113 protein-coding genes, 3 tRNA genes and 3 pseudogenes (1 of these 119 running past the window's edge) are annotated in these 113,360 nt (G+C 54.2%); 70 read left to right on the forward strand and 49 right to left on the reverse strand.

Annotated elements, in window-relative coordinates; genetic code table 11:
* Positions 1-506: 506 nt before the first annotated feature.
* Both istA and M2406_RS17190 read left to right on the forward strand, forming a co-directional pair.
* Positions 507-2,006, forward strand: a complete 1,500-nt coding sequence (gene istA, locus M2406_RS17185) for an IS21 family transposase (RefSeq protein ID WP_259190771.1) — start codon at positions 507-509, stop codon at positions 2,004-2,006.
* Between the two features lie 10 nt (positions 2,007-2,016).
* On the forward strand, positions 2,017-2,364 hold the full coding sequence (locus M2406_RS17190) for an ATP-binding protein (protein ID WP_259190772.1): 348 nt from the start codon (positions 2,017-2,019) through the stop codon (positions 2,362-2,364).
* A gap of 181 nt (positions 2,365-2,545) precedes the next feature.
* On the opposite strand, the gene tpx is transcribed toward M2406_RS17190, so the two are convergent.
* Both tpx and M2406_RS17200 read right to left on the reverse strand, forming a co-directional pair.
* On the reverse strand, positions 2,546-3,049 hold the full coding sequence (gene tpx, locus M2406_RS17195) for a thiol peroxidase (RefSeq protein WP_259190773.1): 504 nt from the start codon (positions 3,047-3,049) through the stop codon (positions 2,546-2,548).
* Between the two features lie 360 nt (positions 3,050-3,409).
* Positions 3,410-4,309 carry a Kdo hydroxylase family protein gene (locus M2406_RS17200; protein ID WP_259190774.1) on the reverse strand — a complete coding sequence of 300 codons (900 nt, stop codon included), beginning with the start codon at positions 4,307-4,309 and terminating at the stop codon, positions 3,410-3,412.
* Between the two features lie 1,402 nt (positions 4,310-5,711).
* Between M2406_RS17200 and tnpA the strand changes: the two are divergent.
* Positions 5,712-5,870, forward strand: a pseudogene (gene tnpA, locus M2406_RS17205) (IS66 family insertion sequence element accessory protein TnpA); the annotation flags it as partial.
* On the opposite strand, the pseudogene M2406_RS17210 reads toward tnpA, so the two are convergent.
* The 8 genes and pseudogenes from M2406_RS17210 to M2406_RS17250 all read right to left on the reverse strand — a co-directional run.
* Positions 5,854-6,090, reverse strand: a pseudogene (locus M2406_RS17210) (hypothetical protein); the annotation flags it as partial. The pseudogenes tnpA and M2406_RS17210 overlap by 17 nt on opposite strands.
* Before the next feature lie 53 nt (positions 6,091-6,143).
* Positions 6,144-6,992: a hypothetical protein gene (locus M2406_RS17215; RefSeq protein WP_259190775.1), complete on the reverse strand. Its 849-nt coding sequence runs from the start codon at positions 6,990-6,992 to the stop codon at positions 6,144-6,146.
* A gap of 976 nt (positions 6,993-7,968) precedes the next feature.
* Entirely contained in the window at positions 7,969-8,106 is a 138-nt protein-coding gene (locus M2406_RS17225; RefSeq protein ID WP_259190776.1) for an AlpA family transcriptional regulator, read from the reverse strand.
* Complete coding sequence (locus tag M2406_RS17230) at positions 8,103-8,672, reverse strand: DUF3296 domain-containing protein (RefSeq protein ID WP_259190777.1); 570 nt, start codon at positions 8,670-8,672, stop codon at positions 8,103-8,105. The genes M2406_RS17225 and M2406_RS17230 overlap by 4 nt, the downstream gene beginning before the upstream one ends.
* Before the next feature lie 76 nt (positions 8,673-8,748).
* Positions 8,749-9,168 (reverse strand): annotated as a pseudogene (locus M2406_RS17235) (putative zinc ribbon protein).
* Positions 9,156-9,578: a zinc-ribbon domain-containing protein gene (locus M2406_RS17240; RefSeq protein ID WP_259190778.1), complete on the reverse strand. Its 423-nt coding sequence runs from the start codon at positions 9,576-9,578 to the stop codon at positions 9,156-9,158. Before M2406_RS17240 ends, M2406_RS17235 begins: the two are co-directional and overlap by 13 nt.
* A 290-nt stretch (positions 9,579-9,868) precedes the next feature.
* The gene (locus M2406_RS17245; RefSeq protein WP_259190779.1) at positions 9,869-10,111 is read right to left on the reverse strand and encodes an AlpA family transcriptional regulator; all 243 of its coding nucleotides are present in this window, start codon (positions 10,109-10,111) and stop codon (positions 9,869-9,871) included.
* 151 nt (positions 10,112-10,262) lie between these two features.
* A complete protein-coding gene (locus M2406_RS17250; protein ID WP_259190780.1) occupies positions 10,263-10,832 on the reverse strand; it encodes an inovirus Gp2 family protein in 570 nt (189 codons plus the stop codon).
* 246 nt (positions 10,833-11,078) lie between these two features.
* Between M2406_RS17250 and M2406_RS17255 the strand changes: the two genes are divergently transcribed.
* Complete coding sequence (locus tag M2406_RS17255) at positions 11,079-12,905, forward strand: ATP-binding protein (protein WP_259190781.1); 1,827 nt, start codon at positions 11,079-11,081, stop codon at positions 12,903-12,905.
* A 175-nt stretch (positions 12,906-13,080) separates the two neighbouring features.
* On the opposite strand, the gene M2406_RS17260 is transcribed toward M2406_RS17255, so the two are convergent.
* Positions 13,081-13,485 (reverse strand): hypothetical protein, encoded by a 405-nt coding sequence (locus M2406_RS17260; protein ID WP_259190782.1) that lies wholly within the window; start codon positions 13,483-13,485, stop codon positions 13,081-13,083.
* Between the two features lie 1,503 nt (positions 13,486-14,988).
* Here M2406_RS17260 and M2406_RS17265 point away from each other — a divergent pair.
* The 17 genes from M2406_RS17265 (at position 14,989) to M2406_RS17345 (ending at position 24,640) form a co-directional block, all read left to right on the forward strand.
* On the forward strand, positions 14,989-15,957 hold the full coding sequence (locus M2406_RS17265) for a hypothetical protein (RefSeq protein ID WP_259190783.1): 969 nt from the start codon (positions 14,989-14,991) through the stop codon (positions 15,955-15,957).
* A gap of 357 nt (positions 15,958-16,314) precedes the next feature.
* Positions 16,315-16,611, forward strand: coding sequence for a complement resistance protein TraT (locus M2406_RS17270; protein ID WP_259190784.1), 297 nt, complete (start codon positions 16,315-16,317; stop codon positions 16,609-16,611).
* A gap of 260 nt (positions 16,612-16,871) precedes the next feature.
* Positions 16,872-17,600, forward strand: coding sequence for a YafY family protein (locus M2406_RS17275; RefSeq protein ID WP_023336632.1), 729 nt, complete (start codon positions 16,872-16,874; stop codon positions 17,598-17,600).
* Complete coding sequence (locus M2406_RS17280; RefSeq protein WP_046897912.1) at positions 17,597-17,863, forward strand: hypothetical protein; 267 nt, start codon at positions 17,597-17,599, stop codon at positions 17,861-17,863. The genes M2406_RS17275 and M2406_RS17280 overlap by 4 nt, the downstream gene beginning before the upstream one ends.
* 12 nt (positions 17,864-17,875) lie before the next feature.
* On the forward strand, positions 17,876-18,187 hold the full coding sequence (locus M2406_RS17285) for a hypothetical protein (RefSeq protein ID WP_259190785.1): 312 nt from the start codon (positions 17,876-17,878) through the stop codon (positions 18,185-18,187).
* Positions 18,188-18,233: 46 nt separating this feature from the next.
* Complete coding sequence (locus tag M2406_RS17290; RefSeq protein ID WP_259190786.1) at positions 18,234-18,704, forward strand: hypothetical protein; 471 nt, start codon at positions 18,234-18,236, stop codon at positions 18,702-18,704.
* A 48-nt stretch (positions 18,705-18,752) separates the two neighbouring features.
* Positions 18,753-19,265 (forward strand): DUF4234 domain-containing protein, encoded by a 513-nt coding sequence (locus M2406_RS17295; RefSeq protein ID WP_259190787.1) that lies wholly within the window; start codon positions 18,753-18,755, stop codon positions 19,263-19,265.
* Positions 19,266-19,343: 78 nt separating this feature from the next.
* The gene (locus M2406_RS17300; protein WP_259190788.1) at positions 19,344-19,568 is read left to right on the forward strand and encodes a hypothetical protein; all 225 of its coding nucleotides are present in this window, start codon (positions 19,344-19,346) and stop codon (positions 19,566-19,568) included.
* Between the two features lie 55 nt (positions 19,569-19,623).
* On the forward strand, positions 19,624-19,857 hold the full coding sequence (locus tag M2406_RS17305) for a DUF905 domain-containing protein (RefSeq protein WP_259190789.1): 234 nt from the start codon (positions 19,624-19,626) through the stop codon (positions 19,855-19,857).
* A 110-nt stretch (positions 19,858-19,967) separates the two neighbouring features.
* Positions 19,968-20,786 (forward strand): DUF932 domain-containing protein, encoded by an 819-nt coding sequence (locus M2406_RS17310; RefSeq protein WP_259190790.1) that lies wholly within the window; start codon positions 19,968-19,970, stop codon positions 20,784-20,786.
* 270 nt (positions 20,787-21,056) lie between these two features.
* On the forward strand, positions 21,057-21,530 hold the full coding sequence (locus M2406_RS17315; protein WP_259190791.1) for an antirestriction protein: 474 nt from the start codon (positions 21,057-21,059) through the stop codon (positions 21,528-21,530).
* Positions 21,531-21,570: 40 nt separating this feature from the next.
* Positions 21,571-22,050, forward strand: a complete 480-nt coding sequence (radC, locus tag M2406_RS17320) for a DNA repair protein RadC (RefSeq protein ID WP_259191011.1) — start codon at positions 21,571-21,573, stop codon at positions 22,048-22,050.
* Between the two features lie 13 nt (positions 22,051-22,063).
* Positions 22,064-22,285 carry a DUF987 domain-containing protein gene (locus M2406_RS17325; protein WP_259190792.1) on the forward strand — a complete coding sequence of 74 codons (222 nt, stop codon included), beginning with the start codon at positions 22,064-22,066 and terminating at the stop codon, positions 22,283-22,285.
* Positions 22,286-22,305: 20 nt separating this feature from the next.
* On the forward strand, positions 22,306-22,665 hold the full coding sequence (locus M2406_RS17330) for a type IV toxin-antitoxin system YeeU family antitoxin (protein WP_259190793.1): 360 nt from the start codon (positions 22,306-22,308) through the stop codon (positions 22,663-22,665).
* Between the two features lie 39 nt (positions 22,666-22,704).
* Entirely contained in the window at positions 22,705-23,097 is a 393-nt protein-coding gene (locus M2406_RS17335; protein WP_259190794.1) for a toxin, read from the forward strand.
* Positions 23,094-23,585, forward strand: coding sequence for a DUF5983 family protein (locus M2406_RS17340; protein WP_259190795.1), 492 nt, complete (start codon positions 23,094-23,096; stop codon positions 23,583-23,585). The genes M2406_RS17335 and M2406_RS17340 overlap by 4 nt, the downstream gene beginning before the upstream one ends.
* 209 nt (positions 23,586-23,794) lie before the next feature.
* The gene (locus M2406_RS17345) at positions 23,795-24,640 is read left to right on the forward strand and encodes a DUF4942 domain-containing protein (RefSeq protein ID WP_259191012.1); all 846 of its coding nucleotides are present in this window, start codon (positions 23,795-23,797) and stop codon (positions 24,638-24,640) included.
* 380 nt (positions 24,641-25,020) lie between these two features.
* Here the strand turns inward: M2406_RS17345 and M2406_RS17350 are convergent, their stop codons facing one another.
* Both M2406_RS17350 and M2406_RS17355 read right to left on the reverse strand, forming a co-directional pair.
* Positions 25,021-25,644, reverse strand: coding sequence for a PhzF family phenazine biosynthesis protein (locus tag M2406_RS17350; protein ID WP_218217510.1), 624 nt, complete (start codon positions 25,642-25,644; stop codon positions 25,021-25,023).
* A 48-nt stretch (positions 25,645-25,692) separates the two neighbouring features.
* The gene (locus tag M2406_RS17355) at positions 25,693-26,385 is read right to left on the reverse strand and encodes a B3/4 domain-containing protein (protein WP_218217547.1); all 693 of its coding nucleotides are present in this window, start codon (positions 26,383-26,385) and stop codon (positions 25,693-25,695) included.
* A gap of 43 nt (positions 26,386-26,428) precedes the next feature.
* On the opposite strand from M2406_RS17355, the gene M2406_RS17360 reads away from it, so the two are divergent.
* Positions 26,429-27,025 carry a helix-turn-helix domain-containing protein gene (locus M2406_RS17360; RefSeq protein ID WP_218217511.1) on the forward strand — a complete coding sequence of 199 codons (597 nt, stop codon included), beginning with the start codon at positions 26,429-26,431 and terminating at the stop codon, positions 27,023-27,025.
* Positions 27,026-27,204: 179 nt separating this feature from the next.
* Here M2406_RS17360 and M2406_RS17365 read toward each other — a convergent pair whose 3' ends face one another.
* Positions 27,205-27,807 carry a site-specific integrase gene (locus tag M2406_RS17365; RefSeq protein ID WP_259190796.1) on the reverse strand — a complete coding sequence of 201 codons (603 nt, stop codon included), beginning with the start codon at positions 27,805-27,807 and terminating at the stop codon, positions 27,205-27,207.
* Between the two features lie 253 nt (positions 27,808-28,060).
* Between M2406_RS17365 and M2406_RS17370 the strand changes: the two genes are divergently transcribed.
* On the forward strand, positions 28,061-28,501 hold the full coding sequence (locus M2406_RS17370) for an SRPBCC family protein (protein WP_053230300.1): 441 nt from the start codon (positions 28,061-28,063) through the stop codon (positions 28,499-28,501).
* 65 nt (positions 28,502-28,566) lie between these two features.
* Here M2406_RS17370 and M2406_RS17375 read toward each other — a convergent pair whose 3' ends face one another.
* The 4 genes from M2406_RS17375 to M2406_RS17390 all read right to left on the reverse strand — a co-directional run bounded on the left by M2406_RS17375 (position 28,567) and on the right by M2406_RS17390 (position 31,814).
* Positions 28,567-29,310: an SDR family oxidoreductase gene (locus M2406_RS17375; RefSeq protein ID WP_037433135.1), complete on the reverse strand. Its 744-nt coding sequence runs from the start codon at positions 29,308-29,310 to the stop codon at positions 28,567-28,569.
* A gap of 57 nt (positions 29,311-29,367) precedes the next feature.
* Entirely contained in the window at positions 29,368-30,471 is a 1,104-nt protein-coding gene (locus tag M2406_RS17380; RefSeq protein WP_037433136.1) for an alkene reductase, read from the reverse strand.
* Between the two features lie 55 nt (positions 30,472-30,526).
* A complete protein-coding gene (locus tag M2406_RS17385; protein ID WP_183130102.1) occupies positions 30,527-31,108 on the reverse strand; it encodes a TetR/AcrR family transcriptional regulator in 582 nt (193 codons plus the stop codon).
* Positions 31,109-31,172: 64 nt separating this feature from the next.
* Positions 31,173-31,814: a TetR/AcrR family transcriptional regulator gene (locus M2406_RS17390; protein WP_122290165.1), complete on the reverse strand. Its 642-nt coding sequence runs from the start codon at positions 31,812-31,814 to the stop codon at positions 31,173-31,175.
* An 87-nt stretch (positions 31,815-31,901) separates the two neighbouring features.
* Here M2406_RS17390 and M2406_RS17395 point away from each other — a divergent pair, with 87 nt between their 5' ends.
* The 7 genes from M2406_RS17395 to M2406_RS17425 all read left to right on the forward strand — a co-directional run bounded on the left by M2406_RS17395 (position 31,902) and on the right by M2406_RS17425 (position 35,887).
* Complete coding sequence (locus M2406_RS17395; protein WP_064799171.1) at positions 31,902-32,552, forward strand: TVP38/TMEM64 family protein; 651 nt, start codon at positions 31,902-31,904, stop codon at positions 32,550-32,552.
* Position 32,553: 1 nt separating this feature from the next.
* Entirely contained in the window at positions 32,554-32,937 is a 384-nt protein-coding gene (locus M2406_RS17400) for a nuclear transport factor 2 family protein (RefSeq protein WP_062792312.1), read from the forward strand.
* A 72-nt stretch (positions 32,938-33,009) separates the two neighbouring features.
* Positions 33,010-33,396, forward strand: coding sequence for a nuclear transport factor 2 family protein (locus M2406_RS17405; protein ID WP_037433141.1), 387 nt, complete (start codon positions 33,010-33,012; stop codon positions 33,394-33,396).
* A gap of 47 nt (positions 33,397-33,443) precedes the next feature.
* Positions 33,444-34,103, forward strand: a complete 660-nt coding sequence (locus M2406_RS17410; protein WP_122290169.1) for an NAD(P)H-binding protein — start codon at positions 33,444-33,446, stop codon at positions 34,101-34,103.
* 1 nt (position 34,104) lies between these two features.
* Positions 34,105-34,785 carry an NAD-dependent dehydratase gene (locus M2406_RS17415; RefSeq protein WP_238986603.1) on the forward strand — a complete coding sequence of 227 codons (681 nt, stop codon included), beginning with the start codon at positions 34,105-34,107 and terminating at the stop codon, positions 34,783-34,785.
* 33 nt (positions 34,786-34,818) lie between these two features.
* On the forward strand, positions 34,819-35,259 hold the full coding sequence (locus tag M2406_RS17420) for an SRPBCC family protein (protein ID WP_122290171.1): 441 nt from the start codon (positions 34,819-34,821) through the stop codon (positions 35,257-35,259).
* A 19-nt stretch (positions 35,260-35,278) separates the two neighbouring features.
* Entirely contained in the window at positions 35,279-35,887 is a 609-nt protein-coding gene (locus M2406_RS17425) for a flavin reductase family protein (RefSeq protein ID WP_122290173.1), read from the forward strand.
* A 24-nt stretch (positions 35,888-35,911) separates the two neighbouring features.
* Here M2406_RS17425 and M2406_RS17430 read toward each other — a convergent pair whose 3' ends face one another.
* Positions 35,912-36,781 (reverse strand): LysR substrate-binding domain-containing protein, encoded by an 870-nt coding sequence (locus M2406_RS17430; RefSeq protein ID WP_064799173.1) that lies wholly within the window; start codon positions 36,779-36,781, stop codon positions 35,912-35,914.
* Between the two features lie 202 nt (positions 36,782-36,983).
* Here M2406_RS17430 and M2406_RS17435 point away from each other — a divergent pair, with 202 nt between their 5' ends.
* Together M2406_RS17435 and M2406_RS17440 are read left to right on the forward strand one after the other, a co-directional pair.
* Positions 36,984-37,409 (forward strand): VOC family protein, encoded by a 426-nt coding sequence (locus tag M2406_RS17435; RefSeq protein WP_064799174.1) that lies wholly within the window; start codon positions 36,984-36,986, stop codon positions 37,407-37,409.
* A 110-nt stretch (positions 37,410-37,519) separates the two neighbouring features.
* The gene (locus M2406_RS17440) at positions 37,520-38,779 is read left to right on the forward strand and encodes a cation:dicarboxylate symporter family transporter (RefSeq protein WP_218217513.1); all 1,260 of its coding nucleotides are present in this window, start codon (positions 37,520-37,522) and stop codon (positions 38,777-38,779) included.
* A 162-nt stretch (positions 38,780-38,941) separates the two neighbouring features.
* Here the strand turns inward: M2406_RS17440 and M2406_RS17445 are convergent, their stop codons facing one another.
* Positions 38,942-39,544 (reverse strand): site-specific integrase, encoded by a 603-nt coding sequence (locus tag M2406_RS17445; protein ID WP_259190811.1) that lies wholly within the window; start codon positions 39,542-39,544, stop codon positions 38,942-38,944.
* 176 nt (positions 39,545-39,720) lie between these two features.
* Between M2406_RS17445 and M2406_RS17450 the strand changes: the two genes are divergently transcribed.
* Complete coding sequence (locus M2406_RS17450) at positions 39,721-40,170, forward strand: GNAT family N-acetyltransferase (protein WP_123427679.1); 450 nt, start codon at positions 39,721-39,723, stop codon at positions 40,168-40,170.
* A gap of 89 nt (positions 40,171-40,259) precedes the next feature.
* Here the strand turns inward: M2406_RS17450 and M2406_RS17455 are convergent, their stop codons facing one another.
* Positions 40,260-41,213, reverse strand: a complete 954-nt coding sequence (locus tag M2406_RS17455) for a LysR family transcriptional regulator (RefSeq protein ID WP_218216798.1) — start codon at positions 41,211-41,213, stop codon at positions 40,260-40,262.
* Positions 41,214-41,352: 139 nt separating this feature from the next.
* Here M2406_RS17455 and M2406_RS17460 point away from each other — a divergent pair, with 139 nt between their 5' ends.
* Both M2406_RS17460 and M2406_RS17465 read left to right on the forward strand, forming a co-directional pair.
* Positions 41,353-42,522: a M20 aminoacylase family protein gene (locus M2406_RS17460; protein WP_259190818.1), complete on the forward strand. Its 1,170-nt coding sequence runs from the start codon at positions 41,353-41,355 to the stop codon at positions 42,520-42,522.
* A gap of 36 nt (positions 42,523-42,558) precedes the next feature.
* A complete protein-coding gene (locus tag M2406_RS17465) occupies positions 42,559-43,344 on the forward strand; it encodes an ABC transporter substrate-binding protein (protein ID WP_115184296.1) in 786 nt (261 codons plus the stop codon).
* Between the two features lie 54 nt (positions 43,345-43,398).
* Here M2406_RS17465 and tmaR read toward each other — a convergent pair whose 3' ends face one another.
* From tmaR to M2406_RS17480, 3 genes are all read right to left on the reverse strand, one after another.
* Complete coding sequence (gene tmaR, locus M2406_RS17470; RefSeq protein WP_012145924.1) at positions 43,399-43,716, reverse strand: PTS system regulator TmaR; 318 nt, start codon at positions 43,714-43,716, stop codon at positions 43,399-43,401.
* A gap of 161 nt (positions 43,717-43,877) precedes the next feature.
* Positions 43,878-44,945 carry an FUSC family protein gene (locus M2406_RS17475; protein ID WP_012145925.1) on the reverse strand — a complete coding sequence of 356 codons (1,068 nt, stop codon included), beginning with the start codon at positions 44,943-44,945 and terminating at the stop codon, positions 43,878-43,880.
* Positions 44,946-45,043: 98 nt separating this feature from the next.
* Entirely contained in the window at positions 45,044-45,811 is a 768-nt protein-coding gene (locus M2406_RS17480) for an N-acetylmuramoyl-L-alanine amidase (protein ID WP_259190820.1), read from the reverse strand.
* 203 nt (positions 45,812-46,014) lie between these two features.
* On the opposite strand from M2406_RS17480, the gene M2406_RS17485 reads away from it, so the two are divergent.
* Positions 46,015-46,761 carry a helix-turn-helix transcriptional regulator gene (locus M2406_RS17485; RefSeq protein ID WP_012145927.1) on the forward strand — a complete coding sequence of 249 codons (747 nt, stop codon included), beginning with the start codon at positions 46,015-46,017 and terminating at the stop codon, positions 46,759-46,761.
* Positions 46,762-46,803: 42 nt separating this feature from the next.
* On the opposite strand, the gene M2406_RS17490 is transcribed toward M2406_RS17485, so the two are convergent.
* Positions 46,804-47,913 (reverse strand): SDR family oxidoreductase, encoded by a 1,110-nt coding sequence (locus tag M2406_RS17490; protein ID WP_112364108.1) that lies wholly within the window; start codon positions 47,911-47,913, stop codon positions 46,804-46,806.
* Between the two features lie 257 nt (positions 47,914-48,170).
* On the opposite strand from M2406_RS17490, the gene M2406_RS17495 reads away from it, so the two are divergent.
* The 3 genes from M2406_RS17495 to sbcB all read left to right on the forward strand — a co-directional run bounded on the left by M2406_RS17495 (position 48,171) and on the right by sbcB (position 50,175).
* The gene (locus M2406_RS17495; RefSeq protein ID WP_017893428.1) at positions 48,171-48,380 is read left to right on the forward strand and encodes a hypothetical protein; all 210 of its coding nucleotides are present in this window, start codon (positions 48,171-48,173) and stop codon (positions 48,378-48,380) included.
* 76 nt (positions 48,381-48,456) lie between these two features.
* Complete coding sequence (locus M2406_RS17500) at positions 48,457-48,648, forward strand: DNA polymerase III subunit theta (protein WP_012145929.1); 192 nt, start codon at positions 48,457-48,459, stop codon at positions 48,646-48,648.
* Between the two features lie 99 nt (positions 48,649-48,747).
* A complete protein-coding gene (gene sbcB / locus M2406_RS17505) occupies positions 48,748-50,175 on the forward strand; it encodes an exodeoxyribonuclease I (protein ID WP_012145930.1) in 1,428 nt (475 codons plus the stop codon).
* Between the two features lie 55 nt (positions 50,176-50,230).
* Here the strand turns inward: sbcB and M2406_RS17510 are convergent, their stop codons facing one another.
* Both M2406_RS17510 and M2406_RS17515 read right to left on the reverse strand, forming a co-directional pair.
* Complete coding sequence (locus M2406_RS17510; RefSeq protein ID WP_012145931.1) at positions 50,231-51,598, reverse strand: APC family permease; 1,368 nt, start codon at positions 51,596-51,598, stop codon at positions 50,231-50,233.
* 533 nt (positions 51,599-52,131) lie between these two features.
* On the reverse strand, positions 52,132-53,550 hold the full coding sequence (locus M2406_RS17515) for a glutamine synthetase family protein (protein ID WP_259190832.1): 1,419 nt from the start codon (positions 53,548-53,550) through the stop codon (positions 52,132-52,134).
* 394 nt (positions 53,551-53,944) lie between these two features.
* Here M2406_RS17515 and puuR point away from each other — a divergent pair, with 394 nt between their 5' ends.
* From puuR to M2406_RS17535, 4 genes are all read left to right on the forward strand, one after another.
* Positions 53,945-54,502, forward strand: a complete 558-nt coding sequence (gene puuR / locus M2406_RS17520; RefSeq protein WP_012145933.1) for an HTH-type transcriptional regulator PuuR — start codon at positions 53,945-53,947, stop codon at positions 54,500-54,502.
* 207 nt (positions 54,503-54,709) lie between these two features.
* Positions 54,710-56,221 carry a sugar ABC transporter ATP-binding protein gene (locus tag M2406_RS17525; protein ID WP_259190837.1) on the forward strand — a complete coding sequence of 504 codons (1,512 nt, stop codon included), beginning with the start codon at positions 54,710-54,712 and terminating at the stop codon, positions 56,219-56,221.
* Entirely contained in the window at positions 56,218-57,213 is a 996-nt protein-coding gene (locus M2406_RS17530) for an ABC transporter permease (RefSeq protein ID WP_012145935.1), read from the forward strand. Before M2406_RS17525 ends, M2406_RS17530 begins: the two co-directional genes overlap by 4 nt.
* Positions 57,214-57,474: 261 nt before the next feature.
* Entirely contained in the window at positions 57,475-59,472 is a 1,998-nt protein-coding gene (locus tag M2406_RS17535) for a ligand-gated channel protein (RefSeq protein ID WP_012145936.1), read from the forward strand.
* A 181-nt stretch (positions 59,473-59,653) separates the two neighbouring features.
* On the opposite strand, the gene M2406_RS17540 is transcribed toward M2406_RS17535, so the two are convergent.
* Positions 59,654-60,442 carry an ABC transporter ATP-binding protein gene (locus tag M2406_RS17540; protein ID WP_012145937.1) on the reverse strand — a complete coding sequence of 263 codons (789 nt, stop codon included), beginning with the start codon at positions 60,440-60,442 and terminating at the stop codon, positions 59,654-59,656.
* Positions 60,439-61,521 carry an iron ABC transporter permease gene (locus M2406_RS17545; RefSeq protein ID WP_012145938.1) on the reverse strand — a complete coding sequence of 361 codons (1,083 nt, stop codon included), beginning with the start codon at positions 61,519-61,521 and terminating at the stop codon, positions 60,439-60,441. The genes M2406_RS17540 and M2406_RS17545 overlap by 4 nt, the downstream gene beginning before the upstream one ends.
* Positions 61,522-61,879: 358 nt before the next feature.
* Here M2406_RS17545 and M2406_RS17550 point away from each other — a divergent pair, with 358 nt between their 5' ends.
* Complete coding sequence (locus M2406_RS17550) at positions 61,880-62,977, forward strand: diguanylate cyclase domain-containing protein (RefSeq protein ID WP_259190841.1); 1,098 nt, start codon at positions 61,880-61,882, stop codon at positions 62,975-62,977.
* A 59-nt stretch (positions 62,978-63,036) separates the two neighbouring features.
* Here the strand turns inward: M2406_RS17550 and M2406_RS17555 are convergent, their stop codons facing one another.
* Both M2406_RS17555 and yieE read right to left on the reverse strand, forming a co-directional pair.
* Positions 63,037-64,518 carry an amino acid permease gene (locus M2406_RS17555; RefSeq protein WP_012145940.1) on the reverse strand — a complete coding sequence of 494 codons (1,482 nt, stop codon included), beginning with the start codon at positions 64,516-64,518 and terminating at the stop codon, positions 63,037-63,039.
* 197 nt (positions 64,519-64,715) lie between these two features.
* On the reverse strand, positions 64,716-65,591 hold the full coding sequence (gene yieE, locus M2406_RS17560; RefSeq protein WP_012145941.1) for a DNA-binding transcriptional regulator YeiE: 876 nt from the start codon (positions 65,589-65,591) through the stop codon (positions 64,716-64,718).
* A 249-nt stretch (positions 65,592-65,840) separates the two neighbouring features.
* Between yieE and M2406_RS17565 the strand changes: the two genes are divergently transcribed.
* On the forward strand, positions 65,841-66,929 hold the full coding sequence (locus M2406_RS17565) for a YeiH family putative sulfate export transporter (RefSeq protein ID WP_115184222.1): 1,089 nt from the start codon (positions 65,841-65,843) through the stop codon (positions 66,927-66,929).
* 117 nt (positions 66,930-67,046) lie between these two features.
* Entirely contained in the window at positions 67,047-67,886 is an 840-nt protein-coding gene (gene nfo, locus M2406_RS17570; RefSeq protein WP_112364104.1) for a deoxyribonuclease IV, read from the forward strand.
* A gap of 246 nt (positions 67,887-68,132) precedes the next feature.
* Here nfo and fruA read toward each other — a convergent pair whose 3' ends face one another.
* The 3 genes from fruA to fruB are packed head-to-tail and all read right to left on the reverse strand — an operon-like array spanning position 68,133 to position 71,901.
* The gene (gene fruA / locus M2406_RS17575; RefSeq protein WP_259190847.1) at positions 68,133-69,818 is read right to left on the reverse strand and encodes a PTS fructose transporter subunit IIBC; all 1,686 of its coding nucleotides are present in this window, start codon (positions 69,816-69,818) and stop codon (positions 68,133-68,135) included.
* A gap of 11 nt (positions 69,819-69,829) precedes the next feature.
* On the reverse strand, positions 69,830-70,771 hold the full coding sequence (gene fruK / locus M2406_RS17580; RefSeq protein WP_259190849.1) for a 1-phosphofructokinase: 942 nt from the start codon (positions 70,769-70,771) through the stop codon (positions 69,830-69,832).
* Positions 70,768-71,901 carry a fused PTS fructose transporter subunit IIA/HPr protein gene (gene fruB / locus M2406_RS17585; RefSeq protein WP_259190852.1) on the reverse strand — a complete coding sequence of 378 codons (1,134 nt, stop codon included), beginning with the start codon at positions 71,899-71,901 and terminating at the stop codon, positions 70,768-70,770. Before fruB ends, fruK begins: the two co-directional genes overlap by 4 nt.
* Before the next feature lie 247 nt (positions 71,902-72,148).
* Between fruB and M2406_RS17590 the strand changes: the two genes are divergently transcribed.
* From M2406_RS17590 to setB, 4 genes are all read left to right on the forward strand, one after another.
* A complete protein-coding gene (locus M2406_RS17590) occupies positions 72,149-72,571 on the forward strand; it encodes an NUDIX hydrolase (RefSeq protein WP_135345138.1) in 423 nt (140 codons plus the stop codon).
* A gap of 257 nt (positions 72,572-72,828) precedes the next feature.
* Positions 72,829-73,989 carry a NapC/NirT family cytochrome c gene (locus tag M2406_RS17595; RefSeq protein ID WP_218216805.1) on the forward strand — a complete coding sequence of 387 codons (1,161 nt, stop codon included), beginning with the start codon at positions 72,829-72,831 and terminating at the stop codon, positions 73,987-73,989.
* Between the two features lie 12 nt (positions 73,990-74,001).
* Positions 74,002-76,482 (forward strand): trimethylamine-N-oxide reductase TorA, encoded by a 2,481-nt coding sequence (torA, locus tag M2406_RS17600; RefSeq protein ID WP_012145949.1) that lies wholly within the window; start codon positions 74,002-74,004, stop codon positions 76,480-76,482.
* 176 nt (positions 76,483-76,658) lie between these two features.
* Complete coding sequence (setB, locus tag M2406_RS17605; RefSeq protein WP_259190858.1) at positions 76,659-77,837, forward strand: sugar efflux transporter SetB; 1,179 nt, start codon at positions 76,659-76,661, stop codon at positions 77,835-77,837.
* A gap of 7 nt (positions 77,838-77,844) precedes the next feature.
* On the opposite strand, the gene M2406_RS17610 is transcribed toward setB, so the two are convergent.
* Entirely contained in the window at positions 77,845-78,099 is a 255-nt protein-coding gene (locus tag M2406_RS17610) for a YkgJ family cysteine cluster protein (protein WP_259190860.1), read from the reverse strand.
* Positions 78,100-78,382: 283 nt separating this feature from the next.
* Between M2406_RS17610 and mtr the strand changes: the two genes are divergently transcribed.
* Both mtr and yeiP read left to right on the forward strand, forming a co-directional pair.
* Positions 78,383-79,627, forward strand: a complete 1,245-nt coding sequence (mtr, locus tag M2406_RS17615) for a tryptophan permease (RefSeq protein ID WP_017893441.1) — start codon at positions 78,383-78,385, stop codon at positions 79,625-79,627.
* 128 nt (positions 79,628-79,755) lie between these two features.
* Positions 79,756-80,328, forward strand: a complete 573-nt coding sequence (gene yeiP / locus M2406_RS17620; protein WP_012145953.1) for an elongation factor P-like protein YeiP — start codon at positions 79,756-79,758, stop codon at positions 80,326-80,328.
* A gap of 180 nt (positions 80,329-80,508) precedes the next feature.
* Here the strand turns inward: yeiP and uxuA are convergent, their stop codons facing one another.
* Positions 80,509-81,699: a mannonate dehydratase gene (gene uxuA / locus M2406_RS17625; RefSeq protein WP_112364100.1), complete on the reverse strand. Its 1,191-nt coding sequence runs from the start codon at positions 81,697-81,699 to the stop codon at positions 80,509-80,511.
* A gap of 337 nt (positions 81,700-82,036) precedes the next feature.
* Here uxuA and M2406_RS17630 point away from each other — a divergent pair, with 337 nt between their 5' ends.
* Positions 82,037-83,518: a mannitol dehydrogenase family protein gene (locus tag M2406_RS17630; RefSeq protein ID WP_259190864.1), complete on the forward strand. Its 1,482-nt coding sequence runs from the start codon at positions 82,037-82,039 to the stop codon at positions 83,516-83,518.
* Positions 83,519-83,596: 78 nt separating this feature from the next.
* On the opposite strand, the gene M2406_RS17635 is transcribed toward M2406_RS17630, so the two are convergent.
* Entirely contained in the window at positions 83,597-83,905 is a 309-nt protein-coding gene (locus M2406_RS17635) for a type 1 fimbrial protein (protein ID WP_017893444.1), read from the reverse strand.
* A 316-nt stretch (positions 83,906-84,221) separates the two neighbouring features.
* On the opposite strand from M2406_RS17635, the gene M2406_RS17640 reads away from it, so the two are divergent.
* From M2406_RS17640 to yejF, 8 genes are all read left to right on the forward strand, one after another.
* On the forward strand, positions 84,222-85,196 hold the full coding sequence (locus M2406_RS17640; RefSeq protein ID WP_112364098.1) for a GTP-binding protein: 975 nt from the start codon (positions 84,222-84,224) through the stop codon (positions 85,194-85,196).
* Between the two features lie 51 nt (positions 85,197-85,247).
* A complete protein-coding gene (locus M2406_RS17645; RefSeq protein WP_112364097.1) occupies positions 85,248-85,952 on the forward strand; it encodes a phosphatase PAP2 family protein in 705 nt (234 codons plus the stop codon).
* A gap of 414 nt (positions 85,953-86,366) precedes the next feature.
* Positions 86,367-86,942 carry a bifunctional murein DD-endopeptidase/murein LD-carboxypeptidase gene (mepS, locus tag M2406_RS17650; protein WP_012145960.1) on the forward strand — a complete coding sequence of 192 codons (576 nt, stop codon included), beginning with the start codon at positions 86,367-86,369 and terminating at the stop codon, positions 86,940-86,942.
* 348 nt (positions 86,943-87,290) lie between these two features.
* A complete protein-coding gene (locus tag M2406_RS17655) occupies positions 87,291-88,877 on the forward strand; it encodes a cyclic di-GMP phosphodiesterase (RefSeq protein ID WP_259190871.1) in 1,587 nt (528 codons plus the stop codon).
* An 89-nt stretch (positions 88,878-88,966) separates the two neighbouring features.
* Entirely contained in the window at positions 88,967-90,775 is a 1,809-nt protein-coding gene (locus M2406_RS17660; RefSeq protein WP_012145962.1) for an extracellular solute-binding protein, read from the forward strand.
* A 10-nt stretch (positions 90,776-90,785) separates the two neighbouring features.
* Entirely contained in the window at positions 90,786-91,880 is a 1,095-nt protein-coding gene (locus M2406_RS17665; protein ID WP_012145963.1) for a microcin C ABC transporter permease YejB, read from the forward strand.
* On the forward strand, positions 91,877-92,902 hold the full coding sequence (locus M2406_RS17670; protein WP_115184181.1) for an ABC transporter permease: 1,026 nt from the start codon (positions 91,877-91,879) through the stop codon (positions 92,900-92,902). The genes M2406_RS17665 and M2406_RS17670 overlap by 4 nt, the downstream gene beginning before the upstream one ends.
* A 1-nt stretch (position 92,903) precedes the next feature.
* Positions 92,904-94,496 carry a microcin C ABC transporter ATP-binding protein YejF gene (gene yejF, locus M2406_RS17675; RefSeq protein ID WP_259190878.1) on the forward strand — a complete coding sequence of 531 codons (1,593 nt, stop codon included), beginning with the start codon at positions 92,904-92,906 and terminating at the stop codon, positions 94,494-94,496.
* A 9-nt stretch (positions 94,497-94,505) separates the two neighbouring features.
* Here yejF and M2406_RS17680 read toward each other — a convergent pair whose 3' ends face one another.
* The 3 genes from M2406_RS17680 to rsuA all read right to left on the reverse strand — a co-directional run bounded on the left by M2406_RS17680 (position 94,506) and on the right by rsuA (position 97,419).
* Entirely contained in the window at positions 94,506-94,850 is a 345-nt protein-coding gene (locus M2406_RS17680; protein WP_012145966.1) for a YejG family protein, read from the reverse strand.
* Positions 94,851-95,457: 607 nt separating this feature from the next.
* Complete coding sequence (locus M2406_RS17685) at positions 95,458-96,666, reverse strand: Bcr/CflA family multidrug efflux MFS transporter (RefSeq protein WP_012145967.1); 1,209 nt, start codon at positions 96,664-96,666, stop codon at positions 95,458-95,460.
* Between the two features lie 39 nt (positions 96,667-96,705).
* A complete protein-coding gene (gene rsuA, locus M2406_RS17690; RefSeq protein WP_017893452.1) occupies positions 96,706-97,419 on the reverse strand; it encodes a 16S rRNA pseudouridine(516) synthase RsuA in 714 nt (237 codons plus the stop codon).
* 309 nt (positions 97,420-97,728) lie between these two features.
* On the opposite strand from rsuA, the gene M2406_RS17695 reads away from it, so the two are divergent.
* Together M2406_RS17695 and rplY are read left to right on the forward strand one after the other, a co-directional pair.
* Positions 97,729-99,486, forward strand: a complete 1,758-nt coding sequence (locus tag M2406_RS17695) for a DEAD/DEAH box helicase (protein WP_259190880.1) — start codon at positions 97,729-97,731, stop codon at positions 99,484-99,486.
* 206 nt (positions 99,487-99,692) lie between these two features.
* Positions 99,693-99,977 carry a 50S ribosomal protein L25 gene (gene rplY / locus M2406_RS17700; protein ID WP_012145970.1) on the forward strand — a complete coding sequence of 95 codons (285 nt, stop codon included), beginning with the start codon at positions 99,693-99,695 and terminating at the stop codon, positions 99,975-99,977.
* A gap of 84 nt (positions 99,978-100,061) precedes the next feature.
* Here the strand turns inward: rplY and yejK are convergent, their stop codons facing one another.
* Positions 100,062-101,072: a nucleoid-associated protein YejK gene (gene yejK, locus M2406_RS17705; RefSeq protein WP_012145971.1), complete on the reverse strand. Its 1,011-nt coding sequence runs from the start codon at positions 101,070-101,072 to the stop codon at positions 100,062-100,064.
* 293 nt (positions 101,073-101,365) lie between these two features.
* Between yejK and M2406_RS17710 the strand changes: the two genes are divergently transcribed.
* The 3 genes from M2406_RS17710 to M2406_RS17720 all read left to right on the forward strand — a co-directional run bounded on the left by M2406_RS17710 (position 101,366) and on the right by M2406_RS17720 (position 103,539).
* Positions 101,366-101,593 carry a YejL family protein gene (locus M2406_RS17710; protein WP_259191013.1) on the forward strand — a complete coding sequence of 76 codons (228 nt, stop codon included), beginning with the start codon at positions 101,366-101,368 and terminating at the stop codon, positions 101,591-101,593.
* A gap of 9 nt (positions 101,594-101,602) precedes the next feature.
* A complete protein-coding gene (gene yejM, locus M2406_RS17715) occupies positions 101,603-103,384 on the forward strand; it encodes an LPS biosynthesis-modulating metalloenzyme YejM (protein ID WP_259190884.1) in 1,782 nt (593 codons plus the stop codon).
* A gap of 78 nt (positions 103,385-103,462) precedes the next feature.
* Positions 103,463-103,539 (forward strand) — tRNA-Pro (locus tag M2406_RS17720).
* 299 nt (positions 103,540-103,838) lie between these two features.
* Here M2406_RS17720 and M2406_RS17725 read toward each other — a convergent pair.
* From M2406_RS17725 to blaSPR, 5 genes are all read right to left on the reverse strand, one after another.
* Positions 103,839-104,045 (reverse strand): DUF2767 family protein, encoded by a 207-nt coding sequence (locus M2406_RS17725; protein ID WP_017893457.1) that lies wholly within the window; start codon positions 104,043-104,045, stop codon positions 103,839-103,841.
* A gap of 152 nt (positions 104,046-104,197) precedes the next feature.
* Positions 104,198-104,273: transfer RNA gene (locus M2406_RS17730), tRNA-Thr, on the reverse strand.
* A 6-nt stretch (positions 104,274-104,279) separates the two neighbouring features.
* Positions 104,280-104,367, reverse strand: a tRNA-Ser gene (locus M2406_RS17735).
* Positions 104,368-104,523: 156 nt separating this feature from the next.
* On the reverse strand, positions 104,524-104,853 hold the full coding sequence (gene osmE, locus M2406_RS17740; protein WP_012145974.1) for an osmotically-inducible lipoprotein OsmE: 330 nt from the start codon (positions 104,851-104,853) through the stop codon (positions 104,524-104,526).
* Between the two features lie 134 nt (positions 104,854-104,987).
* The gene (gene blaSPR, locus M2406_RS17745) at positions 104,988-105,884 is read right to left on the reverse strand and encodes an SPR family subclass B3 metallo-beta-lactamase (RefSeq protein WP_259190885.1); all 897 of its coding nucleotides are present in this window, start codon (positions 105,882-105,884) and stop codon (positions 104,988-104,990) included.
* A 79-nt stretch (positions 105,885-105,963) separates the two neighbouring features.
* Here blaSPR and M2406_RS17750 point away from each other — a divergent pair, with 79 nt between their 5' ends.
* A complete protein-coding gene (locus M2406_RS17750) occupies positions 105,964-106,866 on the forward strand; it encodes a LysR family transcriptional regulator (RefSeq protein ID WP_259190886.1) in 903 nt (300 codons plus the stop codon).
* 6 nt (positions 106,867-106,872) lie between these two features.
* On the opposite strand, the gene M2406_RS17755 is transcribed toward M2406_RS17750, so the two are convergent.
* A complete protein-coding gene (locus M2406_RS17755; RefSeq protein WP_012145977.1) occupies positions 106,873-107,340 on the reverse strand; it encodes a nuclear transport factor 2 family protein in 468 nt (155 codons plus the stop codon).
* A 115-nt stretch (positions 107,341-107,455) separates the two neighbouring features.
* Between M2406_RS17755 and M2406_RS17760 the strand changes: the two genes are divergently transcribed.
* Positions 107,456-108,034 (forward strand): TetR/AcrR family transcriptional regulator, encoded by a 579-nt coding sequence (locus M2406_RS17760; protein ID WP_259190888.1) that lies wholly within the window; start codon positions 107,456-107,458, stop codon positions 108,032-108,034.
* Here the strand turns inward: M2406_RS17760 and M2406_RS17765 are convergent.
* Both M2406_RS17765 and M2406_RS17770 read right to left on the reverse strand, forming a co-directional pair.
* A complete protein-coding gene (locus M2406_RS17765; protein ID WP_259190889.1) occupies positions 108,028-108,444 on the reverse strand; it encodes a VOC family protein in 417 nt (138 codons plus the stop codon). The genes M2406_RS17760 and M2406_RS17765 overlap by 7 nt on opposite strands.
* A gap of 152 nt (positions 108,445-108,596) precedes the next feature.
* Positions 108,597-109,709, reverse strand: coding sequence for a porin OmpC (locus tag M2406_RS17770; protein ID WP_218216824.1), 1,113 nt, complete (start codon positions 109,707-109,709; stop codon positions 108,597-108,599).
* An 831-nt stretch (positions 109,710-110,540) separates the two neighbouring features.
* Here M2406_RS17770 and M2406_RS17775 point away from each other — a divergent pair.
* Both M2406_RS17775 and rcsD read left to right on the forward strand, forming a co-directional pair.
* The gene (locus M2406_RS17775; RefSeq protein WP_259190890.1) at positions 110,541-111,695 is read left to right on the forward strand and encodes an MFS transporter; all 1,155 of its coding nucleotides are present in this window, start codon (positions 110,541-110,543) and stop codon (positions 111,693-111,695) included.
* Positions 111,696-111,716: 21 nt separating this feature from the next.
* A protein-coding gene (gene rcsD, locus M2406_RS17780; protein ID WP_259190891.1) for a phosphotransferase RcsD crosses the window boundary here: on the forward strand, positions 111,717-113,360 show its 5' portion. The gene runs 1,059 nt beyond the window's last position; the window shows 1,644 of its 2,703 coding nt (coding positions 1-1,644); its start codon is at positions 111,717-111,719; the stop codon falls past the right edge of the window.

The raw sequence follows: 113,360 nt of genomic DNA on the forward strand, positions 1-113,360 counted from the left end.
GCGCAGCCGCGGCATTATTCACGTTAACCTTATCAGGCTCAAGCACAGATAAAGCCAACGCCTCCGCGCCATCCTGACACGGCCTTCCCCTGGTTCGGCAATCAGCCAACTCTCAAAAGAAAATACGCACTCACACGATTGTTGCACGGATCACGGGTAACGCTCGCGTTTATCCCGTCTTTCGAAGACGTCCAGGTGGTTACCGGACCGTTTTTTAAAGGACGACTCGTAGGGCTCCGCAAAGGGACCGGGCTCCAACACTCGACCATTTGTACACCCACTTCCGCTTCCGACCCAAACCGACCATTGATTCCGATTTGTTCCGGCCATATTTGGCCCTCCGTCGGAATCCGTGATCCTGGCTCCGGAATCCGTGATCCTGGCTCCGGAATCCGTGATCGGATTGTCGGAATCGGTGATCCTGTCGTCGGAATCCCGCGCTTTTCACTTTTAAAACAATGGACAACACTTTCTCCTGATAACGCATCTTCCGGAGGAGTGTCGCCATGGCAAGACTGAGAACGCGGATGAGTAAAATTAAAGAAGTGCTGCGCCTGAAATTTGACTGTTACCTGCCCAACAGGAGTATCTCGGCCTGTCTGAATATCGGGTGCAGCACTGTATCTGATGTGGTCACCCGCTTCAGGGGGAGTCAGCTGGCGTGGCCCCTGCCGGAAGAGATGACGGAATCACAACTCGAAGCGTTGCTCTATACCGGACGTGCCAACGACAGCCATAAACGGATGCCCGACTTCCCCCTGTGCCATCAGGAACTGAAGCGTAAAGGGATGACAAAAATCCTGCTCTGGCAGGAATATCAACAGGAAACTGGCGAAAACGCCTACGGGTACAGCCAGTTCTGTAACCTCTATGGTGAGTGGCTGAAGCAGAAAAAACGCAGTATGCGTCAGCATCATGTTGCCGGTGAGAAGCTGTTCCTCGACTTCTGCGGGCCGACGATCCCGGTTATCAACCCGGATACGGGCGAGTTACGGCAGGCGCACATCTTCGTCGCCACGCTTGGTGCCTCAAACTACACCTATGTTGAAGCCTGTGAAAACCAGCGGCAGGAAAGCTGGCTGATGGCCCACGTCAGGGCGTTCGAGTTCTTCGGCGGTGTTCCTCAACTTCTCATCCCGGATAACCTGAAAGCGGCAGTCAGCCGCGCAGACCGCTACGAGCCGGTACTGAGCGAGAACTACCGTAAGCTGGCCCGGCCCCGCAAGCCGAAAGACAAACCCAAAGTTGAAAATGCCGTTCAGGTCGTGGAGCGCTGGATCCTGATGCGGTTGCGGAATGAAGTGTTCCATACGCTGGCCGTGCTGAATCTGGCCATCAGTGAGCTACTGCAGGATCTTAATGAGCGGCCGTTCCGTCGGTTGCCGGATTGCAGGAAAAGCCTGTATGAACAACTGGATAAGCCCGCACTGAAGGCGCTCCCGCCATACCACTATGAATACGTTGATATCCGCCGAGCGAAGGTCGGCCCGGACTATCACGTGCTGTACAGCAAACATGCGCACTCAGTGCCTCATGCGCTGGTCGGCAGCCATATCGATATCGAAGCCGGAGCCAGGCTCATCCGCCTCTATCACCGGAGAACGCTGGTTACCCAGCATCCACGGGCACAACAACAGGGTGGCTTCACCACGCAGGCAGAGCATATGCCGGAATCCCATCGCCGGCAGCGATGGAGCCCGGAAAGGCTGCTGTCCTGGGGCGAGAGCATCGGCAGTGCCACCCGCACCGTGGTGGCCTGGCACCTGCACCATCGTGCGTATCCGGAACAGGCTTACCGGACCTGTCTGGGGCTGCTCAATATCAGCCGTGAATATGGCGATGCCAGGCTGGAGAACGCCTGCCAGCAGGCGCTGTTACTGGAGCGCCCATGGCGTCAGGTGATCCTGAACCTGCTGACAAACCACCGGGACCGGCTGAAAGACGAAGCGCCGGATGAGTCCCCTGTAGAGCACAGCAACGTACGCGGTGCCGGGTACTACCACTGAGGAGAAAATAATGCATAACAACCCGCTGGAACAGATACGGGCCCTGCGGCTGGGGCACATGAGTAACGCGCTGGAGCTGCAATGGTCGCAGCCGATGACCTACACCTCGCTGAGCTTCGAGGAACGGCTGAGTCTCCTGCTGGAGCACGAACTGCTGCAGCGTGAGGTCTCGAAGGTCAGATACCAGCGGGGGAGCACCATCATCATCAGTCAGCTACCAGTGAGTGAATGGTACAAACTGGTAGGCAACCCGACGGTGGCCGATGCCCTGATGGACCGGCTACTGCACAACGGACATCGAGTTGAACTCAGGGGCAAATCAATGCGTAAACTGGCGCAAACCGATCAGACGGGTTAAAAACTAAAGTAAGAAATAACCAGCGCGGGAAGCGCGATCGAAATCGCCGGAATCATCGGAATACGCACCGTTCTCCGGATTTAAGGCGAAAACGTGTCAACGCTATTCAGGACGGGTCATTAAAATAAATAAAGGCCGCGCTATAAGCGCGGCCTTATGTGTTTCACTGCAGAGTGACCGATTATTTCAGCACGGACAATGCCGCCGCGTGGTCAGGCGCGTCGGTGATTTCCGGAACACACTGGCTGTAGAGCACCGTATCATCACCGTCCAGCACCACCACCGCCCGGGCAGTTAAACCCGCCAACGGCCCGGCACTGATGGCCACTCCGTAGTCCTGCTTAAACCGCTCGCCGCGCAAGGTCGACAGCGTCATCACCCCCTCCAGTCCCTCCGCACCGCAAAAACGTCCCTGCGCGAACGGCAGGTCGGCTGAAATGCACAGCACCACCGTATTGTCCAGCGTCGCCGCCTGTCGGTTAAACTCACGCACGGAGGCGGCACACACGGCAGTATCAATGCTGGGGAAAATCGACAAAATCTTGCGCTTGCCCGCAAACTGGCTCAACGACACATCCTGCAATGTCGCGGACACCAGAGAAAACGGCTTGGCTTTTTGCCCCTTAACGGGGAACGCGCCGGTCACAGGCACCGGTTGCCCCTGAAAATTCACGGTTCGGGTCATCACTTCTCCTTAATTACACGCATAAAAATAGCTATCGAGTCATCACCCTAACGTCGGTAGACATGCATTTGCACAACGCATTCGTAACAAAATACAAACGCCCACACATCCCTTCCCACGATGAACCGCACCTGCGCGCACCGGCTGACAGAGTACACACCGGCAGACAGTCATTTTCCCATGAGGGATGGCGCGATTGCGCCAGGCAGCAAACCGGGATTATTCAACGCGGGAGGCATCACGGTTAATGTCTGACCTGGGACAACTGAAAGGGGGCCGATGAGAGAAAGTGCCTCTGCCCGGCAAAGACAGCCACCGCCGGCAGCAGGCTACGGGCGCGGCGCCCGTAGCACCGCGACGTTAGATCAGGGGCTTGTGAAGTAACCTTTCCAATACCCTCAGGGGGGCATACTGCGGTGACATCATCGCCTTCACCGGTAACAAGAAGGTGTGTTCCAGCATAAACTGCCCGGCCATGGCCGCGTGTGGGGTCTGATCGGAAAAACACATCCAGCTGCTGCCCGGCGGAAACGCAATCGTCTGTTGCGGGCCATTCTGCTGATATTCCCTGTCGGCCTTCATGGCGTCATGCATGTGTAGCATCAGATGGTCATAATGGCTGCGACGCGTTTTTGTCAGGCCCAGTGTATTCTGGAGCCAACTGGATAACGGTGAGTAACGTGCTAAGCGCGGCAGAAAGCGCTGTGCCAATGCAGGAAAAGGCTCGCCAACGCGCCATAGGCGGCTTTCGCCATGCGGGTTAATATTGGTGAATAGACGTAAAATACGCTCACCATGGTTAGGCCGTGAGGGAAAAGCATCCACATGCAGGCGACTGTCGTCTTTGCGCCATGAGGTTGTTGCCTTCCAGGCCTCTATCGGGTGCAGACGCAGGCTATTGGTTGGCGTATGCAGCGCATCCCGATACGCGGGAAAAGCCGTATTGAGCAACAGGCGACAGGCCTGGTGATGGCGGGCCAGCAATGTTTTCATCGCGTTGTGGTCGGTAGCCAGCGCAACCCCCGCCAGCGTCTGTTGCGCTGGCTGATAGCTAATATTCTTACGCTTTGGTTCAACCCGTTCAGGGTCGAGCAGGGCTTTTTCCGCCTCCGTCAGGTGAAAGGCCAGATGCGGGAAATACAGCACCTTGCCCCGCTCCAAAGCGTCCACGGCATCCTGTTGGCAAGGCGTAGTGATGTGCCAATCTTGATAGGGAAGCGTCATAATGACGACTTCCCGTTTTTGTTTATCCTCGAACATGGCACTCCCCTAATATGAAGTAGCACCCCTACCCCTCCCCGAATAACCGTACGCCATCCGAGCCTCTGGCATCGACGCGTATCGCGCAGGGTGTTCTGATGGGAGGAGCAGGCGTGCATGTAAGCAAACCTTATTGCGCGCTTCCCTGCTTTGCTGTCATGCAGCCTGTCCCCTTTGTCTTGGGTGGCGATCACCGTGAGGACAACGGGAGGCCTATTTCCCACTCACGGTGCCGCCATTATTGGCGGATGGCGCAGCCTGAGTCAGGGTATCCAGGCCGCGCCGTGCTTTATCTCTGGTGAGGAAGCAAAACGAAATCTATCGACGGCGGGTCGCCATAAGCAATAGCGATTGCATGTCTGGATGTAAAAAATAGTGAACATGGCTACGTATTGCGGCATTCACAGCAGCAAACATAACAAGGTAAAACAGCCCGTTAGCCTGGTTTTAGAAAACTAACCAGGGAGCAGGATTGCACAGGCCCTATCCTTCCATGCGGGCAAGCCCTGCCACCGTAGCCTGCGCATCGTTGCAGCCCTTTCCTGTCGGCACTGACAAGGTTTACCCTGTTGAGAACGTCATGGCCTCTTGCCCGTCACCCGCGTTATGCAGGCCTTTCCCTATCTCAGTGGCATCCGTGATGTGCTCCACCGTGACGCTACCTCCACGTCCACTACCCAATAGCTTTGCGGGTTTTAATCGGCGCAAACAAACCTCAGCGGGTTAATATTGCTTTGTCACCTGAAAAATAAGTTGACTTCGAACACCTGCCATCGATAGAGATAGTTCATTCCTTATCAACAAGGGTCTTTTTGACCGCCCGCCCCCAGCGGGCTTTTTTTGTCATTGACATGCCATACCTGCCGTTTGCACGTTCATACATGTAATGGGTAGAGAAGCCCTATTGCATCCCTAAAATAAAAATTCGACTTACCGCATTATTTGCCCGTCCATCTGACGGGCTTTTTTAGGGTTGTTCGCGCTTTACCGGGGAACGTTGCTTTAATTTTCAGGACGTAGTCAGCGTTATCCCGGCACCCCTAGGCCATCCGCTTCATCACTTTTAGCTTGTCGTTCATTCTCTCAGCGATGCAGGGGATTTTTGTTTGTGCCGACGTGCAGAGACTCATACGTAGCATTGAGCGCCCACCAACAAAGGTGACCAAGGCCAATAATACTGTCCGTCCCGCAGGCGTTCACTTTATGAGCTTTGGTCGCCACCCAATCCATGGTGACGTCCGGATACCTGTAGGTTTTTATCGTCGTGCCCCGACCCGGTCCTGCAGCCCGGACGTTGCCACCCCACCTTGACAACAGTAAGCATACGGTGAACTCATCTTCACAGGAATTTTCAGGCAGTTAGCATTACCGGCATTCGTACAATTCCTATGGAGATCGAACAATGCCGAAAATTCGATGGACCCTTGACCAGAAAAAGCATCACGTCGCCGCATGGCGAGCCAGTGGCCTCACCCGCGAACAATATTGCGAACTTTACGATATCCCCTTCAAATCACTGCAACAGTGGCAGCAGGATGTTGCAAAGGCAACACGTTACGCTGGCGGAAGGCGTACGGTTTTTTACGCCCTGCCGCACGGGGCCAGCAACGTGCCTCATACCACGGCGAGGAAAATTTATGGTGACGATATTTCAGGAAGTCATGGCGGTAACGCCAGTCGGCCAGATCACGAAAGAAAGGCCCCATTGGCCCCTGCAGGAGCAGATACTTTTTCCCGGAAAGTAATATTTTCAGCGCGTTACTGTTAACACTGTGAGTGATGAGTAAAAAGTCAATTCAGATCGTCTGGGCGGCAAGTCACCCACCGCGCGGAGTTAGTTGGGAAACAGGAACGTCACCCCCGCCCGAAAACCCAGACCACCCGGTCCGGATCCGGGCGCCGTCACCCAGTAGCGCGTACCAACCTGAAAACTCACCAGCTGCGACCCCAGCGTGACAACCTTTGAGACGGTCAGGTTGGCCGGGACGCTCCATTTCTCCGCATTCCAGTCATAAGTACTTTCCGTATCCAGCCCGAACGTCCAGGCGCTGCCCGTCGTATGGGAGATGAAAGGCTCTAAAAAGGTCGCGTTGACGTTGTGGCGGTCCTGATTGCCGGCAAATGACCAGATATGATTGACCAGGGCCCCGTAGGTTAAACTGCCCTGTTGCGTCAGTAAGACCGCGGTAGGACCCCCCCCCCATTTCTCCCCGCCCAGAAGCCTGTCTGAGGCGGAAGGAACCAACATCGCCGGTCCGGCACCCCAGATAAGTCCGCCGGCGGTGGGGGCCTTGGGCGAGAAAAAGAGGCTCTGGGTGATATCCCCCACGCCCGACTGGCGGCCAGATTTTCCGGCGACGTCACGCAGGGACACGACCGGCACAATCGTGCGCGAAATCACATTCCAGTCCTCACCGACGGAGAAGGGGATGACAGGCTGGATGTTCAACTGAGACTTCGTGCCGTTGTCCGGGCCGTACCCCCCGTCGTAGTTATACTGGAAAGGCACGCTTATCAGCGCAGCCACCGGGTTCGCCAGCTTCTTCGCATACTCCTCCTCCCCGGCGTGTGCCGCCGCGGCGCTCAACAGGCCGGCGGCCCCCGTCAGCAACATGCTTAACGTCCATTTCATACGCAATCCACCCTGTAAAATGTTAAAATCAGGTACCGGGGCTTCCAGCACGTCGGCATCCTGTGCAGCCCCCACTTCTGCGCAGACTTCAGCGGCGTGCTCCCCACCGCCTTCCCGCCTCACGCAACATCGCATGTTCTACCCTCCCAACGGTTTTACTTTTCAAAAGCTTTTTTTGCGCCTGAGCGCCCGCCATTTTATTACTTTGTAAAGCAACGCTTGTCAGCCACACACTTTGGTTTTAACGGGTTCCTCCGGTCGTCGGATGCTTTCCATACCGGCAAGCTAACCTCTGCCTCACCAGCCCTGGTTTACCTTGATTCTCGGATTACTCTGCGTGTTTCGATGATTTCGGCCAGCGAGCCCTGGAGCAGACAACAGTGCAGAGCCGGCACTTTATTTACAGCGCGGGAGGGTGACACAGGCACCTCACCGGCAGTCACAAAATGCCCGGCGGTGTCGTTAGCCAGATAATACTTCCGCATGCGCATGCGGTAACCTCCGGCAACTTATAGACCAGTGAGTAACATCGTGCTGTTGTCACCGGTACAGCATATGAGGCAATAACGTTCACCCTAATAGCGGTTGTCGCAGCCGGAACAGTGCCAGTCGGCCTTGCACACCACCGGGTGAGCATCGGTCGCTCAGCGCCGCAGCCTCTGGACAAGGCCCGGCTCTTCGCGGGCAGATGTCACATACGGACAGTGCGCCATGCCGTTCTTTGTCAGGGCATCAGCGGTGTGTTCAAACCAGGGTCTGTTCGTGCCCCATTCAGGATGAAAAACCAGCGCACTTTGGCACAGATGACAGGCATCGCGGTCGTACGGATAGGTTGTTGCCGTCGCCGCGAGGTCAGACGCCCCACGACGCACGGGCTATGAAAAATTTGGCGTACATGGTGTTGTTCCTTACCGCAAGACGACGTGCAGGCAAGGTCCGTCCCGTGATGGGCAGACGGGCAGAGTGCGAATAGCGGGTTAATTCAGGTCCGTGAAGAAAGGCGTGATATGCGCAAGGGTAACCGGATTTACTTGCGGGGATCTGCAATGCGTTGCTGTACCCATTGTTCTACTTCGCTTTTGAACCAGCGCGAACTGCGTCTGAGTTTGATGGGTTTAGGGAACGCCCCGTCCTGCATCAGTTTATAAAACCACTTGTCGGTCATCCCGATAAACGCGGTGTGATCACCCCCGTTCTCGCCGTCATGACGGGCACGGTCATGCCCTGAACCCTCGCCTGTAGCTGACTGAAGCGTAATGCGAAAGCCCCCTGCGCGGAACGGTTAATGACAAGCGGCGTGATATCCACCACGTCTTCATGCTCCCCGTCCGTTACCCTTCGCCAGGCGTCACGGATGATGTCACTGAACGCCAGCAGAGTGCTTTCAACAGGTTGTGTCATGGGTGTCAGCGTATCAAGATTCATCATCAGCACCATTTTGCATTCGCTTGCACAGGTTGAACCCCATATCCAGCGTAACAACGTCGGGGGGGAATGGTGGCGCGCCAGCTGGCGTTGCCACGAATACTCGCCAGTCCGTTGCCAGACTTCCGCTTGAAAGCGCAGTTTCAGTGTTCGATAATCGGTCATGGTTTCGCGGTACGGCAACACCAGGGTAAAACTGAACGCCGCCAGTCGGGGGTAGTGGTCAACGGCCTGTTGCAGTACCGCACGTGTATTTGCTGCATCCACAGCATTACCGGCTTCAGCGCCGGAGTGAGGATCATTCATGGGGGTTATCTCTTTGGGTTGATTCAGGGGGACACGAGTTGCACGGTATGTCTGATGCGAAAAACCCTCACCGGGCTTATCCGGGGAGCGTGTTACAGCCGTAATTCATCTGCCAGTTCGCTTCTTCAATGCTGTAGATGCCGGTCAGGCAACGTGGACAGGACTTCACGCCCTGATAATGCTCGCTGCACCAGACGCAGTACCAGGCCTGCGACATGACGGGGGCACCCAGCCCGCCGATAATACTGCGCAATTTGTTGTGCCGGGCTTCGGCTTTCACCTCAGGGTCAAGATGCGCGCAGGCCATCAGCACATGCCGGGCTACGGTCTGCTAGTCATGCTCAAACCACGGGTCTTCGTGCATACCGGCATGCAGTATCAGCCGACAGCCGCAGGACGCGCAGCTCCATATCTGTCCCGGTGCACTCATCGCCTCACCGGCAGTCACAAAATGCCCTTCACGGTCATTTGCCAGATAACACTTCAGCATGCGCATGTTGTCACCTCTGCTGGCGGGTTGCCCGCATCAGCGCTTTCACGGCTGTATTCACCGCTCCGGCAGGTCAGGCAGTAACGCTCGCCGTGGTACACACTGTCGCAACCGCTACAGTGCCAGTCAGATTTGTAAACCTGCGGGCGGGCATCAGGTACATAACACTGCAACTGCCGGTGATAGCGGATCTCTTTCGGTTTGAGCCTGACATACGGACAATGTCGTCGCCCGTTCTCCGTCAGCGCATCTCGACGGTGTTCAAACCACGGACGTTCCGTCTGGTATTCAGGATAGTATTGCAGTGCACTGCCGCACAGATGGCAGGTATAGCGGTCATACGGTGCGGCCTGCGCGGTTCTGGCCCCCGTAAGGCGACCGTTGCCGTCCAGGGCCATAAAGGATTTTGCATACATTGTGTTGTCCCTCACCACCAGACGACACGCAGGCGTCAGCCGTCCCGGTGCGGGCAGCGCAGGCAGGGTGCGAATGGCAGGTCAGTTAAGCGTTAGCGGGTCGGTACCGGCGATGGCCGGTCATGGAATACAGAAAGGTTACGGTTGCGCAGGGGCGCCGGAGGGACGAAAACACACGGGACAGGGTTTGATACCACAGTGCCGTCGCTGGCAACGGGGGCACGTCCAGCGTGGAGGAATTGTCCATGGCTGAGTACGCCGTCGTTTTTCCATTCAGATATCCCCTCTGCTCAGGCGCCACGGGAATCGGCAATGCGCTGCTGCATCCAGGTTTCCACTTCACTCTTACGCCAGCGACTGCTGCGACCCAGCTTGATGGGTTTAGGGAACTGCCCCTCCTGGATAAGTTTGTAGAACCACTTATCCGTCATGCCGGTGCAGGTGGTGATAAACGTCATGTCGATGAGCGGGTCGTTTGCGCAAAGCAGCGTGGTGGTTGTGGTGCCGGCGTTGTTCGTATTCAGTGTGGTCATGGTATTTATCTCCCTTTGAGGAATGGTTGTCGGGAGACGTCCGGTGTCGTTGAATCTCCAGCGAGCCGGTTCTCCTCAAAGGATAGGGATTGCCTGTAAAAAATTACCGGCCCATCGCATCAGGCCGGCAAAATGCGTGTCGTGTGGAGGCTCAGCCCCGGCTGCAGCCAAAGTTACGCTCACCGTCGCCGGTGACTTTGGTCTCCAACTTGGCTAAATAGGCCGCCTGCGACAGTGACTGTTGCAGCTGAGTATCATTGCCACGTGTCAGCCATGACACAGGACTTGCTGGGAAACGTGCCAGAACGGCATGCGCCTGTGCATTCACCTGCAGGGCACTACACCAGGCTTGCTTAATCATCCCGGCTAACGTTTCTGGGTCCTTGTAATCCCCCGGCCCGCACCAGGTATCGCGGTTCAGCAGCAACACCACGTGGTAATGCTTTTTCCCCTTAATCTCACCAAACTCACGCGCCCAGACAAAACGCAGCGTGGTCGGCCAGATACGTTTACCTTCACGCTGATGGCGCTTAAAGTACGCGTTAATGCGGGCTTTTAGAGCATCGATAAACCGGGAGATAACCGCGGCATCGGTAGCCGCAGGCGTATCAGGCAGCCTGAGGTCAACGCGCAGTGCCAGTACGCGGGTGTAAGCGTTAAGTGCGCAATTGAAGGTATCGGCGATGCGTTGTTGCCAGTAAGGGTCGTAGGTGTAACTCATTGAGATGGACTCCGGTGGGTTATGGTTCATAACCATTACCGGTGCCGTTAAAAAATAACTTTTCGGGAGACCTGCCATCATTATACCGGACCAGATTGCCGGGTATCGCACGAAGATATCGGAAGCCTTCGCGATGTTATCCATTTAAGTCCAGCGATAAATCAAACCACCATCAACAAAAATATTCAGCCGCCGGGTAAGATAATTAACAGGTCAAATGGCCTGTTAATCAAAAAGGGAAAAGACATGCGTCTGAAGAGTGTGGCAGTAAAGAATTTCCGCTGTTATGCAGATGAAGTAAGCGTTGAGCTCGATGACCTGACAACCTTTGTCGGACGCAACGATATTGGGAAATCGACGATCCTGGAAGCGCTGGAGATCTTCTTCAATAACAGCGTGGTATCTATTGAGAAAGGAGATGCCTGTATTCACAGTGGCCTGGACAATATTGAGATCACCTGTGAGTTTACCGATCTCCCCTCTTCCCTGACGCTGGACTCCGGGGCTGAAACGACATTGGCAGAAGAATTTTTACTAAGCAGCACCGGCTCACTTCTAATTCGCAAGATCTACAACTGCAGTAACAAAAAACCCACCGCTGAGATTTTCGTGATTGCAAACCATCCGGCTGCAGTGGGTTTTCAGAATCTCCTCGAGCTTAAGGAAAAAGAGCTCCAGGCCCGGGTGAAAGATCTCGGGCTCGATGTTCCCCTCAAAGGGAACCCCGGAATGCGAAAGGCCATATGGGCAGCATCAGCCGATTTACAGTTAACAGAAACGCTGCTGGCCGTCGGAAAAGCCAAAGAAGACACAAAGCGTATCTGGGAGCAAATCGAGAGTTGGTTGCCGATGTTTGCACTGTTCCAGAGCGACAGAAGCAGCCGGGATTCCGACGATGAAGTACAAAGTCCGATGAAGGCCGCCATCACGGCTGCTCTGGCCGAAGTACAGGACGACATCGCCAGGATCCAGTTAAGGGTCCAGCAAAAAGCAGAAGAGATTGCCCGAAACACCCATGAGGCGCTGAAAACCATTGAACCCGGTCTGGCGAGAGAACTCACCCCTGAATTTACGCCTCCCACGCCGGCAAAATGGCAAGGGCTGTTCTCCGTCGGGCTCAATACTGATGGGGGGATCCCGCTTAATAAACGCGGGAGCGGTGTCCGTCGTCTGGTGCTGGTCAGCTTTTTTAAAGCCGAAGCAGAACGACGACTTAAGTCCAGCAATCACCGCAGTATCATCTATGCTATTGAAGAACCCGAAACCTCCCAACATCCTAACTATCAGCGCATATTAATTGAATCGTTTAAATCTCTGTCACTGGAAGCCGGTTGCCAGGTCATACTGACGACGCATAGCCCCGGCTTTGCCTCAGAGCTACCCGTTGACAGCATTCGCTTTGTTTCCCGGGATACCGCTACCGGGCGACCCACCATCCAGGCCGGTGCTGACGTTTTCGGCATCGTCACGGATACGCTGGGGGTCACACCGGATAACCGGGTCAGACTGTTGTTCTGTGTAGAGGGTCCAACGGATGTTGTCGCCTTTAAAGCGCTCAGTAAAGCACTGCATGCTGAAGATAATACCCTCCCCGACCTTGATAACGACGAGCGAGTGGCATTTATCGTGCTGGGGGGAGGAACGCTCAAGCACTGGGTGAATGAAAATTATCTTCGTGCTCTGAACCGTAGGGAGATACACATCTACGATCGTGACGTTCCTGCCTATGCTGAAGCGGTGAATGCCGTCAACGCCCGGGGTAACGGCTGCTGGGCGGCACAGACGCTGAAACATGAAGTCGAAAGCTATCTTCATCCTGATGCCATTCACGACGCCTTTGGTGTGACAATCGCCGTTACCGACCATCCTGTCGGCGGTAAAGCTACGCCAAAAGTGTTTGCGGAAGCGTATTCACTGGCTCAGCACTTTGATGGCGTGATGAAAGATAACGCCGCCAAGGCCCGACTGGCCGAACGGGCTTTTCCGTTGATGACTGCGGCCCTGATCCATCAACGCGATCCGGAGGGTGAAGTCGTCGGCTGGATGCACAGAATACGGGACATGCTCCAGTGACGCAGAGGAACCCCATTAGCCTGACCCGGATACATCAGCTGGCATGTTAGCTGGCAACGTGAGCCAAAGGGGCACGCGAGTTATCCCGTATTAATCGGTATGATGCCGCGTGCCTCTGAAAGCGAAGAGTTATCACCAGTGACTGACAGAATGAAACCTTGCGCCATTGGTTATTTCACTCTGACGCATCTTCTGGCTCCCGGTACAAACTCCCCTGCCCGGAGGCTGCGCGCGCCCACAGCTCCTCGTCGCTGAGCGTGGTCTCGATCAGTTCAACCGGCACACCGCAGTCATCAATAACGGCCACCCTGTAATCATCGATAGGTTCATAAGGCCCCAGGATCACTTTCTCACCCGCTATCGCCTCAGCCAGACTACTGACCTTAAAGGCCACATGCGGAACGGTTTTCAACAATGGATGCAACGGTGAGTCATCAGTAAATCGATGCCACTGCACCCGAAACTTTCCTGGGTTATCGGTGGTATACATCCCGGCTGTGGCACTGAACTTGCCTGCGGTATCGCCATCCTGCAGCGGGATACCAAAATGATGAAACTCGTACTGTACGTCTGCTTTCATGGATAACACCTGCTTCCGTTTGGTTAAACTCCCGATACAGTACCCGACCTGACGATAACAATGCAGAAACGGATATTAACTTTCTTTTCAGCCAACGGGCAGTCTCTCTCCCCATATAAAACGCGCTGTAATGCACCAAGAGCAACGCAATCAATTCACTCGTAGCTTTCCATCAATATTAACTCAAACGTGGTTATACGGGCTTACAGAAAGGTTCAGAGATATGCAACACTACCATATTCACCCCCTGTTAAAATAACATCGTCTTAATCCGTTAATCATTCTTCGTATACTGACTCTGGGTAAACACGTTCAATTCCACGTACTGCATTCCTGCTGACGGTATATCCCTGGATTATTACCCCGGTCACCCGCTACGTCGCTTACCATTACCTCGCAGCCATTCTTCATACCCTTTAGCTCACGTTCTCATTGACGTGAGTAAAGCCCAGGTAAAGATACTCATGAATGGTTTTAGACCATTCAGTTGTTATTGGTTAACGAATTACCTGCAATGGTCAGTTATCGTTATAACAAACCTTAAGGGGCAGCGCCATGCTAATATGCTCACGACGCATTGCGATCGTGCTTACCCCTCCACTCAACGTTAGCTTACTCTCAGCCTGATACTTATTACGCTCTCAGCACTGTCGTCAGTCGTGTAACGTTTACTGATGGCTTTACGGCCATGACTTAATGCTCTGCAATCTTAACTCACCAATACCTCTACCCAATAGTTACCCTGTCTCTAATAACTATCCCCCACGGTAGCAATCAAGTCACCATAAGTTATTTGTCTTATTCATTTCTGTAGCCATAACTCTCTTACCGGCAACAATCACTACTGTGGTAAACAGTAGTCTTACTGATAACAACCTACTCTTTAGCAATCACCACTCATTATACTTTCAGTAATCACCCCTCTTTATTATATTAATACCAATCCAACACATTCAGCATAATGCAAACACCCCAATCAACAGTACCAGACAGTCGTTACATGCAATAAGAACCACAAACACTCACTCTGGAATTATCTTTTTTAATAACCAGAAGAAAAGACACCTCATCATCTCAAATAACCACAACCAGATTAACCTCTGAATCATCACTACCCACAGAAGCCCTCCCATCTGCTTCTTAGCAACGAAATGAAAATATTCACAGGTGACCATACCTGCGTCAGAAAATGCATCCTGAGGCGAACCAGGCACAATGATGAGGTGAAAAATGAGGGCGTACAGAAGAACGAAAAGAGGTCAAAGTGGTGCTTTACAAGCCAGGATGAAGTCACCAAGACCGTAAATAGAACGAACAACAAAGATAAAACAGTAAAAACAACTACTGGATAACCATGATAATACGACATAAAAAACCACATCAAACCATCACCTAACTTCACGATGACTACCAGATGTGTTTTTTAGTGACGATAAAACCACCATCATGCTACTGTATAACCACAAACACCACGACATCGTAGTTTATATTTAGGATGAATATATGGTTATTTACGATCGCAACCACAAACAAACACCGATAAAGACCCGCGACATCCGAATCTGCAGTTTTTATCTTGACTGGTTAGGCATAAATAAAAACATCAGAACAGAAGGCGTTAATCGCCAGGATGCAGGCAGCTGCCATCAGGCAGTTAATCATCTCCTCAATCAGTACTATCCTGATAAAGAACAGCAAGACAGACTCCTGGAAGACATGCATACCGCCTGCGACGAGAATATCTTACCGGCTAACCGTTTTGACTGGCTTGAATGCGACGAACGGGCCGCATTCTGGATGTGGGGTTATCTCTGTGAAGCGAGTGACTATCAGCTTGGCATTTCTCGATCAAGAGATGCTCGTTACGATCAGAACTGGTATCAGTTCCTTCAGCTAAATAAATCTCCGACAAGTCATCAGGAAAGAATGCAACTTATCTTCACTTTCTTTGACTGGATAATTATTCCTGCCCCGCCGGTTAATCGCCTGAAGAATCAGGTTATGGACAGGCTCAAAGACCAGTGGAAAAATATTTACAGCAAACCACTGCCGTTAAAATGGTTGCCTGATGAGGAAGAGGCGGTGCTGTGGGCATGGAACAGCCTTAAATCGCTACAGGAAGAAAAGAGCACACCCACTAGTGGGTTCTCCTTCAACCTGTCATCACCGGGATTGAGCACCTGGTTTACGCCACTGAGTCATTCTGAACGCTGCCTTGCCCTGCGTGGTGCAATTGATTTATGGGACGATGCACCGGATACCAAACGGTTATTTCTGCTGAACCTGAATAAAGCCTGGAACCAGCAAAAACTGCGTCAGTCACGTACCGATAAAAAAGCCCTTAACACCTATCTGAAAAATGAAACCAAAATGCGCCTGGATTTACTGGCAGCCCATCACGATATCCGAATCAGCGATATGTTGGAAAAACTGATTAACAGCCACTACCTGAAAACCTTTTCCGGGGAATAATACCGTTGTGATGAGGCCGGGGAATGAATCCGGCATCAAAAACGCAACCAGACCTGCATTCAAAAAAATCTCAGACCTATATTACCTCCATGAGAACAGCAGCCACTATCGCTGCCGTTTTGTTATTTTACTCATGGAGGTTAATGTGTCTGATAAGAACAAACGGGGTTCTGGTGCCCTGCCGCTACCCTTGTGCCCTCTCCCCGGTGAACTGCCCTGCAACATACCCGCGTGCATGCTTCCCCTGTTCCGGCGCTGCCATCGCCACATTCCCTGTTCCGGTATCAGGGCCGTTTTTATACACGGCCCGCCTGTTTATTCAGGCGGCTTTTATTGCCAGTAATAAGGGAAAAAGAAATGCATTGTCCGAATTGCGGTTCGCAAAACATACGACTGCGCCATGTGGGTAAAAAGACGGGTGGGGTCGTTGGCGCAACAGCCGGAGGCCTTGCCGGGCTTGAAGGAGCCTCCGCCGGTGCGCTGATAGGTTCAGTCATTCCGGTTGTCGGTACGATAGCCGGAGGCCTCATTGGTTTTCTGTCCGGCGCCTGTGCTGGTGCGGTGGCAGGCTCTCTGGCCGGAGAACAACTGGACGGTACCGTCTTTGATGAATACGGCTGCACGCAGTGTGAGCATATCTTCAGTGCACCGTAACGTTAATAAGGGTCAGCCCATCCTGCACAAAGCCTGAGCCGCTGACCGTACTCGCTACGGCACGACTGATGACAGGGCGTGTCAGCATGCTGTCGTAATTTCAGCACCTGGCACTAACCCTTTGTTAATTCTTCTGTTTACTGAAAGATGAATTTTACTTTTTCTTTTCCGCCATTACGGGGGACGGACATAACGTGTCCCTCCCCTCCCGCATAATAACCGCATGAAATATCAACCTATTTATCGCACACGGAGCGTCCATGCAACGACCCGATGAAGAGGCCCGCTACGACCGGCTGGCCGTCAGATTGTCGGTCATTATCAGCCGGTTAATGGCCGGAGAAACGCTGACCCTTCAGACACTGTCCGGTGAGTTTGGTGTATCGATACGCACCCTGCGTCGTGACTTACATCAACGGCTGGTCCACCTCGACATTATCGGGGAGAACGGCACGTATCGGCTCAGTGAGAGCGCCACGCGTGATCACTCTCCGGGGGCCGTTTCCTTTGCCCGCAGTACCGGTATCGCACGCATTATCCCGTCGCAGAACCGGCAACTGATGCACCTGCTGATGAATGAAACGGGCACCTCACCCTGCTTTATCTGGCACGACTTACCGTCAGCATGGACACAGGCTGACAGTTTTCATCGTCTGGCCGAAGCCATTTGCCACCACCGGGTGGTCAGCCTGCTGGTCGGCGGTGTCCGTCACGATGAGCAGGAGCCTTACCGCCTGATTTACCGGCATCAGCACTGGTATCTGGTCGTCTGCTGTCGGGGGAGCCTCCGGGTGTTCCGGCTGGAAGACATTATCTCTGCTTCACTCTCAGAGCAAACCTTCCGTCGCCGGAGCGAAATCAGTTCGCTCATTACTGAAGAGGGATTTATCAGCGCACTACCCCACTTTCGCTTTATCAGTGATGTCATTCACACCTTCAGGGAACAACACCCTGAACATCCATCCAGACCCAAAGGAGTCAAATCGTGAAACCTGTCGCAGGCCCTCTGCTGCTCTTCACCCTGCTGTTGTCTGCCGCAACCCTGAGCGGCTGTGGCGACAAAAATGAACGCGAGTTTATCCAGGGATGCAAATCCGGCGGTGGTACTACCGCCGTCTGCGGATGTATCTGGGATGACCTCAAAACGAAATACACGCACGGGGAGCTGGAGAAAATGAACCAGCAGTACGGTTATGTCCCCCCGCGCTTCATGGACAACATGCTGAGTGCCGCTCAGCAGTGCAGAAAATAAGGGAATCTGAACATGGCGCTTGTCATTAAATACTTCGCGATTGCCTTCGCCATCGCGCTTGTGGTCGTGCTGTTTAACGTGTTCGGGAGTACCGGCGAGATACGCAGTTTTGGTCAGGGAATGGGGTACCTGTTCTGGATGACCCTGGGGCCCGGTGCCGGTATGACTGCAGGCGCGGCGTTGCGTCTGTGGCTGACGCCGGACGCGGTATACACCCGCGAAGGGATGACCGGGCTGCTCAAGGCCCGCCTATTCTGGCTTGTGGGTCCCCAGTGCATCGGCTGGCTGGCAGGGCTTATCGCCGTGGGTAAACAACTCATGTAACACGGCTGACCCTCAACAACATTTTTGACTCAGAAGGAAAAACACCATGCGATTCATGCACGCCATCCTGTCAGCAGGATTACTGACCTTTGCCATCACGGCACAGGCAGTTCCCAATATGTGGAGCAGTGGCTTCGGTATGGGCGTCACCGAGTACATCATCACCAGCCCGGAAAACGTCATGCTGAATCTCAACTGCACCGGCAACCCTGACGACCAGAACATCCTGCAGCATCACGTCATGCTCACCCTGCCTGACGGCAGCGGTGCCGATTCGCAGGATGAGAAAACCGCCATCACCGTCGTCACCGATGACCAGCCGTTCCCGCTGCCGTCCTCTCTGGGCTGGCGTAACGGCGACAACGCCTGGCTGTCGTTCATTGATGCCATCAGAAAGGCAACGTCGTTTGAGATTTACGTCAACGACAAAAAGGTGGGGCATTTTTCCCCTTCTGCCGGAAACGTTCACAAGGTTCTGGCTGATATGCCCGAATGCACGACACTCACCGCCGGGTAACCCCGCTCATCCCCTGTTTACAGCAAAATCAATCAAGGACAATACGATATGACCGACATCTCGACACTCAGCCAGCGACTGGCAACCCCAACGCTCACTTTTGCGCTGCTCACCATCGCCACCTGCGGCATCTGGCCGTTACTGTGGCTGTATAAAAAGCAGGACATTATCAGCGACACCACCGGGTATCCGGTTTGCGGCAACCTGTTTATCATCTGGCTGGCCGTCTGTTTTGGTCTCAGTCGACAGTTTGGCGTGATGGCCTCACCGGACCTCGCCGGCTACGACACGGGCAGCGACACGCTGCTGGTACTGAGCGCCATTCTGTCGTTCGCCACCGGCGTGATGTATATCGTCTGGGCTTTTAAGGCCAGAGCCGCACTGCGCCACTATGCGCTGAACACCTTCCGCTTCGACCTCAGAATGAATGCGTTCTACACCGTACTGTTCAACGTCTTCTACATTACGTACTGCATCAATGACATGTCGCAGGCACTGGCAAAACACCGGATTATTCATGGTCAGGTCCCCGTGCCGCCGGAGTCTCCGTCACCGCAGTAACTCAGCTCTCCTCCATTTACCCGGCAGGGGCATCCGTGAATGCCCCATCCGTCCGGGTCCCCCCTGAGATTTAACTCAATGACATTACTCAACATACTGGTCTCTGCACTGGGCCAGATACTGACATGGTGCGCCAGCAGCCGGGCACAGCAGTTTGTGGAAGACCACTTTCGCGAAGAAGGTTACGACGAAGACAGCATTTATATTGCCAGACAGACGGCAGCCCTGCTGGCAGGTGCCTTAATCGCAGCGCTGATGGAGCAGATACTGCAGCTTATCACCACACCAGGAGCCTCCCGTTGATGCCCTGCTCACTGAGCGGGGCATTTTGTTTTATGTCATTCATCAGGAGATGACGATGAACAACACCGACGATACCCCACTACCGTCCGGCCCGTTTACCCGCAGGCAGGCTGATGCCGCAGTCGCGGCGTACCAGAACGTCGCTATTGAAGACGACCAGGGGACCCATTTTCGTCTGGCCATTCGCGACCACGAGGGACAATTACTCTGGCGGGCGTGGAATTTTGAAGCCGGTGCCGGAGAATGGCTTAACCGCTATCTGCTCAGCCACGGTATCCCCGGGGACTGACTCACCACGGGCCCCGCCCGAATACCCGCCACACCAACAGGCCATGTTCCCTCCGGGGCGCATGGCCTTTTTGTTTATGCCGTTAAATCAACCAATAAAGGAAATTAACCATGCGATTAGCCAGCCGTTTTGGTCGGGTGAACCAGATCCGCCGCGACAGACCGTTAACCCGTGAAGAACTGATGCAGGTCGTTCCCAGCGTCTTCAGTGAAGATCGCCACGAATCCAGAAGCGAAAAATACGCTTACATCCCCACCATTACCCTGCTCGACAATCTTCAGCGTGAAGGCTTTGAACCCTTTTTCGCCTGCCAGTCACGCGTTCGTGACCAGAGCCGGCGAGAGCACACCAAACATCTGTTACGTCTGCGTCGGGCCGGGCAGATCAATGGCCAGCAGGTACCGGAGATCATTTTGCTCAACTCGCATGATGGCTCCAGCTCATACCAGATGCTGCCCGGGCTGTTCAGAGCCATCTGCACCAACGGGCTCGTCTGCGGACAGTCGTTCGGTGAAATTCGCGTGCCGCATCGGGGCGATGTGGCCGGGAAAGTGATTGAGGGGGCGTATGAAGTGCTCGGCGTCTTTGATCGGGTGGAAGAGAAACGCGATGCCATGCAGTCGTTACACCTGCCGCCACCTGCACAACACGCCCTGGCTAACGCCGCACTGACGTACCGCTTTGGCGAAGAGCACCAGCCGGTGACCGCTGCCCAGATACTGACGCCGCGACGGTATGAGGACCGTCAGGACGACCTGTGGACCATTTATAACCGCATTCAGGAATCGTTGCTGAAAGGCGGCCTGCCGGGGCGCACCGCACAGGGTAAACGTACCCGCACCCGCGCGATTAACGGTATAGATGGCGACGTTAAGTTAAACAGGGCGCTCTGGGTGATGGCCGAAGAGCTGCAGCAGGCTCTGAGCTGATGCAGCATGTGCCGGATGATGCCCGTCAGGCTGACGTTTATCCGCTTTCCCTGAATGAGGTTCCGGGTTGCCGCTCCCTCTCTGATGATGACCTGTGCGCCTGGTGCACACATCTTCTCTACCGACCCGGAGAACTCAGCCTCTGTCAGTTAAGCCTGGCTGACAGTATATGGCCCGCCTGTTGTGATGAGAACGGCTATGCGCAGTCCTGCCCGTCACTCCAGTTGAGCCTACATCTCCGTCCCGATAAATAAACAAGGAAAAACCAACATGACCGACATTATTAGCCTTAACGATAATATCCCGTTACTGCCACAGTCTGCTGCTAACAATGGCACATCGGCACTGACCGCTACCCTTGTCCCTGACGCTGACCGTCAGTCATTCTGGCTACAGCATTTTGGCGACATCCCGCAATGGCTCCGAATCGAGTCACCGATATTCGCCTGGCTCGACCTCTTGTGTGAACACTACTGCGGAGATTATTGGGAATTTTACGCCCTCAGTAACGGGGGCGCTTTTATTATTCCGTCCACCGAAGGTGAGTACGTACTCTTTAACGCACTGAACGGGAATGGTGCCACCGTCGGTCATGAGGCCGCCGGCATCATCGCCTGCCTGATGACCTACAGCCATCATGCCTGCAGTACAAAATGTGACGCGATGACGGAACACTACTACCGACTGCGGGATTACGCCCTTATTCACCCTGAGTCTAACGCCATTATGCGCATGATCGACTAACCCTTCACACAACCTACCTACGGAAACACCCATCATCATGATGAATATAACCCTATCCCCGTCAGTGACGGAACTGCCATTACCCACACAACGTACCATTCAGCGCGCGCTGGCGTTGCTGGAGAACCATCTGCGTAAACCGGGCGAGTCATTCACCTCACTCGATGCGGTTCGCCACTGGTTACGCCTGCAGATGGCCGGACTGGAGCGCGAAGTGTTTATGGCGATTTACCTGGATAACCAGCACCGGTTACTGGCCCATGAAACCCTGTTCACCGGCACTATCAACCATACCGAAATTCATCCCCGGGAAGTGTTGAAGGCGGCGCTCAGACATAACAGCGCCGCCATCATCGTGGCGCACTGCCACCCTTCCGGTCATGCAGAACCCAGTCACGCCGACCGACAGATAACAGAGCGTCTTAAAAAGGTGCTGGGCATGGTCGATATCCGCCTGCTGGACCATCTGGTGGTGGGTGGAATGGATATCGTCTCGTTTGCTGATAGAGGCTGGTTATAGAGGGAAAACAAAGATGAAAATTATCAGTAAACGCCAGGCAATGGCGATTTACCGCCAGTATCCGCAGTCCCGCCTGTTTCGCTTCTGCACCGGAAAATATCAGTGGTCCGGCAGCGTCTGCCACTACTACGGTCGAAAAGTCCAGAATATCAAAGGTGTACTGGCCGTGTTCGCTGAACGCAGTCAGGACCGCAACGGCCCGTATGTGATCCTGCGCAGCGTTACCCTAAATTAACTTACGTTTAAGGACATTAAATGCAGAAAAAAACCCACACTACACACCACGATCTCTCTGAGCCATGGTGGGGCCTGCGGCGCGATATCACACCGTGTTTTGGCGCTCGCCTGGTGCAAGAAGGCAACCGGCTGCATTACCTGGCCGATCGCGCCAGCATCACCGGCATATTCAGTGACGCAGATTTACGCCATATCGATCAGGTGTTTCCTCTCTTGCTTAAGCAGCTTGAACTGAAACTGATCAGCGGTGAACTGACCCCACGCCGCCAGCATTGTGTCACGCTCCACGCGAAGGGGCTGACCTGTGAAGCGGACAGTCTCGGCTCCTGTGGTTATGTCTATATCGCGATTTACCCGACATCTGCACCTACCGCATAAACCCCACAACACTTAACCAACGCTCAAAGAGAACCAGTAATGAGAATTTTACCTGTATCCGCAAAACGGGCGGCTGAGATTTGCCCGTCACCTGGTGTGTCACCAGTGGCTGTGTGGCTGACCCTACTGACGTACCTGTTGGACCAGCACTACGGTCTAACGCTGAACGACACGCCGTTTGGCAATAACGGCGTGATCCAGGAACACATTGACGCCAGTATTTCACTGTGTGACGCGGTGAATTTTATCGTGGAGAAATATGACCTGGTGCGTACTGACCGTCGTGGCTTCAGCGCAGAAACACAATCGCCACTTATCAGCAGTATCGATATACTTCGCGCCCGTCATGCCACCGGGCTGATGAAACGTAGCGGTTACAGAGCCATCACCGATATCACCACCGGGCAATATTCACTGGAGTCCGGGCAATGAAAGTTAGCCTGAACATTGAAGCTGACGCCATCAACGTACTGGCCCTCAACATGGGCCGGATCGCCATAGATATCGACGGTATTGAACTGGCCGAACTGATTGATGTGGTGAACCAGAACGGTTATTCGCTTCATGTTGCTGACGAGCCTGGAAAACTGGCCGTTGAAGATCCGCTCCCGCCCGTCACCCGCCTTAACGGTATCCAGTGTAGTACCGCCCATATCTCCGAAGCTGACAACAACCTACTATTCGCTCTTTCGCATCAGCATAAAGACTTTGGTGACAGCGAGTGGATAAGCTATACCGGCTCAGGATATTTGATATATCTGGATGCGTGGCAGTACCCGGTGCTTCAGCTTAAGAAACGGGGCCTGTCGAAAACCTGCCGCCGCCTGCTCGTGGCGCTGATACGTCGTTACACTATCAGAGTCATCCATCTTGATGCCTGTGGTGAAGTACTGCCAGGCTTCGCCACCTTTGACTGGTAACTCATACCTCCAATCTTCACAAGTATTCGCATACCTGAATTCACCACGGAAACGGCCCTCAATATTCTGATTGACTGGCTGCTGGACGTTCGCGATCTGCAGCTTCTGCAACACCCCAGAACAAATTAGCCACCGAACCCCACTCATCACACACGCATAAGCGCCAGTCCTCACCGGCTGGCGCGTTGCTTTATATAAGGAAAGAAATGATGTCAGAACTTACCCTCACAGAACCCGAAGTTTTAACCGGCCACACCGATGTGATTTGCTCGACCAGTATTGAACGTATCGTCACAGGACGTAACGCCGCACTGACGCAGATTGAAGCGCTGATCCGCCAGCTTGACGATATTTCGACACTGACCCGCAGTATCGGCGGCAAAACCGCCCTGGACTGGGCCATGAAGCAGGACTTCCGCTGCGGCTGCTGGCTGATGGAGAAAACAGAAACGGCGATGAAAGCCATTACCCGCAATCTCGATCGCGGTATATGGCGAGACCTGATGAAAAAGTCCGGCATGTTGTCGCTCATGGACGCTCAGGCGCGTGACCAGTGGTACAACAGCCTGGAAAAGGATGACATTCCTGCCGTTAGCGAAGCCAATATTCTCAGTACGTTTGAGCAGTTACATCAGAGTAAAGGTGACGTATTTGAACGTGGGGTGATTAACGTTTTTAAGCGTTTAAGCTGGGATTACAAATCGAACTCCCCCTGTAAATTTGGCAAGAAGATCATTGTAGAGGGGCTGGTCAGCTACACCCGCTGGGGTTTCAGCTTCAACTGGGGTTGGCGGCGTGATCAACTTGTCGATCTCGAACGTATGCTAATGCTGCTGGACGGTAAGCCCATCCCCGACAATCGCGAGGATATTGCCCGACGCCTTAGCGATCACATCAGCCAACAGAAAACATCGGACAGTTACGAAGATACTTTGTTTAAAATTAAATACTTCCAAAAGGGATCGGCACACATTACGTTCAGGCGTCCGGAACTGGTTGATAAGCTTAATGACATTATTGCGAAACACTATCCGGGGGCGTTGGCTGCCAGATAGCCACCCTTTATGATAAATATGGGATGATGCTACAGATACCCACTAACCCGTTAATATATGAAGAAATTATAGTCATCTTATTGGACTCGCACCGATAAGGGGCCTCAATAGGGGCCATTATATTTTTGAAACTGATAAAAACCAATTATATCAATGATAAAAAGGCATAGTCAGAATCCAGTCAGAGGAGCCATATTAGAGAAGCCCGCTCAGGGAAACCTGAGCGGGCTTTTTGCTTTTGTTTTGGTGGATGGCGGCTATGAGCGAAGAGCGGACGTTGTGGCCTGTAATCATAAATGGTAAACAAAGTTAAGGCGTGAAAAAAGGAACGGAGCGCCTCAGCGCTCTCCTGTTACTCATTAACTAATTGAACTCCATTCCTAACTTGCCGAGTCAGACTTCATAAACCAGTCAGGTACGCAAATCTCCGCCTTCATGAACGTCACTGCCTTACCTTCAATGATGACTCTGTTTTCTTTTAACTCACACATTAGATGTCCACCTCGCAGGGACGCCTGCCATGCAGACAAGTTTTGTTTCCCCAGCCTTTCAGCCTCGCCGTTCAGAACCACAAAAATATTTTCGAAATTTCTGAACCAGTGCTGTGCCTTACCGCTGAAAACAGGCTGGATTATCTCCGGAAGCCGTGTCATTTCTTCCGGGGGAATGCAGGGTAGATCGAGTAGGTAGCCGTCCTCTTTTACCTCAACATTCAGTTGCCCGACGCGAGCTGAAAATGAGAGCGGACCCGTTATTTCATATTCCGTAACCAGTACGTGTGCGGTTGCAAGCGTGGCATGCCCGCAGAAATCGACTTCTACAGTTGGTGTAAACCACCGCAGATCCCATCCTTCACCGTTGCGTTTTACGAAAGCCGTCTCAGCCAGGTTATTTTCGGCAGCAATCGACTGCATCAGGTTGTCCGGTAACCATTTATCAAGCACCAAAACGGCGGCGGGATTTCCGCCAAAGACGCGGTCAGAAAAGGCGTCAACCTGGTACATCTTAAGATACTCTCTCGTTGTGTTTTATCCGAGTCAGTTTTGACGATTTCAAAGCTGCTCGCTGATGAGAACAGTATGACAGCGCGCACCCGGCATCATTTTTTCCAGACCGTCTGTCAGCATTTTCCCGGCAGAATGCAGTTCTTCCAGCGGCATTTGAGACAGGCTCTCAAGGATAAACCACATTCTGCTATCTGCCACGCTCAGCCGGGTCCGGATGCCCTGTCGCCAGTTCCAACGGCGGCAGGTTACGCCGGTATCATCGCGCCAGATAACTTCACCCACCTCCGGTGACTCGCTTCCAGGCTGGCCGTCCTTCATCGTGTCAAAGATTTCGGTACCGTCAGCCAGAATCAGTCGTGGCCTTCCTGTGTAAGCCGCAAAGTTTTCTCCGCCAACCGGAACGGCATATCGGATGCTAACGGCGTTATACAGATCGACCACCGGATCGAGAGAGGCCATTGTGCCATCTTTAAGAACCCGCTTGCGCAAAGCTTCCGCTGAACAGGGTGTTCGTTTAGGTTTTGCCCCAAAGGCGCGAAATAGCTCCGCCCATGCGTTCAGATGGGCCTCTGCCCAGGCAGGATGTCCTGCCAGAACTGCCTCGCAGGCTTCCCGCAGCGCGACTTCTCCAACCCGTTCATCAGCCACGGTTGTCGCTTCCACGCTGATACTAAGTGCACGAAATCCTGGTGCGATGCGGTAAATTTCGGGGCTGATTGACGGTGACACGGTTGGCATACGATAATCCTGTAATGACTGATTTATTACATGATAATGACCGATGACCAAAAAAGTCAACATAACGACCGATGCCAGTGCAGCCAGGGTAAACGAGGCCGTTTCCGCGCACGTAAAGCTTTACCGCAGCCAGAAAAAAATGTCGCTTGATGAGCTTTCCCGCCGTTCAGGCGTTAGTAAGGGAATGCTGGTAGAGATAGAAGGATGCAGGGCCAATCCCAGCATTGCACTACTCTGCCGACTTGCGTCTGCTATGAACGTATCGGTGGCCGATTTTGTTAATGTCGCCGGTAAGCCCGCCGTCCATCTCATCGACTCTGGTGAAATCCCGGTGCTCTGGAAAGGAGAAAAGGGCGGCAGCGCGCGTCTTCTGGCCGGCACCAGCGGGCCGGACATGGTCGAACTGTGGGAGTGGATGCTTTACCCAGGAGAAACCTTTGAATCTCCCGGTCACCCCGAGGGCACCAGCGAACTGCTCCATGTTGCAAAAGGGACTCTGACACTCGTCGTAAGCGACACGACTTACATAATTGACCAGGGAAGTGCAGCCGTTGCGAGAACTGACGCACCGCATGCCTATATGAACAACGACGCTGGCGTGACCGTGTTTATCATGACGGTGAATGAGAAAGGCCGCTGAGAATTCAGCAGGTTGTCTGAGTAACTGGTACCGGATTAGAAAATCATTATCGGAAATGGGACTTGTAAAGCGGTCATATCCAACCCGATGAGTAATAGTCCGCCAGATGTAGTTGCCGCCTGGGGCTTTCATTCAGCGTCCGCTTTTGGCACAGGGCTGCTGTTGCAGCCCTGACAACCTTAGACTTCAATCGATTCAGAGATCTCTAACGCATCATCGACTTCAATGCCCAGATAACGGACTGTGCTTTCCAGTTTCTTATGGCCCAACAGAAGTTGGATCTCCCGGAGATTCTTGGTTTTCTTGTATATCAGGTAAGGTTTTGTTCTTCCCATGGAATGAGTGCTGTAAAGCGAAGCTTCGAGACCAAGCTTTTCTACCCACCCATGAAAAATTCGGTTGTATTGCCGGGTTGATATATGTTGGCAAGAACCGACCCGGGATTTGAATAAGTAGTCTTTACTGTGCAGATTGCCAAGCTTTATCAATGCGGAAACAGCTTCTCTTGTCCCTTTAGTTAACTCAAATTGCACTGGGCTACCGGTCTTCTGTTGCAACACCGTCGCTCTGCTTGAAACAGAACTGCCATATGCAACATCTGATACTTTGAGTTTAACTAGATCACAGCCACGTAGCTTACTGTCCAAAGCCATGTTGAACAGGGCCAGATCGCGCGTTTTCCCTTCCAGTTCAAGTCTGATTCGGATCCCCCAGATATGAGATATCTGAAGCGGTCTTTTTTGGCCGATGATACGGTCTTTGTTCCACGGTGACGTGTTCATACTCAAATCTCCTGCAGTGTGGGAGATTTGAGTATGGTTGTCCCTCAAAAGCGAAAAGCGGACGTAGTGTCGCAGGAGGTAATCATGTCTATGTCATTAAATTATAAGTAAATTTGTTTTTGTGAGCACTCAAGTATCTGGCTGAGAGACAATCCAGTTGACTTATTATGTATCGGCCGCTAAAAATATAAATACCTTATTTAGTGGTCGATACAAAACGTATTGTGGTCGTAATCCATCTGAAGAGAGAACCATGGAAAGTACTGTCGCATCGCGGGTAATACAGCGTGATATAGAAGAAGTCTGGGACATTATTGAAAAATTTCACGCTCTGTCAGCGTGGCATCCTGCCGTAGTCAGCAGTGAGTTTGAAGAGGGCTATACGGAAGATATTGTAGGAGCTGTTCGCAACGTAACTCTTGGAAACGGAGCATCGGGAACGGAAAAATTAATCCGTAAAGACAGCAAATCATATGTTTTGACCTATTCCTTTGAAACAGCACCTCTGCCTGTTGAAAATTATCTCTCCACCATACAGCTGCTACCGACCCGTAATCCGGGGAACACGCATGTTGTCTGGTCCGCCTCTTTTAACTCACACTGCAAACCGGACTTATGCAGCGAGATGCGCAGGGTGCTGGAAAATGATGTTTATCTGGCTGGAATTAAAGCCTTGCAGACAGCGACCGTCTGACGACGATAGGCTGAAGTCGTTTATTTCTGAGATGAAGTGGCAGCCAGCCTGCTGCCACTGTTTATTTACCAGTTCTGCTTCGTAGGGGATACGATAAGATCGTTGACCGTCACGTTCTTAGGCTGGTTGAGAGCGTAGACCACCGCATTTGCCACATCCTGCGGGCTGATAGCAATTTTTGTCAGCTCCAGCGCCACCTTACGTCCTTCCGGATCACTCACCTTGTCAGCCCATCCCGTGTTAATGACGCCCGGGCTGATGGTATTGACCCTGATGCCCTTATTCACACCCAGATCCTTACGCATAGATTCCGTCATGGCGTGTACAAAGAATTTGGTCGCACTGTACACACCTGCGCCGGCGTCAACCTGGTGCCCAGCGACAGAGGCCATGTTCAAGATCTGTCCGTCACTTTTGCTAAGCATAACCGGGAGTACGGACGCAATGGCATTCAGATACCCCTTGATGTTGACGTCGACCATCTTGTTCCAGTCGTCCCACGCGATGTCACTCCAGGCTGAAAACAGCATCAGTCCGGCGTTGTTAATCAGGATATCAACAGTACCGAAGGTGTCAGTAGCATGCTTTACCAGCGCCTGTGTGTCTTCCAGACGAGTCACATCAGTCACAAGACCGGTAGCATGGCCGCCGGCTGACTCAATATCCTTTACCAACCTATCAAGGCCGCTCTGATCCAGTGCTGCGGCTACGATATTCACGCCATGACGTGCAAGTTCCAGCGCGGTTGCGGCGCCAATGCCCGACGATGCGCCAGTAATAACAGCGGTTTTATTCTGCAGGTGATTCATATTCTTATCCTTCTTTATGAGGTACAGGCGGCGGGAAGATCCCGCCGGTTTTATTTATCAGTAATTCCCTTCCGGCCAGTCGGTGTAACCTTTCGCACCGCCGCCGTAGTAGGCTTCTTTCGGCGCGATGGTCAGCTCGGCACCATAACGCAGACGTTTAACCAGATCCGGGTTGGAAATAAACAAGCGGCCGAAGGCGACGGCGTCGATTATCCCGGCATCACGGCGACTGATGGCCATCTCAAGGTCGTAGTTGTTGTTACCGATGAACGGGCCGTCGAACTGGGCGCTCAGCGCATCCATATCCACATCGGCAGGTACCTCACGTGAGGTCGCCGTCGCCCCCTCAACAAAGTGCAGATACGCGAGGTTAAAACGGTTAAGTTGCTGAATCAGATACCCGTACATTGCCATCACGTTGCTGTCCGGCGGCGTGTTACCCGCATCAGGCGTGACCGGTGAAAGGCGGATACCAACCCGCTCGTTACCCCAAATGTTGACGATCGCTTCAGTGACTTCCAGCGTCAGACGCGCGCGGTTTTCAATAGAGCCGCCGTAGGCGTCGGTCCGCTGATTGGTTGAATCGCGCAGGAACTGATCGAGCAGATAGCTGTTTGCAGAGTGCACTTCCACGCCGTCAAAACCTGCGCGCAGGGCATTTTCAGCGGCACGTTTATACTGCTCAATAATGCCCGGGATTTCGTCGGTTTCGAGCGCGCGCGGCGTCGATACCGGTACGAAGCCATTGACGGTATAGGTCTGGCCTTCGGCCTTGATAGCGGAGGGGGCGACAGGGCGCTCGCCGTTGGGCTGCAGTTCAACGCTTGAAAAACGGCCTACATGCCAGAGCTGACAGACGATTTTTCCGTCTTCAGCATGTACTGCATCGGTGACCTTTTTCCAGCCGGCGACCTGCTCGTCACTCCAGATACCCGGCGTTGCCGCATACCCGCGGCCCTGAGCTGAGATATTCGTCGCTTCTGAAATAATCAGGCCGGCGCTGGCGCGCTGAGCGTAGTAAGTTGCATGTAACTCATTTGGTACACCATCTTCACCATAGCGGCTACGGGTGACAGGCGCCATAACGATACGATTAGCCAGCTGAAGTTTCCCCATTGTCACAGGGGAAAAGAGATCGGTACGGTTACTGTTGTCAGTCATGATTACTCCTAAATAGTTGACCGGTCGTCTAGTAAATTGGCAGAAAAAAATGCGGCTACGCGAGCAGCCGCTTTGTTGCACTCATTGCTTTGTCGAACGCCTGTTCAGGCGTATGAATTTTTGCCATCAGGGATGCGCCCAGCCACAGCTGGTAAAGCTCTTCTGCAAGAGCCTCTGCATCCACACCCGATGGCAGGGAGCCATCCTCCTGCCCCTGTTGTATGCACGCCGTGATCCTAAGGATAATCTCACGGGTTCCGTTTGCCAGGACGCTTCGCATTCTGTCGTACTGGTCGCAGACTTCTGCCCCGAGTTTGACGACAAGGCACTTGCTTTCCGGCAGATCCGCTCCCTGTGTGGCCTTCCAGAACGAAAAGTAGCGCAGCAGCCGCTCTCTGGCGAGTTGGCTGCCGCACAACTGCTCTTCAACCTGAACGAGATAATGAGTGAAGTAATGTTCCAGCAAGGCTTCAGCAAACTCTTCCTTGGACTGGAAGTAGTAATAGAAGGATCCTTTAGGAATGCCAGCGGCTTTGACAATCTCAGCAAGGCCGACGGCGCTATAACCTTTATGGGTGATAAGCGTTCGGGCAACATCAATGATGTGCTGACGCACGTTAGCCGTTTGTTTTTTCATAGTCCGTATAGCTTAGCGATAAAACTGACCGGTCGTCTAGTGTTGCAGTTCGCATTTTGTGCGGTCACTGTTTTCTGCAAGGCAGCAGACGCGACGCATACTGGCCGGTTGCTCTGAGGCTTTCCAGTGTGGCGCCATCTTTCGCCTCGATCGACATCCCCTCCAGAAGCGTATTCAGCACGGTGGCCAGCGCGGCGGTGCCGGTATCTGCCGGTAACTGCTCTTCATGTACAGCCCTGCGCAGTCGCTTTTCAAACAGGTCTTTTCCTTCCTGCCTGAGTAAGCTTACCGCCTCCACAACATCAGCAGACTCCTGAGAGACGTTGATGGCCGCAAGGACCACCATGCAGCCACAAGGTGCGGAAGGCGAAAGCAGAATATCAGCCGCTTTGCTGAAGAACTTATCAATCGCCCGCGTGATATCGGGCTCTTCTTCAAGCTGCTCCCAGGTTGCCTTCCAGTAGACCCTTTCGTAATAGCTCACGGCCTCCAGGAAAAGTTTTGCCTTGTTACCGAAGGCGGAATAAAGGCTGGGCGGATTGATTTCCATCGCAGCGCAAAGCTCGGCTACCGATGCTGGCTCAAACCCTTTACGCCAGAAAATGTCCAGCGCCCTGAGCAGGGCCCAGTCACGATCAAAGCTACGCGGCCGGCCTTTTGGCTTCTCGCCAGTGGCACCTGCGTTTTTCGTCTTCATGTCGGGCATACAATCATTCTCTTGACATATTACATAGCGATCACTATACAATAATAACATTACTTAGTGACCACTACATAATTATATGAGCCCCCTATGTCAGAACTCGCGTTCTCCTTCAGCCATTATCTGCAGTCCTCCGGAGAGGCAGGGGTTGTGTTGTATTTCGTTATTTTTGTCACGGCGACGCTGATGTTTTTCCCGGCTTCTCTGCTGACCGCGCTGTCCGGGTGGTTGTTCGGCGCTATGGGAGGAACCGTGCTGGCTCTGCTGGCGGGCACCACCTCCGCTCTGGTCGCGTTTTGTCTCAGTAAAAGTCAGTTATTTCCGGTCGCATCGCGCGCTGCAGGCCGGAACCGCTATCTGAAAACCCTGCTTTCACTGTCGCATAACAATGCCCTCCTGCTGATCCTGTTGCTACGCCTGAGCTCGGTCCTGCCGTTCACGCCGCTAAATTACGTGCTTGGGGTCAGCGGTGTATCGCTACGAAAGTACGCCGCAGCAACGGTGTTTGGCCTGATCCCCGGCACGTATGTGTATGCCGCTGCCGGGAGTGTTATTTCTGACGTCCAGGTGCTTCTGCGCGGCGGGTTCAGCGCCGGGGATATTTTACAGCGAGCGGATGTGTTAACCGGCATGGCAGTTGCTGTGGCGGGTCTGATGCTACTGTTTGTCATAAAAAAGATTTTCAACCGCATAGCGGGCATCCGTGCGGATACCCGTAACAACACAATCGGAGACAGATGATATGACCGACTTAACTTATGTGCAGGAATATAACGCCATCGTGGAAGTCCTCAGCAAATATAACGAAGGCGGAAAGCAGGCAAAGAGTGAGGTAATGAAGCCCGCTTTCAGCGACCAGGCCACGATTTTTGGTGTTGACGCTGATGCAAATCTCACGGGCGGTCCGATCCAGGGCCTCTTCGACACCATCGATACCGCGTTCCGGCCTTCACCGGAGGCGAAGGCCGCCATCGTATACGTCGACATCGTGGGCACCGCGGCAAGCGCGCGTATCGATACCGACGATATTTCAGGCTTCCGTTTCACGGACTTTTTCAACCTGCTGAAGGTCAACGGACGCTGGACCGTGGTGAGCAAAATTTACCATACCCACGTAGCTTCCTGACATCCGCCATAGCCCCACATCCGCCGCGTCTGGCTGTCCGCCAGACGCGGCGGAACCAACCGAGGAAAAAACATGAGCAAAAATATCAAAACCGTCCCCACCTCTGCCTATGAGGCCGTACTCGACACCGCGCGTCGTTACGTTGATGGTCTGAGAAAAGGCTGTGCAGAAACGGTGGCCGAAGCGTTTCATAAGGATGCCGTCATGTACGGATTTACGGACGGTGAACTGCTGGGAGGATCTGTCGACAACCTCTATAAATTCGTTCGTGAAAACGGCAGTGCGCCAGAGATCGTAACGCATCTGGATGTGCTGGCTATCACCCCGACCACGGCGGTGGTGCGCGTGGACATGGAAAAGGATGCTATCGGTGCCGACTACAACGACTACCTGACCCTTATCCTAATCGACGGCCGCTGGCAGGTCATTGCGAAAGTCTATCACCAGTTTAAGAGCTGACTGCCGGCGATTTTCTGCAGAAAACAGGTAACGCAAAGGAGTTATCCATGAGTACAGTTTTCATTATCGGAGGTGCAGGCAAGGTGGGCCTACGCCTGTCTAAAATTCTTGCTGACAAAGGACACGCTGTTCATGCGCTTCACCGTCTGCCGGAACAGGCACAGTTGATCCACCTGCAAGGAGCGAAGCCCGTCAGTGGGAGCCTGACGGAGCTTGGTGCCGAAGCCCTTGCGACGGCCATGAAAGGCTGTGATGTGGTGGTCTTCTCGGCCGGTGCCGGAGGCAAAGGCGGTCCGGAAATGACAAATGCCGTCGACGGCGAAGGTCTGAAGACCGCAGCAGAGGCGGCAGCGCTGGCCGGAATTTCGCGCTTCCTGCTGGTTTCGGCATTTCCAGAGGCCTCGAGGAGTGAAACCACCTCCGCATCTTTTGAAAACTACATGCGGGTTAAAAAGCAGGCCGAGGTAGTGCTGGCCGAAAGCGCTCTGGACTGGGTCATTCTGCGGCCCGGCCTGTTGCGGGACGACAAAGGATCGGGATTTGTCCGTACGGGGCTGGCCATTCCTTACGGTGAGGTTACCCGGGATAACGTGGCGGCCACGCTGGCTGAAATTATCGGGCAGCCCCGCATCAGCCGCGTCATCATTGAGCTGACCGACGGTGAAGTACCGGTCCGGGAAGCGATACAGCAAATGGCAGGACGCTGAAATGGAAAAGTCGCCGGTTTCAGGTTCGGAAATGCGGCTGCTGCTGCTCGGTGCAACCGGCCTCGTGGGCAGTCATGCCCTGCATCAGGCTATGGCCAGCCCGCATATCGGTACCGTGATTGCGCCCACGCGAAAACCACTCGGGTGTGGCCTGGCCGGGCGAACACGGCTCATAAATCCCCTGATCGACTTCGATGCACCAGACGCTGACGCCCCGGAATGGCGCGTTGACGCGGTTATCTGCGCGCTCGGAACCACCATCGGCAAGGCCGGCAGCCGCGAGGCATTCCGGCGGGTTGATTACGACTATCCGCTGACGTTTGCCCGGCTGGCGCGTGATGGCGGTGCCTCAGCGTTCGCGCTGACGTCGGCGACCGGCGCGAATACGGCCTCCCGTTTTTTTTATAACCGGGTGAAGGGTGAGCTTGAAGAAGCGCTGATACGCGAGCAGTTCACCTCACTGACGATCGTCCGTCCCGGGGTTATTGCCGGTGCCCGGACTGAAGCCCGCCCGGGAGAAACGGCGCTGAAGCTCGCGCTCACGCTTTTCTCGCCGCTTCTGCCAGGTAGCTGGCAGCTCAGCCCGGCTGAAGACATAGCCAGCCACTTGCTCAGGGCAGTTATCACTCCCCGGCAGGGCATCAGCATTGTTTCTGCGGGTGAAATAAGCCTTAAAAAATGATTTTCATAAGATGAATGATAAGAAGGAACCGTTATGTCAGTAGTTAACTTTAATGCCGTGGTTAAAACCGATGCTGGCCGCGTCTGGCAAACACTCAGCCAGTTTGGCCGTATCAGCGACTGGCACCCGGCCATCCGCAGCAGCGAAATCGAAGACAATCAGCCCGACGGTCGTCCGGGCTGCAGGCGCCGACTGGTACTTGAAAACGGCGATGTCCTGCGCGAACAGCTGCTCACGCTGGATGAAGATAAGCGTGCCTACTCATATCGCTTTATTGAAGCCCCGCTGGCCGTAGATGGCTATGTGGCAACGGTCAGCCTCATTCCTCTGAGCGATAGCGACGAAACGGTCATTGCCTGGCAGGCAAGTTTTGAAGCCCGGTCCCGCAACGAGGTGCAGGCGATGGAGGCGAACGTTCTGGAGCTGATAGCGTCAGGCCACCGCAGCCTCGCTGCCTACCTTGAAAACCTGTAACGTCTTAACGGAGCCCGAAATGCTTGACTACATTGTGCCCGTAGAGCCAGCAAAGGCCTACAGGCTGATAAATCATGGACCGACAACGCTGGTCTCTGCGCGCTATAACGGAGCGGACAACGTCATGGCGGCGTCATGGGTCTGCGCCCTGGATTACGAACCGGCGCGGCTGACCGTCGTGCTGGACAAGACCGCATTCACCCGCGGGTTGATTGAAAAAAGCCGTTCCTTTGTTATTCAGGTCCCGGTGGCAGGCCAGGCCTCACTCGTGCACTACCTCGGTTCACATTCACTGTCCTGCGAAGCGGATAAACTCGCTCAGTCCGGGGTGTCGCTGTTTGAACTGCCCGGCGCGGATGTGCCACTGGTTTCAGGATGTGCCGCGTGGCTGTATTGCGAACTCATCCCTGAAGCACATAACCAGCAGGCCTATGATTTATTCATCGGAGAAATAAAAGCGGCCTGGGCTGACAGTCGCGCTTTTAAGGACGGACACTGGCAATTTGAACGGGGAGCGGCGGACTGGCGAAGTCTGCACTATATCGCGGGCGGCCACTTTTACACTACCGGTGATCCGCTGGACGTGCCGGACGCGCCGCTGCAAACGCCCGGAGAGCCGCAGGGCTGAGTCTCACGCTGTTGCCGGTCAGGTTTACCGCCCCGCCTGCAGGATAATCTGCTCGGAGATCCGCCTGACGTTATCGTCAAGGTTTTCAAGCGGGCGGTGAATAAGCCCGACGTCCCGGTAAAAAACCTTCTCATTCAGACCGATGGCCCTGACGGAGGCCGGCCAGCGCCGCCAGTTGGCTGTCCGGGGCAGCAGAGCAACCCCCATGCCATTACTGACGAGCTTGAGGATGGCTTCCAGCTCGTCCACCTCGCAGATTTCGTTGACCGAGAGGTTCATTTCGCGAAGAAAGCGATCAACCTGGCGTCCACCGAAGGACGAACGATCGTAGCGGATAAAAGGCTGGTCGCTCAGCAGCGAGGCAATATCGTTACCTGCCACATTTTTCGGCACGATGAGGTGGAAAGGTTCATGTGCCAGCGCACTCCACTGCAGCCCTGTCGGCAGCGCAAACGGGGGTTTCAGCACCGCGGCCATATCTATTTCACCGGCGTCCACAAGGTTAATCAGTTCCATCGACAGGCCCGGTATAACGCGGATACGGCAGCCGGCGCTGTGTCTGCAAAACGCCGTCAGCGCATCCGGCAGCAGCGTACGCTGTATCGAGGCAATTGCGCCTATCGTGATGGTCTTACCGGGGATAGCCAAATTCAGTCGCTCACCCAGCCCGTCATACAATGAGAGGAGTTCCTGCGCCTGAGAGATCAGTTGTAGCCCTTTCTGGTTCAGACGTGCGTTTCTCCCCGACCGGTCAAACAACGGGAAGTTTAAGTCGGCCTCCAGCCTCTGCATCTGAGCGCTGACGGCCGCCTGCGTCAGACCAATTTTATTGCCAGCCGCCGCAAAGGTCCCTTCCTTCGCCACCATCAGAAACGTTTTCAATTCACGGATCATCGCGCTCACGATACACAAATATTATTTGTTATATATAAAGATAAAAATTGATTTTAATCAAATTAAATTATCCATAAGCTCATTTGTGACGGTAATGTTAATGCGGGAAAGTACTGAAACCCGGCTGTGCATTGAACATTACTCCTCCCTAAATTATCGATCTTGCCGCAAGCAGGCGGATCTTCTTACTGAGGATGCATAAATGAGCCTTTCCCCCTTCCATCTGGCGATCCCTGTCTATGACCTGAAAGCAACACGTCGTTTTTACGGCGAGGTCTTCGGCCTGAGTGAAGGCCGTTCGAGCGAACAGTGGGTTGACTTTGACTTTTACGGCCATCAGTTGGTCATTCACGAACATCCTAAAACCGCATCGCAGGAGAGCGTGCATTCCAATTCTGTCGACGGTCATGACGTACCCGTCCCGCACTTTGGCATCATCCTGAAGTGGGAGGAATGGGAGGCACTTGCAGAACGCCTCAGATCATTTAACACCAAATTTGTCATCGAACCTTACATCCGCTTTAAGGGACAGGTCGGAGAGCAGGCCACCATGTTTTTATTCGATCCCTGTGGCAACGCGCTTGAGTTCAAGGCGTTCAAGGATATGAGTCAGCTTTTCGCAAAATGATTACCCGGCACGGCCTCAGGCCGCGCCATACATCTCCTTCACCCGAATTTTTTAAGCGTGGCTTCTGCCTCTTTCGGGCAGAAGTTGCCCCTGTTTAAACTGAGGGCGTAATGAAAAAAATAACACTGGTTTGGCAGATAGTTATTGGACTTGTACTTGGAATAATTGTGGGATGGTATTTTAATACGCACCCTGAGTATCAGCAGTGGGTCAGCCACGAAATCCTTAAACCGCTGGGCGATATTTTTATCAAAATGATGAAAATGGTCGTGGTGCCTATTGTCTTCTGTTGCATGATCCTGGGCATAACCGGAAGCGGTGACAACAAGTCGTTCGGACGAATGGGCGCGAAAGCGCTCGGTTACTTCTTTATCGTCACGGGACTGGCCACCATCTTTGGACTGGTGCTGGCTAACCTTATTTCCCCAGGCGAAGGCACCAGTATTCAGGGAATGGCGCACGGCGGCGGACACATGAAAATGGAGCCGGCGCGGGGCGCACTGATTATTCTTCAGAATATCGTTCCTGATAACCTGTTTGTTGCACTCTCCGAGGGCAAACTGCTGTCAGTTTTGTTCTTTGCCGTGCTGTTTGGCCTGGCGCTCAATGGCCTTCCCAGGGATAAAACAGCCCCGTTCCTCAGCGTTCTCCAAAGCGTATCAGATGGCATGTTCAGGGTGGTGTCCATTGTCATGGCCTACGCGCCGGTTGGCGTCTTCGGCATGATTGGTGCCACCGTGTCCACTTTTGGTTTCGCTTCCCTTCTGCCGCTGCTCAAGCTTGTAGGCACCGTTTATCTCGGTCTGGTTTTATTCGCCCTGATCGTGCTGGGCGGTATCTGCGCGCTGATCGGGGAAAACGTCTTTAAGCTGATAAAACATTTTCGTCAGGAACTGGTGCTGGCATTCTCAAGCGCCGCTTCTGCAGCGGTTATGCCACAGCTGATGTACAAACTTGAACGCTATGGCGTACCGGGTCGGATCGTCAGCTTTGTGGTGCCCGTGGGATATGCTTTTAATCTTGACGGCGCGTCGATATTTCTCGGTGTGGCGACCATATTTGTGGCCCAGCTTTACGGTATTGACCTGACGCTGATGCAACAGATCATTTTAGTTGTCACAATGGTGCTAACGTCGAAAGGAGCAGCCGGTGTGCCGGGGTTTGCCATTCTGATTCTCTCAGCCACTCTGGCGTCTGCGGGATTACCGCTTGACGCCGTTGCCTTGATAGCCGGGATATTCCGTATTATTGACAGCGGAACAACAACCCTCAACGTCCTGGGAAATGTTGTTGCTCCATTGGTCATTAACCGGTGGGAAAAAGAACCACGAGCCTTTGAAGGCTCTCAGCCGGACCTGAGTAAACGCTGAGACGAAAAATGAGGTGAAGGGTGCCTGTTCCCTGTAAAGCTAACGCAATTTGAGGGTAACTGGCACCCTTCATTATTTTGATCTGCTTCCTGTTGATCCACTCAAACTGTTATTAGCTACTTCCGCTTTTGGCACAGGGCTGCTGTTGCAGCCCTGACAACCTTAGACTTCAATTGATTCAGAGATCTCTAACGCATCATCGACTTCAATGCCCAGATAACGCACTGTGCTTTCTAGTTTCTTATGACCCAACAGAAGTTGGATCACCCGGAGATTCTTGGTCTTCTTGTATATCAGGTAAGGTTTTGTTCTTCTCATGGAATGTGTGCTGTACAGCGAATCTTCGAGACCAAGCTTTTCTACCCATCCATGAAAAATACGGTTGTATTGCCGGGTTGAAATGTGTTGGCAGGAACCGACCCGAGATTGGAACAAGTAGTCTTTACTGTGCAGATTGCCCCGCTTTATTAGCGCTGCAACTGCTTCTCTTGTCCCTTTGGTTATCTCAAATTGGACGGGGCTACCGGTTTTCTGTTGTAACACCGTTGCTCTGCTCGAAACAGAACTGCCATATGCAACATCTGATACTTTGAGTTTTACCAAATCACAGCCCCGAAGTTTACTGTCTAAAGCCATATTGAACAGGGCTAGATCGCGTGTTTTTCCTTCCAGTTCAAGTCTGATTCGAATCCCCCAGATATGAGATATCTGAAGCGGTCTTTTTTGTCCGATGATACGATTTTTGTTCCACGGTGACGTGTTCATGCCCAAACCTCCTGCAATGTAGGAGATTTAAGTATGATTGTCCCTCATGAGCGAGGAACGGACATCGCATCCTCGATAAAGCCAGGGAGCAGCGTTGTCCCATTACCCGTTTCGGAATGATGATTATTCAGGCAGGGTACTTTATGCTGGTTAAACTCCCTTTATAGGATATAACCATGATAACCGTAGAGAAATCAGATCCATTTTCTTCAGAATCTCATCGCTTAACCGAAATGCTGTCCGCTGAACTTGCCGCTATTACTGGCGATAATGGCAAAACCAACTTCACCGTTGAAGCAATGAATGATGACAAAGCATTATGGGTATTGGCAAAGAATGCACATGGGGATGCGATAGGATGCGGCGCAATCCGGCCATTAACTCAAAATACAGCCGAAATTAAAAGAATGTTTTCAGACCAAAGCTTGCCAGGCGTGGGTAGTGCTTTACTTACTTTTCTGGAAACCTCCGCAAAACAAATGGGATATCGCGAGTTGAAACTGGAAACCCGGCATATCAACCGTCGGGCCGTCAATTTTTACGAGAAAAATGGATATGTCCGTATTGAGAATTATGGCCCATATATAGGTAGAGAAGAAGCTGTCTGTTTCGCAAAGGCATTGTGATGATTGTATTTGTCGGCCCTGACTTCCGCTCCTGGCACAAAACCGACTGTCAGGATGCCCCAACAACTCGGAGCTCCCCCCCCTTCCACCTAAATCAACAACTTCACCCGATCATAAATAAGTCGATCCTCAAGCCGCGCGGAGCGAGCGTGCTGGCGCAGGGTGCGGATAAGGTTATCGATCAGGGCATGGGCGGCGGTGCTGAGTATGCTGTTACGCCGGGTGACGATATTCAACCGCGCCAGGTCACAGCCTTCCTGTAGCGCCAGCGGTTGCAGGCGTCCGGCAAACTGCGGTAGCCCGAGCAACGGTGCCGGGCACCAGGTGCACATGTCTGCCGACTCCACCATTGCTTGCAGCATGCCGAGGGAATGCGCATGAATAATGCGGTTCGGATCAAGCTGAGCGCCGTGTCGACTGAACAGTTGGTGGATTAAATCGTCATAATTTTCTGGGGTGTAATTCAGCACCCAGTCCTGCTCCAGCAATTGGTGGACTGAGGTGCTTTGGCCCAACGGATGGCCGTGGCGCACCATCACCGCCGTTTCATAATCCAGCAACGGCTCGCAATGAAACTCCTGCGGTGCCATCGAGGCCGGAAGCGGCGTGATGGCAAAATCCATCGTGCCCTCTCGCAGTTGGGATTGGGCGTTGGCCATCAGGCTTTCAAATAGCTCCAGTTTTACCCTCGGCATCTTTTTTCGAAAGGCCACCACCGCCGCCGGTAACACCGTCAACATCAGCCAGGGCGTGATCGCCACCTTCACCTGTTCTTGCGCCAACCCGCGCAGGCCCGCCATTTCATTGTTGGCCTGTTCCAGTTGGTTCAACACCAACCGGGCGTGCGCCAGCAGCGTTTTTCCGTAAGGTGTAAAACCCAGTCCGGCCGGCGTGCGGATCAGCAATGGCAGTTCCTGCTGCTGTTCCAGCTCACGCAGGGCACGCGTGACCGCCGCCTGTGAAAGCCCCAGTTGGCGTGCGGCGGCGCGGATGCTGCCACCGTCGGCACTGGCGACCAAGGCCTGTAACTGATGTAGTTTCATCACGCCCCCTGACAATCAAAGGTTGTCAGCATAACCGAACGGCGGCTCCCCGGGCAAAAGGTTGTTTGTTAGTCTCCGAAGTACCTTGTTCCCGGTTATCGATCGCGTCGGGAACCGAAAATTCACTTTGGATATCGCTATGAGCAATCCACTTGTTTTACCTGAAATAGCTGCCGTTCAACACGAAATGGTCGCCATTCGTCACCATATTCATGCGCATCCTGAACTGGGGTTCAATGAGTTTGCCACCAGCGATTTGGTGGCAAAACTGCTGACCGAATGGGGTTATCAGGTCACGCGCCATATAGGACAAACCGGGGTTGTCGCCACCCTGCAGCGCGGCGTGGGGAAATCTCTTGGCCTGCGGGCCGATATGGATGCATTGCCGATTGAAGAAACCAGCGGGTTGCCCTATGCCAGCACTCACAGCGGCGTGATGCATGCCTGCGGTCATGATGGCCACACCACCATGCTGCTGGCGGCGGCGCGTTATCTGGCGCACCACTCTGACTTTACCGGTACATTGCGGTTAATATTTCAGCCGGCGGAAGAAGGCGGCGGCGGCGCCCGGGTAATGATGGAAGACGGGCTGTTCGAGCGTTTTCCCTGCGACGCGGTGTTCGCCATGCACAACGTGCCCGGCCTCCCGGTCGGCCAACTGGGCTTCGCCAGCGGCCCTTTCATGTGCTCGGCCGATACCGTCAACATCACCCTGCATGGGCACGGCGGCCATGGCGCGGTGCCACAGCACACCGTCGATCCGGTGGTGGTCTGTGCCGCCATCGTGATGAGCCTGCAGACCATCGTCTCCAGAAATATCGATCCGCAGGAAACGGCAATTGTGACCGTAGGCGCGATCCAGGCCGGTCATGCCAGCAATGTCATCCCCTCGACCGCCACCATGACGCTGAGCGTGCGTGCGCTGAATGCCGATGTCCGTCAACGGTTGGAAGACCGCATTACGGCACTGGTGGAAGCGCAGGCCGTCAGTTTTGGTGCCAGGGCAGAGATTGATTACCAACAGGGTTATCCGGTGCTGGTAAACCACGCGGTGGCAACCGAGTTGGCACGTTCGGTCGCGCTGGAATGGGCCGGTGAAAGCCGGGTTATCGCCAACCTGCGCCCGATTACCGCCAGTGAGGACTTCGCTTTTATGCTGGAGAAATGCCCCGGCAGTTATATCTCAATTGGCAACGGGGAAAGCACGCCCGGGAATTCGCTGCATAACGCCGGTTACGATTTTAATGACGAGTGTTTGCCGATTGGCGCCACTTACTGGGTCAAGCTGGCGGAACGCTTCCTGGCTTAATCCCTTTTTGAACACCACTACGCTGAGGAAAACAAAATGAAAACAAAAAGTAGCCTGGTTTTATTGCTGCCACTGGCATTCAGTTTCGCCGCCCTTGGCGGGGAGTTCAGCGGCAAGGTGATTAAGCTGGGCATAGACCCCACCTTCCCGCCGCTGGAATACAAAACTGCGCAAGGAACCCTGACCGGGTTCGGTGTGGATATCGCTCAGGCGCTGTGCAATGAAATGCAGGCCAAGTGCGTGTGGGTCGAAAGCAGTTGGGACGGGATGATCCCGGGGTTGCAGGCAAAAAAGTTTGACGCCATCGCCTCGTCAATGACCATTACGCCGCAGCGCGAAAAGCAGATCTCCTTCTCGAACAAGGTGTCTAACGCCCCGGCACGCCTGGTGGCCCGCAAGGGTAGCGACCTGCAGCCCACGGCGGCTTCACTGAAAGGCAAATCAATTGGCGTGCAACAAGGCTCCAGCCAGGAAGCTTACGCAAACGCAATGTGGCGCCAGGCCGGCGTCAACGTGATTGCCTATCAGAGCCAACAGGAAGTGAATGAGGATCTGGCCAACGGCCGGTTGGACGCTTCGCTGCTGGCCAGCGTCAGCGCCAGCGAATTTTTCAAAACGCCCGGCGGCAAGGATTTTGCCTTTACCGGCGCGGAACTGAGCGACAGCAAATATTTTGGTATTGGCGATGGCATTGGCGTGCGTAAAGAGGACCGCGCATTACTTGATGCCTTCAACGCGGCGCTGAAAGCCATTATCGCCAACGGCACCTATAAGAAGGTGAACGATAAATACTTTGATTTTGATATGTACGGTAAAGGGTAGTAACTGAGGGGCAGATTAAAAGGGCCAGGCGAGCGCCTGGCCCGATAAAAACGGTTACTTCACTTCGCCCATAGCCTTCAGCTTTTTGGACAGTTCGCGACGTTCTTTAGACAGATCGGCATTTTTGATGATGTAGTCATCAACGCGATCTTCATAGTCGCTGCGCATGTTGGCAATGATGCCCTGAACATCTTCAATGCTCATGCCCGGTTTGATGTACTCACTCAGGTTATCGAGCAGCAGCACGCGCTTTTGGTTGTCGCGGACTTTCTTCTCGTTGTCGATAATTTCGCGTTGCAGCTTATTTTTACGTCGGAACATACGCACAAACTCCAGAACGTCCTGGAAACTCGGCTTATTTGCATTTTCCATCTTCATACCCTTGCTTTAGTAATACACAGATTCATTGGCTTACGGCCACAATGAGACCAAGATACAGGTTTGTGGCGCTCAGACACAACACTCATCGCCCTATCTTACCCACTTTACCGCCACGACAAAAACCCGAAGCGCCTGCTTCATGATCTGGCCCCCTATTCACGCTCGCCGGCGGTACACACCTTGAGCAAGTCACCCAGTTCTTCCAACTGCTGCGTCAGTTCCATGCTCAGCCATACGTAGCCGTAGATCGGCGCTTCACCATGCTGGCTGACGCTGGCCTCCTGCATCAGGGTTTTCAGCTCCGCAGCGATTTCGCTCAGTTCCCCTGCCGCCATCGCCTGCTGCGCCTGTGGGCCGTTACGCATGGTTTCCGCCAGCGCTTCCAATGAGCGTAGCGTCAACAGTTGCGCGCTGCGCAGGGTTTTGGCATTCAGCATAATAAAATGGGTTTCGCGCGAGGCCCAGTAAGCGTCGGCCAACAGCTCCAGCGTACAGACCAAATTGCGGCTCAGCGTCTGCACCGCTTCGAATACCGCTTTGGGGATATGGGTTTCTTTGCTGCTGGGCACAATCAGCCCGCGCAATTTGACCACCTGATTCAGCAAGTCTTTCAGCTGCGGCTCCAGCCGTGGTCTTTCGATCATATTCGGGGACAGGTAAGCGCCGTAGATCTTGCCCGCGCTTTGCAGGCAATCGGCCATCTGCATGCGCCACAGAATGTAGGCCCGCTGCGGATAAATGCTGGTGAACAACAGCGCCAGTAATGAGCCAAAAATCACGTCGCCACTGCGCCACAGCGCGGTATGCATATCACCGGCACCCGCGCCACAAACCACCGCCAGCGTAATGCCCACCAGCAATGCCATATAAGGCCGTTTGCCCAGCGTCAGGTAGCCGCAGAAAAACATCACGACGCCACACCACGCCAGCATTAGCGGTAGCGAATACAGTTCAAGATACAGGGCAATCAGACCGGAGGCGGCACCAAACACCGTGCCGGCAATACGCTGCAGCGCCCTTTGCAACACGTTGCCCCAAAAGGAAATCGGCCCCATCACCACCACCAGCGTAATCAACGGCCAGGTGCCTTCCGGCACTTCAAGCAGGCGGATTAGCAGGAAGGTCAGGATAAACGCCAGCCCAATGCGCACACCATGCACAATGCGGTAATGGCGGTAAGTCAGACGTTCAAACGACGATATTTTTCTGTCGAGGCGCACAATGCATCCCGTTATCGATGGCGAGAAAGGATATCAGTTTAGCGGAGGAAGGCAGGCTGAAAAAGGCGGATAAGGCGTCCCCTATCCGAAGTCAGACGTTAAGCGGCATATTTATCCACCAGCGCACGCAAAATGGCGGCGGTTTCCACATCCATCACTCCGTCATACTTTCGTTGACGGAAATGCAGCTGGAAGGCCCGCACCAGTTGGCGATAACCTTCGGCATTGGTCGCTGCCGAGGTGTCGTAACCGTATTTAGCGAACAGCGCCAGCAAATCAGGCTGTGCCGGCAGGCCCTGGCACTGATATTCATGCTGGTGACGATGCTTTACTGCTTCGTCATACCAGGCGCCTACACCTGCCAGATATAGCTGGTGCCACGGAAACTTTGGGCCTGGATCACTTTTGCGGCCCGGAGCAATATCGGAATGCGCCACCACGTTGACCGGCGTGATATCCGGATAGCGTTGCAGAATGTTCTGCGCCAGTTGGCTGACCGCGGCAATCTGCTGCGGGTTAAACGGCGGGAAGGTAATGTCTTCGCCATCGCCGCTGGCCAGATTGACGATCTCAATGCCAATGGACGTATCGTTAAGATTATTGCGATTGCCCCACTGACTGGCCCCGGCATGCCAGGCGCGTTCCACTTCATCGACCAGGTTGAAAATGCGCACGCCGTTGAAACCGGCGGCCTGATAACTTTGATCTTCAGGATCCGGCACCAGATAATGGGCGCTGACCGACTTACCGGTCAGTGACTGCACCGAATCGGCAAAGTTTTGCGCCGTGTAATGCAGCACCAGAAAACGCACCCGGTGGCCAAAGCTGGCTACCGAACGGTAGCTGTTGTAATCCATACTGAACATAATAGATTCCTTGTTGGTTAAACTCGCGTGCCACAGCATTGCAGGATCCGTTCCGCTCAAACGGCCGCAACGTACAGCGACCCTACAATGTCTTTGCGGACCATGTCCACCCGTTCATGTTTAGCTAATTGCTAAAGTTAAAGCAAGAAATATTTAGTGAAAGCAATATTTACCTTTTTGCTAAAGAGTGCGATCATCCGACGATGGAAACCAAAGAAATAAGACGCAATAATTTGCGCGAGCTGATGGCCAGCTACGCCCGACAGGGTGTCAACCAGAACGAGTTTGCGCTGCTGGTAGAGTCCTCTTCGCCGACGCTGAGCCAAATCAGCGGTGAAAAGTCTTCCCGCAATCTGGGTGATAACCTCGCCAGGCGGATCGAGGCCAAACTGAACCTGCCCAAGGGCTGGTTTGACGTTTTCCATGAAAAACAGCTGGTGCGGCCGTTTGATAACGTAGCGGCAGAGTCGGATTTTCAACCCGCCCGCCTCAAGCCGGTGGTCTGGGAAGACACCGAACAGGACAAGGAAGAGTTTGTGGAAATTCCCCTGCTGGATATTAATTTCTCGGCCGGCGATGGCTGTTATGAAATCGTCGATCGCGAAGAATTTTCGCTAATCTTCCGTCGCTACTATCTGCACAAGATGGGGGTGGCGGTGAATGCCGCACGCATCATCCGCATTTCCGGCTCCAGTATGGAACCGCGCCTGCAAGACGGTGATGTGGTAGGGATTAATACCGATGACACACGTATTCGCGAAGGCAAAACCTACGCTATTCGTCATGGCAATCTGCTGCGGGTAAAAGTGTTGATCGAACAGCCCGACGGCGGTGTCACTATTCGCTCCCTGAACCGGGAAGAGTACCAGGACGAACACCTGAGTTACCCGCAGCGCAAAGACCAACTGGTGGTGCTGGGCCGCGTTTTCTGGTCGTCTTCGTCCTGGTAATGAGGCGGATACAGTCAGGCGCCGCCAATCGGCGCCGTGCTGTTATTTGAAATCTACCACCATTTGCTGCTGGATAGACAAACCGCGGGTCGACTGTACGCAACAGTCAATGTAGTCGGTAAAACGCGGGGGTTTCGGCATGCCCAGCTTAAGAATTTTATCGTTACTGAAACGCACGTTAAGCATGGCGAAGGATCCGTACAGGCGCATCGCCTTCAGCATCAGTCGTTCGTTACAAGGCCCGAAAATATCCTTCAGTTGCTTACGCATCTTCAGCAGCGCTTCGTAGCTGACCTGCGCGTAATGATCGCCAAGCGGCGGTTTTTCCAGCGCGGCGGCAATGGCCCGGTCTATATCCGCAAAGCTGACGCTGCTCTCTTCACCGGCCGAGATATGATAAACATCATTATCCAGCGTTTCGCTGTTCAACAGCATCACCAGCGCATCGGCACAGTAATCGACCGGGATCACGTCGATGTTGTCCTGCAGTGAACACATAAACTTGCGCAGCATCAGCGCCATGCTGAACACCCAAAAAATACTGCTGGAAGGCTGACAACCCAGGCGAGTATGCCCCACCACGATCGAAGGACGGGCAATCACCAGCGGCAGCTGCGGACAGCGTTGGCGCATTAGCTGCTCGATGGTCGATTTGGAGCGGGTGTATTCCACCAAATGCTCGGCGGTTTCTTCAAATTCACCGCTCTCTGCCACCAGAGAACCCGGTTCCGGCGCACAGGACATGGCGGTACCCACGTGCAGGAAACGTTTTAATCCAGACACCTGCGCCATTCTCTCGGCAAAGGCCAGCGTACCTTCGACGTTCACCTTCCAAATAAGAGGGTTGTTGCCAAACGAGGCTACTGCGGCACAATTAATAACGTGCGTTACATTGTTAATTCGTGTGTCTGCCAAAAACTCAGCAGGCTCACCTAAATCGCCCAACAATATATTTTCTATCGTGATCTTTGAAAATAAATCAGCATCAATATTAAACTTTTCCATATTCAATCGAATACGTTCCAGTCCCTGCTGTGCATTTTCAGCCCGCACTAACAGAAGATAGTTAATAGACTGATTTTCTTTAATTAGTTTCTCGAGAACTGCACCACCGAGAAAGCCGGTAGCACCGGTTAACAGCAGAGTTTTCATAATACGTATCCACATTGGTATTGAATGATGCTGATTGTATGTGGAAACAATTAAACGAATACTAAATAAAACTCAGTGGCATCTACTTATCTTTTCTTAATATTATCTTAAGGAATGTTCTGAAACATCACGAAGGTATTTGGTAACACATTAACCAAAAAACAAACCATAATAATGTGGCCGTTGACATTCCATTGAGAGAAACTCTGATTTAATTTCCTGGCAAATTCTATTACCTTTTCTCATCCGGAGTATTTATGAGCTATAACCAAAAAGTCTGGTTGGGCATCCTGGTGCTGTGCAGCGTTTTCTGGCTGGCGGTGATCGGCAGCGTTTTCTCGGCCCACAGGGCCTTCGAGCACGCTAATCTGCAAAACCGGCAGGAATTTACGGTCAGATACTCGCAACATGTTCAGGGTGCAGCGGCTCCAGGCCACGGCCTCCAGGCACAGTCACCCACATCTTGAGTCTCCCCCCAGAATGGGGTAGGGACAAGCGCGGCTAACGATCCTATGATGCCCCAGGAATCACAGGGAGAATAATATGGGTCGAAAGCTGGATAGCTTACCGCAAGCAGAACGTGAAAAAATTGAAGTCGATTTACTGGCCCTCAGCGTCATTTACAACGAACGCTATGGCATTACCGTCAATGACGCCAGCAATGCCGAACAACAGGTGCCCGATTATTTACGCCCCTACTTTCATTTACGCCTGAACTACTATCGCGGTGCGTAATACAGCGCATTTCGGTGATTAACACTAACGACCGCTTGGCATCGTTCATCTCGCCGTTACAATAGGGGCATATTCCCTACGCACGCGAGAGATGCGATTTTGAGCAGCAAGGCACCGGCCACATTCTACATCCACGACTACGAGACCTTCGGCATAAGCCCATCGATGGACCGCCCGGCGCAGTTTGCCGGCGTGCGTACCGATATGGATTTCAATATTATCGAAGAGCCGCTGGTCATCTACTGCACCCCGGCCGATGACTACCTGCCCGATCCCGAAGCGGTGATGATCACCGGTATTACGCCGCAACTGGCACTGGCCAAGGGCGTTAACGAAGCCGAGTTTACGCGGCAAATTCATCAGGCATTTAGCGTGCCCGGCACCTGTATTCTGGGTTACAACAATATCCGCTTTGATGACGAAGTCAGTCGCAATATTTTCTACCGCAACTTCTACGATCCCTATGCTTACAGTTGGCAGAATGGCAACTCACGCTGGGATCTGCTCGACGTTATGCGTGCCTGTTATGCACTGCGCCCGGACGGCATCGTCTGGCCGGAGAACGAAGATGGCTTCCCCAGCTTCCGTCTGGAGCACCTGACCCGCGCCAACGGCGTCGAACATGAGCATGCCCATGACGCTATGTCGGACGTTTACGCCACCATTGCCATGGCCAAACTGGTCAAGCAGGCGCAGCCACGGTTATTTGATTTCCTGTTGCAGCACCGCAACAAACATAAGCTGAACGCGCTGATCGACATCGCAGAAATGACGCCGTTGGTACACGTTTCCGGCATGTTCGGCGCGGCACGTGGCAACACCAGTTGGGTATCGCCGCTGGCCTGGCACCCGGACAACAAGAATGCGGTGATCATGTGCGATTTGGCCGGTGATATGACGCCATTGCTGACGCTGAGCGCCGACGAGCTGCGTGAACGGCTGTATACCCGCCGTGAAGATCTGGCCCCCGGCCAATCGCCGGTGCCGATCAAACTGGTACATATCAACAAATGTCCGGTGCTGGCACCGGCGAAAACCCTGTTGCCGGAAAACGCCGAGCGGCTGGGTATCGATCGTCAGGCCTGCCTGCAAAACCTGCAACTGTTGCGCCAGCATCCGCAAGTGCGCGAAAAAGTGGTCGCACTGTTCGCCGATGCCGAGCCTTTCAAGGGTTCTGATGATGTCGATGCGCGGCTGTACGACGGTTTCTTCAGCGATGCCGATAAGGCAACGATGAAAATTATCCAGCAAACCAAGCCGCAGAACCTGCCGGCGCTGGATTTGACCTTCAACGATGGCCGTCTGAAAGAGCTGCTGTTCCGTTTCCGCGCCCGCAACTACCCCAATACGCTCGATGACACCGAGCAACGCCGCTGGTTACAGCATCGTCAGGAAGCCTTAAGCGCCGAGCGGGTGCAGAGCTATGTCCTGCAACTGGAGTCGCTGTATAACCTGCATGAAGGCGATCAAGAGAAGACCGCGCTGTTGAAAGCGCTGTTTGAATACGGCAAAGAGCTGGTCGGCTGACAAAAACAACAAAGGGCGCCCCAAGGCGCCCTTCTTAATACTTACTGAATAAAGCTTAGGCTACGTCTTCGCTAGCCTGTGGTACCGGCAGGCGGAAGCTGCGCGTGACAAAGGCCAGATAAATCAGGCCAATTGCCGCCCACACCAGGCCCAGCGTCATTGAGCTGGCTTCCAGATTCAGCCACAGCGCACCCACGGTCAGCGCACCCATAATTGGCAGGATCAGGTAGTTAAAAGTGTCTTTAACGGTACGGTTCAGCTTGTCGCGAATATAGAACTGCGAGATCACCGACAGGTTCACAAAGGTAAACGCCACCAGCGCACCGAAGTTAATCAGCGCCGTTGCGGTAACCAGATCAAACGAAACCGCAGACAACGCAATCACGCCGACCAGCAGCACGTTCAGTGCCGGGGTACGCCATTTCGGGTGCACATAACCGAAGAAACGCTCCGGGAATACGCCATCACGACCCATTACATACATCAGACGCGAAACACCGGCGTGAGATGCCATGCCAGAAGCCAGCACGGTCACGCAGGAGAACACCAGGATCACCGACTGGAAGAACTTGCCGGCCACGTAGAGCATGATTTCCGGCTGGGACGCATCGGGATCTTTAAAGCGTGAAATGTCCGGGAAGTACAACTGCACAAAGTAGGACACCACGATAAAGATGATACCGCCGATCAACGCCGTCAGGAAAATGGCTTTCGGGATCACGTTCTCTGCGTCTTTGGTTTCTTCCGACAGCGAACTGATACCGTCAAAACCGAGGAACGAGAAGCACAGAATGGTCGCACCGGTAATCATCGGCACCACGTGCGCACCCTCAGACCAGAACGGACGGCTGCTGATCAGCGTACCGGCACCTTCACCATGTGAAATGCCGTTCACTACCAGGAACAGGAACACGATCATGATCGCCACCTGCACCACCACGATAATGGAGTTCAGGTTCGCCACCAGCTTGATGCCGCGCAGGTTGAACAGCGTCATCAGCGCGACCAGTGCCGCCACGAAGATCCACGAAGGCACACCCGGGAAAATGGCTTCCAGGTAAATCTTGGCCAACAGAATGTTGATCATCGGCATGAACAGGTAGTCCAGCAGCGACGACCAGCCCACCATAAAGCCGACGTGCGGGCTGATGGCTTTCTGGGCATAGGTATAGGCAGAACCGGCGGACGGGAATTTCCGTACCAGTTTGCCGTAGCTCAGTGCGGTAAACAGGACCGCCAGCAGAGCAAAGGCGTACGCAGTGGCGACGTGACCATCGGTCAGGCCGGATACGATGCCAAAGGTATCGAAGATGGTCATTGGCTGCAGGTAAGCCAGCCCCATCATCACTACCGGAACTAAAGTCAGGGTTTTACGCAGCTGTGCGCGTTCAGCCGGAGCGGCATTGATGATGTTATCGGACATGACGCAGCCCCCCCTTACCTTCGGTCTTGCGGAGCGTAGACACGCCAAGACTTAAGGTTGCGGGGAAACTTCGCAACTTGCGACTGAATTCAAAAAGAAGGGGATTGGAAGCTGGATAACGAGTCAAGGCGGCCTTGGCTGCTCCATAATCGCTGCGACCGCAGCGGAAACCGGCGGGCACCGGTGCTAAAGTGAAAAATTGCCCCATCTTTCTTATCCTCATGAGTCACGACCATAAAGTTTTATTTGATCGCGCACGAAACTATTTATCTATCCGGATCGGTGTCCGGCCTCGCTTGGTGTATGAAACGCACAGTTTGTAAAACACAAATGCAAAAAAAATAACCGACGCGTTAAAACGTCGGCTATCTGCATTAAGGATATTTTGCACCAGAAACCCTCCTGATGACAAGATCAGGAAGGCCCGTTACACAAATTCTTTTCGCGATCGTTCGGAAAACAACCCTTACAGGTGAATTAATCCGCTATCGTTCTATCGCCTATCAAGTTAATGACGCACATTTTACGCCGCTTCAGGCATTTTTCAACATCCAGTCAATCTCGGTTTCCGTCACCAGTCGCTCAAACTGCATCAGTTCGTCCAGCTTGCAGGCGTGGTAAACGTGGGCAAAACGTTCGCCCAGATACTGCGTCAGTTCATGCTGGTGCTCAAACTCGTACAGGGCGTCGCTTTGACGGATCGGGAACGGCAGCCCTTCCTGCTCCAGCCCGTTGCCGGTCACCGGCTCAGGCAAGGGCAATTCGTTGTCCAGGCCGTAAAGAATGCCTGACAGTATCGCCGCCACCACCAGATAAGGGTTGGCATCGGCACCCGCAACGCGGTATTCCACCCGATGATTTTCCGGTTCGCCACACGGGATGCGCAGTGCAACGGTGCGATTGTTGTGCCCCCATGATGCCTGGGTAGGCACATACATGCCCGGCTGGAAACGGCGAAAAGCGTTCACATTGGGCGCCAGCAGCGCCATGGAGGCCGGCATTAGGGTGATCATCCCGGCCAGCGCGCGGTGCAGCAAGGGTGAGTCTTCTCCGTCTGCTTGCGCGAACAGGTTGTTGCCGTTGCCGTCCAGCATGCTGATATGCACGTGCATGCCACTACCGGCGTATTCTTCATAGGGTTTGGCCATAAAAGTGGCGTGCAAATGATGATTTTCCGCCACCATCCGCACCAGTCGCTTTAACCCCAGTGCATGGTCACAGGCCAGCAACACGTTATCGGTATGCTGCAGATTCACCTCGAACTGGCCGGGGGACGCCTCCGCCACCGCACCGTCTGCCGGTAAGCCCTGCATCTGCGCCAGCGTGTCGATGTCGTTGAGCACTTCGGCAAAATGATTCAGGTTATCCAGCGAGTAAACCTGGCTCTGCATGTTACGCTCCTGGGTACCGGGCGCACAGGGGGGCTGCAAATACCCCTCAGAGTCTCGCTGCCTGTCAATGAGATAGAACTCCAACTCTACCGCTACCACCGGGAACATGCCGCGCTGGCGCAACGCCTGCCACACTCGATTCAGGACATTACGGGGTTCAACGTCAAAGGGAGTGCCATCTTCATCCAGCATGGTCAGTAATACCTGACCGATATTATCCGGGTCCGCCGCTGAGGGAGTCAGTGAACCCGACACCGGCATGCATACACGGTCCGGTTCACCCAGTTCCTGGCCCAGGCCCGCCTCTTCCACCACATTGCCCAAAATATCCATAGCGAATACCGAGGCGGGGAAGTAACAGCCTTTTTCCAATTTTTTCAGTCCGGAGACAGGGATGCGTTTACCGCGGAAGGAACCATTCAGATCAGTGAGAAGGATATCGATATACTGCGTTGAGGGGTGGCGTTCCAAATAATGAGCAACCTCACGTTGGAACGCGCTACTTCGCCTCTCTTCATTATGCTGTGCAAAATTTTCAACTGCTGCGATATTGGTTTGCATACATCACCCGCCATTATGCTCTGAGAACGCGTTCGCGTTCACCTGCCGATAGGTTCAACACATGGTCTGATTTCTCTGTAGACTGCGCCAGAACTGGCGCTCAAAATAACATCCATAATATGAAACATAGCCTTAACACAAATGGTTTGCAAATGTTACAATCCTGTTTAATTATTCGCCACCGACTGCTAAATTGATAAAATATTGACCGAAAAGGCGTTAACTGCTTTTTTGTGTGCAGAATTTCTTCCGCCAGAACGGGGGTGGTGATGGGCAATATATTTTCCAAATTGGTCGCAACTACCGATATCATGTTGTGTCGAAGCCACTCGGACAGGTACCTGACACCGATATTCATTTCAGCCTGTCGTCCCTACCAGAAGGAAGTCCCTCTATGAGCGAAGTCAGCTTGGCGCCGGGTAAGCGCCTGTCACAGATCCGTCTGCAATTGGGTTTGTCGCAGCGCCGGGTCGCCGAACTGTCCGGGTTAACCCACAGCGCAATCAGCACCATCGAGCAGGACAAGGTCAGTCCGGCCATCAGTACGCTGCAAAAGTTGCTGAAGGTCTATGGACTGTCGCTGTCTGCATTCTTTGCCGAGCCAGAGGCCGCCAATGAACCCAAAGTGGTGATCGAGGCCGAAGACCTGATCGAAATCGGCAGTCAGGGTGTCTCGATGAAGCTGGTACACAACGGCAACCCAACCCGCAATCTGGCAATGATGCTGGAAACCTACCAGCCCGGCACCACCACCGGAGAGAAAATCAAGCACCAGGGCGAGGAGATCGGTACCCTGCTGGAAGGCGAGATTATGCTGACCATCAACGGTCAGACTCACTGCCTGACCGCCGGTCAGAGCTATGCCATCAACACCGGCATTCCCCACAGTTTCAGCAATACCTCGGCGCGCGTCTGTCGCATCGTCAGCGCCCATACCCCGACGACCTTCTGATAAACCGGACCAGGGGATGGCGCTATCAGCGATTCCCTTTCCGCGGCATCCCGTTCAGTTTTGCCATCGCCTCTGAACGGGCGCCCTCATCGGCGAAAGATTATTTTCATCCTGGTTATGCCATTTAGTTTGTTGAGAAAAACAAAATCTGTGTTACAAAATACTCACTTTAGCCATCTAAACACCTAAACGTCTTTTAATCACACTATGCCAACCCATACGCCCTCACGCCTCGAGATGCGCAATATCTCGATCGCCTTTGCCGGCTTCAACGCACTGCAAAACGTCGACTTCACCCTGCAGGGCGGCTCTACCCATGCGCTGGTCGGCGCTAACGGTGCGGGTAAGTCCACGCTGATGGCGATACTTTCCGGCGCGCACAATCATTACCGTGGCGAGATCTTTATCGACGGGCAAAAAGTGGATATCCATTCGCCGCTGCAGGCGCGCCAATATGGGATCCATGTGGTGCAGCAGGAAGTGGATGTGGCGCTGATCCCTACGCTGTCGGTGGCGGAAAATATCATGCTCGACTGGCTAAATGAGCCGGGGCATTTGCTGAACTGGGCGCAACTGTACCGCCAGGCGGCGCAGTTACTGGCCCAGTTGGATCTAACCATTAACCTGCGTCAGCGATTGACAGAGTGCACGCTGGCGGAAAAACAGCAGGTGCTGCTGGCGCGTGCGTTGTCCCACCGCTGCCGTTTCCTGGTGCTCGATGAACCTACCGCCCCGCTCGATCGCGCCGAAAGCGAACGGCTGTTCCGCGTGGTGCGCCGCCTTAAGTCCGAAGGTATTGGCGTGGTGTTTATTTCACACCGTATTCATGAACTGAGCGAAATTTGCGACCGCCTGACGGTGCTGCGGGATGGTCGCCACGTCAGCGAAGACGCCATGCAGGGCCTGAGCGGTGAGCAGATAGTCGAGAAAATGCTCGGTCATCAGTTGAATGATATCTTCCCGCCGCCGCGCCCACCGCACGGTTCCCGCCCGCTGCTGCAGGTGGAGGGTCTGAACGATCGTCACAAGCTGCGCGACGTCAGCCTGCGGCTGCATCAGGGGGAAATCCTCGGCATTGCCGGACTGGCCGGGGCAGGCAAAACCGAACTGTGCAAGGCGCTGTTTGGCGCCACGCCGGCACGGGTTGAACAAGGCGAACTGCTGGGTAAACCCTGGGCCCCGCGTGCGCCGCACCTTAGCGTCGAACAAGGGCTGGCGCTGGTGCCGGAAGAGCGGCGTAAAGAAGGCATTTTTATTGATGAAGCCATCCCGATGAACCTGAGCGTCAGCGCCGACGACAGTTTTTCACGCTGGAGCCTGTTCAGCCGTCGTCAGGAACTGCGCTGGGCGCGGGATATCATGCAGCGCCTGAATATTCGCGCCTCCGGTCCACAGCAGCGGCTGGCCAGGCTTTCCGGCGGCAACCAGCAAAAAGTGGCCATTGGCAAATGGTTACGCGGCGACGCCAAAGTGCTGATTTTCGATGAACCCACCAAGGGAGTGGATATCAAGGCCAAACAGGAATTATTCACCCTGATCGACGGCCTGGCGCGCGACGGCAAAGGCATTATCTATGCTTCCGGCGAATTTTCGGAGCTGGTCGGTTTATGCGATCGCATCTGCGTGCTGTGGGATGGCCGGGTAGTGGCGGAAATTGACGCCGCCGAGATTGATGAAGAAACCCTATTACTGTATTCCACCGGAGGAACCCCAGCGTGAGTAAAGAATTATCCCTGCAGAATGCGCAACCCTGGCGCCATCAGCTGTTTGAGTTTCTCTACAAGTGGGGGATGTTACTCACTGTTGTCGCGCTGATAGCCCTGTTCGGGCTGGCGTCGGACAACTTTCTCGATCCCAACAACATCATCAATATCTTACGCTCGATCGCCATCGTCACGGTGATCGCCATCGGAGTCTCCATCTCACTGTCGGTCGGCGGATTTGACCTTTCCGTCGGTTCTACCGCGTCACTGGCCAACGCCCTGGTGGTTTCGCTGTTTGTCTGGTACGGCTTCGGCACTACCGGCGCGATTGTGCTGACGTTGCTGATTTGCACGCTGGTCGGGCTGTTCAACGCTTTCCTGATCGTGGTGCTGAAAATTCCCGATATGCTGGCAACCCTGGCCAGCCTGTTTGTGATCCAGGGCGTGGCGATGACCTACAGCTATGGCGGATCCATCACCCAAAATATGCTGCTGCCGAACGGTGACATGGCAGAAGGCCTGATCCCGGAGATTTTCTCGTCTTTGGGCCAGGTGCCGGTGATCGTGCTGATTATGCTGGCGGTCACCGTTGTGGTGCAGCTGTTTCTGTCGCTGACCAAGCATGGTCGCCGCATGTACGCCATCGGCGGTAATCCGGAAGCGGCACGCCTGTCGGGCATTCGCACCGTACGTTACAGGGTTGCTGCCTATGTCATTTCTGCCCTGCTGGCCTCGCTTGGCGGCATACTGCTGGCGTCACGTATTGGTTCGTCGCAGGTCAATGCCGGTGGCGGTTATCTGATGGATGCGGTCGCCGCCGCCTACATTGGTTTTTCGCTGGCCGGCTCCGGCAAGCCCAACGCGCTCGGCACGCTGGTCGGTGCGGTGATCCTCGGCGTACTGCAAAACGGCCTGGTGATGCTCTCCGTCCCCTACTACGCGATGGACATTATCAAAGGCCTGGTGCTGGCCCTGGCGTTGGCAATTACCTACATCCAGAAACGCTGATTCTGCCCGGCGCACGCCCTGCTGCGCCGGTTTTCCCCTCAATTCATCAATTCATACGTTAGTTCCCCTTTCCTTTTATAAGTATACAAATGATACGAATTATCATTTGCGTTTACATTTTGTTTGAAATCCTTACAATGGCCTGACGAAATACTGCCGGAACGACGAATCTCGCAACGACGAGACTGCGTTTCTACTTATTATTCAAAACGTTAAAGCGACACTTTGTCGATTTACATCAGACCAGGAAAGGTTTGCCTCATGGAAAAGCCACGTTATAACCAGCTCACCGCACTGATTATTGCCTCACTCGGCAGCGCCGGCGCGTTCGCCGCACCACAGAATGACGCTCAGGACACCATGGTGGTGACCGCCTCCGGTTTCCAGCAAAAAATCCAGGACTCGCCCGCCTCTATCTCGGTGATCCCGCGCCAACAGATTGAAGACAAAGCCTACCGGGACATTACCGACGCGTTGAAAGACGTACCGGGCGTGGTGGTAACCGGCGGGGCCAGCAACAGCGATATCAGCATCCGCGGCATGTCCTCTAAATACACCCTGATTCTGGTCGATGGCAAACGCGTGGACACCCGTGGCACCCGCCCGAACAGCGATAACTCGGGTATTGAGCAGGGCTGGCTGCCGCCGCTGGAAGCCATTGAGCGCATTGAAGTGGTGCGCGGCCCGATGTCTTCGCTGTACGGTTCTGACGCCATGGGCGGCGTGATCAACGTGATCACCCGCAAAACCTCCAATACCCAGGGCTGGAAAGGTTCATTGCACGGCGATGCCACCTTCCAGGAGAACAGCAACTCCGGCGATCTGTTCCAGACTAACGCCTACGCTTCCGGTCCGCTGATTGAAGGCCTGCTGGGTCTGCGGGTCAATGGCCTGCTGTCCCGCCGCGCCGAGGACCAAATCCTCAATGGCTACAGCGAGCAGCGCATGCGCAGTGGCACCGCGGTATTCAACCTGACGCCAAACGAACAGAACGATTTTGATTTCGAAATTGGCCGCTCTTTGCAGGATCGTGACAGTACGCCGGGCAAATCCATGGCGACTGAAAACTGCCGTAACAATAAATGCACGGCTAACAGCGCCAGCGACAGCCTCTACACCCGGACCAACTACGCCGTAACCCATAACGGTTATTACGACTTCGGCAATACCACCAGCTACATTCAGCGCGAAGAAACCAATAACCCAGGCCGCGACATGAAGATGTACAACACTATCTTCAATACGCAAACCCAGTTTGACCTCGGCGACCATATGCTGAATCTCGGCGGCCAGTACCGTTACGAAAAATTGAGCGACGGTGGCAATCAGTTGGCAGCAGCGGATGGGTTGAACAAACTGACGCGCTGGAGCTGGGCGCTGTTTGCCGAAGACGAATGGGCGATGACCAACGATTTCAGCCTGACCAGCGGCATCCGTATGGATCAGGACCAGAACTACGGCAACCACTGGACACCGCGCATGTACGGCGTCTGGCACCTGGCCGAGCAATGGACGCTGAAAGGCGGCGTTTCTGCCGGTTACCGTTCACCGGATCTGCGTCAATCCTCAGCCAATTGGGGGCAAATCACCGGCGGTGGCCGCACTTCAATCATCATCGGCAATCCGGACCTGCAGCCAGAAAAAAGCCTGAGCGAAGAGATCGGGGTGATGTGGGATAACCAGCAAAACCTGAACGCCGGCGTTACCCTGTTTAACACCGACTTCAAAGATAAAATTACCGAAGTGCGCCGCTGCGACAGCGGCGACGGCGACGCGCAATGCATGATCGGCGACACGCCTTATTACTTTATCAGCGACCGTACTAACGTCGATAAAGCCAATATGCGTGGCGTAGAGGCCACCTTTGGCTGGCAAATCAGCAAAGACTGGAAGTGGAACACCAACTACACCTATACCTCATCAGAGCAAAAAAGTGGGGATTTCCAGGGCAAACCACTGAACCAGATGCCGAAGCATATGGTTAACAGCGTGCTGGACTGGCAGGCAACTCACGATGTCAGCCTGTGGTCCCGCGTTAACTTCCGCAGTAAGACATCGGACTACATGAGCCGAGCATCGATGGCCAAGAGCACGCCGTCTTACACCTTTGTTGACGCTGGCCTTAGCTACCAGGCGAATAAAAACCTGCAGGTTACCGGTGGGGTTTACAACATCCTCGATAAAACCGTCGATTACGATAACTACAATACCGTGTTGGATGGCCGCCGTTACACCGTCGGCATGACCTACAACTTCTGATGCGATAAAAAAGGCCCCGAGATCGGGTAATGCCGGTCAGTTAAGTACAGTTCTGAATATGAATGTACGACGTTGTTTAAGTGGGCGTCCCCCTCTCCCGAGGGAGAGGGCCGGGGTGAGGGGCTTTCGCGTAAGTATGTATCCCCTCACCCTAACCCTCTCCCAAAGGAGAGGGAACAATTCAAACCACCGGCTGGTTCACCAATCCGTCGATCAACACCTGCGGGGTGCCCTGCGAACAACGCTCAATACGTCCGCGAACGCCATACACCCGCGCCAAACTCTGCGGCGTGATCACCTCTTCCGGCGCACCGTCGGCAATCAATTCACCGTCCTGCAGCATCAACACATGATCGCCATGGCGCAGAGCTATATTGATGTCATGCACCACCACCACTGTGATGATATTGCGTTTACGCGTCTCTTTGCGCACCAAATCCATCACGTGGAACTGGTAGTTAAGATCGAGCGCGCTCAGCGGTTCATCCAGCAACAGCAGCGAAGGCTGACGGATCAGTGATTGCGCCAGGCCAACCAGCTGTTTCTGGCCGCCGGAAAGCTGGTCGAGGTAGCTCAGCGCCAAATGTGCGATGCCAAGCTGCTGCAGCAATGCCATAACCTCCGACTCGCTGCCGGCGTTGCTGCGGCCGCCCGAGGCACGTTGCGCCACGATGATCGACTCCAGCACGTGCAAATGCACTCCGGCAGGCAACGATTGCGGCAAATACACCACTTTCTCGGCCCGACGGGCAAAGGGCATCTGCATCAGATCGATATCATCGAGCCACAGTTGCCCCTGCGCCGGGTTCAGCCCGGCCAGCGAGCGCAGCAGCGTCGACTTGCCGCTGCCGTTCGGCCCCAGCAGCACGGTGATTTGGCCACGTGGCAACATTGGCACCGCCAAATTGCCGATCACCTGACGCTTCGGATAACCGGCGGAGAAATGCTCGATACGCAATCCCTGGCTCATACATTCCCCCGATGACGCAGAATAATACTCAGGAAGAACGGCACACCCACCAGCGAAGTGACGATGCCGACCGGAATGATGATCCCCGGGATCAGGTTTTTCGAGGCCACTGAGGCCATCGACAGCACCAGTGCGCCAATCAACGCACTGGCCGGCAGATAGAAACGATGATCTTCACCGAAAATCATGCGGGCGATATGTGGCGCTACCAGGCCGATAAAACCAATCGGGCCAACAAATGCCACCGCCAATGCGGAAAGAATACTGATACGCAGCAAGGTGGTCAGGCGCAGGCGGCGCACGTCGATGCCGAAGCTCACCGCCCGATCCTCACCCAGACGCAGCGCGGTCAACTTCCACGAGCTCATCATCGACAACGGCAGCAGCACGGCAAATACGCCGAGCAGGATGCCCAGTTTGTCCCAGGAAGCGCGGGCCAGACTACCCATCGTCCAGAACACCAGCCCCTGCAGCGTATCTTCGCTGGCAATAAACTGCATCATGGAGACCAGCGCGTTAAAGGTGAACACCAGCGCAATCCCGAACAGCACCACCCCGGAGGTGGCAACCCTTGTCCAGCGAGTAATGCCGTCCAGCATCAATGCGGCAAACAAGGCGAAAATAAACGCATTGGCGGAAATAAACCACTGGTCAGGAATACCCGGCACGCCAATCCCCAACACAATGGCCAGTGCCGCGCCGAAAGCGGCGGCAGAAGAAACCCCGAGGGTAAAGGGGCTGGCAAGCGGGTTATTCAGGATGGTTTGCATTTCTGCCCCGGCCAGGCCAAGCGCAAACCCCACCACCACGGCCATCAAGGCATAAGGCAAACGGATATCCCAGACAATCACCCGCGTACCGGCATCTGCAGCCGCAGGATCAATCAGCGTTTGCCACAGGGAGGACAGCGAAAGTCCGGATGGCCCCAGGGTAAAATCCAGCAGCAGCGAACCCAAAATTGCCAATGCCAACACCCCCATCATCAATAAACGGTGGCGGAGAATATGGTGATAACGCCCCATAACGTTGACGTCGGGTTGCCCCTTGGCGTCAGACAGAGGATCGGTGGATACGCTCATTATTTCGGATACCTGTTACGACAATGACCATGGCGGCGCGCCAGACGGCCGCTTGAACGGGATAAGCAGCCGATAACAATAAAGCAAACGATAATACTTATCAATCATACCAATAGCTATTACCTGCCATGTTAATGTGTAACGCTTTATTTTATAAGGCTATTAGCCAGTCAGGTCCGACAAGCTTCCGATGGCGTACAGGGTTAATAATTCCGAAAGTTTGGCCGCCCCGCGCCCAACTATGACAAATTGCAACAAAACCACATAGAATCCAAAGCCAGACCGGCAAAGGGTGTACCAGGCACCTTATGCCGGATATTTAGGGCCCGTTAGCGGGCCCTTTACTAAAGAGGCCGCCATGAGAAGTCGCTCCCCAACGTTAACGCCTAAAAAACCTGCGCTACTGAATTGGCTGCTACAAAGTTCGCATCAGGCTGATAACGCCCAATTTCAACGCCAAATGCGGCTTACGCTGGTGCCATCCCCCACCACTCCCTGGCTGAATGCCGCCGGTGTGGCACTGCTGCTGCTGGCGTATGGCTGGCTGAGCAACCTGGCGATCGCGGCTGCACTGCTGGCGTTGCTGGCATTACTGACCGCCGGGCGCTGGTGGCTGGCGCGCGTCACTCCCCCTATCAGGCCAACAGCCATGCTGGTGACGGTACTGCTGTGGTGTGCACTGGTGGGCGCAATTGCACTGCTGGCGATGCTTTCAGGCCGCATGCTACTGATCCTGTCCGCCGGCCTGTTGATCACCGCGCTGGCATTCTGGCTGATGCAGCGTCATGCCGCCGCACCGCGTTTTGCCCTGCTGGAAATTATGCTGCTGACCCTGCCCTATCTGTTGGCCGCACCGCTGTCACGCGTACAAAATCTGTTTTTACTGGCGGATATCATCCCGCTGTGGCTGCTGCTGGCCCATGGGTTGATCGCGTTTTACCATCGTCAGGTCGCACAATACGTCACCCTCGCCGCAGAAAAACAAAAAGCGGCCCATCGCGATCATTTGACCGGTTTCCTTAACCGCGCAGGCGGTGAAGCGGTGATGCAAGAAATTTGCCATCCCGCCACGACGATCCACCCGCTATCTCACCTGTTTATTATCGAATTCACCCCACTGGCGGCGCTCTACCAGAGCCACGGGGTGCTGATCGGCGATGACGTGTTACGCACCATCGGCGAGCGCCTGAAAATGCTGGTGCGCCCGAGCGATTTTGTCTGCCGCTATAGCGGTGGTCAGTTTCTGATCCTGGTGCACGGCCTGCCTTACGGTTCCGAAGGCGAATTTTTGGCGCGTATCGTTCCACCGTTGGAGGTGCCTTACGATTTTGGCGCATTCGGTGAGGTGACGTTGCGGTTGAATACCGGAGTACTGGCGTTAACCCAGGATTATAAAACGGTAGCAAGCCTGATGACGGCGGCGCAGCAAGCGCTGGGGATAAAAGGAAAGGATTAGTTTCAGGCTGCGGCCGAACGGTCAGCTGCAGCCTGAAATTTAACGGGTATAGACAGGGATTACTTCACGTCCATTTTCGGGAATTCCATTTCGCTGTACTTCACGACACGGGTGCCGCGCGTCAGCTTGTAGCCGAACCAGATAATCAGGAACAGCGGCAGACCGATATAAGTTGCGGTCACGCCGTACCAATCGATGCGGTCTTGCAGGAACGCCTGATAGTTCTGCCCCAGCGTGATAATCAGGCACAGGACAAACGCAAAGATTGGGCCCAGCGGGAAGAAACCGGAACGGTAAGGCAAATCGTTCAGATCACGCCCCTGGATCATATAGCCGCGACGGAAACGGTAATGACTGATGGCAATCCCCAACCAGGCGATAAAGCCGGTCATCCCCGAGGTGTTCAGCAGCCACAGATAAACCGACTGGTTGCCGAACATTGAGCTGAGGAAGCACAGGCCCGCCACCACGGTAGTGGCATAGAGCGCGTTGCGTGGCACCCCGCCCTTCGACAGTTTGGCGAAAATACGCGGCGCTTTGCCTTCCGATGCCAGGGTAAACAGCATGCGGGTGGAAGCGTACATCCCGGAGTTACCGGCGGACAGCACCGCCGTCAGGATCACCGCATTCATCACCGCCGCCGCCGACAGCAGACCGGCGTGCTGGAAGACCAGCGTGAACGGGCTGACGCTGATGTCTTTCACATCGTTACGCAGCAGGCTCGGATCGGTATAAGGGATGATCAGGCTGATAATCAAAATGGCGAAGATATAGAACAGCAGGATACGCCAGAACACCTGACGCACTGCGCGCGGGATATTTTTGCCCGGGTTTTCCGACTCGCCGGCCGCGATGCCGATAAGCTCGGTACCCTGGAACGAGAAGCCGACTATCATCGCCACGCCTATCATCGCCGAGAAGCCCCCGGCAAACGGCGCATCGCCAATAGTCCAGTTCTGCCAGCCCGCGTGCTCGCCCCCCTTGAGGATGCCGAAGATCATCAGCACGCCGATACCGATAAAGATAATGACGGTGGTCACTTTGATCAGCGAGAACCAGTATTCCGCTTCACCGAAGCCTTTGACCGAGATGTAGTTCAACAGGAACATCAGGCCAAGGAACAGTGCGCTCCAGATCCAGCCCGGCGTATCCGGGAACCAATAGGTCATCACCAGCTGCGAGGCCACCAGGTCAACGGCGATGGTCACCGCCCAGTTGTACCAGTAGTTCCAGCCCAGCGCGAAACCAAAGCCTTCTTCTACGTATTTGGCACCGTAGGTGGAGAAAGAGCCGGACACCGGCATAAAGGCTGCCAATTCGCCCAGGCTGGTCATCAGGAAGTAAACCATCAGTCCGATCAGCGCGTAAGACAGCAGTGCCCCGCCCGGACCGGCCTGAGAAACCGTAGCGCCAGAGGCGACAAACAGACCGGTGCCGATAGAGCCACCAATAGCAATCATGGTTAAGTGCCGAGCTTTCAGCTCGCGGCGTAATCCGGGCACTGCTTGCTCCGATGTTGTTTTTATATCCTGCTGAGCCATTCTTACCCTATCTGCTGGTCAAAAAAAATGAGGGCGGATTGTAACAAATACCCGCCGGTGAACTAATAACATTCCACTGATATAAGATAGCTTCATAATTCAGGGCTAATTATTAGCGACAGGCCAGAATACCTTACTTACTGTCATTAATGTGACAGGGAGCAGCTTTTTATGCTTTTTTACTGCTTTCGGAGACGCTATTGAGGCTGAAACCCACAGTATCCGAGAAAACGCTGCAGCGCGTTGGAGATATGCTTTTGCCGGTGATGGATCAGATAAAGGGTGCGCATCAACGGCGGTAACGGGATATTCAGCTCCACCAGCACGCCACTGGCCAACTGTTCGCCAATCACACGCCGCGACAGGCAACTGATCCCCATGCCGTGGCGAACCGCATGTTTGATCGCTTCCGAATTACCCAGTTCCATCACCAGTTGGAAGTGCGGCAAGTGCGCCAGCAGCAGATGATGCAGCACCTCGCGCGTCCCCGAGCCACCCTCACGCAGGATCCAGGGGGCTGTGGCCAGCATTTCCAGGGTCAGCGGTTGCCCGGCCAATGGGTTGTCCGGCGCGGCAAATACCACCAATTCATCTTCCAGCCACGGCAGAGTGATCAGTTCCGGCATATGACAAGGGCCTTCAATCAGTCCCAGGTCGACGCGGAAATCCGCCACAGCGCCGATCACGTCCTGGCTGTTGCCGACGTTCAGTTCCAACGGTGAAGCGGGGAAATCATGCCGATAATGGGCGATCATCTCCGGCAGCATATAGTTGCCGATGGTGCTGCTGGCACTGATGCGCAATGCGCCGCCGTCATGGCGGAACAGTTGTTCAATCTCCCCCGCCTGCTCCAGCAGTGCCAGCGCCTTCGGGTACAGCAACCTGCCATGCTCATTAATGACCAAACGCTTGCCCACGCGGTCAAACAACTGCACGCCCAATTGCCCTTCCAGATCGGCCAGCGCGGCGCTGACCGCCGATTGTGATAACGCCAGAACTACCGAAGCCTGCGTGGTCGAACCGCTCTTAAGCACTTCGGTAAACACTTCCAATTGACGTAAGGTGATATGCATAGCGTCTCGGTTTTAAGCAAAGGTGACATCGAAAAAAGTCACTGAAATTAATGCAAAATCTGCGCTGCTGACCGGCAACAACGCACAGGGTGAATACTATTAATGGTACCACGTTTGCAGAAATCAGCATGAAAGCCGCCCATGTCGATTAACCACTTATTCAGATAGGTTATAACCATATAATCAATTTCTCTTTTATGCAGCCAGAACGTAGTCTGTGCTCAAGATTTTGATTAAAAGGGCTGACTTATGGCGACCAATACCACACAGAATTTCCCCACTCGGCAATTTGCCCTGTTCGGTTTACCTCACCTGATCCCAGGGCTGCTGTTGACCGGGGCTATCACCGCGTTAGCCGTCTGGATTGGTGATATTCCATGGGTGGCCGGACTGGGGCTGGGAGCGCTGACGCTGGCGATTTTACTCGGCATTGTGGTAGGTAATACGCTGTATCCCTGGTTACAGCCCAGCTCTCACAGCGGCGTTCAGTTCGCCAAACAGCGCCTGCTGCGGTTGGGCATTATCCTTTACGGCTTCCGCCTGACGTTTCAGCAAATTGCCGACGTGGGCACTACCGGTATCATCATTGATGCGTTAACGCTCACCACCACTTTCCTGCTCGCCTGCTGGTTGGGCAAGAAAGTGTTTGGCCTCGACACTCATACCACCATGCTGATCGGTGCCGGCAGCAGCATCTGCGGTGCGGCTGCGGTCATGGCTACCGAACCGGTACTGAAAGCCGATGCCAATAAGGTGGCGGTCGCCGTGAGCACCGTGGTGGTGTTCGGTACGCTGGCGATCTTTGCCTACCCTTGGCTGTACCATCTGAACGAGCAATTCCAATGGCTGCCGTTTAATCAGGAAAGCTTCGGTATCTTCACCGGTTCGACCATCCACGAAGTGGCACAGGTCGTCGCCGCCGGACATGCCATCGGGCCGGATGCTGAAAACGCTGCGGTAATCTCTAAAATGATCCGCGTAATGATGCTGGCCCCCTTCCTGGTCGTACTTTCAGGATTTATCAGCCGCAGCCGTAGCACTGACAACAGCGGTGAGAAAGCAGAAAAATCTGCCATTACCATTCCCTGGTTTGCCGTGCTGTTTATCGCCGTCGCCGGGCTGAACTCGTTCAACCTGATCCCGGCTACGCTGGTAAAACATCTGATTACTGCGGATACCTGGATGCTGGCGATGGCCATGGCGGCGCTGGGATTGACCACCCACATCAGCGCAGTGCGCCAGGCGGGGGTAAAACCGATTCTGCTGGCCACCCTGTTGTTCATCTGGCTGATTGTCGGCGGCGGTGCGATTAACCTGCTGGTGCAACACTTCCTCTGATTCACCCCGCGATTATTCCACTACCTCAGGCCCGTCATCGCGGGCCTGAACTTTTTCAGCCATTCAATCCTTCCGCTATCAATGCCATAATGACGCCGATTACACAGGAGAATGAAAATGAAGTTTGTCGGTGCACATGTCAGCGCGTCAGGCGGCGTGGATCAAGCGGTTATCCGCGCGCACGAATTAGAGGCGACCGCATTCGCCCTGTTCACTAAAAATCAGCGTCAATGGAAGGCCGCCCCGCTGCCTGCCGATGTGATTGATAAATTCAAGAGCGCCTGCGCGCAGTACGGTTACGGCCCAGGACAGATCCTGCCGCACGACAGCTACCTGATTAATCTCGGCCACCCGGTGACCGAGGCATTGGAAAAATCCCGCGAAGCCTTTCTTGATGAGATGCAGCGTTGTGAGCAACTGGGGCTGACGCTGCTGAATTTCCACCCTGGCAGCCATCTGATGCAAATTGACGAAGACAAATGCCTGGCACGCATCGCTGAATCCATCAACCTGGTGCTGGATAAAACCAGCGGTGTGACAGCGGTGATCGAAAATACCGCCGGTCAGGGCAGTAATCTGGGCTTTAAGTTTGAACATTTGGCGGCGATCATCGACGGCGTGGAAGACAAAAGCCGCGTCGGCGTCTGCATCGACACCTGTCACGCTTTTGCCGCCGGTTACGATCTGCGTACCGAGGAAACCTGCGAACAGACCTTTAAGGAACTCGGTGAGGTGGTGGGCTTCAACTATTTGCGCGGTATGCACCTGAACGACGCCAAAAGCGAATTCGGCAGTCGCGTTGACCGTCACCACAGTCTGGGTGAGGGCAACATCGGTAAAACGGTGTTCAGCTACATCATGCGCGACCCGCGCTTCGACAATATCCCGCTGATCCTGGAAACGGTGAACCCGGATATCTGGGCGGAAGAGATCGCCTGGCTGAAGGCGCAGCAGTAGTTGTCGCAATAAAAAACCGGAGCCTGGACTCTAATGCCGGTCAGTTAAGCAAAGTTCTGAATAAGAAGGTACGACGTTGTTTAAGTGGGCGTCCCCCTCTCCCGAGGGAGAGGGCCGGGGTGAGGGGCTTTCGCGTTAGTATGTATCCCCTCACCCTAACCCTCTCCCAAAGGAGAGGGAACAATATCACCTTAACTTACAAGCATTAGAGTCTGGACTCCGGTTTTTTTATTACCAACGCTAATCTTAAGCCACGCTGGCCGCCGGGACGTCAGCACGTTTCAGCAGCGCGTAAGACACGCCAGCCAAGAGCGTACCGGCGATAATCGCCACCAGATACAGCAGTACCGGAGTGATTGCGCCCGGGATCAGCAGCACGAACAACCCGCCGTGCGGCGCCATCAGTTTGGCACCAAACGCCATGGACAGCGCACCGGTCAGCGCGCCACCAGCGATGCAGCATGGCAGCACGCGCATCGGGTCACGGGCAGCGAACGGGATCGCGCCTTCGGAGATAAAGCACAGGCCCAACACCAGCGCCGCTTTCCCGCCTTCCTGTTGTGACTTGTCGAACTTGCGACGCGCCAGCAGCGTTGCCAACCCCATCGCCAGCGGTGGCACCATACCGGCAGCCATAATCGCCGCCATCGGCGCATACACCGAAGAACTCAGCAACGCCACGCCAAAAGCATAGGCCGCCTTGTTGACCGGGCCACCCATATCGGTACACATCATGGCACCGAGGATTGCGCCCAGCAGCACCGCGTTAGCGGTACCCAGTGACTGCAACCAATGGGTCAGACCTTCCATGATTTTCGCCACCGGCGTACCGACGATGAAGATCATGATCAGACCCACGATCAGGCTGGCAACCAGCGGAATGATCAGGATCGGCTTCAGCGCTTCCATACTCTGCGGCAAACGCAGTTTAGTGCTGATAAATTTGGCGACATAACCCGCCAGGAAACCGGCAATGATACCGCCGAGGAAACCGGCTCCAGTGCTTACTGCCAACATGCCACCAATCAACCCCGGCGTCAGGCCCGGACGGTCAGCAATTGAGAAAGCAATAAAACCAGCCAGCACCGGCACCATCAGTGCAAAGGCCGAACCCCCACCGATCTGCATCAGTGCCGCCGCCAGCGTGCCTTTGACTTCGAACGCCTTGATACCGAATACGAACGACAGTGCGATACACAGACCGCCCGCCACCACCATTGGCAGCATATAAGACACGCCGGTCAACAGATGCCGATAAGGCCCGGCACTCTCTTTCTTCTTGCCGGCCGCAGCCGGAGCACCACTTTTCTGCGGCTGGAAAATCTCGGCTTCGGCCTGCGCCTTGTCCAGTTCCTGCGCGGTTTTCTTTAACGCCAGCCCGGTAGAGGTGCGATACATTGGCTTGCCGGCAAATTTCTCCAGATCCACTTCGATATCGGCCGCCACGATCACCAGATCCGCCGCCGCCACTTCTTCTGGCGTAATCGCATTACCGGCACCCACGGAACCGCGGGTTTCAACCTTTACCCACCAGCCGCGTTTTTTGGCTTCGCTCTCAATCGCCTCGGCCGCCATAAAGGTATGCGCCACACCGGTTGGACAAGCGGTGATCGCCACAATGCGTTTTTGACCCGCCGCTTTGACCGGTTCAGCCGTTGCCGGTGCCTGCCAGGTTTTTGCCTCGGCGATAGCCTGCGTCAGGAAGGCTTCCGGCTCACGCACCGCGTGCTCCACATCCCCCACATAAACCCGCTTGCCGTTCAGCACGGCGTCAGCAGGCGCAGATTGCCCCGCCACCACCACCAGTTCAGCCTCATCCGGGGACTCCACCAGCGTCAGGCCGGCCTTCGCTGCAGCAGCGCCGAGCATGCGTTTCGCCAGGTGACCACGCGCCTGCCCCAGCGAACTGTCTATCATCAGCAGTGTTTTCATTCTGCCTCCCGCTATTGATTAAAAGGTTTCAGGTCGACACGCACCATCATCGCGGCCAACTGTGGACGGTCGGTCACGCCAACGTTGCTCTGGCTGACGGCCAGCGCAGCTACGGCGGTAGCCAAACGCAAAGTATGTTCACTGGATTCGCGCATCAGCAGGCCATAAATCAGGCCGCCGACCATCGAGTCGCCGGCACCGACGGTACTAACCACTTCGCAGGCCGGTGGCTTGGCGATCCAGGCGCCGGAAGCATTGACCCACAGCGCCCCTTCGGCACCGAGAGAAATCACCACGTGAGCAATGCCCTGATCGCGCAGCGCATGTGCGGCCTCAACCACGTCAGCCAACTGTGGCAATGGACGACCGGCCCAGATTTCCAGCTCGCGACGATTGGGTTTCACCAACCATGGCGCGGCTTTCAAGCCGGCAACCAGGGCTTCACGGCTGCTGTCGAAAATGATGCACGGGCACTGAGCGCGCAGGCGGATCATCCAGTCGGTAAAGGCATCGGGATCAACCCCCGCCGGCAGACTACCGCTCACTGCCACCATATCGAACTGGCCGAGCCAGCTCAGGGAGTCGGTCACGAAACGTTCCCAATCCTGACCGCTCACCTCAAAGCCGGAGAAGTTGAAATCTGTCACTTCACCGTCTTTTTCCGTCAGCTTGACGTTAATGCGGGTGCGGCCCGGTACCACCTGGAAGCGGTTGGCAATGCCCAGATCGCTGAACAGCAGCTGGAAGCCATCCTGGTTATCTTTGCCCAGGAAACCGCCCACAGTGACATCAATGCCCAAATCTTTCAGCACCTTGGCGACGTTAATGCCTTTTCCGGCGGCGTGCAGACCGGCGGTTTTGACCAGATTAACTTCACCGCGCTCGATCTCCGGGCAAAAACCCACCAGATCGTAAGCCGGATTCAGGGTAATTGTTGCTACTCTTCTGCTCATGCTGCGCCCTCGCCCAGTCCTTCGTTAATGGCCTCACCGATCGCCTTCAGCGCCGTTTCAGCATCTTCACCCTTGGCGGTAAAGCGCAGGTGATGTCCTTTTTTCACGCCCAACGCCACGACCTTCATCAGGCTGCGTCCGTTGGCCGGTTTGCCACTGCCATCCAGATTGGTGACGGTAATTTCGCTCTCGAACTTCTTGATTACGTTGACCAGCGCCGTCCCCGGACGGGCATGCAGGCCGTGTTCGTTACGAATGACGTACTCGGCACTCAGGGTGGTATTTTCTTCTTCTACTTCACTGGTCAGCAATGCCAGCAGGGTGACGGCATCGGCGTTCAGCAAGCGTTCAGCTTTATTCGCCAACAGCAGGTCACTCAGGTAATTCAGCACCGCCAGCGGTTGCTGGTCAGCCACTGACAATGTCAGCAGCAGCGCAACTTTCTCGCCGTCTTCGTCAAACGCCTGCACCGGACGGCTCAAGGTGGCCGCGCTGGTCAGATTGCCTTCGGTGCTGTCGCTCAGCCAAATACCCTGCCCCAAATTCAGTGGCTTGCGGGTAATGACGTCGCTGACGAACTGGGCGTTGACCGCACCGATCTTCTGCAAACGGCCGGCATTCAGTGCCTGCAGCGTCATCAGGCTGTCGGCGGCCACATCGAGCGCGATCAGAGAAGCGTCGAATTTGAATTCTGCCGTCAGCTTTTCGCCCATCAGCAGGCTGCGCAGCTCTTCTGTCGAGGTGGTTTTCGCCAACTGTTCGGCTACGCTGTCGTCGCTCAGCACGTGTGTCAGCTGGCGTAACAGCGCCAGGTGTTCGTCGGAGCGGGCGGCAATGCCGATCACCACAAAGGCGGTTTGGCCTTCGCCCCACTCAATGCCCTGCGGGAACTGGAATACCTGTACGCCGGTATTCAGCACCAGTTCACGGGTATCGGTAGTGCCGTGCGGGATGGCGATGCCGTTACCCAAATAGGTGGAGGTTTGCAGCTCGCGCTGCAGCATGCCGTCCACATAGGCGGCGCTGACGCAGCCGGCTTCGGTCAGTGCGGCGGCAACCTGCTGGATGGCTGCCTGCTTGCTGCCGGCAGTTGCGCCCAGGTGAATATCTTGCGGTGACAACTGGAACATGATTTTCCTCTCCTGCTGAATTGAATCGTTTCAGCTTTATTGGGAAAAAGGAGCGTTATCGGTACGGAATCATCGCGCCCATAACGCTGAAACGTTTCAAGGAGTGTGTGAGCAGCACCGGCTGAAAGCAAGTTTTCTCAAAATTGATGTGATAGATTTTTGACCTCACGCACACTTTTCCCGAAGGGTTATCCGTCGCGGCGCTAAAATGACATACTAAGCTGAAATTTTGCTGACGGAGACAAGCATGACTGTAGTGGCGGGCGTAGGGGTGATCATCGTAAATGCACAAGGGGAAATATTACTGGGGAAACGCTGCGGTCAGCACGCGCCTTTCTGGTCGATTCCCGGCGGGCATCTGGATGCCGGTGAAACCTTTGAACAGTGCGCTCAGCGTGAGATTGCCGAAGAAACCGGGCTGACCATCGCCCCACCCACTTTTATCGGTATCAGCAATAATCTGCAAACCTGGCGCGCCGAGGGAAAGCATACGATATCCGTCTGTTTACTGACGCAGCATCCCGGTGGCACCCCAGAACTCAAAGAACCGGAAAAATGTGCAGAATGGCGTTGGTGCTCTCCGAATAAGTTACCGGAACCCCACTTCGAAGCCAGCCGTAACGCCATTAACCTCTGGCAAACAGGCCAGGCCTACCAGCCGCCGAAATAGCCTTTTCGTTCAGTATTTTTTATATCTGTCCGTGATCTGAATCATGGGCTGATAAAGACACATAAAAAATGCGTTATATAAACCAGAATATAACGCTGTAAAATCCCTCAAATGGCCATTTTTCTGCTAAAAATAACCCTATAGTATTAGATGTCATTGCTAATGTTACCTATACTTCCTCAAGTATGTCGGCGCTCGGCCGGCACTTTTTTTGGCAAGGTTTTCCTTGGTATTTCATAATTATAAGTGGGTTCAATATGACCAATAAATTCACTGGCTTGATAAGAAAGCACCGCTGGGGATGGCTGTGGCTTTTGCTGTTGGGGATTATCCTCGGAGCAGCATTATTGGCGGGTACCGCCACGGTATTCCACAAAACCAGCGACACCGCCTTCTGTGTGTCCTGTCATACCATGCAACAACCGCTGGCCGAATATCAGGGCAGCATTCACTTCCAGAATACCAAGGGCATCCGCGCTGAATGCGCCGACTGCCACGTCCCACACGAACCGCTCGATTACCTGTGGACCAAGATCCGCGCGGTAAAAGATATTTATGGCGAGATGGTGGGCACTATCGATACGCCAGAAAAATATGAGGCGCATAAGCTGGCCATGGCCCAGTCGGTCTGGAAAACGCTGAAAGAAAGCGATTCCGCCACCTGCCGTTCATGCCACAGCTTTGATGCCATGGACATCACCGCCCAACGGCCTGAAGCACGCATTCAGCATCCGGTGGCTATCAAGCAGGGCGAAACCTGTATCGATTGCCATAAAGGAGTCGCGCACATTCTGCCGGACATGAGCGGTGCCGCCCAGGCCGGTGCAGCCGAACTGGCGAAGGCCGCGGCTGAAACCTCACCTACCGCCACCACGCTGTACACCATTGCCACTGAACCTTTCTTCCTGAAACCGGACGACAGCCACAACGCCGGCAACCTGATGCCATCCACCGAAGTTCAGGTGGTGAAACAGGAAGGCGACAAGGTGCTGGCCAACGTCACCGGCTGGCAGCAGGACGGCGTCAGTGAGGTGTTCTATGCCGCACAGGGCAAACGTATCCTTAGCGTGCTGCTGGGTGAAGACGCTCGCAAACTGCTGAAAACCGGCACCACCATGACCGATGCCGAAACCGGCCTGGTATGGCACCAGGTTTCCCTGCAGGTCTGGCTGCCACGCAAACAACTGATCGACGATCAGCAAAAAATCTGGCGTTACACCGCAGATATGATGTCGGCCAACTGCACCGGCTGTCACGGCCTGACCGCCCTAGATCGCTTCAACGCCAACCAGTGGATCGGCGTAATTAAAGGCATGGCTCCACGCACCTCGCTGACGCAGGAACAACTGCGCGTTCTGACACAATACGTGCAGAAACACGCCAGTGACATGCAGCCAACCAAACCTGCCAAGCTTTAAGGGAGAAGCGAAATGAGCAAATATCAGCAACAAGCGTTAAAAATGAGCCGCCGCCGCTTCCTGACCGGTGCTACCGCATTGGCCGCCGCCCCGTTGCTGGCAGGCCTGTGGCCCAAGTCAGCGCTGGCGCAGGCCATCAGCCAGGCGCTGCCACAATTTGTGGTGCTGCGTCAGGCGCAAAAAGGCATTCTGACCGGCGCACACTGGGGCGCTTTTGAAGCCATAGTGCAGGACGGCAAAATGGTCGGAGTGCAGCCGGTCAAGGACGATCCTTACCCGAACGAACTGATCACCATGGCGCCCTACCAGGTACATGCCGAAAACCGCATCAAATATCCGATGGTGCGTAAAAGCTGGCTGGAAGGCGGGCCTGGCAGCCATACCGAGCTGCGCGGCCGCGACGAATGGGTACGCGTCAGCTGGGACAAGGCGATTGAACTGGTTTGTGGCGAGATCACCCGTCTGCAAAAAGATCACGGCCCGCAGTCAATCTATGCCGGTTCCTATGGCTGGAAGAGCGTCGGCATGCTGCATAACAGCCGCACGCTGCTGCAACGCCTGATGAATCTGACCGGTGGCTTCCTCGGTTATGCCGGTGACTATTCCACCGGTGCCGCACAGGTGATCATGTCACACGTGGTCGGCTCCATGGAGGTTTACGAACAGCAAACCGCCTGGCCGAACGTGATTGAAAACAGCCAACTGGTGGTATTGTGGGGCTGTAACCCGATGATCACGCTGAAAAACAGCTGGAACGTGCCGGACCACTACGGCCAGACCGGCTTTGAGGCGCTGAAGAAGAAAGGCACCCGCGTGATCAGCATCGACCCGGTGCATAACGACAGCGCCAAATTTATCGATGCGCAGTGGATCGCTCCACGCCCTTATACCGATGGCGCCATGTTGATCGGCATCGCTCACACGCTGCTGACAGAGAAACTGCATAACCCGGACTTCCTGAAAACCTACACCGCCGGCTTCGACAAGTTCCAGGCTTATCTGCTGGGCGAAACAGATGGCACGCCGAAAACTGCCGAATGGGCCGCCGATGTTTGCGGCGTCGATGCCGACGTATTGCGCCAACTGGCACGCGACATGGCGAAAAATCGCACCATGATCATGGGCGGTTGGGGTATTCAACGTCAGCATCATGGCGAGCAGCAGCACTGGCTGTTGGTCACCGTGGCGGCGATGCTCGGCCAAATTGGCCTGCCGGGCGGCGGCTTCGGCTTCAGCTATCACTACTCTTCCGGCGGTAGCCCGACGGCGAAAGGCGGCATCATTTCCGGTATTTCTGCCGGTAATGCGCCGAAGAACTCACCGGCCCCGATCCCGGTGGCACGCATCGCCGAATGTCTGAGCAATCCGGGCAAGACCATTAATTTCAACGGCACACAGGTCACCTACCCCGAAGTGAAAATGGTGTATGTGGCCGGTGGCAACACCTTCCACCAGCACCAGGACACCAACAATCTGGTCAAGGCCTGGCAACGGCCGGACACCATCGTGGTGAACGAACCTTACTGGACCGCCACCGCCAAACACGCCGATATCGTGCTGCCGGCCACCACCAGCTATGAACGTAACGATCTGGAAATGGGCGGCGACTACTCGCAACTGTATGTGTTCCCAATGCATCAGTGCGTGGAGCCGCAGCATGAGTCGCGCAGCGATTTCGATATCTTCGCGGCCATGGCGGCCAAGCTGGGTGTGCAGGATGCCTTTACCGAAGGCAAAGATGAGACTCAGTGGCTCAAAGGCATGTACGACGACATGAAAACCCAAGCGCGCGCCGCCCGGGTGGCCCTGCCGCCGTTCGACATGTTCTGGGCATCCAACAACTATGTGCGTTTCCCGGTGCCCGAGGCCAATACCCAATGGGTACGTTTCGCCGACTATCGCGAAAACCCGCTACTCAATCCGTTGGGTACGCCATCCGGTAAGATCGAGATCTACTCCGACGCCATTGCCAAAATGAAGTATCAGGATTGCCCGGGCATTCCGACCTGGATGCCGCCGCATGAATGGTATCGCGGGCCAGAGGCGGTTAAATATCCGCTGTCGCTGAACACCGCGCACCCGATCAACCGTCTGCACTCGCAGCTCGACAATACGCCGCTGCGTAAAAAGTATGCGGTAGCAGACCGGGAAGCGATTGTGATCCATCCGCAGGACGCCAAGTCACGCGGTATCGCCAGCGGCGATCTGGTGCGCGCCTTTAACGATCGCGGCCAGATCCTGGTCGGTGCAGTCGTCAGTGAAGACGTGCGCCCTGGCGTGGTACGGATCAGCGAAGGGGCCTGGTTCGATCCGGCCGATCCTTCTCAGCCTGGCTCGCTGTGCAAGAACGGCAACGTCAACTGCCTGACCTTCGACGTCGGCTCCTCCAGCCTGGCGCAGGGGAACTGTGGGCAGATGGCCCAGTTGCAGATCGAGAAGTATCAGGGTGAGGTGCTGAAAAACACCGCGCACGACGTGCCTGCCGGCGCGTAACGGGTTATAGCGTAATACCGGGGCGATGGTGACATCGCCCTTTTTTATGCCCTTATACCGGAAAAAAACTTTGCCAGTAAAAGGAATGAAACCGGTTTCGGTTCATTTCTTTTTTTTACAAATAAATGGGCGTATTATGCGCCGGATCCCTCATTGACGGCTATTTTCTGACCTCTATGTCTACATCATCTGCGGCAACGCGACGCTCGCCCGACCTCACTTCACTGGCTTTTTTAGTGGTGGCGTTTCTCACCGGTATTGCCGGGGCGCTACAGACCCCTACGTTGAGCCTGTTCCTGGCGACGGAAGTGAAGGTGCGCCCCTCGATGGTTGGGCTGTTTTTCACCGGTAGCGCGGTGATTGGCATTCTGGTCAGCCAGTTTCTCGCTCGCCGTTCGGATCAAAAAGGCGATCGCAAAACGCTGATTTTCCTCTGCTGCATGCTGGGCGCGCTAGGCTGCGTGCTGTTCGCCTGGAACCGCAATTATTACCTGTTACTGGCGGTCGGCGTGATGTTGACCAGCTTCGGTTCCACCGCTAACCCGCAGATGTTCGCCCTGGCGCGCGAACACGCCGATCGCACCGGTCGCGAAGCCGTCATGTTCAGTTCAATCCTGCGGGCGCAGGTTTCCCTCGCCTGGGTAATCGGGCCGCCCATCGCCTTTGCACTGGCCCTGGGGTTCGGTTTTAAAGTGATGTATCTGGCCGCCGCGGCGGCGTTCATCCTGTGTGGCGTGCTGGTGTGGAAAATGCTGCCCTCGATGCGCAAAACACCGATGGCGGCCAGCACCACACTGGAGGCCCCACGACAAAACCGTCGCGATACGCTGCTGCTGTTTATGGCCTGCACCTTTATGTGGACCGCCAACAGCATGTATCTGATCAATATGCCGCTGTATATGGTGCATGAGCTGCATCTGCCGGAAAGGCTGGCCGGGATATTAATGGGTACGGCGGCCGGGCTGGAGATACCGACCATGCTGATTGCCGGCATGGTGGCGAAACGCTTCGGCAAGCGCTTTTTAATGCGTTGGGCGGTGGTGGCGGGCCTGCTGTTTTACTTCGGTCTGCTGTTTATCACCGGCACCTGGCCACTGATCGCCCTGCAACTGCTTAACGCGGCGTTTATCGGCGTACTGGCGGGGATCGGTATGCTCTATTTTCAGGATTTGATGCCTGGGCAGGCCGGTGCTGCCACCACCCTGTTTACCAACACCACTCGCGTGGGTTGGATTTTAGCCGGTTCCATCGCTGGCGTAGTGGCGGAAGTCTGGAGTTATCACGCGGTGTTTTATTCCGCACTGGCGATGGTTGTTGGCGCAGTGCTGTGCTTGTGGAAGCTTAAAGACGTGTAAAACAGGCTTAGGGGGCCGTATCCACTTCCAGCTTGGCCAAATAGATTAGCGCGTCGTCACGGTGGTCGTGGCACATTTCGCGGCTGGCCTGCAGGCTGCCACAGACTTTGGGCCGCAATGGCGAGTGAAACAGACCACAGCGTAGCTGCTCGCTCAGATGAATGCAGCGGGTGTTGGCAGGCTTGCCATTGGGCATGCCGGGGATCGGGCTGGATATTGAAGGCGCAATACAACAGGCGCCACAGTCGGCACGGCAGTCCATCAGCGAGTCTCTCGGTGGGCTGGCAGAAGTGAAGCGCGACAATATCAGTAGCGCTCATCCGCCGCCAGCAGAATCCGGCTTTGCCCAACAATCTTTACATCGCGCCCTTATAACCGCTAAACGTTTGCATTCATGCCGGGCTAAAACACGCCTAAAATCGCCCTATTCACACCGATTAATGCATGAAACAAGCACCTTCACGGCTTTACATGCGTCGACCGCACCTGTACCATTGAGCTAGTACAAAAGAACTTACGGCCGCCATGGCCACTCAGGAGCAAAAATGTCCGCGGACACCATCCAGAAGCTTTCCCGCCCTTCGGTCCTTGGCGGCGCGATGATCATTGCAGGCACCGCCGTCGGCGCCGGTATGTTCTCCATTCCTATTGTGACTTCTGGCGTGTGGTTCAGCGGCTCGGTCGCGCTGCTGATTTATACCTGGGCCTGTATGCTGATCTCTGGCCTGATGATCCTCGAAGCTGCTCTGCATTACCCAAGCGGTGCCAGCTTCAATACCATCGTCAAGGATCTGCTGGGTAAAAGCTGGAACGCCATTAACGGCATTTCCATCGCCTTTGTGCTGTACATTCTGACTTATGCCTATATTTCCGCCGGCGGCTCAATTATCGCCCACACGCTGGAAGGCATCGTCGGCGTCGGGCAGACCACCGCCGGGCTGGTGTTTGCCATTGTGGTGGCGTTTATCGTTTGGTTGTCCACCCGCGCGGTCGATCGTCTGAGCACCATTTTGATCGGCGGTATGGTGATCACCTTTGTGATGTCGGTGGGCGATATGTTCACTCATGTGCAACCGGCAGTGCTGTTCAACCGGGGCGACAGCCAGGCCAGCTATCTGCCTTACGCCCTGGCGGCGCTGCCTTATCTGCTGACCTCGTTCGGCTATCACGGCAATGTGCCGGGACTGGTGAAGTATTATCACAAGGACAGCGGTGCCGTGGTGCGCAGCCTGGTGTACGGCACGCTGCTGGCGCTGGCGATCTATATCCTGTGGCAGTATGTGATTCAGGGCAATATCGCCCGCGATGCCTTCCGCCAGGTGATTGCCGAAGGCGGCAATATCGGCAGCCTGCTGAAACAAATGGGCAACGTTTCCAGCAGCCAGACCGTTGGCCAACTGCTGAACGCCTTCTCTTATATGGCACTGGCCAGTTCGTTCCTTGGGGTTTCGCTGGGCCTGTTTGATTATTTGGCTGACTTCTTCAAATTCAGTGATGACACCACCGGGCGCAGTAAAACCGCGTTGGTGACCTTTGCACCACCGACCATAGCCGCCCTGCTGTTCCCGAACGGCTTCCTGTACGCCATCGGCTTCGCCGGGCTGGCGGCCACCGTTTGGGCGGTGATCGTACCGGCCATGATGGCACGCGCCAGTCGCCGTCGCTTTGCCCAGGCGCAATATCGCGCTCCCGGTGGCCGGGGGATGATCCTGTTTATCATTCTGTTCGGGGTGATCAACGCCGTCGCACACGTGCTGGCATTGCTGGGTCTGTTGCCGGTCTTCAAGTAATACCGCAGGGGATGGCGCTCGCCATCCCTTTTTCCGCCACTGTTTTTGCTTGATCTGCTTGCCTGAAATCATCGGCGCGAGTAACTTGTCGCAACTTCCCAAAAACTCTTTATTGCAGGTTATTTTATATGGCAAAGGCTAACGAAATTAAGCGTGGCATGGCGATCAGCTACAACGGCAAACTGCTGCTGGTGAGAGACATTGATGTACAAAGCCCAAGCGCACGCGGTGCCAGCACCTTATACAAAATGCGTTTCTCTGACGTCCGCACCGGGCTGAAGGTAGAAGAGCGTTTCAAGGGCGACGATATTCTGGACACCATTAGCCTGTCCCGCCGTAAGGTGAATTTCTCTTACATCGACGGCGAAGAATACGTGTTTATGGATGACGAGGATTACACCCCTTACATCTTCAAGAAAGACCAGATCGAAGACGAACTGCTGTTCATTCCTGAAGCCGGTCTGCCAGGCATGCAGGTGCTGACGCTGGAAGGCCAGGTGCTGGCGCTGGAACTGCCACAAACCGTGGATATGGAAATTGTCGACACCGCGCCGGGCATCAAAGGTGCCTCCGCCAGTGCCCGTAACAAGCCGGCTACCATGGCGACCGGCCTGACCATTCAGGTGCCGGAATACCTCAGCGCCGGTGACAAAATCCGCATTCATATTGCCGAACGCCGCTATATGAGCCGCGCCGACTAGTTGAAATTATGGCCCTTCAGACTGCTGACAAAGCCCGTTATTAGGGAGAGCGTGCCGAAGGGGTCGTAGCGGCTTGCCCGCCGGAGCGCCCCTCGGTGCGCTAGGCCCGGGTATCTCGGATTCAAAGACAACTTTGTCATCAAATTCAGGGGCCGATTATGGCCCCTGTTGATTTTAACGCTACGGCAATTCAGGGAAGAAACGGCGTTTGAGCGCCAGCTCGACACCGCGCAGTTCCGCCAGCCCTTTCAAACGACCAATTGCCGAATAACCCGGATTGGTTTTTTTCTTCAAGTCATCCAGCATCTGATGCCCATGATCGGGACGCATCGGTATCGGCCGGGTATCACCCGCCTGATGACGCCGCTGCTCCTCGCTGAGGATCGCCTCAATCACCGCCACCATGTCGACGTCGCCTTGCAGGTGCGCGCCCTCATGGAAACTTTTTGGGTTATCTTCACGGCAGGTTGCGCGCAGATGGGTGAAATGGATGCGATCGCCGAAGGTTTCAATCATCCGCACCAGATCGTTATCCTCACGTACTCCATAGGAGCCGGTACACATGGTGAAACCGTTATGCAGGCTGTCGACCGTCTGCTTGAACCACTGCATATCTTCAATGGTCGAGACAATGCGTGGCAGACCCAGGAGCGGCCGTGGTGGATCGTCCGGGTGTACCGCCAGCCGCACGCCGACCTCTTCCGCTACCGGCACAATGGCGCGCAGAAACACCGCCATATTCTCACGCAGCTGCGCCTTGTCGATGGCGTCGTACTCCGCCAGACGGGCGCGGAACTGATCAAGCGTATACCCCTCTTCAGCCCCCGGTAGCCCGGCGATGATATTACCGGTCAATTTGGCGATATCCGCCTCGCTCATGGCAGCAAAGCGCGCGGCGGCCTGCTGTTGCTCTTCCTGCGTGTAATCCTGCTCTGCCCCTGCACGTTGCAAAATATGCAAATCAAAGGCCGCAAAGGCGATTTGATCAAAACGTAACGCCTTTGACCCGTCGGGCAGCAAATACTCCAGGTCGGTACGCGTCCAGTCGAGGATCGGCATAAAGTTGTAGCACACGGTGTCGATACCGCAGGCCGCCAGGTTACGCAACGATTGCTGGTAATGGGCGATGTGCTGTTGGTAATTACCGCTGTGGGTTTTGATTTCTTCATGTACCGGGATGCTTTCCACCACCGACCACACCAACCCTTTCTCCGCCAACAACGCCTGACGAGCCTTGATCTCTTCGATCGGCCACACCTCGCCATTCGGGATATGGTGCAAGGCGGTGACTACGCCAGTGGCGCCGGCCTGGCGCACATCGTCAAGAGAGACAGGATCGTTCGGCCCATACCAACGCCATGTTTGTTCCATTATTTATCCTTGTAAAAATCGCCCAGTATTGTGGTGGTGATCAAGATTGTACCGTTCTGACAATCTTGTTATACCAAATTTAAATAGATATCGGTTATCTTTCACCTTACTCTTTCGCACCTGTCTGTCAAAAGCGAAACCCTGATTGGTTGATCCACTTCACGGTTCTGGCTTATTTTGGGTTTGGCAATGTTATTAGCCCCCTTCCAGCCTTACACTGGCGGCAGAGAACTCATGCGAAAAAGGTAAGCGCCACGCCGTTTTCTATTCGCAAAACTGGTCTGCTAACTTTTTAAAAGTTCCCGGCCAGCACCTTTTACCCAGCTTGGAGCCATGCATGAAGACTATCGCCAACTCACCGCTTCCCGACGCTGTCCAGCAACCGCGCTATGACCGCAGCACATTACAAAGCCGCATGGTGCACATTGGATTCGGGGCCTTTCACCGCGCCCATCAGGCACTGCTGACCGACCGGGTATTGAACCGCCAGGGGGGAGACTGGGGGATTTGTGAGATCAGCCTGTTCGGTGGCGACATTCTGTTCCAGACGCTGCGTCAGCAAGACCATCTTTATAGCGTGCTGGAAAAAGGCGCTGAGGGGGATCAGGCGATAGTGATCGGTGCCGTGCATGAAAGCGTACACCGCAAACTGGAAGGGAGCGGTGCCGTGCTGGAAAAACTGGCGGAACCGCAGGTAGCCATCGTCTCAATGACCATCACCGAAAAAGGCTACTGCATCGAACCCGGTAGCGGGAAACTGGATCTGCAACACCAGGGGATCCGCGCCGATCTTGCCAACCCCGCGCAACCCATTACGGTACCCGGCATTCTGGTCGAAGCCCTGCGCCTGCGCCTGGAACGCGGTCTGCCCGCCTTTACCCTGCTCTCTTGCGATAATATTCCCGAAAACGGCCATGTACTGCGCAACGCCATCATCGGTCTGGCGCAGGCGCGTGACGGCGCCCTGGCAGATTGGATTGCCCAGCAGGTCAGTTTCCCCAGTACTATGGTCGACCGCATTGTTCCAGCCGCCACCGCGGAAACGCTCGACGAAGTGGCTGCCGCACTGGGCGGCGTACGTGATGAATGCGCCATCGCCTGCGAGCCCTTTATCCAATGGGTGGTGGAAGATAATTTTGTCGCAGGCCGTCCGGCCTGGGAACTGGCCGGTGCGCAGTTGGTAAATGACGTACTGCCTTTTGAACAAATGAAGCTGCGTATGCTGAACGGCAGTCATTCCTTCCTGGCCTACCTGGGTTATCTGGGGGGGTATCAGTATATAAACGACTGTATGGCCGACGAGTCTTATCGCCAAGCGGCACACCACCTGATGCTGGCCGAGCAGGCACCGACGCTCAGCGTCAGCGGTATCGATCTGGCCGCCTATGCCGCGCAGTTGATTGAACGCTACAGCAATCCGGCGCTGCAACATCGCACCTGGCAAATCGCCATGGATGGCACACAAAAATTGCCACAGCGGATGCTGGATTCGGTTCGTTGGCATCTGCAGCATGGCGGCAGCTATGCCGGTTTGGCGCTGGGCGTGGCAGCCTGGATGCGCTATGTCGGCGGCGTAGATGATGCCGGTCAACCGATTGATATTCGCGATCCGCTGCTGACAACGCTGCAACAGACGGTGGCCGCAACGCCGGACGATGAACAACGCGTAAAAGCCCTGTTGGCGTTAAAAGCCGTTTTTGGTGAACAACTGCCGGCAAATGAGGCGTTTGTGGCGGCGGTTACCCGCGCCTATATTTCCCTGCGCGATCGCGGGGCGCGGCAAACGGTGCAGAATTGGGTTTCGACTCAGTTGGCTTGATACCCGGTTAAACCAGACCCTGACTTGAAAGGCCAGGGGGAAAATGGCCATGCCGGATGTCCGGCATGGCCGAACGACTTAACGATAAACTACCGTCATTACTGCAAGTTTTTTCTGCTGATCTACCCACTTCATCTCGGTCGAACCTAAATTCAGTGGCAATTCTTTGCGTGTAGCATCAAATTTTGACAGCGTCTGTTGGTCTTGATAGTGCCGCCCATTACGGTAACATTGGGTATTGGCCGTTGAATCAGCGATGTTCACCGTACAGGGGCTTTCCACAATAGAGCCAACAAAACGAATTACCCCGCCAGTGGTTCCTGCATAGCTTGCTGCCGTCCATGAAAACAACATTCCTGCGATCAAAAATAACCGGAAGACATTCATGGCAACCTCATTTTTTGTTAAGCCAATTTAACCATAGAGGATTTTCTTAAGAATAATCGCAAGGTCAGGGGAATTATTTGGCGGTTAATCTGGCAATTAACAAAGGAAAACAAGCTACTAAAGATCACCACCCTGGTTAATCCATGGTTTTATATAAGAATTTTCTGACCATTTGGCGTGGATTTGTCCGATTAAATGCCGCATCTTAACCTGCAAAATTTGTGACCTGACGCAGGTTGAGCAACCTCAAGTGCTAAGGCAAAGCAGAGTTGCTTATTTATTGACCAGTAGACATTATTAACATCAGGAATAATTTATGACCAAAACTAACCTGATCACCGGTTTTCTCGGCAGCGGTAAAACCACCACCATTCGTCACTTGCTGGCTAACAAACCGGAACATGAGCGTTGGGCAGTGCTGGTAAACGAGTTTGGTGAAATTGGTATTGATGGCGCATTGCTGGCAGACAGCGGTGCGGTGTTAAAGGAGATCCCTGGCGGTTGTATGTGTTGTGTGAACGGCTTGCCGATGCAGGTCGGGCTGAATATGCTGCTGCAACAGAGTAAACCCGACCGACTATTGATCGAACCTACCGGCCTGGGCCACCCGAAACAGATCCTGTCATTGCTGACGCAGGACAGCTACGCCGGCTGGATCGATCTACAGGCCACCCTGTGCCTGTTGGACGCACGCCAGCTCAGCGAACCGCGCTATGTAGAAAACGAAAACTTCCGCGATCAACTGGCGGCGGCCGACGTTATTCTGGCCAGTAAAAGCGACACCTATCAGCCGCAGGATCTGCTGGCCCTGCAGCAATGGGCGCAGCAGGACTCCCTGCAGCGGCCGCTTTATCATATTCAACAGGGCCAGGCGGATGTCACCTTGCTGGACCTGCCTCGCACGAATCGCACAGAATTACCGAATGCCCAGCATCATCATAGCCACAGCAAAACACAGGGCTTGGCCGCATTGCGGCTGCCGGAAACTTCGCGCTGGCGGCGGGCGCTCAATCAGGGCCAGGGATTTACCAGCTGTGGCTGGATCTTTGACGCCGACACGGTATTCGATACCGTTGGCATCATGGAGTGGATACGGCTGGCACCGGTCGAACGCGCCAAAGGCGTAGTGCGCATTGCTGAAGGCACTCTGTTGATCAACCGTCAGGGGCAGGATCTCAATATCGAAACGCGTCCTGTCGCGCCGCTGGACAGCCGAATTGAACTGATTCACAGCGGGAACGCGGATTGGAACGCGCTGCAATCCAAGCTGTTTAACATTCGTTTAAGTTGAGAACTTTACCGTTAGCCTCTTTTTATTTTTAGACTTAAAACAGGTTATGCCATGACTCGCCGCAATTTACCCTTCATCATTTTCTTCAATTTATTGGGCATTGTGCTGTTTCTGTCCTGGTACCTGCCGGTTAACCACGGCTATTGGTTTACTCTGGACTCATCGATTTTCTTCTTTTTTAATCGTCATCTGGCGACTGACCCCGGTTTTTTGCATCTGGTGGCCATCACCAATAACCGGGCATTTGACGTGATTTCACTGATTGCCATGGGGCTGCTGTACCTGTGCTTTTATCTGCAACAGGACGCCGCCGGCCGCCGTCGTTTGCTGGTAACCGGCGTTGTCATGCTGCTGACCGGCGTGGTGCTGAACCAGCTTGGGCACCTGCTTCCGGTCAAGCACCCCAGCCCGTCGCTGAGCTTTGAGAATGTTAACCGTGTCAGTGAACTGACCGGCATTCCGACCAAAGACGCCTCCAGCGACAGTTTCCCTGGCGACCATGGCATGATGCTGATGATTTTCTCCTGTTTTATGCTGCGCTACTTTAACCGCCGCGCGTTTGCCGTCGCGCTGCTGATTACGGTGGTGTTTTCATTGCCGCGGGTGATGATTGGCGCTCACTGGTTTACAGATATCGCCGTAGGTTCGCTGTCGGTGGTGCTGGTCGGTGCCAGTTGGTGCCTGATGACCCCACTCAGCGATAGGCTGATCCTGCGCCTGAACCGTATGCTGCCCGGCAAGCACCGCCCAACGTAGCTATAACCCACAGTTATGACCTGCAGGAGGCCGCTGGCCTCCTGATAATTTCCTCGCCGCTTGCTGTTTATTCCCACATCACCGCGTTAACGCTTCTGTCACCTAATTTCACGCAAAACCAACACAACGGGCCATCAGCGTTTTTTATATGAAGATTTACATTATGTTACATCACAAATTCATATATAAAAGGCTGGAAAAAGGCTCGCAATCCCCAATCCGTTACGGTAATCTCGGATGCGTTTGTGCCTGGTTTAACTCGACTCAGCATCAAATCAGCTAAAAATGTGCGTTCCAGCACGTTTTCGGCGGTAACTGATTGTCGATGAAACAGCTGCAGATTAGTCTCGTTCCGTTTGGCATTTTTCAGATAGCGACTGACGTCGTTAAGGACTTCAAGGGAAAACAATAACAATGGTCAAATCTCAACCGTTTCTGAGATATTTTTTGCGGGTAGTACCTGCAATTGCCGCAGCGGTAATGCTCTCCGCATGTAGCACGACTCACACTTCGAACTTGAATAACGCACAAACTGAGATGCGTGCAGTTAATGACAAAGATGGTCTTTTACTGCAAGCCTCTCAGGATGAATTCGAAGCAATGGTCCGTAACGTTGACGTTAAGTCAAAAATTATGGATCAGTATGCAGACTGGAAAGGCGTTCGCTACCGTTTAGGCGGTGAAACCAAGCGCGGCATCGATTGCTCAGCGTTTGTACAGCGTACTTTCCGCGAACAGTTTGGCATGGACTTACCTCGTTCAACCTATGAACAGGAAGACATGGGCAAGAAAATCTTGCGTACCAAACTGCGTCCTGGCGATCTGGTGCTGTTCCGCGCCGGTTCTACCGGACGCCACGTCGGCATCTATTTAGGTAACGATCAATTCGTTCATGCCTCTACCAGCAGCGGCGTGATGATTTCGAAACTGAGCGATAACTACTGGAATAAACGTTATCGCGAAGCCCGCCGGGTGCTAACCAGCAGCTGACGGCGCAACCTTGATTGTCCTGAAGACCAAACGAGCGATAGAACGCTGCCTCCGGGCAGCGTTTTTTTTTGCGCTGCGCAACACCTTGCAACCTTCCCTCATTATCGGTTCGCGGTATTCTCAACATGGCCCTCTTAATTTCACGTCATTATTGGCGGGAAACTACGCCGACGTGGAAAAACTCACCTATTATCGTCAAATGGGGATAACAGTGATAATGCCGGATTTAAATGATTATCAGCCGTTGGATAAACGATGAATAATGACTGAGACACCGTCATTGCGATATATTAGGCAGTCACTCTATAACAAAAACAAATTGATACGCCGTGTTCAGGGGGCAGGTTTATGGGCTTGAAAAGGGCTTTTGCACGCCACGTTTCACACAGACGACGCAGTTTGGTTAAAAGCAGTGTCGTGGCCCTGGTATTTTTTATCCTGTTTATGGGGATTACGCTTTCGCTGATTAACCACCAGCGCACGCAATATCAACGCGCGGTAGAACAACGTACGCAGAAATTTACCCTCGATACCTTTAATAACCTGACTCAAATCATGCAGCGGTTGATGCCGCTAACCGAACAACCCTGTAGCAGCAGCCAACCGGAAATTACCTATCAGGCGGCTTTTCATGCCGGCGTGCGTACCTTTATGTTGGTGAAAAACGGCTTTGCCTATTGCTCTTCCGCCACCGGCGACATGATGTTGGCGCTGAAAAATATTTATCCGGAGATTGATCAACGCCAGCGGTTGGATCTCAAATTGCAGCAGGGTACGCCACTGGTGCCGGGAAAACCGGCGTTCGCGGTTTGGCTGCGTCAGGCAGGCAAGGAAGATACCGGCATACTGGCGACGCTGGATATCGGCCTGATGCCCCAACAGATGTTTGGCACCAGCCCCGAACGTGCGCCGGGCATTGCCATTATTCTGGGCGATCGCGCCCTGACCAGCTTTAGCCCGAACCTGATGCCGGTCAACCAGTTGCCGGACGAAAAGGCCGACCGCATTTCCATCGCCGGCACCCCGATGGTTATTATGTTTTATAACCAAAAACTGACGCCCAACGATATCCGCCTGACTCTGCTGGGTAGTCTGGTGCTGTCCTTAATGATCGGCGTGCTTTGCTACTACATGCTGTTACTGCGCCAAAGCCCGGAGCGCGCCCTGATGCGCGGCATCAAACGCAACGAGTTCTTTATCGAGTATCAACCGGTATTTCATACCAAAACCGGCACCATCGCTGGGTTGGAAGCGCTCATCCGCTGGCAGCACCCGATCGAAGGACGTATTCCGCCGGATCTGTTTATTCCCTACGCCGAAAGCGAAGGGCTGATAGTGCCGCTGACGCGTCACCTGTTCCGCCTGATTGCCGAAGACGCCCCCAGGCTGGCGACGGCGCTGCCGCAGGGCGCCAAGCTCGGTCTGAACATCTCCCCTTCTCATCTCAGTGCGCCCTCTTTCCATCAGGACGTGTACGAACTGCTGGCGCAATTGCCGGGCAACTACTTCACGTTGGTATTTGAAATTACCGAGCGCGGCATGGTGGAGGAAGGCAACGCGCTGGCGGAGTTCGACTGGTTGCATAAACAAGGCATTGAAATTGCCATCGATGACTTCGGTACCGGCCACAGCGCACTGATCTATCTGCAACGCTTTAGCATGGACTATCTGAAAATCGACCGCGGTTTCGTCAACTCCATCGGCCGGGATACGGTCACCGCCCCGGTACTGGACGCGGTCATTTCACTGGCCAAAAAACTCAAAATGCAAACCGTGGCGGAGGGCGTGGAAACCGCAGAACAGGTGAGCTTCCTGCAGGAACAGGACGTTAATTTTATGCAGGGGTACTATTACAGCAAACCGTTGAGCATCGACAATTTTGTCGCCTTCTGCAACGCCCATACGGTCATGGACCATCAGGCGCTAACGGACTGAATCTTTTAACTTCTTTACTCTGCGGCGCGGCAGTAAATGTTATGCTGACCCAGATTTAATCGACTTAACAGCAGGAGCTTACCGTCAAGATGTCCGTGCGCGTTTTTGCTGCCCTGGTGCTCTCGGCACTGAGTTTTGGCCTGCAGGCCGAAACCCTCAATGAAAGTTACGCTTTCGCCCAGCTCGGTGAGCCGAAATACGCCACCGATTTCAGCCATTATGACTACGTCAACCCGGCGGCCCCAAAGGGCGGCGATGTGCGCCTGGCCGCCATTGGCACCTACGATAACTTTAACCGCTATGCACAACGTGGCGTTCCCGGCGAGCGTACCGATGCGCTGTACGATACCCTGTTCACCACCTCAGACGATGAAATCGGCAGCTACTATCCACTGATTGCCGAGTCTGCCCGCTTCCCGGCCGACATGCGCTGGGTAGAAGTGGATATTAACGCGCGCGCCCGCTTCCACGATGGTACGCCCATTACCGCCGCCGACGTGGCCTTTACCTTTACCAAGTTTATGACCGAAGGCGTACCGCAGTTTCGCGTGGCGTATAAGGGCATATCGGTCAAGGCCATTTCACGCCTGACGGTGCGCATTGAATTTCCACAGCCGGATAAAGACAAGTTGCTCGGGTTGTTCAGCCTGCCCATTTTGCCGCAGAGCTTCTGGAAAGATCACAAGCTGAACGAGCCACTGAGCACCCCACCGCTGAGCAGTGGCCCCTATAAGATCGCCAGTTATCGACTGGGCCAATACATTACCTATCAACGGGTACGCGATTATTGGGCCGCCAACCTGCCGGTCAACCGCGGCCGCTTTAACTTCGACAGCATCCGCTACGACTACTATCTGGATGACAAAGTCGCACTGGAGGCCTTCAAGGCCGGTGCCTACGACTTCCGCATCGAAGGTTCGCCAAAAAGTTGGGCGACTCAGTACCAGGGCGGTAATTTCGCTCGCAATTACATTATCAAACAGGATGAAACCAATCAGTCGGCGCAAAACACCCGCTGGATGGCCTTCAATATGCGGCGCCCTCTGTTCGCCGATCCTCGGGTGCGCGAAGCGCTCACGCTGGCTTTCGATTTCGACTGGATGAATAAGGCGCTGTATTACAACGCCTACCAACGAACCAATAGCTATTTCCAGAACACCCCCTACGCAGCCAGCGGCTACCCGGATGCGGCCGAACTGGCGCTGCTGGGCCCACTAAAGGGCAAGGTACCGGCGGAGGTATTCACCAGTATCTACCAGCCACCGTCCTCTGATGGCAGCGGTAACGATCGGCAAAATCTGCTGAAAGCGACTCAGTTGCTGAAACAGGCCGGCTGGGAGGTCAAAAACCAAAAGTTGGTGAACAGTAAAACCGGCCAGCCATTCAGCTTCGAACTGATGTTGCTGAGCGGCAGCAACTTCCAGTACGTCTTGCCGTTTCAGCACAACCTGAAACGACTGGGCATTGATATGCAGATCCGTGAAATCGACATATCCCAATTCACCAAGCGCATGCGCGACGGCGATTTCGATATGATGCCGACGGTTTATATGGCAATGCCTTTCCCTGGTTCAAGTCTTGAGACGCTCTGGGACTCCAAATACATTAACTCCAGCTGGAATACTCCCGGCGTCACCGATCCGGCCGTCGATAGCCTGGTCAGGCAGATCGCCGCGCATCAGGGCGACGAAAAAGCCCTGCTGCCGCTGGGCCGCGCACTGGATCGGGTACTTACCTGGAACAGGTATATGTTGCCGATGTGGTATTCCAACCACGACCGCTATGCCTACTGGGACAAATTCTCTACGCCGTCGATCCGTCCGGCCTACGTGATTGGTTTCGATAACTGGTGGTTTGACGTCAACAAGGCGGCGCGTTTGCCGGCTCAACAACAATAAGGGGTTTGCGATGGCGGCTTATTTGATTCGCAGACTGTTGCTGATTATCCCCACCCTGTGGGCGATCATCACCATTAACTTTTTTATTGTGCAGATCGCTCCCGGTGGCCCGGTCGACCAGGCGATTGCCACTATCGAAATGGGCCAGAGCAGCGGCTTCGGCGGTGGCGGTGCCGGTGAAGGCCTGGGGCACGCACGTATTGGTGTTGGCAGTGCGACAGATAGCCAATACCGTGGCTCACGCGGGCTGGATCCGGAGGTGATCGCCGAGATCACCAAACGCTATGGCTTCGACAAACCGCTACATGAGCGCTATTTCACCATGTTGTGGAACTACATGCGCCTCGACTTCGGTGACAGTCTGTTCCGTGGCGCATCGGTGATGCAACTGGTGGGTCATAGTCTGCCGGTATCAGTCACGCTGGGGCTGTGGAGCACGCTGATTATCTACCTGGTGTCGATCCCGTTGGGGATCCGCAAAGCGGTGCATAACGGCAGCGCCTTCGATACCTGGAGCAGCACTCTGATTATCATTGGCTATGCCATTCCGGCCTTCCTGTTCGCGATTTTGATGATTGTGCTGTTCGCCGGTGGCAGCTACCTCGACTGGTTCCCGTTGCGCGGTCTGGTTTCCAGCAATTTCGATACCCTGCCGTGGTATGGCAAAATCACCGATTACCTGTGGCATATCACGCTGCCGGTGCTGGCGACGGTGATTGGTGGCTTCGCCACCCTGACCATGCTGACCAAAAACTCATTCCTCGATGAGATCCGCAAACAATATGTGGTCACCGCACGCGCCAAAGGGCTGGACGAGAACAAGATCCTTTACCGCCACGTGTTCCGCAACGCCATGCTGCTGGTGATCGCCGGCTTTCCGGCGACCTTTGTCAGCATGTTTTTCACCGGCTCATTACTGATCGAGGTGATGTTCTCGCTCAACGGGCTGGGCTTGCTGGGTTATGACGCCACCCTGCAGCGCGATTACCCGGTGATGTTCGGCACGTTGTATATCTTCACCCTGATTGGCCTGCTGTTGAATATCCTTAGCGATATCACCTATACCCTGGTCGATCCGCGCATTGATTTCGAGGCCCGCCAATGAATCGCTTAAGCCCGATTAATCAGGCTCGTTGGGCACGTTTTTGCAGCAACCGCCGTGGCTATTGGTCGCTGTGGATTTTTCTGGTGCTGTTTATCCTCAGCCTGGGGGCCAACCTGATCGCTAACGACAAGCCGCTACTGGTGCGCTACGAGGGCCGCCTGTACCTGCCGTTTATTATCGACTACAGCGAGACCACCTTCGGCGGTGAGCTCAATACCGCCACCGACTATCAGGATCCGTTTGTTAAAAAGCAGATCGACAGCCACGGCTGGGCAGTTTGGCCACCGATTCCCTTCAGTTACGACACCATCAACTTCGCCACCGAGGTGCCCTTCCCTTCGGCCCCTTCACAGCAAAATTTATTAGGTACCGACAGTAACGGCAGCGACGTGCTGGCCCGCGTGCTGTACGGCTTTCGTATTTCGATGCTGTTCGGGCTGGCGCTGACGCTGTTTTCCAGCGTGATTGGCGTCTGCGCCGGCGCCATGCAGGGCTACTACGGCGGGCGCGTGGATCTATGGGGCCAGCGCTTTATTGAAGTGTGGTCAGGGATGCCGACGCTGTTTTTGATTATTCTGCTGTCGAGCATCGTACAACCCAATTTTTGGTGGCTGCTCGGCATCACCATTTTATTTGGCTGGATGAGCCTGGTGGGCGTGGTACGCGCCGAGTTCCTGCGCACCCGTAACTACGATTACATCCGCGCCGCACGGGCCATGGGGGTGCAGGACCGGGTCATTATGTATCGGCATATGCTGCCCAATGCCATGGTGGCGATGCTGACCTTCTTGCCGTTTATCCTGTGCGGATCCATCACCACCCTGACCTCCCTCGATTTCCTGGGCTTTGGCCTGCCGATCGGTTCTCCGTCGCTCGGCGAGCTGCTGCTGCAGGGCAAAAACAACCTGCAGGCGCCGTGGCTTGGTATTACCGCGTTCCTGGTGTTGGCGGTGTTGCTGTCTTTACTTATTTTTATTGGCGAAGCGGTACGCGACGCCTTTGACCCCAGCAAGGCGCATTGATATGGCTAGCACTCCTTTGCTTTCAATTCAGGATCTCGGCGTTGCTTTCCGCCAGGGTGACCAACTGAATCAGGTCGTCAGTGGGCTTTCGCTGCAGATAGAAAAGGCAGAAACGCTGGCACTGGTGGGCGAGTCCGGTTCGGGAAAAAGCGTCACTGCACTGTCGGTGTTGCGCCTGCTGCCTTCACCACCGGTGGTCTATACCGGCGGTGATATCCAGTTCAACGGCAATTCGTTGCTGCATGCGCCTGAGGCTGAGCTGCGCAAGGTGCGCGGCAACCAGATTTCGATGATCTTCCAGGAGCCGATGGTGTCACTCAATCCCTTGCATACCATTGAGAAACAGCTGGCGGAAGTCCTGGCGCTGCATCGCGGTATGCGGCGCGACGCAGCACGCAGTGAGATTATTCAGTGTCTGGATCGCGTAGGTATTCGCAACGCCAAGGGCCGGTTGAAAGACTACCCACATCAGCTCTCCGGCGGCGAGCGCCAGCGGGTAATGATCGCCATGGCGGTGTTAACCCAGCCCAAGCTACTGATTGCCGATGAACCCACGACGGCGCTCGATGTCACCATTCAGGCGCAAATTCTGCTGTTGCTGAAAGAACTGAAGCAAGAAATGGGCATGGGGCTGCTGTTTATCACCCATAACCTGAATATTGTACGCCGCCTGGCGGATAACGTAGCGGTCATGCGCCAGGGGCAATGCGTTGAGCAAAGCAGCCGGAGCAACCTGTTTAGCCGGCCGCAACACCCCTATACCCAACAATTACTGGCGGCAGAGAACGTAGGCGATCCGCTGCCGCTACCTGCTGACGCAGCCCCGTTGCTGAAGGTGGAAAACCTGCAGGTCAGTTTCCCGATCAGGCGCGGTTTACTGCGCCGCACCGTGGGTCAGCATTATGCGCTGAAAGATTTGAGCTTTGAGTTGAAGGCCGGGGAAAGCGTTGGATTGGTGGGCGAGTCCGGCTCCGGTAAGAGCACCACCGGGCTGGCATTGCTGCGTTTGCTTAACGCCAGGGGGGCGATGTGGTTTAAAGGCCAGCCGTTGCACCAGTTCAGTATGAAGCAGATGCTGCCGTACCGCAGCCAGATGCAGATTGTGTTTCAGGACCCTTACTCCGCGCTTAATCCCCGGCTCAATGTGCTGCAAATCATTGCCGAGGGGCTGGAAGTTCACCAGAAACTGAGCGCTGAGCAGCGAGAACAGCGGGTGATCGAAGTACTACAGGAGGTGGGGCTGGATCCCGCCCTGCGCCACCGTTACCCTACCGAGTTTTCCGGCGGTCAGCGCCAACGCATCGCCATCGCACGTGCGCTGATTTTACAACCTCAGTTGCTGATCCTCGATGAACCGACCTCGTCACTGGATAAATCGGTACAGGCGCAAATCCTGACGCTGCTTAAATCACTGCAACAGCGCCACCGGCTGGCCTATCTGTTTATCAGCCATGATTTGCAGGTGGTGCGTTCACTGTGTCATCAGGTGATTGTGCTGCGACAGGGGGAAGTGGTTGAACAAGGTGACTGCCAGACAGTCTTTAACTCACCGGCCGCCGCTTATACCCAGCAGTTGTTACAGCTGGCGGATTAGCGACGGGATTCAGAAAGGATATTGAGCGCTCATCGGCTCGGCAATAGCGGCACCCACGTTTTTTAGCCGACACATGGTGGCGCTTTCATCGCAGCGATGCACAAACAGGCAAGGTTCCCCTTCCCACTCTACGATGGCGCAGTCGACCTGGATCTCCTGCAACGACAATTTAAGCTGTTGCATCACCTGCCAGGCGTCAGCACCCTCATGACTGAGCAGTTTCAGACCAATCAGGTTGTTATCTTCGTCTATTCCGCTGAGCGGAATCGGTTCAACCTTGACGCCGGTAAAACCTGATAGCCAACGATAACTTTGCGGCAAGCGATGCACTACCGAAAGTTGGATACTTTCCACATGAAATCCCTAGTTTGAAAAAATGAAACGCTTTTTACCTGACAGGGTAACTAAGTTATAGCCGTTGACGCTCGACTCTGCCCCTTATGAATGTTATTTAAATGTAAAAAACATCACAAGTGGTTAACTCGCTCCCTGCGCTCGCTGATGTCCTGCGGTTTTAGTGACGCCCTGCGGGGTCATTTCACGGCATTTTGCGACTCAGCTCGCATTTTTGCGTTATATGTAACCCTTTCCCGCCGCGATCTCAACTCTTTTTTCTTGCAATACGGCTACTTATTGCTCGGCATAATTTTACATTGAGGAAACATTTAGCCTCGCACCACAGCGGTGAGTTACAAGCTAACTCATTGACTATAAATGGCCTTAAAACAAATTACTCACCGGTATTAGTCCAGGAAAATAACGGATAGCCGGGTTATCTGTCTGAGCGGGCAGAGCATTTTTTTAACAAAAAGAATACAGATAGTGCGCAGGGGATTTAATTAGCGCACTTATGTTTAGCAACGAAGTTTTCATTGCCATTGGGTTTCAGAGCGGGCTTGGGCCGGAGGGGATACTTCACCCAGGCCCAACATCACGCTGAGCCTGGATCAGGAAGAAAAGACTAGGGGGTATCAGACGAGGATTTTTGTCGTGGCCGACTGGCATACAGATAGAACAACACCGCAACAATGCTACACAGCGCCATTGAGGAAACCATCGGCCAGGCACTTTTGCCGGGCGCCATTGCCAGTATCGCCCCCACCAACGCACCGATGCTGAAACGCAAGGTACCTGCCAGAGAGGATGCCGTACCTGCCATATGCGGGAAGTCGTCCAGGATCACTGCCATGGCGTTTGAGGAAATCATGGCGATACACCCCAGATAAACGGCCACGCCCAACACCAACGCCCAGAAACCCAGGCCAATAGCGCTCACCGCCAGTAACCACAGCCCCATCGCCAACTGCACAAACAGCCCCAGACGGAACATTTTGATCGCGCCCAACCGCCGTACATTACGGCTGTTAACCAGCGTGGTCAGGAACAGGAAAACAATATTCAGCGCAAAATAGTAACCAAAGTGCTGCGGTGAAACATGATTCAGTTCGATATACACGAAGGGCCCGGCGCTGAGGAACGAGAACATACCGGCGAAGGAGAAGGCGCTGGCCAGCATATAGCTCAGCACGCGCTTATGGCGGAACAAGGAAGCGAAGTTACCCAGCGTGGTACGCAGATGGAATTTTTGCCGCCGCTCTTTCGGCAGCGTCTCTTTAATAAAGAACGCCACCAGCAATGAACCGATCAGCGCCGCGCCGCCCATGGTCCAGAAAATCGCATGCCAACTGAACCACAGCAGCAACGCGCCACCAATCATCGGTGCCAGCAAGGGCGCAATGGTCATCACCAGGATGACAAACGACATCATGCGCGAGAACTCGTCCTTGGTGAACATATCGCGCATCAGGGCATTAATCACTACGCTGGCCGCCGCCGCCGACAGCCCATGCAGGAAACGCAGATTGATCAATTGGTCAATCGACTGCGCCATCGCACAGGCACCACCGGCAATGGCGAAGATCAGCGTTCCCCACAGGATCACCGGCTTGCGGCCAATGCTGTCCGACATCGGCCCGTAGAACAACTGCCCCAGGGCAAAGCCGAGCATATAGGCGCTGAGCGTCATCTGCACGCTGCCCGACTCGACGCCGAACTGTTTGGCAATCACCGGCATGCTGGGCAGGTACATGTCGATAGCCAGCGGCATCAGCATGGAAAGCAGACCCAGAATAAAAATCAAACCGAGGTGAGATGACCGGTTCTGTAACACGTTCGACGACTCCTTCATCAGCCGTAGTCTTGTAATGAATTAATCTTGCAGGTGCGGAGCACCAACGCTGGCGATTTCTTCTTCTGTCAACGGACGGTATTCGCCCTCTGCCAGATCCTCATCCATCACGATGGCACCAATACGTTCACGATGCAGTTCGAGAACCCGGTTGCCGACCGCCGCGAACATGCGTTTCACCTGGTGATAACGCCCTTCGCTGATGGTCAGGCGTACCAGCTTGTCTTCAATTTGTTCCAGTTGCGCAGGTCGGGTCAGATCTTTTTCGTTATGCAGCTGCACGCCTTCGGCAAATTGCTGCGCGGTATCTTCCGCCAGCGGATGCTCCAGCGTCACCAGATAGGTTTTCTCACAGTGATGCTTGGGTGAAGTAATGCGGTGCGACCATTGGCCGTCGTCGGTCATCAGCACCAGGCCGGTGGTATCGATATCCAGGCGACCGGCGGCGTGCAGCTTGTAGGCCACCGGCTCATCGAGGAAATACAGCACCGTCGGATGATCGGGATCGTCCGTGGAGCAAACGTAACCCTGCGGTTTATTGAGCATAAAATAGCGCGGGCCGTTTTGGCGTTGCAGTGGGTTGCCGTCAAACGTCACCTCCTGCTCCGGAGTCAGTTTCAGTGCCCCGCTCTTCACCACTTCACCGTCTACGGTGACGCGTTTTGCCCGAAGTTCACGCGCTACCAGCGCACGGCTAACACCTAACTGCTGAGATAAAAACTTGTCCAGTCGCATTGAATCTGCTTTGCCTGTCGTTGTTATGATCGCATTGATCGTATTGCTAAAATATGACACCCACCGTTGCACCAGGTGCAACAGGGCAGGTTCGAAGAGGGGGAAACAGCGATTACTGTCACGCAAGTATAGCGGTGGAAACGGCCCCCTGACAGAGGTAATTTCCACGCTTCTCGCACCATCGGCGCTCAGAAGGCATAATAATAGAAATTTTTTAGCCGTCAGGGGAGTAAAATGTCACTGTTTTTGTGGGATCAGATGTTACAAAACCTGTTCCTGACGGCCCTTCTCAACCCACGGCGTTAATTTATGGCCTTTACTCTACGCCCCTACCAACTGGAAGCGGTCGAAGCCACCATCAAACATTTCCGTCAGCACCCACAACCGGCGCTGATCGTGCTGCCGACCGGAGCCGGTAAAAGCCTGGTGATCGCCGAGTTGGCGAAGCGCGCGCGTGGCCGGGTATTGGTGCTGGCTCATGTGAAAGAACTGGTGGCGCAAAACCACGCCAAATACCGCGCCTACGGGTTGGAAGCCGATATCTTTGCCGCCGGGCTGCAGCAAAAAGACAGCGCCAGCAAGGTGGTATTCGGCAGCGTACAATCCGTGGCGCGTAACCTGCCATTGTTTGACGGTGCGTTTTCGCTGTTGATTATCGACGAATGCCACCGCATCAGCGACGATGACGACAGTCAGTACCAGCAGATTATTCAGCATCTGCAAAAAACCAATCCGCAATTGCGGCTATTGGGCCTGACCGCCACGCCCTACCGGCTGGGCAAAGGCTGGATTTATCAGTATCACTATCACGGTTTTACCCGTGGCGATGCCAACAGTCTGTTTCGTGACTGCATCTATGAACTGCCGCTGCGCTACATGATCAAAAACGGCTTCCTGGTGCCGCCGGAAAGGCTGGATATGCCGATTGTGCAGTATGATTTCAGCCGTCTGGAGGCCAGAAGCAACGGCCTGTTCAGTGAGATCGACCTGAACCGTGAGCTGAAGCAGCAAAATCGCATTACGCCGCACATCATCAGCCAGATCGTTGAATATGCCGAAACGCGTAAAGGGGTAATGATTTTCGCCTCCACCGTTGAGCACGCCCGTGAAATTCACGGCCTGCTGCCCCAGGGTGAAGCCGCGCTGGTCAGCGCCGAAACACCGGCCAGCGAGCGTGATGCGCTGATAGAGGCTTTCAAACAACAGCAATTGCGCTACCTGGTCAACGTGGCGGTACTGACCACCGGCTTTGATGCACCGCATGTCGATCTGATCGCTATTCTGCGCCCAACCGAATCCGTCAGCCTGTATCAGCAAATCGTCGGGCGTGGGCTGCGGCTGGCCCCCGGCAAGGAAGATTGCCTGATCCTCGACTACGCCGGTAACCCGCACGACCTGTTTACCCCAGAGGTCGGGGTCAGTAAGCCACACGGCGACAGTCAGCCGGTACAGGTGTTCTGCCCCGGCTGCGGCTTCGCCAACCTGTTTTGGGGCAAATGCACCGAGAACGGCGATATCATCGAACACTATGGTCGCCGTTGTCAGGGCTGGCTGGAGGATGATGAAGGCCATCGCGAGCAGTGCGATTACCGCTTCCGCTTCAAGATTTGCCCGCATTGCGGCGCTGAGAATGACATTGCCGCCCGCCGCTGCCACCAGTGTCAGGAAGTCTTGGTCGATCCTGACGATATGCTGAAGGCTGCGCTGAAGTTGAAAGACGCTTTGGTATTGCGCTGTGGCGGCATGGAGCTGCAAAGCGGCCGTGATGAAAAAGGCGAATGGTTGAAAGCCACTTATTACGACGAAGACGGCACCAGCACCAGTGAACGTTTCCGGCTACAGACCCCAGCGCAGCGCAAAGCCTTCGAAATGCTGTTCCTGCGCCCGCATCAGCGTGCGCCAGGAGTCCCTTTTGCCTGGCAAACCGCTGCCGACGTGCTGGCCCAGCAAGCGGCCTTGCGCCATCCGGATTTTGTAGTGGCACGCAAACGCGGGCAGTTCTGGCAGATACGGGAAAAAGTGTTCGATTATCAAGGCCGCTTCCGCCGTGCCAACGAGCTGTCTTGATCCTGACAGCCGGCAAATCGGGCAGGTTTCCATTGCCCTGCGGACGGCTTTCCGTTAAACTGCCGCCCGCTTTGCCTGGGTTCGCCCGGTGCTAAAGCAGGTTATACCCTACGCATGACAGGCTGCGGTCTGGAAGGCGACGGGTAAATCGAACTTGCTACTGGGTCGCCTGTAGCAGGGTAAATTTTCTTTTTAGAGAAAAAACAATGTTCACTATCAATGTAGAAGTACGTAAAGACCAGGGTAAGGGTGCGAGCCGCCGCCTGCGTATTGCCAACAAATTCCCAGCTATCGTTTACGGTGGCGAAGAAGCTCCAGTTTCCATCGAACTGGACCATGATTCTGTTAAGAACATGGAATCCAAACCAGAATTCTACAGCGAAGCAGTAACTCTGGTTATCGACGGTAAAGAAACCAAAGTGAAAGTTCAGGCTGTACAGCGTCACCCGTTCAAGCCGAAACTGGCTCACATCGACTTCCGTCGCGTTTAATCGCAACGAAATCGAACCTTTCGGGACGCCGAAGTAGAAAACGCCGCAATTGCGGCGTTTTTTATTGTCTGCGATCCGGTGAAATTACTTGTTGCCGCTGTTCTGGCGACGTTGTAACTGGTCACGCAGGTTCGGTGGCGTCCCTCTGATGGTTAGCGTATCGGTAGCCGCATCCCAGAAAATTCGCTCCCCCAACAGCATGGCATCAAAGTTCATGCTGATACCACCGCCGCTGCCGGCAAACTTGGTCAACTGACGCAGCGTGCCACGATCGGCCGGGAAACTGTCTTCCAGTTGATAACCTTGTTCGCTGGAAAACTGCAGAAAATCTTTCTCGCCTACGGGCGCAATCTCTTTCGACAGTTCCTGCAGTTCAATTTCTTCACCGGCCTGCAGCTGTTCGTTGCAATAGCTGTAAACCTGCTGACGTACCGACTGGCGCTCATTCTTGTCCAGTTGGGCATCGGCGCAGTAATCGTCAACCGCCTGCAGCAAGCCCCGGTTTTGCGCCTTGGTATCCAGACCTTCGGCCGCCGCCAGGAAATCCATAAAGAAATCGGACACCTTGCGGCCCACCCGCCCTTTCAGGAAAGTCAGGTAACGGGTCGACTCCGGATTGGTTTCCCACTCGGTCAGATCGATGCGTGCCACGATATCGGCGTGGTTGATATCCAGATAATGAGTGGTATTGATATCCAGCTCTTCGTTAACGCGCGAACTGTTGCGGCTGTTCAGCACCGCAATCAGCAAATACTCCACCGCCAGGTAGCGGTACTGACCAAACAGCACCACGCCGCCTTCGGCAAAGGGATACTTGGCCAGCTCATCGCGCAGGCGACCAGTCGCCGCACGGCTGAAGGCCAGAAAGTCCTTATCTTCCTTGCGGCAGGTACGCAACGCGTCCGCCAGCTCACTGCCTTCATTGAACAGGCCGTAAGCCTTACTCTTGGCACTATAGACACGATGCAGCTCTTCCATCATCTCTTCCACCGCCGCATTGGTGGGCAGCAGAGAATCGCGCAGCACCACATCCAGCGTTTGTTCGTCGCGTTTGACCAACTGGTGCAGAGCGATCTGGTCGATATCCAGACTCATGGTAAATCCTCCTGTTCTTTAGGCGCGTATTCAAACACTGAAGGCTACCGTGCTGCAACTTTAAAGCAGTGATCTCATCACCAGACATCAATAAATTTCCAGCGCCCATTCAGGTCGTAAATGGCTGGCAGAACCGATGGATTTCAGGTGACACAACGAGAGTTGCCCAGCCCCCGTAAAGGGAGCCCCGCTACGCTGCGGTTTGAAAGACAAAGGGAATCGATAAAAGAGCGGAAAATCACTGTCCTATACGGTAAGATATGGGACTTTGTCAGGCTTTGAGCGCAATTTTTATGCCACAATCATCCCGTTACAGTGACGAACACGTTGAACAGCTGCTCTCCGAGCTGGTTAATGTTCTGGAAAAACACCATACTCCCACCGATCTTTCTCTGATGGTGCTGGGCAACATGGTAACTAATCTGATCAATACCAGTGTGGCTCCCGCGCAGCGGAAAACATTGGCAAAATCGTTTGCAGAAGCTCTGCAAGCTTCTATTAGTGAAGATAAAGCGCATTAATAATTAATTATGGTGACAAACCGTCAGCGTTATCGTGAAAAAGTCTCCCAGATGATTAGCTGGGGGCACTGGTTCGCCTTATTCAATATCCTGCTTGCCCTCGGGCTGGGTAGCCGCTACCTGTTTGTCACCGACTGGCCCTCTTCCCTGTTGGGTCGGGTTTATGCGCTGGTCAGCCTGCTGGGGCATTTCAGCTTTATCGTTTTCGCCGGCTACCTGCTGGTAATTTTCCCGCTCACCTTTGTGGTGATGTCGCAGCGGCTGTTGCGATTTATTTCCGCCGCCCTGGCTACCGCCGGGTTAACGCTATTGCTGGTAGACAGTGAAGTGTTCACGCATTTCCATCTTCACCTTAACCCGGTGGTGTGGGAACTGGTGATCAACCCGGATCAAAGTGAACTGGCGCGCGACTGGCAGCTGATGTTCATTTGCGTGCCGGTTATCTTCCTGGTGGAGATGCTGTTTGGTACCTGGAGCTGGCAAAAGCTGCGCAGTCTGAACCGTCAACGGTTCGGCAAGCCGCTGGCCGCACTGTTCATCAGTGCCTTTTTCGCCTCGCACCTGATTTATATCTGGGCCGACGCCAACTTCTACCGTCCGATCACCATGCAGCGGGCCAACCTGCCGTTGTCGTACCCGATGACCGCACGTAAATTCCTTGAAAAACACGGCCTGCTCGATTCGCAGGAATATGAACGCCGCCTGGTGCAGCAAGGGAATCCGGAAGCCGTTGCGGTGGAATATCCGCTGAACGATCTTAGCTACAGCGACAAAGGCAGCGGCTATAACCTGCTGATGATCGTGGTGGATGGCGTTCGTGAGCAGGATATGAAACAGGATATGCCTGCCCTGACCCGTTTCGCGCAGGAAAATGTTCGCTTCAGCGATCACTACAGTTCCGGTAATCATGCGGATACCGGCCTGTTTGGCCTGTTCTACGGTATTTCGCCTACCTATCTGGACAGCGTTCTCGCCGCGCGCAAACCTTCCGCTCTGGTCAGTGCTCTCAGCGCCCAGGGTTATCAGTTTGGTTTGTTCTCGTCTGACGGTTTTAACGCCAGCCTGTATCGCCAGGCCCTGTTGACCGACTTCACGCTGCCGGCAGCAAAACAGCAAAATGATGCGGCGACCACGCAACAATGGCAACGCTGGCTGGCTGACCAAAACAGTAACGGTCCGTGGTTCTCCTATATCAATTACCGTGGTACTGAACCTGCGGCCAATGAGAAAACACCAGCCCCGGCCGATTTTATTCAGCGTTACCGCGCAGGTGCGCAGGATGTGGATGCGCAAATTGCTCAGGTGCTCAGCACGCTGAAAGAACGTGGTGTTCTGGACAAAACCGTAGTGGTGATAACCGCAGAGCACGGCGTTGAATTTAATGACACCGGCAAAGGCTACTGGGGTGCGGGTACCAGTTTCAACCAGCAACAGTTGCAGGTCCCCTTGGTTATCCACTGGCCGGGCACCCCGGCACAGACCATCAGTAAACTGACCGGTCATAACGACGTGATGCGTACGCTGATGCAGCGTTTGCTACACGTGAAAACCAACCCTAATGATTATTCGCAGGGTGAAGATCTGTTTACCGCCCAGCGCAGGAATAACTGGGTCGCGACCGGCGACAACAGCCTGTTAGTGATCACCACTCCTACGCAAACTTTGGTATTGGATAGCAGCGGTAACTACCGTGCATACGATAAGAACGACAAAGAGATCAAAGACGAGAAGCCACAGCTGGCCCTGCTGTTGCAGGTGTTGACCGATGTGAAACGCTTTATCGCCAACTAACTGCTTAAAATACAATCAGTCAGTTGGGGGAGCTCTTGATTTGAGATTGGGAACGGGTAGTATAATTTGTTACAGCGTCGGCATGTAGCGCAGCTTGGTAGCGCACCGTCATGGGGTGTCGGGGGTCGGAGGTTCGAATCCTCTCATGCCGACCAAAAATCCCTTTAAAAACCAACCCTTAGCGGTTGGTTTTTTTATGATTAAACTCGGCATTCACCCGTGATTGAGTTTTTCCCCTGGGGGCAAACGTCAGAACTTTGCGGAATAACACCCAATATTGAGCCCAAAGAGCCTGTACACCCAGATAGGGTTAAAATAACCAAAAGAAACAATGCCCTTTTCATCCAACACTCCTTATCTTTTCGCTATCTGGTTATATCTTATTCATGGCTCACTGTCTTTCAACAAACTGTCAGTTTTCGTGAAAATGCCGGCGAGCATAGGCTTTTAGCGCTTAACGCTCCAGCCATTCAACGGCCAGGATACGAGCCTCATCCAGACTGACATCCCTGCCTTCTCTGGTGATTGCCGTTTTCAACACATCAATGATATCGGCCTTTTCCGTGGCGCGTTCTTCATTAATTAACACCAAAACCGCATCGCCTATCACTGTGCATATGCCGATATACAAAGCTTTTGAATCTTCGAAGCCGCTGCCCATAACTACCTCCGGTTGCAATTTATGCAGATTAACATCTTGCGCCTGACAATGCCCTTTAAGGACCCGGTCGGCGCGGGCGGAAAACGAAAAACCCCAGCGATCATTAAGATTGCTGGGGTTCGTAGACGGGATTAACCGTCTGTACAACTATATGGTGCCGGCTACCGGAGTCGAACTGGTGACCTACTGATTACAAGTCAGTTGCTCTACCTACTGAGCTAAGCCGGCTAAATTTGGCGGAAGGACAGAGATTCGAACTCTGGGAGCTGTTACACTCGACGGTTTTCAAGACCGTTGCCTTAAACCACTCGGCCATCCTTCCAATGGGCGCAGATATTAGCGCTACCGTTATGAAATGTCTATCGTTTCATGCAAAAAAAAGCAGGAAAAAGTGCGTTTGGTTAAACTTCATGCCACTGGCGGTTAAAAAATGAAAAACCCCGCCGAAGCGGGGCCAAATTGCTCAACATAACAGCCGTTATTTAGGCTGGGAGTCGTAGTCTGAACAAGTCTGATAACCTTTGTTCATCACATGACCTGTATCGCTGTAGCTAACAAAATAGGTTTGTACTTTCCCGTCACGTGGCGCCACCGCGTAGGTGTCGCAGGTACCCTGTGCATGAACCAGAGTAGCTGTAGTTGACGGTGGACCTGCAATGGCTCGTACCTGCTGTTTGGTCATTCCTACTTTTACATCACTGACCACAGGCTCCTGAACATAACTGGCGGCTCTGTCATAAGCCGTACAACCGGCAAGAAGGGTGAAAGTCGCTGCAGTGCAAATGGCTAAAACCAGCTTATTCGTCATGGTTTGTCCTCTTTGAGTACGTTTATTGTCCTCTAAGTCTAGAAGAGAGAAGGCTTTTCTACAAATTTCACTTTGTCGATAGGTGCGGTTCGCGCCAATATCCTCAGCAGGCCACGGTAGCCAACCAGCGCAATTCACATTTTACTTTGTTGCTGTTTTAACTGCGCCTCAAATGTCTGTTGTGACTGTTGCACATATTGCTGCAACCCCTGACGATCGACAAACGCATCCAGATCGCCGGCCTGCAGGCGTTGCATTTTATTATCCAGATCGAAGCGCGTTCCCTTATTGGCGATAAAAATATCCGCCTGCTGCTGAGCCAACCGAGCAAAACTGCCACGGATATCCTGCACCAGACTGGGGTAGTTTTTGTTGTCGATCAGATAGTAGTCCGGCGTTGCCAGGCTATCAGCATAGACCAGTCGGTAACTTTGCCCTCCCTGATGTAGCGTGGTCAGCCACGAGGTGGCCCCCGGCAAATGGCCTGGCGTCATCAATGCCGTTAATTTCAGGTCGCCCAAGGTAATGCTGTCCCCCTCCCCGACGATAATATCGACCTTCACCGGCGGGAAGCTCAGCGCATCTCCCAGAGCAAAATCCTGTTTGCCGCCAAGCGCCAACTGTTGGGCATTGGCAGCGCTGGCGACAACTTTTGCCCCGCTCCAGACTTGCAGACGCGCAATGCCACCCGCCTGATCGAGACGCGCGTGACTATTGAGGATATAGCGCAGATCCTTGATGTTAAAACCCAAAGCCTCTATGTGCGCTCTTATTGCCGGAGCGCTGGCGTCCAGCGCGGCGTCGATCAGAATCAGTCCTTCCGGCGTGCTCAGCAGCACGGACGATAGGTTGCGGGTGCCCACGTAATAAACATGCGGGAACATCTGAAATGGCGCGACCGGCTGCGCCCACTGTTCAAAAAGCGAATAGGGCGGCGCACTGGACAACGGCTGTGCCGGATTAAGCTGCGCCTGAGCGCCGAAACACAGAGCAACCGTCATAGCCGTCAGATAACCAAGGTTTTTTTTCATGTTCCAATTCTATGGAGGTAAACGGGGCTGAAGTATACTCAGCCCAATATTGAAACGTATTCAATTAGGAAGGCCATTAATGAACATCCTGCAAATGGACATGAACCTGCTGAAAGTGCTCTATCTGTTGACCAGCACCGGCTCCAGCCAGAAAACGGCGGACAAGTTGGGCATCAGCACTTCGGCCGTCAGCCATGCATTGGCCCGCCTGCGTGAAGTGCTCAATGAGCCTTTATTTCGTCGGGAGGGGCATCGCCAGGTGCCGACGCTGTTTGCCCTGTCGCTTAAAGAGAAACTAACGCCATTGTTCTCTTCGCTGGACGGTGAACTGTTCGGCCATTTGCAGGATGCACCACGACATTTCAACCTGGTTGCACCGCCGGCACTGCATCCGATATTGCTGCCGCTGCTGGCACAGAAAAGCACACTCGCCAATGTGGATATCCGTTGTCAGAACTTTGAGCGGCGCTCATGGCGGAACGATCTGCTGGAAGGCAGCATCGATATGGTGATCGCAGTGGGCGATCATCAACAGCGTACCAGCGCACTGCGTTATGCACTGATTGGCAGCACTCGCCTGGTCGCAGTATTTGGGGGCCCCTTGCAGCAGAGGTTGCAGCACAAGAGCAGTCTGGCCTTCAGCGAACTGGCAAACTATGCGCACTATTACTGTCACCCTTGGCCACAGGCGGAAAATGAGCTGGATCGTCAGTTGGAACGCCAGGGTTTACAACGCAGGATCCAGCTCAGCTGTGCCGATTATGCCCAGTTGCCACCAGTGCTGCGGGCGGCCCCGCTGATGGCGCTGGTTCCGCAGCCCTGGTTCAGTGCACAACCCGATAAACGAGGGTTATTCACCCTGCCCATCCTGGACAACCTGGCAATTGGCCATCTGTTTTCACACTATCGGCAGGGAGAGGTTGAGTGGAAAAAGCGTCTTATTTCCGCGCTTCATGCGGAACTGCGGCCTTATTATCAGTAACGACAATCAGAAGCCAAATTCACTCAGTGCCGCAATATCATCCGGACGACGGCCAAGCGGCCAATGGAACTGACGATCCTGCTCGCGGATCGGCATATCGTTGATGCAGGCGTGTCTGTTGATCATCAGACCGTCCGGGTTAAACTCCCAATTCTCGTTGCCAAAACTACGGTACCAGTTGCCCGAGTCATCACGCCATTCATAGGCAAAGCGCACCGCGATACGCGCCCCATCAAACGCCCATAACTCCTTAATCAGCCGATACTCCAGCTCTTTCGCCCATTTACGCTGCAAGAATGCGCAAACGGCCTCGCGACCATCAACAAACTCCGCCCGGTTACGCCAGTGGGTATCGACGGAATAGACCTGCGAGACGCGTTCAGGATCGCGGCTGTTCCAGGCATCTTCTGCCAGACGGACTTTCTCAATCGCCGACTCTCGGGTAAACGGCGGTAATGGGGGTTTAATGCTCATAGCTCACCTCTGCTGGGTTGTCATTAGGTAGACAGAACTGTCTACACAATTAAGCTAGCGCATGTAGACAGAGTTGTCTACAATCATTCCAAACGATATTTCAGGAGATGTTTTAATGTCTGTTGCCCCCAGTACTTTGCCACCACGTCAGCGCATCCTGCTGACAGCGCATGATTTGTTTTACCGCGATGGCATACGCGCGACCGGCATTGATCGCATCATCAACGAGTCAGGCGTAGCCAAGGTCACGTTTTATCGTCATTTCCCCAGTAAAAATGAGCTGATTGAGGCGTTTCTTGCCTACCGTCATGATCAGTGGCTGAGCTGGTTCAGTCGGTCTTTGGAGCAGCATGCCACCCGACGAGGAGATGTGATGCTCGCTTTGGTGCCCTGCCTTGAGGAATGGTTCAGCAGCCCGCATTACCGCGGTTGTGCTTTTATCAATACGGCGGTGGAGCTGGCGGATATGTTACCGGAGAGCCTAAAAATCGCACGCCTGCATAAGAAGCAGATGGCCGAAGTCATTGCCAGCCACCTGCCCACAAGCCCTGAGCGGGAACAGCGAGCGGAGATGCTGTCGATGCTGATCGACGGAGCCATCGTCAAGGTACAAATTGAGCAGCAACCCCAGAACGCGCTGCTGCTGCTAAGTGAAATGCTGAAGACACTGGCTGCCGCCTGGAAGCATCAGTAATTGGCCCAAATCCCCGGAGTTACCAGTTCGAGCAGATGATTATCGGGATCGCGGAAATAAATACTCTCGCCACCGTGCTCCCAGCTCATGCGCCCTTCTATCTCTATGCCATGTGCCGCCAGATGCTGTTCCCAATGCGGCAGCTGTTCTTTCGTGACGGCCAGCCCGATATGCAGCGGTCCGCTGCCATCATGCGGGGGGATATAGCCTTCCGGGTAATGTGCTCCTTTGACCGAGTCACCTTCAATAAACAGCAGCAACACGCTTTGCTGGCTCACGTCATAGGCGCGAAAACGCTCATTGGCCACCATCGCCGGCAGTTTTAATACCTGCTGGTAAAAAGCCGCGGCCCGCTCGATATCCTTGACGTACAGTACCGTTTCAATCACCCGATCTATCTTGAGCTCCATATTCACCTCCGGATTTCTCTACGGCGAAAGTTTAGGTAACCCCCGGCACATCAGAATGGCAATCCGTGCCGCGAAAATGCCAATTTGTGCCAAACCGCAGGCAAAAAAAAACGCGGCCCGAAGGCCGCGTGATCAGATTCACACTCTGTTGCTTAGAACTGGTAAACCAGGCCCACGGCAACCACGTCGTCGGTGTTGATACCGGCAGACTTGGTGAAGTCATTTTCATCCATCAGGTTGATTTTGTAATCAACGTAGGTAGACATGTTTTTGTTGAAGTAGTAGGTCGCGCCCACATCAACATACTTCATCAGATCCTGATCGCCGTAACCACGTTCGATGTCTTTGCCTTTAGACTGCAGGTAAGCCACGGAAGGACGCAGACCGAAATCGAACTGGTACTGGGCAACGATTTCCATGTTTTGCGCTTTGTTGGCGTAACCGTATGTGCTGCTGTTGCTGCTGCCGAAACGGGTTGCGTTGTAAGACTGAGTATACATCGCTGCCAGGTAGACGTTGTTGGCGTCATATTTCAGACCGCCGCTGTAAGCCTCTGCCTTGTCACCACGGCCCAGAATACCGGCGTTGTTATTGCCGTTCTGATCGTTGGTACGGTCGGAAGAGAAGTACGCCGCTGCAGCGCTGATACCGTAGCCCAGATCGTAAGACGCGGACATGCCGTAACCGTCACCGTTCTGCGCCAGCACGTCACGACCGTTGTTGGATTCGGTAGCGCTGTCGTTTTTGCCCTGGTATTGCAGAGCAAAGTTCAGGCCGTCAACCAGACCAAAGAAGTCTGAGTTACGGTAAGTCAGCACGCCGTTGGTACGCTGGAACATGAAGTTGTCCGCACCGTAGGTATCGCCACCGAACTCTGGCAGCACGTCGGTCCATGCGCCGATGTCGTACAGCACGCCGTAGTTACGGCCGTAATCCAATGAACCGTAATCACTGAATTTCAAACCTGCAAAGCCAACACGGGTGAAGTTTTTGTTGTCCTGGCTTTCCGCATGGTTGAGGTTTGCCTGATATTCCCACTCACCGTAGCCGGTCAGTTGGTCACTGATTTGTGTTTCGCCACGCAGACCAAAACGCATATAAGACTGGTCGCCATCGGAACCTTTATCATCGGAAAAATAGTGAAGACCATCGATTTTACCGAACAAATCCAGTTTATTACCGTCTTTGTTGTAGATTTCCGCCGCGCCTGCTGTGCCTGCAACCAGCAGTGCGGGTACTATCAGGGAAAGTACTCGAAGTTTCATCGTTATTATCCTCATTAATTATGTCGAGCTATGGCCACTGCCCTTTTGAGCATTATTAGCACGACTGTGCATTACCATTCTGGTAACAAGGGTTATATTAATCCAGAAAGAAAATGATACCAAGTATCCGATAGTGTTTCACCATGATTAATAAAGGTTTCAAAATGTAAATTTGCGCGAACTTCCACAAAACATTACAGACAGACAAAATAAGGCACACAATGACAAAAAATACATTTATAGATACAAAATCATGCAGTTATACAAATCTTTAAGAAAAAAAAGACAGCCATACAAAAGTCACACTCAATAAGCACATTGTGCCAAAATATTCTCATAACGCTGACGTTATAATAATCCCGCTATCATCATTATTTTCATTATTACCTTCATTATCTGTAAGATAATTTTTGTACACTTCGACCGGCTTCTGGCCGGTTTTTTATTGCCTGAAAGCTTCCCCACCATTCACCATAATGCGCACTTTTTGCCAAAAAATAGTCACGCCACGATATTATCTCAATAATTGATTTTCGCACTAATTGCTAATTTATTAACCGATATCAGTCTACGGATTAATCGCATTAATTAGAAAAGCATTCTATTGTTTAAGTAGCTATTACCTGGGCCGACATTCTGTTCGGTGTGGCAATATTGGTCGCCCCTTCTATTTTGATAGTCTGGAAAAATATCCAGAATCCCTTGCTCAGGTCATTGCCTTGTGACCATAAGCGCGGGCGAGCGCAAATCCTTTCGACCCGGATCGCGGATTGTGATAAAAACACTCCATAACTTTCAGCCCGCATTTCCACAATAGATCCTGATTCCCACATGACATCCACCTTGTGTAATGAACAGCAGAAACCCGGCGTCCCGGCACAGATCGCAACGCGTTTGGCCTTTTTTGTCGCCGGCTTCGGCATGGCTGCCTGGGCTCCCCTGGTCCCTTTCGCCAAAGCGCGTATCGGCATTGACGACGGCTCCCTGGGTCTGCTGCTGCTGTGTATTGGCGCAGGTTCGATGTTGGCGATGCCGCTTACCGGCTTCCTGACCGGCAGGTTGGGCTGTCGCCCGGTGATCCTGCTGGCCGGGCTGGCACTGTGTATTGATTTACCCCTGCTGGTCCTGATGGACACCACCACCGGTATGGCACTGGCCCTGCTGTTGTTTGGTGCGGCAATCGGCATGATCGATGTGGCGATGAACATACAGGCGGTAGTGGTCGAGCGCGCCAGCGGCAAGGCAATGATGTCCGGTTTTCACGGTTTCTTCAGCATTGGCGGCATTGCCGGTGCCGGCGGTGTTAGTGTGATGCTGTGGCTGGGGCTGTCTCCTCTGCTGGCAACATGGGTCGCCGTATTGACCATTGCCGCATTGCTGATGCTGGCCAGTCGCAATTTGCTGCGTGAAAGCGGCGGTGACGAAGGTGGCCCGATGTTTGTGCTGCCACGCGGTTGGGTGATGTTCATTGGCATCCTGTGCTTCATTATGTTCCTGGCAGAAGGCTCGATGCTCGACTGGAGCGCCCTGTTTCTCACCACCCTGAGAGGCGTTGACCACAGCCAGGCCGGATTGGGCTATGCGCTGTTCTCCATCACCATGACCATCGGCAGATTGAACGGCGATTGGGTGGTAAACCGGCTGGGCAGATATAAAGTATTGCTGCTGGGTAGCCTGTGTGCGGCCATTGGCCTGAGTCTGGCCATTATCTTCAACAACGCCATGGTTTCGCTGATTGGTTTTATGCTGGTGGGCCTCGGCGCTTCCAACGTGGTACCGATCCTGTTCAGTGCTGCCGGCAACCAGCAGGATATGCCGGCCAATCTGGCCATCGCATCAGTGACCACCGTCGGCTACGCCGGCATCCTCGCCGGACCGGCACTGATCGGCTTTATCGCTCAGTTCTCCAGCCTGACGGCGGCTTTTGCCTGCGTTGCAGTTTTACTCCTGGTGGTCACCGCCAGCGCCCGGGCGATAACCCGTTGATTCAGGAATGCGCAGTCAACTATGCAAAATAAACAACTGACCATCAGCTCAAGCAATATTACTCGCTGCTTCCTGCTGTTTTCCGTGCTGCTGACGATTGCTATCGGCCTGTACGGCTACAACTATACCAACGCCTGGCTGGCGGAAAAAAAACACGCCCTGAACAACATCGCCAACGGCCTGCAAAAACGCATCGACAACTACCGTTACGTCACCTATCAGATTTACGACAAGTTCGGTAATGCACCTTCATTGAATGTCGATCCCAGCCTGCAGGAAACCCGACTGCGCCCGGACGTTTACTACCTGGAGAAGCCGCATAAAAAAACCGACGCGGTTATTTTTGGCAGTCATGAAGAAGGCACCCTGGCGATGATCGCCAATATTTCAGACTATCTGGATACCCGCTGGGGAGCCAAGACTGAAAATTACGCCATGTATTACCTCAACGGTCAGGATAACAGCCTGAGCCTAATCACCACCCAGCCGTTAAAAGAGCTGGCCTCGAGGTTCAAGGAAAGCTATCTGACGACCTCGGCAGAGGATCGCCGGGCTGAAATGCTGCAACAGGCCAATATGCTCGATGAGCGTGAAAGCTTCTCTGCCTTACGCAAACAGCGCTTCCAGAACACCTATTCGTTTTCTATCCGCACCACTTTTAACCAACCGGGGCATTTGGCTACGGTGATCGCCTTCGATCTGCCGATTAACGACATCATCCCCATTAATATGGCGCGGTCCAACTTTATGCTGCAGCCTGACGATAGCAGCATGGACGACGGTACCTTGCCGTTGGATGCCACAACCAGCACCGGTATTTCGATGAGCGGCAGTTGGGTGGAGTTCAGCGCCCCGCTGCCTAACGCGCCACTGAAAGTGGTTTACCGCGTCTCGGCTATCAGCCTGGCAATTGACCTGCTGCGAAACAATATCTGGCTGATCGCCATCAATCTGTTGCTGTTGGCGCTGTCATTGGTGGGCATTTACTTTATCCGTCGCCAATATATCCGCCCGAGCGAAAACATGGCGGTTGAGCTGGAAGCCGAACGCGCACTGAATCAGGAAATCATCGCCAGCCTGCCTTCAGGCCTGCTGGTGTACAATTTCGCCAGCAATACGGTAATCGCCAGTAACAAGATCGCCCAGCACCTGCTGCCGCACCTCAGCCTGCAGAAAATCGCCCACATGGCCGAACAGCATCACGGTGTGATTCAGGCGACGGTAAACAATGAAGTGTATGAGATCCGCATCTTCCGCAGCCAGCTGTCGCCGGAAACCTACCTGTTCCTGCTTAACGATCAGGACAAGGAAGTGATGGTCAATAAACGTTTGCAGCAGGCACAGCGCGAGTACGACAAGAACGTACAGGCACGCAAACTGATGTTGCATAATCTGGGCATTGAGCTGAATCAACCGGTCCGGCAAATGCACGATTTGGTCGATCGTCTGCGCACACAAGCGGATGAGGAACAACAGCAAGCGCTGCAAAAGCAACTGGCGGTTCAGTCGTCAACGGTGTTGGGGCTGATTGAAAATATCACCCTGCTCACCCGGTTGGAAACCCAGGACTGGCAGCCTTCGCGTCATCCCTTCAGCCCATCGACCCTGATAGATGAATTGCTGCAGGAAGCCCTGCCGTCCATCAATCAAAAAGGCCTGTCGCTG

Origin of the sequence: Serratia sp. BIGb0163, from assembly GCF_024809935.1 — a bacterium.
GTDB classification, from domain to species: Bacteria; Pseudomonadota; Gammaproteobacteria; order Enterobacterales; family Enterobacteriaceae; genus Serratia; species Serratia quinivorans.

What these genes read in the sequence shown, in the direction of transcription:
- istA (WP_259190771.1), top strand. Translation starts at nt 507, where the DNA reads ATGGCAAGACTGAGAACGCGGATGAGTAAAATTAAAGAAGTGCTGCGC.
- M2406_RS17190 (WP_259190772.1), top strand. Translation starts at nt 2,017, where the DNA reads ATGCATAACAACCCGCTGGAACAGATACGGGCCCTGCGGCTGGGGCAC.
- tpx (WP_259190773.1), bottom strand. Translation starts at nt 3,049, where the DNA reads ATGACCCGAACCGTGAATTTTCAGGGGCAACCGGTGCCTGTGACCGGC.
- M2406_RS17200 (WP_259190774.1), bottom strand. Translation starts at nt 4,309, where the DNA reads ATGTTCGAGGATAAACAAAAACGGGAAGTCGTCATTATGACGCTTCCC.
- M2406_RS17225 (WP_259190776.1), bottom strand. Translation starts at nt 8,106, where the DNA reads ATGACCGACAAGTGGTTTTATAAACTGATGCAGGACGGGGCGTTCCCT.
- M2406_RS17230 (WP_259190777.1), bottom strand. Translation starts at nt 8,672, where the DNA reads ATGAATGATCCTCACTCCGGCGCTGAAGCCGGTAATGCTGTGGATGCA.
- M2406_RS17240 (WP_259190778.1), bottom strand. Translation starts at nt 9,578, where the DNA reads ATGTATGCAAAATCCTTTATGGCCCTGGACGGCAACGGTCGCCTTACG.
- M2406_RS17245 (WP_259190779.1), bottom strand. Translation starts at nt 10,111, where the DNA reads ATGACCACACTGAATACGAACAACGCCGGCACCACAACCACCACGCTG.
- M2406_RS17250 (WP_259190780.1), bottom strand. Translation starts at nt 10,832, where the DNA reads ATGAGTTACACCTACGACCCTTACTGGCAACAACGCATCGCCGATACC.
- M2406_RS17255 (WP_259190781.1), top strand. Translation starts at nt 11,079, where the DNA reads ATGCGTCTGAAGAGTGTGGCAGTAAAGAATTTCCGCTGTTATGCAGAT.
- M2406_RS17260 (WP_259190782.1), bottom strand. Translation starts at nt 13,485, where the DNA reads ATGAAAGCAGACGTACAGTACGAGTTTCATCATTTTGGTATCCCGCTG.
- M2406_RS17265 (WP_259190783.1), top strand. Translation starts at nt 14,989, where the DNA reads ATGGTTATTTACGATCGCAACCACAAACAAACACCGATAAAGACCCGC.
- M2406_RS17270 (WP_259190784.1), top strand. Translation starts at nt 16,315, where the DNA reads ATGCATTGTCCGAATTGCGGTTCGCAAAACATACGACTGCGCCATGTG.
- M2406_RS17275 (WP_023336632.1), top strand. Translation starts at nt 16,872, where the DNA reads ATGCAACGACCCGATGAAGAGGCCCGCTACGACCGGCTGGCCGTCAGA.
- M2406_RS17285 (WP_259190785.1), top strand. Translation starts at nt 17,876, where the DNA reads ATGGCGCTTGTCATTAAATACTTCGCGATTGCCTTCGCCATCGCGCTT.
- M2406_RS17290 (WP_259190786.1), top strand. Translation starts at nt 18,234, where the DNA reads ATGCGATTCATGCACGCCATCCTGTCAGCAGGATTACTGACCTTTGCC.
- M2406_RS17295 (WP_259190787.1), top strand. Translation starts at nt 18,753, where the DNA reads ATGACCGACATCTCGACACTCAGCCAGCGACTGGCAACCCCAACGCTC.
- M2406_RS17300 (WP_259190788.1), top strand. Translation starts at nt 19,344, where the DNA reads ATGACATTACTCAACATACTGGTCTCTGCACTGGGCCAGATACTGACA.
- M2406_RS17305 (WP_259190789.1), top strand. Translation starts at nt 19,624, where the DNA reads ATGAACAACACCGACGATACCCCACTACCGTCCGGCCCGTTTACCCGC.
- M2406_RS17310 (WP_259190790.1), top strand. Translation starts at nt 19,968, where the DNA reads ATGCGATTAGCCAGCCGTTTTGGTCGGGTGAACCAGATCCGCCGCGAC.
- M2406_RS17315 (WP_259190791.1), top strand. Translation starts at nt 21,057, where the DNA reads ATGACCGACATTATTAGCCTTAACGATAATATCCCGTTACTGCCACAG.
- radC (WP_259191011.1), top strand. Translation starts at nt 21,571, where the DNA reads ATGAATATAACCCTATCCCCGTCAGTGACGGAACTGCCATTACCCACA.
- M2406_RS17325 (WP_259190792.1), top strand. Translation starts at nt 22,064, where the DNA reads ATGAAAATTATCAGTAAACGCCAGGCAATGGCGATTTACCGCCAGTAT.
- M2406_RS17330 (WP_259190793.1), top strand. Translation starts at nt 22,306, where the DNA reads ATGCAGAAAAAAACCCACACTACACACCACGATCTCTCTGAGCCATGG.
- M2406_RS17335 (WP_259190794.1), top strand. Translation starts at nt 22,705, where the DNA reads ATGAGAATTTTACCTGTATCCGCAAAACGGGCGGCTGAGATTTGCCCG.
- M2406_RS17340 (WP_259190795.1), top strand. Translation starts at nt 23,094, where the DNA reads ATGAAAGTTAGCCTGAACATTGAAGCTGACGCCATCAACGTACTGGCC.
- M2406_RS17345 (WP_259191012.1), top strand. Translation starts at nt 23,795, where the DNA reads ATGTCAGAACTTACCCTCACAGAACCCGAAGTTTTAACCGGCCACACC.
- M2406_RS17350 (WP_218217510.1), bottom strand. Translation starts at nt 25,644, where the DNA reads ATGTACCAGGTTGACGCCTTTTCTGACCGCGTCTTTGGCGGAAATCCC.
- M2406_RS17355 (WP_218217547.1), bottom strand. Translation starts at nt 26,385, where the DNA reads ATGCCAACCGTGTCACCGTCAATCAGCCCCGAAATTTACCGCATCGCA.
- M2406_RS17360 (WP_218217511.1), top strand. Translation starts at nt 26,429, where the DNA reads ATGACCAAAAAAGTCAACATAACGACCGATGCCAGTGCAGCCAGGGTA.
- M2406_RS17365 (WP_259190796.1), bottom strand. Translation starts at nt 27,807, where the DNA reads ATGAACACGTCACCGTGGAACAAAGACCGTATCATCGGCCAAAAAAGA.
- M2406_RS17370 (WP_053230300.1), top strand. Translation starts at nt 28,061, where the DNA reads ATGGAAAGTACTGTCGCATCGCGGGTAATACAGCGTGATATAGAAGAA.
- M2406_RS17375 (WP_037433135.1), bottom strand. Translation starts at nt 29,310, where the DNA reads ATGAATCACCTGCAGAATAAAACCGCTGTTATTACTGGCGCATCGTCG.
- M2406_RS17380 (WP_037433136.1), bottom strand. Translation starts at nt 30,471, where the DNA reads ATGACTGACAACAGTAACCGTACCGATCTCTTTTCCCCTGTGACAATG.
- M2406_RS17385 (WP_183130102.1), bottom strand. Translation starts at nt 31,108, where the DNA reads ATGAAAAAACAAACGGCTAACGTGCGTCAGCACATCATTGATGTTGCC.
- M2406_RS17390 (WP_122290165.1), bottom strand. Translation starts at nt 31,814, where the DNA reads ATGCCCGACATGAAGACGAAAAACGCAGGTGCCACTGGCGAGAAGCCA.
- M2406_RS17395 (WP_064799171.1), top strand. Translation starts at nt 31,902, where the DNA reads ATGTCAGAACTCGCGTTCTCCTTCAGCCATTATCTGCAGTCCTCCGGA.
- M2406_RS17400 (WP_062792312.1), top strand. Translation starts at nt 32,554, where the DNA reads ATGACCGACTTAACTTATGTGCAGGAATATAACGCCATCGTGGAAGTC.
- M2406_RS17405 (WP_037433141.1), top strand. Translation starts at nt 33,010, where the DNA reads ATGAGCAAAAATATCAAAACCGTCCCCACCTCTGCCTATGAGGCCGTA.
- M2406_RS17410 (WP_122290169.1), top strand. Translation starts at nt 33,444, where the DNA reads ATGAGTACAGTTTTCATTATCGGAGGTGCAGGCAAGGTGGGCCTACGC.
- M2406_RS17415 (WP_238986603.1), top strand. Translation starts at nt 34,105, where the DNA reads ATGGAAAAGTCGCCGGTTTCAGGTTCGGAAATGCGGCTGCTGCTGCTC.
- M2406_RS17420 (WP_122290171.1), top strand. Translation starts at nt 34,819, where the DNA reads ATGTCAGTAGTTAACTTTAATGCCGTGGTTAAAACCGATGCTGGCCGC.
- M2406_RS17425 (WP_122290173.1), top strand. Translation starts at nt 35,279, where the DNA reads ATGCTTGACTACATTGTGCCCGTAGAGCCAGCAAAGGCCTACAGGCTG.
- M2406_RS17430 (WP_064799173.1), bottom strand. Translation starts at nt 36,781, where the DNA reads ATGATCCGTGAATTGAAAACGTTTCTGATGGTGGCGAAGGAAGGGACC.
- M2406_RS17435 (WP_064799174.1), top strand. Translation starts at nt 36,984, where the DNA reads ATGAGCCTTTCCCCCTTCCATCTGGCGATCCCTGTCTATGACCTGAAA.
- M2406_RS17440 (WP_218217513.1), top strand. Translation starts at nt 37,520, where the DNA reads ATGAAAAAAATAACACTGGTTTGGCAGATAGTTATTGGACTTGTACTT.
- M2406_RS17445 (WP_259190811.1), bottom strand. Translation starts at nt 39,544, where the DNA reads ATGAACACGTCACCGTGGAACAAAAATCGTATCATCGGACAAAAAAGA.
- M2406_RS17450 (WP_123427679.1), top strand. Translation starts at nt 39,721, where the DNA reads ATGATAACCGTAGAGAAATCAGATCCATTTTCTTCAGAATCTCATCGC.
- M2406_RS17455 (WP_218216798.1), bottom strand. Translation starts at nt 41,213, where the DNA reads ATGAAACTACATCAGTTACAGGCCTTGGTCGCCAGTGCCGACGGTGGC.
- M2406_RS17460 (WP_259190818.1), top strand. Translation starts at nt 41,353, where the DNA reads ATGAGCAATCCACTTGTTTTACCTGAAATAGCTGCCGTTCAACACGAA.
- M2406_RS17465 (WP_115184296.1), top strand. Translation starts at nt 42,559, where the DNA reads ATGAAAACAAAAAGTAGCCTGGTTTTATTGCTGCCACTGGCATTCAGT.
- tmaR (WP_012145924.1), bottom strand. Translation starts at nt 43,716, where the DNA reads ATGGAAAATGCAAATAAGCCGAGTTTCCAGGACGTTCTGGAGTTTGTG.
- M2406_RS17480 (WP_259190820.1), bottom strand. Translation starts at nt 45,811, where the DNA reads ATGTTCAGTATGGATTACAACAGCTACCGTTCGGTAGCCAGCTTTGGC.
- M2406_RS17485 (WP_012145927.1), top strand. Translation starts at nt 46,015, where the DNA reads ATGGAAACCAAAGAAATAAGACGCAATAATTTGCGCGAGCTGATGGCC.
- M2406_RS17490 (WP_112364108.1), bottom strand. Translation starts at nt 47,913, where the DNA reads ATGAAAACTCTGCTGTTAACCGGTGCTACCGGCTTTCTCGGTGGTGCA.
- M2406_RS17495 (WP_017893428.1), top strand. Translation starts at nt 48,171, where the DNA reads ATGAGCTATAACCAAAAAGTCTGGTTGGGCATCCTGGTGCTGTGCAGC.
- M2406_RS17500 (WP_012145929.1), top strand. Translation starts at nt 48,457, where the DNA reads ATGGGTCGAAAGCTGGATAGCTTACCGCAAGCAGAACGTGAAAAAATT.
- M2406_RS17510 (WP_012145931.1), bottom strand. Translation starts at nt 51,598, where the DNA reads ATGTCCGATAACATCATCAATGCCGCTCCGGCTGAACGCGCACAGCTG.
- M2406_RS17515 (WP_259190832.1), bottom strand. Translation starts at nt 53,550, where the DNA reads ATGCAAACCAATATCGCAGCAGTTGAAAATTTTGCACAGCATAATGAA.
- puuR (WP_012145933.1), top strand. Translation starts at nt 53,945, where the DNA reads ATGAGCGAAGTCAGCTTGGCGCCGGGTAAGCGCCTGTCACAGATCCGT.
- M2406_RS17525 (WP_259190837.1), top strand. Translation starts at nt 54,710, where the DNA reads ATGCCAACCCATACGCCCTCACGCCTCGAGATGCGCAATATCTCGATC.
- M2406_RS17535 (WP_012145936.1), top strand. Translation starts at nt 57,475, where the DNA reads ATGGAAAAGCCACGTTATAACCAGCTCACCGCACTGATTATTGCCTCA.
- M2406_RS17540 (WP_012145937.1), bottom strand. Translation starts at nt 60,442, where the DNA reads ATGAGCCAGGGATTGCGTATCGAGCATTTCTCCGCCGGTTATCCGAAG.
- M2406_RS17545 (WP_012145938.1), bottom strand. Translation starts at nt 61,521, where the DNA reads ATGAGCGTATCCACCGATCCTCTGTCTGACGCCAAGGGGCAACCCGAC.
- M2406_RS17550 (WP_259190841.1), top strand. Translation starts at nt 61,880, where the DNA reads ATGAGAAGTCGCTCCCCAACGTTAACGCCTAAAAAACCTGCGCTACTG.
- M2406_RS17555 (WP_012145940.1), bottom strand. Translation starts at nt 64,518, where the DNA reads ATGGCTCAGCAGGATATAAAAACAACATCGGAGCAAGCAGTGCCCGGA.
- yieE (WP_012145941.1), bottom strand. Translation starts at nt 65,591, where the DNA reads ATGCATATCACCTTACGTCAATTGGAAGTGTTTACCGAAGTGCTTAAG.
- M2406_RS17565 (WP_115184222.1), top strand. Translation starts at nt 65,841, where the DNA reads ATGGCGACCAATACCACACAGAATTTCCCCACTCGGCAATTTGCCCTG.
- nfo (WP_112364104.1), top strand. Translation starts at nt 67,047, where the DNA reads ATGAAGTTTGTCGGTGCACATGTCAGCGCGTCAGGCGGCGTGGATCAA.
- fruA (WP_259190847.1), bottom strand. Translation starts at nt 69,818, where the DNA reads ATGAAAACACTGCTGATGATAGACAGTTCGCTGGGGCAGGCGCGTGGT.
- fruK (WP_259190849.1), bottom strand. Translation starts at nt 70,771, where the DNA reads ATGAGCAGAAGAGTAGCAACAATTACCCTGAATCCGGCTTACGATCTG.
- fruB (WP_259190852.1), bottom strand. Translation starts at nt 71,901, where the DNA reads ATGTTCCAGTTGTCACCGCAAGATATTCACCTGGGCGCAACTGCCGGC.
- M2406_RS17590 (WP_135345138.1), top strand. Translation starts at nt 72,149, where the DNA reads ATGACTGTAGTGGCGGGCGTAGGGGTGATCATCGTAAATGCACAAGGG.
- M2406_RS17595 (WP_218216805.1), top strand. Translation starts at nt 72,829, where the DNA reads ATGACCAATAAATTCACTGGCTTGATAAGAAAGCACCGCTGGGGATGG.
- torA (WP_012145949.1), top strand. Translation starts at nt 74,002, where the DNA reads ATGAGCAAATATCAGCAACAAGCGTTAAAAATGAGCCGCCGCCGCTTC.
- setB (WP_259190858.1), top strand. Translation starts at nt 76,659, where the DNA reads ATGTCTACATCATCTGCGGCAACGCGACGCTCGCCCGACCTCACTTCA.
- M2406_RS17610 (WP_259190860.1), bottom strand. Translation starts at nt 78,099, where the DNA reads ATGGACTGCCGTGCCGACTGTGGCGCCTGTTGTATTGCGCCTTCAATA.
- mtr (WP_017893441.1), top strand. Translation starts at nt 78,383, where the DNA reads ATGTCCGCGGACACCATCCAGAAGCTTTCCCGCCCTTCGGTCCTTGGC.
- yeiP (WP_012145953.1), top strand. Translation starts at nt 79,756, where the DNA reads ATGGCAAAGGCTAACGAAATTAAGCGTGGCATGGCGATCAGCTACAAC.
- uxuA (WP_112364100.1), bottom strand. Translation starts at nt 81,699, where the DNA reads ATGGAACAAACATGGCGTTGGTATGGGCCGAACGATCCTGTCTCTCTT.
- M2406_RS17630 (WP_259190864.1), top strand. Translation starts at nt 82,037, where the DNA reads ATGAAGACTATCGCCAACTCACCGCTTCCCGACGCTGTCCAGCAACCG.
- M2406_RS17635 (WP_017893444.1), bottom strand. Translation starts at nt 83,905, where the DNA reads ATGAATGTCTTCCGGTTATTTTTGATCGCAGGAATGTTGTTTTCATGG.
- M2406_RS17640 (WP_112364098.1), top strand. Translation starts at nt 84,222, where the DNA reads ATGACCAAAACTAACCTGATCACCGGTTTTCTCGGCAGCGGTAAAACC.
- M2406_RS17645 (WP_112364097.1), top strand. Translation starts at nt 85,248, where the DNA reads ATGACTCGCCGCAATTTACCCTTCATCATTTTCTTCAATTTATTGGGC.
- mepS (WP_012145960.1), top strand. Translation starts at nt 86,367, where the DNA reads ATGGTCAAATCTCAACCGTTTCTGAGATATTTTTTGCGGGTAGTACCT.
- M2406_RS17655 (WP_259190871.1), top strand. Translation starts at nt 87,291, where the DNA reads ATGGGCTTGAAAAGGGCTTTTGCACGCCACGTTTCACACAGACGACGC.
- M2406_RS17660 (WP_012145962.1), top strand. Translation starts at nt 88,967, where the DNA reads ATGTCCGTGCGCGTTTTTGCTGCCCTGGTGCTCTCGGCACTGAGTTTT.
- M2406_RS17665 (WP_012145963.1), top strand. Translation starts at nt 90,786, where the DNA reads ATGGCGGCTTATTTGATTCGCAGACTGTTGCTGATTATCCCCACCCTG.
- M2406_RS17670 (WP_115184181.1), top strand. Translation starts at nt 91,877, where the DNA reads ATGAATCGCTTAAGCCCGATTAATCAGGCTCGTTGGGCACGTTTTTGC.
- yejF (WP_259190878.1), top strand. Translation starts at nt 92,904, where the DNA reads ATGGCTAGCACTCCTTTGCTTTCAATTCAGGATCTCGGCGTTGCTTTC.
- rsuA (WP_017893452.1), bottom strand. Translation starts at nt 97,419, where the DNA reads ATGCGACTGGACAAGTTTTTATCTCAGCAGTTAGGTGTTAGCCGTGCG.
- M2406_RS17695 (WP_259190880.1), top strand. Translation starts at nt 97,729, where the DNA reads ATGGCCTTTACTCTACGCCCCTACCAACTGGAAGCGGTCGAAGCCACC.
- rplY (WP_012145970.1), top strand. Translation starts at nt 99,693, where the DNA reads ATGTTCACTATCAATGTAGAAGTACGTAAAGACCAGGGTAAGGGTGCG.
- yejK (WP_012145971.1), bottom strand. Translation starts at nt 101,072, where the DNA reads ATGAGTCTGGATATCGACCAGATCGCTCTGCACCAGTTGGTCAAACGC.
- M2406_RS17710 (WP_259191013.1), top strand. Translation starts at nt 101,366, where the DNA reads ATGCCACAATCATCCCGTTACAGTGACGAACACGTTGAACAGCTGCTC.
- yejM (WP_259190884.1), top strand. Translation starts at nt 101,603, where the DNA reads ATGGTGACAAACCGTCAGCGTTATCGTGAAAAAGTCTCCCAGATGATT.
- M2406_RS17725 (WP_017893457.1), bottom strand. Translation starts at nt 104,045, where the DNA reads ATGGGCAGCGGCTTCGAAGATTCAAAAGCTTTGTATATCGGCATATGC.
- osmE (WP_012145974.1), bottom strand. Translation starts at nt 104,853, where the DNA reads ATGACGAATAAGCTGGTTTTAGCCATTTGCACTGCAGCGACTTTCACC.
- blaSPR (WP_259190885.1), bottom strand. Translation starts at nt 105,884, where the DNA reads ATGAAAAAAAACCTTGGTTATCTGACGGCTATGACGGTTGCTCTGTGT.
- M2406_RS17750 (WP_259190886.1), top strand. Translation starts at nt 105,964, where the DNA reads ATGAACATCCTGCAAATGGACATGAACCTGCTGAAAGTGCTCTATCTG.
- M2406_RS17755 (WP_012145977.1), bottom strand. Translation starts at nt 107,340, where the DNA reads ATGAGCATTAAACCCCCATTACCGCCGTTTACCCGAGAGTCGGCGATT.
- M2406_RS17760 (WP_259190888.1), top strand. Translation starts at nt 107,456, where the DNA reads ATGTCTGTTGCCCCCAGTACTTTGCCACCACGTCAGCGCATCCTGCTG.
- M2406_RS17765 (WP_259190889.1), bottom strand. Translation starts at nt 108,444, where the DNA reads ATGGAGCTCAAGATAGATCGGGTGATTGAAACGGTACTGTACGTCAAG.
- M2406_RS17770 (WP_218216824.1), bottom strand. Translation starts at nt 109,709, where the DNA reads ATGAAACTTCGAGTACTTTCCCTGATAGTACCCGCACTGCTGGTTGCA.
- M2406_RS17775 (WP_259190890.1), top strand. Translation starts at nt 110,541, where the DNA reads ATGACATCCACCTTGTGTAATGAACAGCAGAAACCCGGCGTCCCGGCA.